The sequence below is a fragment of the Nocardia abscessus NBRC 100374 genome (genome assembly GCF_000308455.1).
In the GTDB taxonomy this organism is placed as follows: domain Bacteria; phylum Actinomycetota; class Actinomycetes; order Mycobacteriales; family Mycobacteriaceae; genus Nocardia; species Nocardia abscessus.
Genome location: NZ_BAFP01000092.1, coordinates 1 through 112,407, shown reverse-complemented (window position 1 = coordinate 112,407; position 112,407 = coordinate 1). Strand labels below are relative to the sequence as shown.

113 protein-coding genes and 1 pseudogene (1 of these 114 only partly in view) are annotated in these 112,407 nt (G+C 69.0%); 65 read left to right on the top strand and 49 right to left on the bottom strand.

Translation table 11 applies throughout. From position 1 onward, the window contains the following. Positions 1-48, bottom strand: partial view of an acyl-CoA synthetase gene (locus ON19_RS18280; protein WP_043693806.1) — the beginning only. Its footprint begins 1,485 nt before the window's first position; the window shows 48 of its 1,533 coding nt (coding positions 1-48); it begins with the start codon at positions 46-48; its stop codon lies beyond the left edge, outside the window. 228 nt (positions 49-276) lie between these two features. Here ON19_RS18280 and ON19_RS42885 point away from each other — a divergent pair, with 228 nt between their 5' ends. Further along, complete coding sequence (locus ON19_RS42885) at positions 277-441, top strand: hypothetical protein (protein WP_169334192.1); 165 nt, start codon at positions 277-279, stop codon at positions 439-441. Positions 442-606: 165 nt separating this feature from the next. Here the strand turns inward: ON19_RS42885 and ON19_RS18275 are convergent, their stop codons facing one another. Beyond that, positions 607-1,875 carry an SGNH/GDSL hydrolase family protein gene (locus ON19_RS18275; protein WP_043693803.1) on the bottom strand — a complete coding sequence of 423 codons (1,269 nt, stop codon included), beginning with the start codon at positions 1,873-1,875 and terminating at the stop codon, positions 607-609. Between the two features lie 397 nt (positions 1,876-2,272). Between ON19_RS18275 and ON19_RS18265 the strand changes: the two genes are divergently transcribed. The 3 genes from ON19_RS18265 (at position 2,273) to ON19_RS18255 (ending at position 3,337) form a co-directional block, all read left to right on the top strand. Continuing rightward, complete coding sequence (locus ON19_RS18265) at positions 2,273-2,509, top strand: hypothetical protein (protein WP_043693798.1); 237 nt, start codon at positions 2,273-2,275, stop codon at positions 2,507-2,509. Beyond that, on the top strand, positions 2,509-2,826 hold the full coding sequence (locus tag ON19_RS18260; protein ID WP_043693795.1) for a hypothetical protein: 318 nt from the start codon (positions 2,509-2,511) through the stop codon (positions 2,824-2,826). The genes ON19_RS18265 and ON19_RS18260 overlap by 1 nt, the downstream gene beginning before the upstream one ends. Positions 2,827-2,932: 106 nt before the next feature. Beyond that, the gene (locus ON19_RS18255) at positions 2,933-3,337 is read left to right on the top strand and encodes a GlcG/HbpS family heme-binding protein (RefSeq protein WP_043693792.1); all 405 of its coding nucleotides are present in this window, start codon (positions 2,933-2,935) and stop codon (positions 3,335-3,337) included. Between the two features lie 86 nt (positions 3,338-3,423). On the opposite strand, the gene ON19_RS18250 is transcribed toward ON19_RS18255, so the two are convergent. The 4 genes from ON19_RS18250 to ON19_RS18235 all read right to left on the bottom strand — a co-directional run bounded on the left by ON19_RS18250 (position 3,424) and on the right by ON19_RS18235 (position 5,526). Beyond that, a complete protein-coding gene (locus tag ON19_RS18250) occupies positions 3,424-3,801 on the bottom strand; it encodes a VOC family protein (protein ID WP_043693789.1) in 378 nt (125 codons plus the stop codon). Positions 3,802-3,892: 91 nt separating this feature from the next. Continuing rightward, entirely contained in the window at positions 3,893-4,591 is a 699-nt protein-coding gene (locus ON19_RS18245; RefSeq protein WP_043693992.1) for a helix-turn-helix transcriptional regulator, read from the bottom strand. Positions 4,592-4,742: 151 nt separating this feature from the next. Further along, positions 4,743-4,970: a hypothetical protein gene (locus ON19_RS18240; protein WP_043693786.1), complete on the bottom strand. Its 228-nt coding sequence runs from the start codon at positions 4,968-4,970 to the stop codon at positions 4,743-4,745. Positions 4,971-5,160: 190 nt separating this feature from the next. Beyond that, positions 5,161-5,526 (bottom strand): MerR family transcriptional regulator, encoded by a 366-nt coding sequence (locus ON19_RS18235; protein WP_227954696.1) that lies wholly within the window; start codon positions 5,524-5,526, stop codon positions 5,161-5,163. 431 nt (positions 5,527-5,957) lie between these two features. On the opposite strand from ON19_RS18235, the gene ON19_RS18230 reads away from it, so the two are divergent. After that, complete coding sequence (locus tag ON19_RS18230; RefSeq protein ID WP_051169024.1) at positions 5,958-6,287, top strand: ANTAR domain-containing protein; 330 nt, start codon at positions 5,958-5,960, stop codon at positions 6,285-6,287. 267 nt (positions 6,288-6,554) lie between these two features. Next, positions 6,555-8,120 (top strand): serine hydrolase domain-containing protein, encoded by a 1,566-nt coding sequence (locus ON19_RS18225; protein ID WP_227954697.1) that lies wholly within the window; start codon positions 6,555-6,557, stop codon positions 8,118-8,120. Positions 8,121-8,185: 65 nt separating this feature from the next. On the opposite strand, the gene ON19_RS18220 is transcribed toward ON19_RS18225, so the two are convergent. Together ON19_RS18220 and ON19_RS41980 are read right to left on the bottom strand one after the other, a co-directional pair. Continuing rightward, entirely contained in the window at positions 8,186-9,439 is a 1,254-nt protein-coding gene (locus tag ON19_RS18220; RefSeq protein WP_051169023.1) for a serine hydrolase domain-containing protein, read from the bottom strand. A 267-nt stretch (positions 9,440-9,706) separates the two neighbouring features. Next, on the bottom strand, positions 9,707-10,351 hold the full coding sequence (locus ON19_RS41980; protein WP_157229751.1) for a beta/gamma crystallin domain-containing protein: 645 nt from the start codon (positions 10,349-10,351) through the stop codon (positions 9,707-9,709). A 192-nt stretch (positions 10,352-10,543) separates the two neighbouring features. Between ON19_RS41980 and ON19_RS39020 the strand changes: the two genes are divergently transcribed. Then, the gene (locus ON19_RS39020) at positions 10,544-11,359 is read left to right on the top strand and encodes a helix-turn-helix transcriptional regulator (protein WP_051169022.1); all 816 of its coding nucleotides are present in this window, start codon (positions 10,544-10,546) and stop codon (positions 11,357-11,359) included. Between the two features lie 209 nt (positions 11,360-11,568). Here the strand turns inward: ON19_RS39020 and ON19_RS18205 are convergent, their stop codons facing one another. Continuing rightward, the gene (locus ON19_RS18205) at positions 11,569-11,919 is read right to left on the bottom strand and encodes a DoxX family protein (protein WP_043693775.1); all 351 of its coding nucleotides are present in this window, start codon (positions 11,917-11,919) and stop codon (positions 11,569-11,571) included. Between the two features lie 91 nt (positions 11,920-12,010). On the opposite strand from ON19_RS18205, the gene ON19_RS18200 reads away from it, so the two are divergent. Then, complete coding sequence (locus ON19_RS18200) at positions 12,011-12,394, top strand: winged helix-turn-helix transcriptional regulator (RefSeq protein ID WP_043693772.1); 384 nt, start codon at positions 12,011-12,013, stop codon at positions 12,392-12,394. A 5-nt stretch (positions 12,395-12,399) separates the two neighbouring features. Here ON19_RS18200 and ON19_RS18195 read toward each other — a convergent pair whose 3' ends face one another. From ON19_RS18195 to ON19_RS18185, 3 genes are read right to left on the bottom strand one after another with little or no spacing between them, the layout of a single operon-like run. After that, the gene (locus ON19_RS18195) at positions 12,400-12,915 is read right to left on the bottom strand and encodes a carboxymuconolactone decarboxylase family protein (RefSeq protein ID WP_043693769.1); all 516 of its coding nucleotides are present in this window, start codon (positions 12,913-12,915) and stop codon (positions 12,400-12,402) included. Positions 12,916-12,967: 52 nt separating this feature from the next. Further along, the gene (locus tag ON19_RS18190) at positions 12,968-13,414 is read right to left on the bottom strand and encodes a DoxX family protein (RefSeq protein WP_043693767.1); all 447 of its coding nucleotides are present in this window, start codon (positions 13,412-13,414) and stop codon (positions 12,968-12,970) included. A 44-nt stretch (positions 13,415-13,458) separates the two neighbouring features. Next, positions 13,459-14,631 (bottom strand): EstA family serine hydrolase, encoded by a 1,173-nt coding sequence (locus ON19_RS18185; protein WP_043693763.1) that lies wholly within the window; start codon positions 14,629-14,631, stop codon positions 13,459-13,461. A 291-nt stretch (positions 14,632-14,922) separates the two neighbouring features. Here ON19_RS18185 and ON19_RS18180 point away from each other — a divergent pair, with 291 nt between their 5' ends. Then, positions 14,923-15,804 carry a sigma-70 family RNA polymerase sigma factor gene (locus ON19_RS18180; RefSeq protein WP_043693981.1) on the top strand — a complete coding sequence of 294 codons (882 nt, stop codon included), beginning with the start codon at positions 14,923-14,925 and terminating at the stop codon, positions 15,802-15,804. Between the two features lie 63 nt (positions 15,805-15,867). Here the strand turns inward: ON19_RS18180 and ON19_RS18175 are convergent, their stop codons facing one another. After that, positions 15,868-16,860: an NADP-dependent oxidoreductase gene (locus ON19_RS18175; protein WP_043693760.1), complete on the bottom strand. Its 993-nt coding sequence runs from the start codon at positions 16,858-16,860 to the stop codon at positions 15,868-15,870. Positions 16,861-17,110: 250 nt separating this feature from the next. Between ON19_RS18175 and def the strand changes: the two genes are divergently transcribed. Genes def through ON19_RS18155 form a run of 4 tightly spaced genes read left to right on the top strand, consistent with a single transcriptional unit; the run spans position 17,111 to position 20,677 of the window. Then, a complete protein-coding gene (def, locus tag ON19_RS18170) occupies positions 17,111-17,677 on the top strand; it encodes a peptide deformylase (RefSeq protein ID WP_043693757.1) in 567 nt (188 codons plus the stop codon). Next, the gene (gene fmt / locus ON19_RS18165) at positions 17,677-18,600 is read left to right on the top strand and encodes a methionyl-tRNA formyltransferase (RefSeq protein ID WP_043693754.1); all 924 of its coding nucleotides are present in this window, start codon (positions 17,677-17,679) and stop codon (positions 18,598-18,600) included. The genes def and fmt overlap by 1 nt, the downstream gene beginning before the upstream one ends. Then, positions 18,597-20,273, top strand: coding sequence for an RsmB/NOP family class I SAM-dependent RNA methyltransferase (locus ON19_RS18160; RefSeq protein WP_169334191.1), 1,677 nt, complete (start codon positions 18,597-18,599; stop codon positions 20,271-20,273). The genes fmt and ON19_RS18160 overlap by 4 nt, the downstream gene beginning before the upstream one ends. 53 nt (positions 20,274-20,326) lie before the next feature. After that, entirely contained in the window at positions 20,327-20,677 is a 351-nt protein-coding gene (locus ON19_RS18155; RefSeq protein ID WP_043693749.1) for an MmcQ/YjbR family DNA-binding protein, read from the top strand. 6 nt (positions 20,678-20,683) lie between these two features. Here ON19_RS18155 and ON19_RS18150 read toward each other — a convergent pair whose 3' ends face one another. Together ON19_RS18150 and ON19_RS18145 are read right to left on the bottom strand one after the other, a co-directional pair. After that, positions 20,684-21,568 carry an RNA polymerase sigma factor SigF gene (locus tag ON19_RS18150; RefSeq protein ID WP_051169021.1) on the bottom strand — a complete coding sequence of 295 codons (885 nt, stop codon included), beginning with the start codon at positions 21,566-21,568 and terminating at the stop codon, positions 20,684-20,686. Beyond that, positions 21,568-21,990, bottom strand: a complete 423-nt coding sequence (locus ON19_RS18145) for an ATP-binding protein (protein ID WP_043693747.1) — start codon at positions 21,988-21,990, stop codon at positions 21,568-21,570. Before ON19_RS18145 ends, ON19_RS18150 begins: the two co-directional genes overlap by 1 nt. A 96-nt stretch (positions 21,991-22,086) precedes the next feature. On the opposite strand from ON19_RS18145, the gene rpe reads away from it, so the two are divergent. Then, positions 22,087-22,743 (top strand): ribulose-phosphate 3-epimerase, encoded by a 657-nt coding sequence (rpe, locus tag ON19_RS18140; protein WP_043693744.1) that lies wholly within the window; start codon positions 22,087-22,089, stop codon positions 22,741-22,743. 6 nt (positions 22,744-22,749) lie between these two features. Here the strand turns inward: rpe and ON19_RS18135 are convergent, their stop codons facing one another. Beyond that, the gene (locus ON19_RS18135; protein WP_043693741.1) at positions 22,750-23,220 is read right to left on the bottom strand and encodes a hypothetical protein; all 471 of its coding nucleotides are present in this window, start codon (positions 23,218-23,220) and stop codon (positions 22,750-22,752) included. A 568-nt stretch (positions 23,221-23,788) separates the two neighbouring features. On the opposite strand from ON19_RS18135, the gene ON19_RS18130 reads away from it, so the two are divergent. From ON19_RS18130 to ON19_RS18110, 5 genes are all read left to right on the top strand, one after another. Continuing rightward, positions 23,789-24,412 carry a riboflavin synthase gene (locus tag ON19_RS18130; protein ID WP_043693738.1) on the top strand — a complete coding sequence of 208 codons (624 nt, stop codon included), beginning with the start codon at positions 23,789-23,791 and terminating at the stop codon, positions 24,410-24,412. Between the two features lie 579 nt (positions 24,413-24,991). Continuing rightward, positions 24,992-26,236, top strand: a complete 1,245-nt coding sequence (locus ON19_RS18125; RefSeq protein WP_043693736.1) for a bifunctional 3,4-dihydroxy-2-butanone-4-phosphate synthase/GTP cyclohydrolase II — start codon at positions 24,992-24,994, stop codon at positions 26,234-26,236. A gap of 30 nt (positions 26,237-26,266) precedes the next feature. Next, positions 26,267-26,746, top strand: a complete 480-nt coding sequence (gene ribH, locus ON19_RS18120; protein ID WP_043693733.1) for a 6,7-dimethyl-8-ribityllumazine synthase — start codon at positions 26,267-26,269, stop codon at positions 26,744-26,746. A gap of 32 nt (positions 26,747-26,778) precedes the next feature. Continuing rightward, positions 26,779-27,249 (top strand): PH domain-containing protein, encoded by a 471-nt coding sequence (locus ON19_RS18115; RefSeq protein ID WP_043693971.1) that lies wholly within the window; start codon positions 26,779-26,781, stop codon positions 27,247-27,249. Between the two features lie 67 nt (positions 27,250-27,316). After that, positions 27,317-27,856: a GNAT family N-acetyltransferase gene (locus tag ON19_RS18110; protein ID WP_043693730.1), complete on the top strand. Its 540-nt coding sequence runs from the start codon at positions 27,317-27,319 to the stop codon at positions 27,854-27,856. 77 nt (positions 27,857-27,933) lie between these two features. Here ON19_RS18110 and ON19_RS18105 read toward each other — a convergent pair whose 3' ends face one another. Next, entirely contained in the window at positions 27,934-29,886 is a 1,953-nt protein-coding gene (locus ON19_RS18105) for a gamma-glutamyltransferase family protein (RefSeq protein WP_043693727.1), read from the bottom strand. A gap of 151 nt (positions 29,887-30,037) precedes the next feature. Between ON19_RS18105 and ON19_RS18100 the strand changes: the two genes are divergently transcribed. The 10 genes from ON19_RS18100 to ON19_RS18055 all read left to right on the top strand — a co-directional run bounded on the left by ON19_RS18100 (position 30,038) and on the right by ON19_RS18055 (position 40,570). Next, complete coding sequence (locus ON19_RS18100; RefSeq protein ID WP_043693724.1) at positions 30,038-30,727, top strand: HAD family hydrolase; 690 nt, start codon at positions 30,038-30,040, stop codon at positions 30,725-30,727. A gap of 150 nt (positions 30,728-30,877) precedes the next feature. Next, positions 30,878-31,303 carry a hypothetical protein gene (locus ON19_RS18095; RefSeq protein WP_043693721.1) on the top strand — a complete coding sequence of 142 codons (426 nt, stop codon included), beginning with the start codon at positions 30,878-30,880 and terminating at the stop codon, positions 31,301-31,303. A 121-nt stretch (positions 31,304-31,424) separates the two neighbouring features. Then, the gene (gene uvrC / locus ON19_RS18090) at positions 31,425-33,434 is read left to right on the top strand and encodes an excinuclease ABC subunit UvrC (protein ID WP_043693718.1); all 2,010 of its coding nucleotides are present in this window, start codon (positions 31,425-31,427) and stop codon (positions 33,432-33,434) included. A gap of 113 nt (positions 33,435-33,547) precedes the next feature. Continuing rightward, a complete protein-coding gene (gene rapZ / locus ON19_RS18085; RefSeq protein ID WP_043693715.1) occupies positions 33,548-34,528 on the top strand; it encodes an RNase adapter RapZ in 981 nt (326 codons plus the stop codon). Next, entirely contained in the window at positions 34,525-35,571 is a 1,047-nt protein-coding gene (locus ON19_RS18080; protein WP_043693713.1) for a gluconeogenesis factor YvcK family protein, read from the top strand. The genes rapZ and ON19_RS18080 overlap by 4 nt, the downstream gene beginning before the upstream one ends. Beyond that, positions 35,562-36,545: a DNA-binding protein WhiA gene (whiA, locus tag ON19_RS18075; protein WP_043693711.1), complete on the top strand. Its 984-nt coding sequence runs from the start codon at positions 35,562-35,564 to the stop codon at positions 36,543-36,545. Before ON19_RS18080 ends, whiA begins: the two co-directional genes overlap by 10 nt. A 199-nt stretch (positions 36,546-36,744) precedes the next feature. After that, the gene (gene gap / locus ON19_RS18070) at positions 36,745-37,764 is read left to right on the top strand and encodes a type I glyceraldehyde-3-phosphate dehydrogenase (protein ID WP_043693708.1); all 1,020 of its coding nucleotides are present in this window, start codon (positions 36,745-36,747) and stop codon (positions 37,762-37,764) included. A 5-nt stretch (positions 37,765-37,769) separates the two neighbouring features. Continuing rightward, positions 37,770-38,984: a phosphoglycerate kinase gene (locus ON19_RS18065; RefSeq protein WP_043693706.1), complete on the top strand. Its 1,215-nt coding sequence runs from the start codon at positions 37,770-37,772 to the stop codon at positions 38,982-38,984. Between the two features lie 2 nt (positions 38,985-38,986). Then, positions 38,987-39,772 (top strand): triose-phosphate isomerase, encoded by a 786-nt coding sequence (gene tpiA, locus ON19_RS18060; RefSeq protein ID WP_043693703.1) that lies wholly within the window; start codon positions 38,987-38,989, stop codon positions 39,770-39,772. A 144-nt stretch (positions 39,773-39,916) separates the two neighbouring features. Beyond that, a complete protein-coding gene (locus tag ON19_RS18055; protein ID WP_051169019.1) occupies positions 39,917-40,570 on the top strand; it encodes a DUF1579 family protein in 654 nt (217 codons plus the stop codon). A 7-nt stretch (positions 40,571-40,577) separates the two neighbouring features. Here ON19_RS18055 and ON19_RS18050 read toward each other — a convergent pair whose 3' ends face one another. Further along, the gene (locus ON19_RS18050) at positions 40,578-41,360 is read right to left on the bottom strand and encodes an META domain-containing protein (protein ID WP_043693700.1); all 783 of its coding nucleotides are present in this window, start codon (positions 41,358-41,360) and stop codon (positions 40,578-40,580) included. Positions 41,361-41,659: 299 nt separating this feature from the next. Between ON19_RS18050 and ON19_RS18045 the strand changes: the two genes are divergently transcribed. The 3 genes from ON19_RS18045 to secG all read left to right on the top strand — a co-directional run bounded on the left by ON19_RS18045 (position 41,660) and on the right by secG (position 44,519). Further along, a complete protein-coding gene (locus tag ON19_RS18045) occupies positions 41,660-42,604 on the top strand; it encodes a DMT family transporter (protein WP_051169018.1) in 945 nt (314 codons plus the stop codon). A gap of 10 nt (positions 42,605-42,614) precedes the next feature. Beyond that, positions 42,615-44,213, top strand: coding sequence for an MFS transporter (locus ON19_RS18040; RefSeq protein WP_043693697.1), 1,599 nt, complete (start codon positions 42,615-42,617; stop codon positions 44,211-44,213). 72 nt (positions 44,214-44,285) lie between these two features. Then, complete coding sequence (gene secG, locus ON19_RS18035) at positions 44,286-44,519, top strand: preprotein translocase subunit SecG (protein WP_043693695.1); 234 nt, start codon at positions 44,286-44,288, stop codon at positions 44,517-44,519. Here the strand turns inward: secG and ON19_RS18030 are convergent. Beyond that, positions 44,506-45,642, bottom strand: a complete 1,137-nt coding sequence (locus tag ON19_RS18030) for a YbfB/YjiJ family MFS transporter (RefSeq protein ID WP_051169017.1) — start codon at positions 45,640-45,642, stop codon at positions 44,506-44,508. The two genes, secG and ON19_RS18030, sit on opposite strands and share 14 nt — an antisense overlap. 69 nt (positions 45,643-45,711) lie before the next feature. Here ON19_RS18030 and ON19_RS18025 point away from each other — a divergent pair, with 69 nt between their 5' ends. Continuing rightward, a complete protein-coding gene (locus tag ON19_RS18025; protein WP_043693692.1) occupies positions 45,712-46,545 on the top strand; it encodes a LysR family transcriptional regulator in 834 nt (277 codons plus the stop codon). Positions 46,546-46,548: 3 nt separating this feature from the next. Here ON19_RS18025 and ON19_RS18020 read toward each other — a convergent pair whose 3' ends face one another. Beyond that, the gene (locus ON19_RS18020) at positions 46,549-47,397 is read right to left on the bottom strand and encodes an SDR family NAD(P)-dependent oxidoreductase (protein WP_043693689.1); all 849 of its coding nucleotides are present in this window, start codon (positions 47,395-47,397) and stop codon (positions 46,549-46,551) included. Between the two features lie 102 nt (positions 47,398-47,499). Here ON19_RS18020 and ON19_RS18015 point away from each other — a divergent pair, with 102 nt between their 5' ends. Then, positions 47,500-48,447: an alpha/beta fold hydrolase gene (locus ON19_RS18015; RefSeq protein ID WP_051169033.1), complete on the top strand. Its 948-nt coding sequence runs from the start codon at positions 47,500-47,502 to the stop codon at positions 48,445-48,447. A gap of 61 nt (positions 48,448-48,508) precedes the next feature. Further along, complete coding sequence (locus tag ON19_RS18010; RefSeq protein ID WP_043693683.1) at positions 48,509-49,111, top strand: DUF7691 family protein; 603 nt, start codon at positions 48,509-48,511, stop codon at positions 49,109-49,111. Positions 49,112-49,180: 69 nt separating this feature from the next. Here the strand turns inward: ON19_RS18010 and ON19_RS18005 are convergent, their stop codons facing one another. The 7 genes from ON19_RS18005 to tkt form a co-directional block, all read right to left on the bottom strand. After that, entirely contained in the window at positions 49,181-49,687 is a 507-nt protein-coding gene (locus ON19_RS18005; RefSeq protein ID WP_227954698.1) for an SRPBCC family protein, read from the bottom strand. 43 nt (positions 49,688-49,730) lie between these two features. After that, positions 49,731-52,031: a thiamine pyrophosphate-dependent enzyme gene (locus ON19_RS18000; RefSeq protein ID WP_051169016.1), complete on the bottom strand. Its 2,301-nt coding sequence runs from the start codon at positions 52,029-52,031 to the stop codon at positions 49,731-49,733. Positions 52,032-52,139: 108 nt separating this feature from the next. Next, positions 52,140-52,895 (bottom strand): 6-phosphogluconolactonase, encoded by a 756-nt coding sequence (gene pgl, locus ON19_RS17995; protein ID WP_043693680.1) that lies wholly within the window; start codon positions 52,893-52,895, stop codon positions 52,140-52,142. Beyond that, a complete protein-coding gene (gene opcA / locus ON19_RS17990; protein ID WP_174377703.1) occupies positions 52,888-53,796 on the bottom strand; it encodes a glucose-6-phosphate dehydrogenase assembly protein OpcA in 909 nt (302 codons plus the stop codon). Before opcA ends, pgl begins: the two co-directional genes overlap by 8 nt. After that, entirely contained in the window at positions 53,793-55,367 is a 1,575-nt protein-coding gene (gene zwf / locus ON19_RS17985; protein ID WP_043693674.1) for a glucose-6-phosphate dehydrogenase, read from the bottom strand. The genes opcA and zwf overlap by 4 nt, the downstream gene beginning before the upstream one ends. A 3-nt stretch (positions 55,368-55,370) precedes the next feature. Then, positions 55,371-56,507 (bottom strand): transaldolase, encoded by a 1,137-nt coding sequence (tal, locus tag ON19_RS17980; protein ID WP_043693673.1) that lies wholly within the window; start codon positions 56,505-56,507, stop codon positions 55,371-55,373. 6 nt (positions 56,508-56,513) lie between these two features. Next, entirely contained in the window at positions 56,514-58,655 is a 2,142-nt protein-coding gene (gene tkt / locus ON19_RS17975) for a transketolase (protein WP_043693670.1), read from the bottom strand. 930 nt (positions 58,656-59,585) lie between these two features. Here tkt and ON19_RS17965 point away from each other — a divergent pair. After that, positions 59,586-60,476 carry a heme o synthase gene (locus tag ON19_RS17965; RefSeq protein WP_227954995.1) on the top strand — a complete coding sequence of 297 codons (891 nt, stop codon included), beginning with the start codon at positions 59,586-59,588 and terminating at the stop codon, positions 60,474-60,476. Here ON19_RS17965 and ON19_RS17960 read toward each other — a convergent pair. Next, positions 60,469-61,884, bottom strand: coding sequence for an FAD-dependent monooxygenase (locus ON19_RS17960; protein ID WP_043693665.1), 1,416 nt, complete (start codon positions 61,882-61,884; stop codon positions 60,469-60,471). The two genes, ON19_RS17965 and ON19_RS17960, sit on opposite strands and share 8 nt — an antisense overlap. Before the next feature lie 83 nt (positions 61,885-61,967). Here ON19_RS17960 and ON19_RS17955 point away from each other — a divergent pair, with 83 nt between their 5' ends. Next, positions 61,968-62,570 (top strand): TetR/AcrR family transcriptional regulator, encoded by a 603-nt coding sequence (locus tag ON19_RS17955; protein WP_218006449.1) that lies wholly within the window; start codon positions 61,968-61,970, stop codon positions 62,568-62,570. Between the two features lie 39 nt (positions 62,571-62,609). Here the strand turns inward: ON19_RS17955 and ON19_RS17950 are convergent, their stop codons facing one another. Then, on the bottom strand, positions 62,610-63,575 hold the full coding sequence (locus ON19_RS17950) for a quinone oxidoreductase family protein (RefSeq protein ID WP_043693661.1): 966 nt from the start codon (positions 63,573-63,575) through the stop codon (positions 62,610-62,612). Between the two features lie 61 nt (positions 63,576-63,636). Here ON19_RS17950 and ON19_RS17945 point away from each other — a divergent pair, with 61 nt between their 5' ends. Together ON19_RS17945 and ON19_RS17940 are read left to right on the top strand one after the other, a co-directional pair. Further along, positions 63,637-63,987, top strand: a complete 351-nt coding sequence (locus ON19_RS17945; RefSeq protein WP_043693658.1) for a hypothetical protein — start codon at positions 63,637-63,639, stop codon at positions 63,985-63,987. Between the two features lie 3 nt (positions 63,988-63,990). Then, positions 63,991-64,794, top strand: coding sequence for a transporter substrate-binding domain-containing protein (locus ON19_RS17940; RefSeq protein ID WP_083899456.1), 804 nt, complete (start codon positions 63,991-63,993; stop codon positions 64,792-64,794). A 7-nt stretch (positions 64,795-64,801) separates the two neighbouring features. Here ON19_RS17940 and ON19_RS17935 read toward each other — a convergent pair whose 3' ends face one another. From ON19_RS17935 to ON19_RS17925, 3 genes are all read right to left on the bottom strand, one after another. Next, a complete protein-coding gene (locus ON19_RS17935) occupies positions 64,802-65,365 on the bottom strand; it encodes a putative immunity protein (protein ID WP_043693944.1) in 564 nt (187 codons plus the stop codon). A 227-nt stretch (positions 65,366-65,592) separates the two neighbouring features. Beyond that, positions 65,593-66,159, bottom strand: a complete 567-nt coding sequence (locus ON19_RS17930) for a flavoprotein (protein ID WP_043693655.1) — start codon at positions 66,157-66,159, stop codon at positions 65,593-65,595. A 417-nt stretch (positions 66,160-66,576) separates the two neighbouring features. Continuing rightward, entirely contained in the window at positions 66,577-67,809 is a 1,233-nt protein-coding gene (locus ON19_RS17925; protein ID WP_043693653.1) for a helix-turn-helix domain-containing protein, read from the bottom strand. A gap of 311 nt (positions 67,810-68,120) precedes the next feature. On the opposite strand from ON19_RS17925, the gene ON19_RS17920 reads away from it, so the two are divergent. From ON19_RS17920 to ON19_RS17900, 5 genes are all read left to right on the top strand, one after another. Continuing rightward, positions 68,121-68,408, top strand: a complete 288-nt coding sequence (locus ON19_RS17920) for a hypothetical protein (protein WP_157229750.1) — start codon at positions 68,121-68,123, stop codon at positions 68,406-68,408. Continuing rightward, positions 68,405-68,863: a hypothetical protein gene (locus tag ON19_RS17915; protein ID WP_043693941.1), complete on the top strand. Its 459-nt coding sequence runs from the start codon at positions 68,405-68,407 to the stop codon at positions 68,861-68,863. Before ON19_RS17920 ends, ON19_RS17915 begins: the two co-directional genes overlap by 4 nt. Next, complete coding sequence (locus ON19_RS17910) at positions 68,860-69,084, top strand: hypothetical protein (RefSeq protein WP_157229749.1); 225 nt, start codon at positions 68,860-68,862, stop codon at positions 69,082-69,084. Before ON19_RS17915 ends, ON19_RS17910 begins: the two co-directional genes overlap by 4 nt. Positions 69,085-69,133: 49 nt before the next feature. Then, positions 69,134-69,292 (top strand): hypothetical protein, encoded by a 159-nt coding sequence (locus ON19_RS17905; protein ID WP_157229748.1) that lies wholly within the window; start codon positions 69,134-69,136, stop codon positions 69,290-69,292. Between the two features lie 217 nt (positions 69,293-69,509). After that, complete coding sequence (locus ON19_RS17900; protein WP_043693642.1) at positions 69,510-71,756, top strand: serine/threonine-protein kinase; 2,247 nt, start codon at positions 69,510-69,512, stop codon at positions 71,754-71,756. Between the two features lie 19 nt (positions 71,757-71,775). Here the strand turns inward: ON19_RS17900 and pip are convergent, their stop codons facing one another. The 5 genes from pip to mptB form a co-directional block, all read right to left on the bottom strand. Continuing rightward, positions 71,776-72,759, bottom strand: coding sequence for a prolyl aminopeptidase (gene pip / locus ON19_RS17895; protein ID WP_043693640.1), 984 nt, complete (start codon positions 72,757-72,759; stop codon positions 71,776-71,778). Positions 72,760-73,130: 371 nt separating this feature from the next. Next, positions 73,131-74,105, bottom strand: a complete 975-nt coding sequence (locus tag ON19_RS17890) for a COX15/CtaA family protein (RefSeq protein WP_043693637.1) — start codon at positions 74,103-74,105, stop codon at positions 73,131-73,133. Positions 74,106-74,250: 145 nt separating this feature from the next. Beyond that, positions 74,251-75,042 (bottom strand): ABC transporter permease, encoded by a 792-nt coding sequence (locus ON19_RS17885; protein ID WP_043693633.1) that lies wholly within the window; start codon positions 75,040-75,042, stop codon positions 74,251-74,253. After that, entirely contained in the window at positions 75,039-75,971 is a 933-nt protein-coding gene (locus ON19_RS17880; protein WP_043693630.1) for an ABC transporter ATP-binding protein, read from the bottom strand. The genes ON19_RS17885 and ON19_RS17880 overlap by 4 nt, the downstream gene beginning before the upstream one ends. Positions 75,972-76,044: 73 nt before the next feature. Beyond that, entirely contained in the window at positions 76,045-77,727 is a 1,683-nt protein-coding gene (gene mptB / locus ON19_RS17875) for a polyprenol phosphomannose-dependent alpha 1,6 mannosyltransferase MptB (RefSeq protein WP_043693627.1), read from the bottom strand. Between the two features lie 94 nt (positions 77,728-77,821). Here mptB and ON19_RS17870 point away from each other — a divergent pair, with 94 nt between their 5' ends. The 10 genes from ON19_RS17870 to ON19_RS17825 all read left to right on the top strand — a co-directional run bounded on the left by ON19_RS17870 (position 77,822) and on the right by ON19_RS17825 (position 87,007). Then, a complete protein-coding gene (locus tag ON19_RS17870) occupies positions 77,822-78,493 on the top strand; it encodes a TetR/AcrR family transcriptional regulator (protein ID WP_083899453.1) in 672 nt (223 codons plus the stop codon). A gap of 40 nt (positions 78,494-78,533) precedes the next feature. Further along, positions 78,534-79,571 carry a zinc-dependent alcohol dehydrogenase gene (locus ON19_RS17865; RefSeq protein WP_043693625.1) on the top strand — a complete coding sequence of 346 codons (1,038 nt, stop codon included), beginning with the start codon at positions 78,534-78,536 and terminating at the stop codon, positions 79,569-79,571. Between the two features lie 347 nt (positions 79,572-79,918). Further along, a complete protein-coding gene (locus ON19_RS17860) occupies positions 79,919-80,728 on the top strand; it encodes a helix-turn-helix transcriptional regulator (RefSeq protein ID WP_043693622.1) in 810 nt (269 codons plus the stop codon). Next, the gene (sufB, locus tag ON19_RS17855; RefSeq protein ID WP_043693618.1) at positions 80,725-82,161 is read left to right on the top strand and encodes a Fe-S cluster assembly protein SufB; all 1,437 of its coding nucleotides are present in this window, start codon (positions 80,725-80,727) and stop codon (positions 82,159-82,161) included. Before ON19_RS17860 ends, sufB begins: the two co-directional genes overlap by 4 nt. Next, positions 82,161-83,372 (top strand): Fe-S cluster assembly protein SufD, encoded by a 1,212-nt coding sequence (gene sufD / locus ON19_RS17850; protein ID WP_043693616.1) that lies wholly within the window; start codon positions 82,161-82,163, stop codon positions 83,370-83,372. The genes sufB and sufD overlap by 1 nt, the downstream gene beginning before the upstream one ends. Positions 83,373-83,409: 37 nt before the next feature. Beyond that, positions 83,410-84,228: a Fe-S cluster assembly ATPase SufC gene (gene sufC / locus ON19_RS17845; RefSeq protein WP_051169014.1), complete on the top strand. Its 819-nt coding sequence runs from the start codon at positions 83,410-83,412 to the stop codon at positions 84,226-84,228. Between the two features lies 1 nt (position 84,229). Next, positions 84,230-85,483 (top strand): cysteine desulfurase, encoded by a 1,254-nt coding sequence (locus ON19_RS17840; protein ID WP_043693613.1) that lies wholly within the window; start codon positions 84,230-84,232, stop codon positions 85,481-85,483. Between the two features lie 3 nt (positions 85,484-85,486). Then, positions 85,487-85,981, top strand: a complete 495-nt coding sequence (gene sufU, locus ON19_RS17835; protein WP_043693609.1) for a Fe-S cluster assembly sulfur transfer protein SufU — start codon at positions 85,487-85,489, stop codon at positions 85,979-85,981. Next, on the top strand, positions 85,978-86,388 hold the full coding sequence (locus ON19_RS17830; RefSeq protein WP_083899452.1) for a metal-sulfur cluster assembly factor: 411 nt from the start codon (positions 85,978-85,980) through the stop codon (positions 86,386-86,388). Before sufU ends, ON19_RS17830 begins: the two co-directional genes overlap by 4 nt. A 187-nt stretch (positions 86,389-86,575) precedes the next feature. Next, positions 86,576-87,007, top strand: coding sequence for a DUF4189 domain-containing protein (locus ON19_RS17825; RefSeq protein ID WP_043693606.1), 432 nt, complete (start codon positions 86,576-86,578; stop codon positions 87,005-87,007). A gap of 134 nt (positions 87,008-87,141) precedes the next feature. On the opposite strand, the gene ON19_RS17820 is transcribed toward ON19_RS17825, so the two are convergent. The 4 genes from ON19_RS17820 to ON19_RS17805 form a co-directional block, all read right to left on the bottom strand. After that, the gene (locus tag ON19_RS17820; RefSeq protein ID WP_043693603.1) at positions 87,142-88,275 is read right to left on the bottom strand and encodes a hypothetical protein; all 1,134 of its coding nucleotides are present in this window, start codon (positions 88,273-88,275) and stop codon (positions 87,142-87,144) included. After that, positions 88,272-88,859, bottom strand: a complete 588-nt coding sequence (locus ON19_RS17815; RefSeq protein WP_043693600.1) for a hypothetical protein — start codon at positions 88,857-88,859, stop codon at positions 88,272-88,274. Before ON19_RS17815 ends, ON19_RS17820 begins: the two co-directional genes overlap by 4 nt. A 9-nt stretch (positions 88,860-88,868) precedes the next feature. Then, complete coding sequence (locus ON19_RS17810; protein ID WP_043693598.1) at positions 88,869-90,491, bottom strand: vWA domain-containing protein; 1,623 nt, start codon at positions 90,489-90,491, stop codon at positions 88,869-88,871. 97 nt (positions 90,492-90,588) lie between these two features. Further along, a complete protein-coding gene (locus ON19_RS17805) occupies positions 90,589-91,329 on the bottom strand; it encodes an SDR family oxidoreductase (RefSeq protein WP_043693595.1) in 741 nt (246 codons plus the stop codon). A gap of 192 nt (positions 91,330-91,521) precedes the next feature. On the opposite strand from ON19_RS17805, the gene ON19_RS17800 reads away from it, so the two are divergent. Continuing rightward, complete coding sequence (locus tag ON19_RS17800) at positions 91,522-92,850, top strand: NAD(P)/FAD-dependent oxidoreductase (protein WP_043693931.1); 1,329 nt, start codon at positions 91,522-91,524, stop codon at positions 92,848-92,850. Between the two features lie 150 nt (positions 92,851-93,000). Continuing rightward, positions 93,001-93,621, top strand: a complete 621-nt coding sequence (locus ON19_RS17795; protein ID WP_218006448.1) for a hypothetical protein — start codon at positions 93,001-93,003, stop codon at positions 93,619-93,621. A 37-nt stretch (positions 93,622-93,658) separates the two neighbouring features. Here ON19_RS17795 and ku read toward each other — a convergent pair whose 3' ends face one another. Both ku and ON19_RS17785 read right to left on the bottom strand, forming a co-directional pair. Continuing rightward, on the bottom strand, positions 93,659-94,642 hold the full coding sequence (ku, locus tag ON19_RS17790) for a non-homologous end joining protein Ku (RefSeq protein WP_043693592.1): 984 nt from the start codon (positions 94,640-94,642) through the stop codon (positions 93,659-93,661). Continuing rightward, positions 94,639-95,751, bottom strand: a complete 1,113-nt coding sequence (locus ON19_RS17785) for a lycopene cyclase family protein (RefSeq protein WP_043693925.1) — start codon at positions 95,749-95,751, stop codon at positions 94,639-94,641. The genes ku and ON19_RS17785 overlap by 4 nt, the downstream gene beginning before the upstream one ends. Positions 95,752-96,216: 465 nt before the next feature. Between ON19_RS17785 and ON19_RS17780 the strand changes: the two genes are divergently transcribed. Further along, positions 96,217-98,427, top strand: a complete 2,211-nt coding sequence (locus ON19_RS17780) for an MMPL family transporter (RefSeq protein WP_051169013.1) — start codon at positions 96,217-96,219, stop codon at positions 98,425-98,427. A 100-nt stretch (positions 98,428-98,527) separates the two neighbouring features. Continuing rightward, a complete protein-coding gene (locus ON19_RS17775) occupies positions 98,528-99,313 on the top strand; it encodes a hypothetical protein (protein ID WP_043693590.1) in 786 nt (261 codons plus the stop codon). Between the two features lie 42 nt (positions 99,314-99,355). Here ON19_RS17775 and ON19_RS17770 read toward each other — a convergent pair whose 3' ends face one another. Then, on the bottom strand, positions 99,356-100,120 hold the full coding sequence (locus ON19_RS17770) for an SDR family oxidoreductase (RefSeq protein WP_043693587.1): 765 nt from the start codon (positions 100,118-100,120) through the stop codon (positions 99,356-99,358). A 166-nt stretch (positions 100,121-100,286) separates the two neighbouring features. Between ON19_RS17770 and ON19_RS17765 the strand changes: the two genes are divergently transcribed. The 3 genes from ON19_RS17765 to ON19_RS17755 all read left to right on the top strand — a co-directional run bounded on the left by ON19_RS17765 (position 100,287) and on the right by ON19_RS17755 (position 102,883). Then, positions 100,287-101,918, top strand: a complete 1,632-nt coding sequence (locus ON19_RS17765) for an ABC-F family ATP-binding cassette domain-containing protein (protein WP_043693920.1) — start codon at positions 100,287-100,289, stop codon at positions 101,916-101,918. A gap of 81 nt (positions 101,919-101,999) precedes the next feature. Continuing rightward, a complete protein-coding gene (locus ON19_RS17760) occupies positions 102,000-102,230 on the top strand; it encodes a helix-turn-helix domain-containing protein (protein WP_043693584.1) in 231 nt (76 codons plus the stop codon). An 80-nt stretch (positions 102,231-102,310) separates the two neighbouring features. Continuing rightward, positions 102,311-102,883 (top strand): dihydrofolate reductase family protein, encoded by a 573-nt coding sequence (locus ON19_RS17755; protein ID WP_086006659.1) that lies wholly within the window; start codon positions 102,311-102,313, stop codon positions 102,881-102,883. Here the strand turns inward: ON19_RS17755 and ON19_RS17750 are convergent. The 3 genes from ON19_RS17750 to ON19_RS17740 form a co-directional block, all read right to left on the bottom strand. Beyond that, a complete protein-coding gene (locus ON19_RS17750) occupies positions 102,877-103,773 on the bottom strand; it encodes an MvdC/MvdD family ATP grasp protein (RefSeq protein ID WP_227954700.1) in 897 nt (298 codons plus the stop codon). The two genes, ON19_RS17755 and ON19_RS17750, sit on opposite strands and share 7 nt — an antisense overlap. A gap of 77 nt (positions 103,774-103,850) precedes the next feature. Continuing rightward, positions 103,851-104,306, bottom strand: a complete 456-nt coding sequence (locus ON19_RS17745) for a hypothetical protein (RefSeq protein ID WP_043693579.1) — start codon at positions 104,304-104,306, stop codon at positions 103,851-103,853. Between the two features lie 401 nt (positions 104,307-104,707). After that, positions 104,708-105,211: a cupin domain-containing protein gene (locus ON19_RS17740; RefSeq protein ID WP_043693914.1), complete on the bottom strand. Its 504-nt coding sequence runs from the start codon at positions 105,209-105,211 to the stop codon at positions 104,708-104,710. Positions 105,212-105,281: 70 nt separating this feature from the next. On the opposite strand from ON19_RS17740, the gene ON19_RS17735 reads away from it, so the two are divergent. Together ON19_RS17735 and ON19_RS17730 are read left to right on the top strand one after the other, a co-directional pair. After that, complete coding sequence (locus tag ON19_RS17735; protein ID WP_174377702.1) at positions 105,282-105,788, top strand: MarR family winged helix-turn-helix transcriptional regulator; 507 nt, start codon at positions 105,282-105,284, stop codon at positions 105,786-105,788. Between the two features lie 161 nt (positions 105,789-105,949). Continuing rightward, positions 105,950-106,744: a hypothetical protein gene (locus ON19_RS17730; protein WP_043693576.1), complete on the top strand. Its 795-nt coding sequence runs from the start codon at positions 105,950-105,952 to the stop codon at positions 106,742-106,744. Positions 106,745-106,759: 15 nt separating this feature from the next. Here ON19_RS17730 and ON19_RS17725 read toward each other — a convergent pair whose 3' ends face one another. Further along, positions 106,760-107,326, bottom strand: coding sequence for a TetR/AcrR family transcriptional regulator (locus ON19_RS17725; protein ID WP_039798681.1), 567 nt, complete (start codon positions 107,324-107,326; stop codon positions 106,760-106,762). Positions 107,327-107,636: 310 nt separating this feature from the next. After that, complete coding sequence (gene acnA / locus ON19_RS17720) at positions 107,637-110,456, bottom strand: aconitate hydratase AcnA (RefSeq protein ID WP_043693572.1); 2,820 nt, start codon at positions 110,454-110,456, stop codon at positions 107,637-107,639. A gap of 287 nt (positions 110,457-110,743) precedes the next feature. On the opposite strand from acnA, the gene ON19_RS17715 reads away from it, so the two are divergent. Together ON19_RS17715 and ON19_RS17710 are read left to right on the top strand one after the other, a co-directional pair. After that, on the top strand, positions 110,744-111,337 hold the full coding sequence (locus tag ON19_RS17715) for an Rv1476 family membrane protein (protein WP_051169012.1): 594 nt from the start codon (positions 110,744-110,746) through the stop codon (positions 111,335-111,337). A gap of 454 nt (positions 111,338-111,791) precedes the next feature. Then, positions 111,792-112,407 (top strand): annotated as a pseudogene (locus ON19_RS17710) (NlpC/P60 family protein); the annotation flags it as partial.

The window sequence follows — 112,407 nt, the reverse complement described above, 5'->3', positions numbered from 1 at the left end:
AACCGCTGCTTTTTCGGGGAATCGGTCGACGTATGCGCCGGGGTACATGCGGCTCCTCGGTGGAACAAAGCGGTCGATGCTCGACCGCCGGGCTTACGCGGGCTCCTGGACCCACGGCCCGCGCCGGCATCCCTGGTCTCCCGTCGAGCGGTTGCTCTGCCACCGAACGATAGCTGAAAGTAAACGACGGTTCTGATCTATTCGGCAAAGCGTGGTGGCCCGGGATTGAAACAGGTCCACGCGGGTAGGCCGATCCGACAACCAAGGAGGGCTGCCATGCCACGCGGACAAGACCCCGACGAAGACGAAAAGGACACAGAGCGACCGAAGGGCGTCGCACCGGGCCCTACCGATCAGGGCGGCGACGGTGGAATGGCGACCCGGGAAGTCGCGCCGGAGCTCGCCTCCGCGGAAGACGAGCCGCAGGAACCGCCGGACTGATTTCCGCGCGCAGGGGTCGGCGGTCCACGTTCGTCATCCGGCGCGGAAGGCGGTTACCTGGATGGTGAAGCGCGGTCATCTGGGCGGCTCCGCTGCCTCGGACGCAATGCGCCGCGCTCACCGCCGCAAGCCTGGGCAATTCCCCCGCGCCCATGGCGATGCGACCTAGTCGTCCGTCTCGTTCAGCACGCGTGCGGCGGCGTCGGCCATCACGGAATACCCGGCGGGATTGGGATGCAGGTGGTCTCCGCTGTCGAACTGCGCCGCGAGGACGTCCGGGTCCGAGGGGTTCGCGAGAGCGCGCTCGAAGTCGATGACGGCGTCGAATTCGCCGGAGCTTCGTATCCAGGAGTTGACCGCGTCCCGGACCCGTTCGCCGCGTTCGCTGTAATACGGGGCTCCGCGGTACGGAAGCAGGGTGCCGCCGATGACGCGCAGACCGTCCGCATGTGCCATCCGGATGAGGTGCCGATATTCGGCGATCAGCCGGTCGGCGGAGACCTCGGGATTCGGTCGCAGCCACAGCTCGGAGAGTTCACTGGCTCCGATGTCGTTGATGCCCGAGAGCAGGATCACGGTGCCGATCCCGTTCTTGTCGAGCACGTCTCGGCGGAAGCGGGTGGCCGCGCGTTGGCCCATGTAATCGGAGTCCGACACGATCCGGTTGCCACCGATTCCGGTGTTGAGCACGGCTCGGGGGGCGTCGTCGACGGCGAGGCGATCGGCCAGTGCATCAGGGTATCGGTTGTCCGCGTCGGTGCCGGCGCCTGCGCCGTCGGTGATGGAGTCGCCGAAGGCAACCACGCCGTCGCGGCTCGGTGCGCCCCGGACTTCGACGTCGGCCAGGTAGTACCACGAGTCGTCGGACTCGGTGAAAGCCGCACCGCGGGTATCGGCGCTGTGATCGCCGTCCGCGCGGTATGTGGTGGCGTTGCCGAGAAAGTGGAAGGTGGCCGGCCCGGTTACCTCGCTCAGATAGAGGGTCACGGTAATCGGCTGCCGCGCGGTGACCGGGAAATCGGTGGCGTCGGAGGTGAGTTCGGCGCCTCGCGGGATCACCGCGCCTGGCGCACCGCCGAAGGAGAGTGGCCGCACGGTGCCCGGCTGCACCGCCGCCTGTTCAGCGCTGCGCGCGATCGTGGCCGCCGCTATCCGCAACGGGCGATCGCCGAAGAGATTGGACAGCGTGATCCGCACGGATTCGCCTGCGAGGGTCGGGCGCACGGTCTGGCGGATGGTCTGGTCGACGAAGCCCTTCGTCGACCAATTGGGCCCCGCCACGTCGGCGGCGGCCATCTGCGCGGCGGACCAACTGTCGAGCCATATCTCGCGCTGCTGCGATCGGTCGCCGGCATACAGCGCTGTACCGGTGACGGCCAGGAGTAACGCCGCCACTACCGACAGCAGGGCGGTTCGCGTCTTCCGCGGGCTCATCGACCGGAGACCTCGTGGTCGTCGAACGTCGCGATCCCGATCTCCGAGCCGGTGCCCTCGGCGATCGACCTCGGTCGGTCGCGGTCCGGTCCGGCGAGGACCGGTCGGAAACCCGGTCGAACCAATTCTGTAGTGCGGCGGCCGCCTATGCGTCCGGCGGCGCCGCAGGGAGCGATCCCCATGTCGAACTCCGTTCATCAGTCGTTTGCTCGAAATCTGAATCTACGGACTATCTGTGAGTGCAAACATGGGTACGAGGCGCAAGTTACTGTCTGAAACACTCACCGACTGCACTGGTCGAACCGTCGAGGACAGTTGAGGTCAATTGGAACCGGCCCGGTGATCATCACTCCCACGGCCGGAGACATCTACCGCTGGCGGCGGTACGCTCGGCGGTATGGCTGGACGGAAGACGTCGGTGTCGTTCGACGACGAGACCCTAAAGATTCTGGCCCGTCGTGCGGAGGAGGAAGGCTTGGACCGCTCCGCCTACCTCGCCCAGCTGGTGCGCCGCGATGACCTGCGCCGCCGCATCGCCGTCGACAGCGCCGCGCTGAACGCCGCCGGGTACACCCCGGACCGTGTGACCACGCTGACCGCGGGCCTCATCGCCCAGCGCCGCGCGACCGGCTGATGGCCGCTCCCCGATTCGGCGAGGTATGGCACGCCCCGTCGGGGTCGGTGCTGCCCGGGGGAATGCTATGCCTGATCGTCAGCTCCGACGATTACAACCGGATCCGGCGGCAGTACATCATCGTCGAAGTGGTCTCCGACCCGCTGTCCGGCGACGCCATCATCTGCGAGCTCGGCCCGGTCGGGGTCGCCCTCACCGGCGCTCCGTTCACCGTCGGCCCGCAGTGGTTCGCCGGGGCCGACGAACCGGTCGCGGTCGTCGACGAGGAGATCGCGCGACGAGCCACCAACCAGATCCGCGCCATACTCGGTCCCTGAGGTCGGGATCTGCTTCAGCGCGCAGAACACAAGCGACCGCCACGAGCCCGTTGAAGAGGAAGCCGTAGCAGAGGAGCGCAGAATGCTCCTGGGAGACAATGCCCCTATGGCGATTTCGCTCGACCAGGCCGGCTCGGTGATTGCTGCGGCTCGTAAGGCGGCGACCGAACTCGGCGCGTCCGTCTGTCTTGCAGTCGTAGAAGCCGGCGGGAGCCTGGTGGCCAGTGCGCGTATGGACGGTGCGCCCCCGTATGCGAACGAGGTCGCGAAACGCAAGGCGGACGCGGCCATTGCGCTGGGTTTCGACACCGTGCATATGACCCCCGCATCGCAAGGACAGTCGCTGTTCGGCGAACCGCCGCGATCGGGCGCGCACGCGCTGGTACCCAATGGTGGTGGTGTGGTCATCCGGGTCTGTGGAACGGTTGTCGGTGCGCTGGGGGTATCCGGCGCGGCCTCCTCGATCACCGATCACAAGGTCGGCGCAGCGGCCGTCGCCCAATTGAGTTGATCGCTTTCCCACCGCCCGGAAACCAGACGAATTTCCCTCCCGGCGCATCGTCGGGCGATGCGCCGGGAGAGGAGTTCATCGTTCGATCACGCCGCGGGCGCGGGGCTGAACACGCCGAAATGATTGCCGGAGGTGTCCAGCAGATCGGCTGATACCAGACCGTCAGCGCTTGTGACGGGCGCGGTCAGTACCTTGGCGCCCAGCGCCTCGGCCGCCGCCACGGTGGCCGCGACATCCTCGACGACCACCAGGAAGGTGGCGTGATTCGCCGCGCTGTCCGGCGTGTGCGCGACACCGCCGCTGGGTGCCTCGCTGCCGGGGTAGTGGACCAGTTCGTATCCGTCGTCGGTCGGGTACGGGCGGAAAGACCAGCCGAACAGCTCGCCGTAGAACTCCTTGATCTGCTCGGGCTTGTCGCTGCCGACCTGGAACCAGGTCACCGTGTTGTACGGGGGAGTGCTCATTGATCGTCTCCGGAATCTCGGGGTCGTGGTCTTGCCGAACCACGATCTCCCGCCGCGGCGACAACCCCCTGTCGGTGTTTTCGAATCGGCTCTACAGCGCGACGACCCGAAGCCCGGCATCCGGGATGTCCCAGGCCGACCCGTCGAACGGGCGGTGCGGCGCGGAGAGTTCGGTCGCTGCCACCGACGTGATCCGGTCCAGCCGGAAACAGCGCGGACTGTCGCGCAGCCGGCACCAAGCGGCCAGGTACCAGCCGTTGGCCCCGTGCACCAACGCGAACGGCTCGACCGAGCGTTCGCTGTGCGCGCCGAACCGGTCGAGGTAGCCGATCCGCAGCACTCTGCCGATTTCGATGGCTCGTTCGATCACCGCGGGGATCTCGCGGTCGGCCTGTGCGTCGACCGACAGCAATCGGATCCGCGCGGCGAGATCTCGGGCGGCGACCGCGTCGCGTTCCGGCAACACCGCCACGATCTTGCGTAGCGCGCTGTGGCCCGCCCGCTCGAACGGGCCACCACGATGGCGGGCCAGCGCGACCGCCAGCGCGACGGTCTCCGCGGGTGTGAGATTCAGCGGCGGCAAGGACATGCTTTTGTCCAGCGCGTACCCGCCGCGCCTGCCGACATCGGCGTAGATCGGAATACCGGCCTGCTGCAGCGCGCAGATATCCCGTTCGATCGTCCGGACGCTGACCTCGTACCGCGCGGCCAACTCGCGCGCGCTGCGCAGTCGTGGCGAGATCGCCCGCAACTCCTCGACTATCGCGTACAGCCGATCAGTCCGGTTCACGCGGTCACCGTAGCGTCGCACACCGACACATCCCGACCGCCGACCGAGCGACGTCAACCCTGTGCGACCATGCGGGGGGGCGACGCCGTTGACGGGCGGATGGGCATCGGTGACGTCGCGCAGCCCGCACCATCGCCCGCGCAAGCGTTCGCTATTCGTGTGGCTCGACGGCCAGAACGTACTCGAGGTCTCTGATCCAGTCGGCTACTTCCGGTGCTGAGGAGATCACGACGCGATCGGCGCCGCACAGCTCGACGACCTCGGCGTCGACGGTCTGTAGCCAGTCGAAGAACGCCCCTCGAACACCCTTCCGAGCCCCGCTGTCGTGATGGAGACGCGGGTCGAGACGGACGAGATACGTGCGGTGTCGCGCCGACATGACGCTCTCCTTCGATCGTCCGGACCGTGGCCGTAGCGCAGCGGTCTGCTCGGAATCGGGTGCAATCGGTGTGCGATGTTCGCCCTGCGAACGTGATACCCGGCGTGCGCGAGCGCATGCTCTGTGCAGGGAATACTTGCGGCTGCGGCTCAGCGATCAGCTCGGAGGTGCTCGGTAACCGGTACCGGGTTCATTCGGGGTGAGTGGTGTCGGTGCGCTGGTCGAGGGTGTGTTGGAGTTCGGTGTTGAGGCGTTGAGCTTCGGCGAGTTGGTCTTCGAGGATGACGATGCGGGCGGCTGCCTCGAGGGTGTTGCCGTCGTCGACGAGTTGGCGGACCCGTGCGGCCAGGCGCAGTTGGTAGCGGGAGTAGCGGCGGTGCCCGCCGTCGGAGCGCTGTGGTGTCAATAGCTCGGCGGCGTCGAGGCCGCGTAGGAAGGCGGGGGTGACGCCGAGGATTTCCGCGGCCCGGCCCATGCTGTAGGCGGGGTAGTCATCGTCATCGAGCCGGTCCTCGGCACTGGGGCCGCTGGTGGGGTTCGTATTCTGTTGGTCCACAACACCTCTCGTGGTCAACGCCATCGGGCCCCGGCGCACTGTGCGCCGGGGCCTCGGGACTTTCGAAGGGGTTTGACTTCAATTCAATCCGCCGACCAGCAGGGTCGGCGTCGAACACCGCGCCCGCACTTCTCGGGCGCGGCGGGGTGTAGGTAACTGTCTCAGCGACCACCTCCCGGATCGACGGATCTTGTCTGCGGTATTTCGTCATCCCCTCCGGCGGCCCGGCCGACTGCACCAGGTTCTCTTCTCCGCCGGAGGGGATGGAATCTTGCTTCCGGGCAGTTCACCTGCCCGGCCAACCAGACTTCTCATCTCCAACGACAGCGACTGTATACCGAGTCTCCCAGAATGTCTACATCCCTCGGTGTAGATTTTTTCCTTCAAGTGAGGGTGTTTACTTCACGGCGGATGACGGGTAGGCGTTGGGTGTGAATACCGAGCCCAGGCCGCCGGAGGATGTCGAACGGTTCGCGTTCGAGGCCACCCGTGCGGTGATCGAGCAGGCCAAAGGCATCGTGATGTTGCTGTACGGAATCGGCGACGAGCGAGCGTTCGCGTTGATGCGGTCGTGTTCGCAGAACACCGACGTGCGCGTGCACGCCCTGGCCCAGCGGATCGTCACCGAACTCCCGGGCTCGGGTGGACAGCACACGGTAGGCCAGCTGCGCGCCGAACTGGACCGGATCATGCTCGGACCGCCGGCGCCGCGCGACCCCAGCTCGGCCCCGCCGCTGGGGCCCACCCGTGATGCTCGATGAAGGCGCGGAGCAATGAGTCATGGCCGATTACGTGATGTTCGTGACGACTGACCAGTAGTGCGCAGGCGGGTCGGTTCACGGCTGCTCGTGGATTCGGTCGGCAATGAGATGGCGAGGGTTGCCTGGTGCGACCAGGTCGAGCGCTGTCAGTGGGTGTCAGGCCGACGTCAGGCCGATGTCAGCCGGGTCGGCGACAGTCTCGGTGTCAACAGCACAACGGTCCGTTCGATCGGATTGCCTCACTACGGATTCGAAAGAGACACCATCGTGTCCACCCTCACCCTGACCGACCGGGACAAGAACACCCTGCGTACTGCCGCATACGGTGCGGTGTCGCTGATGGCCGCCACCGGCACGCCCCACCGGGCTGCCACGAATGCCGCTATCGCCCTGACATCGGCGACCGGTCCGGTCGGGCACGTGCTCGCGGCGAAGTCCGCCGACATCGAACTGAACGGGAAGACCGTCGCCGAACTCGCCGACCAGGTGCTGCCGGCCCTGACCGCAGCGATGACCCTGCTCACCGCACAGGATCCGGTCGAGGCCGACAACTTCCGCACCACTGTGCTGATCGCCATCGACGCGGCCGGCCAGGCAGGAAAGGATGCTCCCAGCCCGGCCACCACCGCGATGGCCCGCAAGATCACTGTCGCTCTCGACGCCCCCGGGGCGGTCACCGCGGACAGCATGGTGGAACCGAAAGGTGTTTCCGCACTGGATTTCCCGCGCCTGCAGCAGGCCCTCGACGATACCGTTGATTCCGGTACCACCGGAATCACGTTGCGCGTGCACGATGAGCGAGGTGAGTGGGTCGGCAGCGCCGGGGTGAGCAAGCTGGGCGAGACCGCGGAGCCGCCGATCGACGGGCACGTCCGCATCGGCAGCAATACCAAGACCTTCACCGCGACCCTGGTGCTGCAACTGGTGGCCGAGGGCAGGATCGCCCTGGACGCCCCGGTGGCCGACTACCTGCCCGAGTTCGAGCTCGATGAGCGGATCACAGTGCGAATGCTGTTGCAGCACACCAGCGGGGTGTTCAACTTCACCGGCGAGTACTACCCCGACGGAACTGTGGTGCCGGGCATCCCCGCCACCACTGCGGGCAAACAGTGGGTGGACAACCGATTCCACAGCTACCGGCCGGAGGAGCTGGTGCAGCTGGCGTTGTCCAAGCCGGCGCGGTTCGAGCCCGGCACGGACTGGAGCTACTCCAACACCAACTCCGTGCTGGCCCGGCTGCTGATCGAGAAGGTCACCGGCCGCTCGGTCGCCGAGGAAATGCAGCGGCTGATCCTGGGACCGCTCGGACTGTCGGGCACCGTGGCACCGACCACCCAAACCGAGATCGCCGAGCCACACGCGCACGCCTACTACCGGTACGAGGACGATGGCGAGCAGAAGACGGTCGATGTCACCCGCCACAACCCCTCCTGGATCTCCAGCGGCGGCGACATGATCTCGACCACCCGCGACCTGCACGTATTCATCTCCGCGCTGATGAGCGGCAAGCTCCTGCCGGCGGAGCTGCTCGACCAGATGTGCACCCCGCACCCGACGCCCATCCCGAACATGGGTTACGGCCTGGGGGTCTTCGTACAGGACACGGGCCTGGGTGGCACCGTGATCACGCACAACGGCGGCGCCGCGGGCCACGCGGCGATGATGTTCAGCACCCCCGACGGCAGCAAGACCATGACCGCCGCGCTGAACTACGTGGACGATGCCGCGCTCTCACTGGCGGTGCCGTTCCAGCAGGCGACGCAACGTCTGGTCAACGAGGTGTTCGGCGACGGCCGAACCGCGTCTTCCGACCCGGCCGCGCCGACGCGATAGACAGCGCCGCACACCGGCACCCGGACATGTCATGGGCCCTACATGAGGTAGAGCACTTTGTGCCGCTATCGAATTCCAGGGGTCGCCGGGTGTGGGCCGACGCAGCCGAGGACGAAGCAGCCCGGTGGCCAATTCGCGAACGGTGCGGACATGGGCTTGCCCAGGCAGGACAGCGGGTTGCAGCCCGGGTAGGCCATCGGGCCGATACCGAGTGCGGCGAGGGTCGCGTCTGGGTTCGAGATCATCGGATCGGACAGTTGGATATCCGATTGCTGTTCATAGGGTGCCGCGGCGGGTATGCGGGGTTCCCGGAAGGCGGCGCCGACCGCACGCAGGACATCGTGTGGGAAGCTCAACGCGCTCCCCGGAACCGTGACGCCGGTCCAACTGACCATCAAGCCAAGGCTCGGCACGACGAAGTTGTCCTGGCGCATCATTCCCGACATCTGCAGCGCATCCGGCGGCAGACCAGGAAAGTAGTTGGCGCAGTCCGGCCCGTTCACGACGAACAGGAAGCCGTAGCACGGGTTCGTCGGGGTGGGCCGGCCGGCCTGCGCGAGATAATCCGCCGAAATGATTCGATGACCGCCCCACTGGCCGCGGTTGGTGAGCAGGAGGCCGAGCTTGGCGAAATCGTCCGGTGGCAGCAGCAGATGCGCGTAGCCGTAGGTGTTTCCGCTGCGGTCACGCCCCCAGAAGTAGTCGGTCGGCGGAATACCCAACGGATCGAACAGCTTTCGCTGCGCGTACGCCTGGAAGTCCTCGCCGACCGCACGTTGGATGACGTACACGAGCAGATCGACAGCGCGCTGACTGTAGCGCCACTCGGTGCCCTGCTGTTGATCGATCGGCATCGCCAACGCCTGCGCGACCACATTCGGATCGATCTGCGCCAGCCCGGTGATGCCCTCGGAGGCCACCGCCACCTGCATGCCGCTGGATTCGATGAGCAGATTCCGCACCGTGATCGCGCGATGTCCGGCATCACCGAGCTCGGGCGGCAGATAGGCGCCGATCGGGTCGTCGAGCCGCAGCCGCTGCTCGTCCACCGCGATCCCGGCCACCATCGAAACCACACTCTTGGTACTGCTCCATAGATTCCACGGCACACCGGCGGCCCGTGCGTTGTTCGGGCCGGTCGCGATCAGGCAATTGTTCCGGAAGATCTGCAGCGTCGTGCGCGTCGAATCCGCCGCGAGCGCCACCGCCTGGCGCAACGCCGCCGAATCGAGCCCGACCTCCTCCGGCGTCGCCGTTTCCGGTACCCGTCCACTGCTGACCGCGCAATGCCTCAGCTCGTCCGGCCCGGCCTGCGCCATTACCGGTGCACCGACCCCCCAGCATCGACGCGGCCACCGTAATGGCAGCCACCACAATGCTTCTCATACCTCGACCCACGCCGGCCTCCGCTCTCGACGAACTCCACCTGGCTCATCGCCCCCGCCTCACCCCCGGTTACCACCTTGGGTGCCCCCACTTGTAGGGGGCGGACCTGCACCGTCACCGCAGCCGCCTGCGCCGGACGACGTGGAGGTCGACCAGGCATGTCGTCGATCACCGCTACCGTCGGGAATCGAGCCGCGTGATCACCAGACGGCCTCCGGGCAGGCCGTCATCGGGCGTTCCTGGTACCCGGACACCGCAGTCACCGTCACGTAGCTGATTCGTTTCGCCCAGTTGCCCGAGGAGGGGCCGGCGGCGATGTCGCCGAGGTTGTCCCACGGGCGGCCCGGTGTTTTCCCGCCGGGCTCGAAGGGCTCACCGCCCCAGAAGCTGACGCAGGCGCCTTGCCCGTCCTCGTGCTCCCACACGGTCAGCCAGGTGTGCGGCGCGACGTGCAGGGAGGACGGTACGTTGTTCCAGTCGTGCCAGCAGAAGATCACGCAATCCCTGGTGACGGTGCGCAGGTCGTAGGCTCCGGGGCCGAGTTCGACGCCGTCGTTGCTGAAGCCGGTGGTCTCCCAGAACCGCACCGTGTTCGGCCACCAGGAGTCTGGGATCTCCCCGGCATGGGCGGGAGTCGTTGTCAGACCGAGCGCTGCGGTCGCGGCGACGACCAGGGTGGCCCATCGTGTTGTGTGCCGTCGGCTGCGCTTTGATCTCTTCCTTTCGGCACGTCCCCGGTCCCCGACCACCTCGGCGTTCACCCGCGCCGGTGCCGTCCTCGTCTCCGTCGAGACGAGCGCAGCCCAGGCCGGGACCAGCCTGGCCATCGTTGTCGTGCGTCGCATGTCGTTCCCCTCTTCCGGTCTCCACGACCTCGTTGCTGCCGAGCTTCGATTCGATGGAATCGGCTTACGGCCAGATGGTTTCGTGCAAGACGACCGTAAAATCCGGCCCGGTAGGCGGACCATACGAACAACTTCGTATAGCGCTCGTCATTTCGGCCCCGGCCGCGGAATGCGCTGCCGCACAATACTGGGATGACGCCGGTACCCGACTCGAGCGCCAAGAAAATTCACGACCTCGCCCTGGCGATCGTCACCGAACGCAATCCGGTGCGGGTATGGCCGCTGCTGATGGAGCGGCTGACCGCCGACCTGCCGTGCGATCTCGCAGTGCTGATCGACCTCGACTGGGACGCAGGCACCGGCCACGCCCTCACCGGCTCCCCGGACTGGTTGCACGAGGCACCGCTGGACGCACTCATCCACGCGCACATGCGATCTCATCCCTTGCTCCGGCACTACGCCCGTACCCGGGACACGACGCCGCTGACCATGGACGAGGTCGCCGACGATCGCTGGTGGAAGGGCGAGGCGTATCGCGCGGGCAAGGACGCCATCGGCATCGACCGGCAGCTGGCGCTGCCCTTGGCCGCAGGGCCGGGGCAGATCCGCGGTGTGATCATGAGCCGCGGCGGCCACGGGTTCAGCGATCGGGACCTCGAATACGCCGCGCTCGCCCGCTCACTGCTGGATGCGGTGGAGGCCCACGAGAAGGCGGCGTTCACGCGTCGCGGGCCCGGTGATCCCACCGACTACCGGCTTACCCCGCGTGAACTGGCGGTACTCGGACTGCTGTGCGAGGGCTTGACGGCCCGCGCCATCGGGACCCGGCTCGGTATCGCACCGGCGACCGCGACCAAACACACGGAGAACCTCTACCGCAAGCTCGGCGTGCACGACCGCATCGCGGCCCTGCGGGCGGCGCAGGAGCTCGGCCTCATCGCCGGGCCCGGCCCCGCCGAGACCGCCACCTCGGTCCGGCCCCAGATCAGCGGGTCAGGCGCTGTGTGATAGCGGTCCGCGGCACCGACATCGCGCCACGGACGACCAGTCCCGCGGCGACCAGTCCCGCGGCGACCAGTGGTGTGAACAGCAGCCAGGGTGAGCCTTGGTGGTAGTCGCTGTGACCGAACCTCCTGAAAGTGCTGGTGGTCCCTGGTGTGCGCGGGCCATGTGCCAGTCGAAGGATTCGGGGACGGTGGCTGCGGCTCATCGGGTGGTCAAAGGGCGCCGACGCGCAATCCGATGAGAACAGCGGACACGATCGCAAGGGCTGCGGCGGGGGGAGCGCCCTTGATGTCGCCGACGCGCACGTGCGCGGCAACCGCGCCGATGAAGTAGAGCGTCATGCATATGGCAGCAGCGACACCCAACGGTGCCCACCGAACTCCGATGATGAGCCCACCCGCTCCGGCGATTTGAGCGACGCCCAAGAACGGCAGCACGGTGAACGACAAGTCGAGAGTCGACATCTGCTCGACCATCCGTCGTGGCCGTGTGAACTTTGCACCGGCCGAGACCACGAGCACGACCGACATGACCACGGCGACGACGACGTAGGTGATGAACATTGCGAGCCTCCACTAGATGACGGGCAGCGCGGTGCACTGCATGCCGTCGACGCTAGGGAGCCGTTAGGTACCAAAAGGTACCCTTCGGGCCATGAGTCTCCACCCTGGAACCGTCTTCCTCGCCGACTGCCCCGCCAGGTCGGCCATCGAGATCATCGCCGGCAAATGGGCTGTGGTGACACTGTTTGCGTTGAGCGAAGGTCCGCAGCGGCACGGCGAGCTCGTCGAACTGATCGGTGGTGTCTCGCGCAAGGTGCTGACCCAGACGTTGCGCCGACTTCAAGAGCACGGCCTCGTAGAGCGGCGGGTGTACACGGAAGCGCCGCCACGCGTCGAGTACAGCTTGACCGAGCTCGGGGACACGCTGCGGGAGCCGATCGAAGCCCTGACGACGTGGGCTCGATCGAACGGCGCCTCGATCGCTGCTTTCCGCGAATCGACTGAAGCGTCGGGTAAATCAATAGAGCATGGGTGATCATCTCAGGCCATCACAGGCGTCCACTGTTCGGCCGGCGGGCGGCCGGGCAGCGGTTTGCCGATGAGGGCCAGCGGAACGAAGAAGTTCACCTGGCCGATGACCATCGCCAGGGTGGCCAGGGCGGTGTCGTCGTAGTGTTCGGCCACCTGGGCGTAGAGCTCCTCGGGTACCCGTTCACCGTGCGATGCCGGTTGCAGGACAACAGCCTCGACCAGGGCGAGTGCGGCCCGTTCGGGCTCGGTGAAGTGCGGAGCGTCGCGCCAGGTCGCGACCGCGGCGATGCGATCTTCGGATTCACCGGCGGTGCGCAGGTTGCCCGCGTGCAGGATGGCCAGGTAGGCGCTGCCGACGATCTGGCCGGCGCGCAGTTGGACCAGGCTGATCGTGGTCGGGGGGATCGCGCCGTTGCCGGTGGCCTTGAACAGCGCCGCGCCGACCTCGCCGAGTGCGGGGACGAGCTGCTGGGGGTTGGGCAGACGGGAACCGCTGCGCTGCTGGGTGGTGTTGTGCGCGTTCATGGTTTTCCTTATCTCTCGGTGTGAATCTGTGTTGGTGTGATCGGTCGGTCGGTCAGGCGTAGCGGGGCCGGCGTCGGGAGCCGCCGAGTGCGCGCAAGGTGGCAGTGGTGGATGTTCCTTGCGGCAGCCAGGCGCGGGCGGCGAAGGTGGCGGCGGCGAAGAACAGCGGCATGGCCCATTTATCGGGACCGTCACCGGCGGCCAGATGCGATGTGGCGGCGCCGCCGTAGACGAAGACCAGTCCGGCGTAGGCCCACTCCTTCGTTCGGGGGTGGCCGGGGGTGAGGATCGCGGCGAGCGCGGCGGTCTTGGCGACGCCGAGGATGGTCGCGAAGTACATGGGGTAGCCGAGGTGGTCGAACGAGTCGCGGACGTAGGAGATCCGGGCGAGGTCCCAGTACGCGCCGACGGCGGTCTCGGCCAGCACGGCGGCCACGGGAACCCAGCGCGCGAGTTTCAGGCCGCGGGAACGGATTATCGACGTTGTGCGAGTGGACATGATCGTGTCGCTCCTGGAGATGAAGAGGTTGGTCGGGGCAGGGGTCAGGCGGCGGCCGCGAAATCGGTGGCGGTCGCGGCGCGGTGGACGACGGCGGCCAGTCGTGCGTTCTCGGGGGCGTTGAACGCGAATGCGGCGCGGCGTCGGGTGTAGCCGTAGGTCAGACCGCTGTGCGGGTCGGCGAATCCGTCCGAGCCCGCGGAGCCGGTGTGCCCGAATGCGTGCGCGCCGAGGAACGGATGCAGCAGGCTCTTGGCTTCGAAACCCAGCGCGTAGGGGGCGCGGTCGCCGCGCACCAGATCCGGACCGCTGGAATGGATCGCGGAAATGGTGGCGATGGTTTCCAGCGACAGCAGCGGGTCGCGGCCGTCGATCCCGGTGGTGGCCGCCGCGTACATTGCTGCCACGCCGTTCGCACTGCCGACGCCGCCGGCCGAGCCTTGGCCGAGGCGACGCAGTGTGGTGTCGTTGGGCAGTGCCATGACATCGGCGGCGGTGAACCCGCGCGCGTTCAGGTTGTAGGCGATGCCCGCGACGCCGTGCGGGTTGGGCGAGTTCGCGGCGAAGGCCGCATCCATCTCCGAGGTTGCCCGCCACGGCAGGATCGGCAGGTACCGGTGATCGAGTTCGGCGGGCAGCCCGAGGTAGACGTCCAGGCCGTAGGGACCCCGGATGCGCTGCTCGAACAGCTGCTGGATGGTGCTGCCGGTGACCGCGCGCACCACCTCACCGACAATGGCGTAGGTGACGAACCCGCCGTAGCCGTGCACCGCACCCGGTTCGAAGAAAGGCCGCTGCCCCACCAGCCGTTCGGCGATGACCTGCTCATCAGCGAGTTCGGCGACGGTGAACCCGCCATCGACCCCGATGATCCCGGAGCGGTGCACGAGAACGTCCCGCACGGTGATGTGCTGTTTGCCCGCAGCGGCGAACCGCGGCCAGTAGTGGGCGACCGGCCGGTCGACGTCGAGGGCGCCGTCTTGGATCAGCAGCGCCACCACCAGACCGGCGGCGCCCTTGCTCGTCGAATGAAGACCGGTCAGCGTGGTGCCCGACACCTGCTGCCCGGCCCACAGATCCACCACTTTCCGGCCCCGCACAAAAGCGGCCAGCTGCGCGCCCGATTCCCCGTCCTCCTCGCCGACGACAGCGGCGAACTCGGCACGCACCTCCTCGAACCCGGCAGCGACAGTGCCGTGCACTTCGATCGCACTCACAGTGATGTTTCCCTTCGATAGCAGCTGCGCCCGGCCCCACACGGTCACGAGCTGACCGGCTGCGGCGGCCGCCGCGGATCGTGTTCCGCTGCACTGACGTACGGCGGCGAGAAAACGTCACCGCGGCACGGAAAATCGCTGGTCCAAGGTCGACGTCGCCTCCGGCGCACGAGTTGGCCCGGCGATCCGGACGCCGGATCCGGGCAGCGTATGGCCGACCAGCGCGGGGATAGGGTCACGTTTCCTGCGGCCGGTACGTCATCGATGCGGGACGAGATCGAGGAGGACTCCGTGCACGATGAGCAGTTTTTGGCCGACCGGTTCGAAGAGCACCGCACCCACCTGCGGGCGGTGGCCTTTCGGATACTCGGCTCGCTCACCGACGCCGACGACGCCGTGCAGGAGGCGTGGCTGCGCCTGGCCCGCACCGACAGCAGCGACGTCGGCAACCTCGGCGGCTGGCTGACCACCGTCGTCGGACGGGTCTGCCTGGACATGCTGCGCACCCGCAAGACTCGCCACGAAGAACCTCTGGAAGCCGAGCACCTGCCCGATCCGGTGGTCGTCAGTGCGTCCACACCCGATCCGGAACACGAAGCGCTACTCGCCGACTCGGTCGGCTCGGCGCTACTGGTCGTGCTGGAATCGCTGAGCCCAGCCGAACGACTCGCCTTCGTCCTGCACGACATGTTCGCCATGCCCTACGAGCAGATCGCACCCATCATCGGCCGCACCCCCCTGACCGCCAAGAAACTGGCCAGCCAAGCGCGGCGCCGAGTCCAAGGCGCGACCCCGGCCCCGGACCCGGACCTGCCCCGTCAACGCCGCGTCGTGGACGCCTTCCTCACCGCCGCACGCGGCGGCGACTTCGACGAACTCCTGCGCATGCTCGACCCCGACGTGGTGTTGCGCGCCGACGCCGGTGCCACGATGCGGGTGATCCGCGGCGCCAACGCCGTCGCCGGACAAGCCGAAACCTTCCAGCGCATGGCCACCCTCTGCACCATCCACCCCGCCGTCGTGAACGGCAGCGCCGGACTGGTCAACACTATCGACGGCAACCCGTTCTCGATCATCGGCTTCACCGTCGCCGAGGACCGCATCACCGCTATCGACATCCTCTCCGACCACGAACGACTCACGCATCTGGACCTCACCGCCATCCTCGGGTGAAGCGAGCCGGAAACCGGACACAGCGCCAGAGTGTTCACAAAAGGGAGCCGCTGGTGGCCTGGCTCATCGCGTGATGACGATCTTGCCGTTGGCGCGACCCTGTTCGACGTACGCCATCGCCTCGAGTGTCTGATCGAAGGGGAACGTGCGGTCGAGTACCGGCCGTAGGACACCGCTGTCATACAGCGAGGCGAGTCCGTTGAGTTGTGCGCCGTTGGCCTTCATGAAGAAGAACGAGTACCGCACTCCGTGTTTCTTCGCCTGCTTGCGGACCTTGCGGCTCAACAGTGCCATGACCGGGGCGAGGAGCGGTTGGCCGATTTGTCCGGCGAAGGAGGGGTCGGGTGGGCCGACTACGCTGATGGCGAGCCCGTCCCGCTTCAGTACGGTCAGGGACTTCTCCAGATTGGTGCCCCCGAGTGAGTCCAGCGCGACGTCGTATCCGGTGAGTACTTCGGAGAAGTCCTGTTCGGTGAAGTCGATGACTTGGTCGGCGCCCAAACTGCGGACCTTGTCGACGTCGTTGGTGCGGGCTGTGGTGGCCACGTAGGCGCCCAGATGCTTGGCGACCTGGATGGCGGTCGAGCCGAGGCCGCCCGCACCGGCGTGGATGAGGACCTTCTGGCCCGGCTGGAGGTGGGCGAGGTCGGCGAGTGTCTGCCAGGCGGCCAGCGCGACGAGCGGTACGGCAGCGGCCTCGTCGAACGACAGGGACCGCGGCTTGAGTGCTACATCGTCCTGGTCGATCGCGATGAACTCGGCGAAGGTGCCGATCCGAAGGTCTCGCGGCCTGGCATACACCTCGTCGCCGACTTCGAAGGCGCGCACGTCCGCGCCGACTTCGGTTACGACACCGGAGACGTCGTGGCCGAGAATGAAGGGCCGTTTGTACTTCAGCAGCCGCTTGAACTCGCCGTTGCGAACCATCTTGTCCAGCGGGTTGATACTGGCCGCGCGGACCTGGACCAGCACGTCACGACGGCCCACGCCGGGCTCGGGCACGTCTGCGGCCCGTAGCCCGTTCTCGCCGTAGGACTCGACAATGAACGCCTTCATGTCACCTGCCTTCTCTACCTCTCGGGTGATGGATGCGCAGCGTGGTGGATCGCCGCCTTCGATACGCCACAGCAGGGGAGGTGTCACCGGCGGGCCGCTGACCAGGGCTTTCCCGGGCGGCCGGGCGGAGGGATCGACACCCCGCCCGGACCGCATAGGAGTTCTACCAGCTTCTGCCTGGTGAATCGGGGATTTGCGGTCCTCTCACTAGAATGGGGCGACCGTATTCGTCCGCTTCCGGGAGCCAGCCGTGACCATCCAGCCTGTTCGCCTGTTCGGCGATCCCATCCTGCGTGCCCGCGCCGCGGAGGTCACCGCGTTCGACCGCGATGTGCGGCAGCTGGTGACCGACCTGACCGAGACCATGCACGACGACGGCGGGGTCGGGATGGCCGCGCCGCAGATCGGGGTCGGGCTGCGCGTGTTCGTCTACGACACCGGCGACGCCGCCGGGCATCTGGTGAACCCGCAGTGGGAGGTCGTCGGCGACGAAGAGCAGGTCGGCCCGGAGGGATGCCTGTCCATTCCCGGCGTGCGCTACGACACGCGCCGGGCGCTGCGGGTGCGCGCCTCCGGTGTGGACGTCGACGGCGCGCCGGTCTCCTTCGAGGCCGAGGGCCTGCTGGCGCGGTGCGTGCAGCACGAGACCGACCACCTCGACGGTGTGCTGTTCATCGATCGTCTCGACCCGGCCCAGCGCAAGGAGGCGATGCGGGTGATTCGCGAATCCGATTGGTTCGCCGCGGGAACGACGGTGCGCCCGGCCCGCTCGATGAGCGGCGCGGGGCGGCCCAACCCGTTCGGGGTCGTCCGCTGATGCGCATCGTCTTCGCGGGGACACCGGAGCCGGCGGTTCCGTCGCTGCGGCGTTTGCTGGAATCGGCGAATCACGACGTGATCGCCGTCGTGACGCGGCCCGACGCGGTGGCGGGGCGCGGCCGGAAGGTGACCAGGTCGCCCGTCGGTCAACTGGCCGACGAGCACGGCATCCCGGTGCTCACCCCACGTCGGCCGTCGGAGCCGGAATTCATCGCGCAGCTCACCGAATTGGCGCCGGACTGCTGCCCCGTGGTCGCCTACGGCGCGCTGCTGCCCCAGCCGGTGCTCGACATCCCGCGCTTCGGCTGGATCAACCTGCACTTCTCGCTGCTGCCCGCGTGGCGGGGCGCGGCGCCGGTGCAGGCGGCGATCGATGCGGGTGACGAGATCACCGGCGCCTCGACCTTCCAGATCGAGGCCGGGCTGGACACGGGTCCGGTCTTCGGCATGGTGACCGAGAAGATCGCCGTCACCGACACCGCGGGCACCCTGCTGCAGCGGTTGGCCGACAGCGGCTCCCGTCTGCTGGAAGCGACGCTGGACGGAGTGGAGGACGGGACGCTGCAGGCGGTCGCCCAGCCCACCGACGGCGTGTCGTACGCGCCCAAGGTCGGTGTCGAGGCCGGGCACGTGCGCTGGGATCAACCGGCGCTGGCCATCAGCAGGCGGATTCGCGCGGTCACCCCGGCTCCCGGAGCGTGGACGGAAGTCGGCGGTACCCGGCTGAAGCTGGGACCGGTCGAGCTGGTGGAAGACGAGTTGCCGGAGCGCGTGATCGAGGTACGCAAGTCCGGAGTCTTCGTCGGCACCGCCACCACCGCCGTCCGGCTCGATCAGGTGCAGCCGCAAGGCAAGCGCATGATGGCCGCGCTCGACTGGGCGCGCGGCGCCCGCCTGCAGCCCGGCGCGGTGGTCGAATGACGCCGCGGGGCAATCGGGCCGGTGGCGACGACGCACGCGACCGGCGGCGCGACGAACGCGCGTCCGCGCCGAAGCGTTCCGGCGAGTCCGGCCGGGCTCAGGCGCAGGGCGGCCCGCGGCGGGACCGCAACGGTGCAGGCCGGCCACCGGCGGCCGATCAGCGTTCCGGCAGCGGGCGAGCCGAGGCGGGCGGCCGCGACCGCGACGAACGGCGCGGCTCCACGGGACAACGCGCGGCGACGGGCCGAGCGGACCGTTCTTCCGCCGGGCGCCCGGCTTCCGGGTCCAAAACCCCCGCGCGTCAGGGGCCCAAGGTCGCCGGGCGACCGCATCGTCCAGCGCCCGCCGATCCGCCGCGGTCGGTCGCCAGGGATGTGCTGCGTGCGGTCCGGGAGCGCGACGCCTACGCCAACCTCGTGCTGCCCGCGCTGCTGCGAGAACGGGGATTGGCGGGGCGAGACGCCGCACTGGCCACCGAACTCGCCTACGGCGCGTGCCGCTCGCTCGGCCTGCTCGACGCGGTGATCGCCGAAGGCGCGGGCCGATCGATCGAAGAGATCGACGGCCCCCTGCTGGACGTGCTCCGGCTCGGCGTCTATCAATTGCTGCGCACCAGGATCGGCGCGCACGCGGCCGTGGACACCTCGGTGGCGCTGGCGCGCGCCGAATCCGGCGCGGGCAAGGCCGGTTTCGTCAACGCCGTGCTCCGGCGGGCGGCGGAGAAGACGACCGAAGAGTGGGTCGAGGCGCTCGCGCCCGCCGACCCGGTCGGCCGGTTGGCGTTCGAGTACGCGCATCCGGCATGGATCGCGCAGGCGTTCGCCGACGCGCTGGGGGCGCGAGCGGCGGAGTTGGGCGAGGTGCTCGCCGCCGACGACGCGCGCCCGCTGGTGCACCTGGTGGCCCGCCCCGGCGACATCACCGCGGAGGAACTCGCGCTGGTCACCGGTGGTGAGGAAGGGCGCTGGTCGCCGTACGCGGTCTACCTGGACGGCGGGGATCCGGGCAAGCTCGAGCCGGTGCGCGCGGGCATGGCAGCCGTACAGGACGAAGGCAGCCAGTTGGTCGCCCTGGCGCTGACCAGGGCCGAGCTGGAGGGCCCGGACACCGGGCGCTGGCTCGATCTGTGCGCCGGACCGGGCGGCAAGGCCGCGCTGCTGGGTGCGATCGCCGCGATCGACGGCTTCCGGGTGGACGCGGTCGAGCCCGCCGCGCACCGCGCCGAACTGGTGCGCAAGGCGGTGCACGACCTGCCGGTCGACGTCCACGTCACCGACGGCCGGGCCAGCGGATTGACTCCGGGTTACGACCGCATCCTGGTGGACGCCCCGTGTACCGGACTCGGTGCGCTGCGGCGCAGGCCCGAGGCGCGCTGGCGGCGCACCCCGGCCGACGTGCGCCAACTGGTCGTATTGCAGCGCGAACTGCTCGCCGCGGCATGGGATCTGCTGCGCCCGGGCGGGGTCGTGTTGTACTCGACCTGCTCGCCACACCTGCCGGAGACCGTGTCGATCGTCGCCGACGCCGTGCGCCGTCTGGGCGCCGAGCAACTCGACACCCGAGAGCTGCTACCCGGCGTCACCGATGTCGGTGACGGGCCGGGGGCGCAGCTGTGGCCGCACCGGCACGGCACCGACGCCATGTTCCTGGCCGCGCTGCGCAAGCCACGCTGAGCGGCATTCCATTCGTCCAAGCCGTGCGGCGAGTTGTGCCGCACACTCGGCGCATGACGATGACCTGGCCGGACGTGGTGGCGATGGCGACCGAACTCCCACAGGTGGAGGAATCCACCTGGTGGCGTAGCCCGGCGTTGAAGGTCGGCGGCAAAGGTTTCGCCCGGCTGCGCAGCGAGGCCGAAGGCGGCCTCGCGCTGGCCTGCGACCTCACCGAGAAGGAGGCACTGCTCGCCTCCGGCGATCCGGCCTTCTACACCACCCCGCATTACGACGGCTACGCCTACATCTTGATCGACCTCGATCGCGTCGATCCGGATCACCTGCGGGAACTGCTGGATGCCGCGTGGTGGATCACCGCTCCGGCGAAGGTGCGCAAGCTGCGGGAGCGCGAGGCCCGCTGAGTCCGCTCATTCCCGGCTGGACTGTTCCCGCAGCCGGGCAAGGGTTTTCGCGAGGATGCGCGAGACGTGCATCTGCGAGATGCCCATCTGCTGCGCGATCTGGGTCTGGGTCATCGATTCGAAGAACCGCATGGTGAGGATGCGCCGCTCCCGCTCGGGCAACCCGGCCAGCAGCGGCCGGATCGCGACGTACTCCTCGACGCGGTCGAACTGGGACTCCTCCTCGCCGAGGGTGTCCAGCAGCGAGGCGTCGGTGTCCCGGCCTAGCGTGGCCGCGTCGATCGAACTCGGCTGGTAGGCGTTGCCGGCGATCACCGCCTGGGTCACCTCGTCCGGATCGACGTCGAGCTCCGCGGCGATCTCCTTCGCCGTCGGCGAGCGACCGAGAGTCTGCGACAGGCTGTCGATCGCCGCGCCGATGCGTAGGTGGGTCTCCTTGACCCGGCGCGGCACCCGCATCGCCCACGTGTTGTCGCGGAAATACCTGCGGACCTCGCCCATGATGGTCGGCACCGCGAACGACAGGAAGTTCGAGCCGCGCTCCACGTCGAAACGATCCACCGCGTGCACCAGACCGACCCGCGCCACCTGGGTCAGGTCGTCGAACGGTTCACCGCGCCCGCTGAACTTGCGGGCGATGTGGTCGGCGAGCGGAATGCAGCGGCTGATCAGTTCCGCGCGCAAGGCGGTGTGCCGCGCCGTCCCGGCTTCGCTGGCCGATAGCTGCCCGAAGAGCAAGCCGACGTCGTCGTACCCGGGGACCGCGCCGGCCGCTTCCAGGGTTTCGCTTTCGTCTTCCAGGGTTTCGCTGTCCTCGACGGCGTCCTCCGCGGTCAAAGTGTCGGAGTCGTCCTCGCGCTGTGCCTCGAACACGGTTTCTTCGTCCGCCACTACGCCTTCCCCCGGACCCGACGGAACTGGACCGTCGTCGGATATCCGGAGACCGTCGCATCGAACGAATCCTGTGTCGCCTCGACCGTGTCGGTGAGGGTGCGCAGCACGTGCCAGCCGAAGCTGCGCTGGTCGGGCAGTCCCGGCTTCTCCGCGATGCCCTCGACCCGGACGAGCAGCTCGGTGTCACCGACGGTGAACCGGCAGTTCAGGCTCGTTTCCGGGGCGGCGACCGCGATCAGCGTCGAGCAGACCTCGTCGACGGCCAGCCGGATGTCGGCCACCTCGTCCAGCGTGAATTCGCTGAGTAGGACGAGGGTTTCGGCGAGCCCGCGCACGATGGGCAGCTGTGTCACCGACGCCGCCACCCGAATCTCCACCGGGGTGCTGTAGAGCCCCTGTTCCGCCGAAATATTGATCACCCTATGCAGGCTACCCACTCCGGCCCTGGACAATCCTGGGTACCGTTAGACTCCGGCGTTGTGTCCAACCCGACTTACCCTCGTCCGGCCGTTCCGATGATCGCCCCGTCCATCCTTTCCGCCGACTTCGCGCATCTCGCGGAGGAAGCGGGCGCCGTAGCGGGCGCGGACTGGCTGCACGTGGACGTGATGGACGCGCACTTCGTGCCGAATCTCACAATCGGGCTTCCCGTGGTCGAAAGCCTGCTGAAGGCGACCGAGATCCCGCTGGACTGCCACCTGATGATCGAGGATCCGGGCCGCTGGGCGCCGCCGTACGCCGAGGCGGGCGCGCACAATGTGACCTTCCACGCCGAGGCGACGGACGATCCGATCGCGGTCGCGCGCGACATCCGCGCCGCGGGCAGCAAGGCGGGGCTCTCGGTGAAGCCGGGCACGCCGATCGAGCCGTACCTGGAGATCCTGCGCGAATTCGACACGCTGCTGGTGATGAGCGTGGAACCGGGTTTCGGCGGGCAGTCGTTCATCCCCGAGGTGCTGGCGAAGGCGCGCATCGTGCGCAACCTGGTCGATGCCGGTGAGCTGCGGTTGCTGGTCGAGATCGACGGCGGCATCAACGCCGACACCATCGAGGCGGCGGCGGAGGCAGGCGTGGACTGCTTCGTCGCCGGCTCCGCGGTCTACAGCACGGCCGATCCCGGGGCCACCGTGGAGAAGTTGCGCAGGCAGGCGGCCTCGGCGTGGGCGCGCTGAAAAGGTCTAGCCGATTCGGGTTTTGCGCGCCGCGACCGCGCGGATCGTCGCGATCACGGCGCTGAGCGGCGGGCGGCGTGCCCCGGTCTCCGGCGATCGGATCCAGACGCGGTATCCGGTGCGCTCGTCGTCCGGTGAGGGCAGCACCACTTGACTGCCCGCGCAGGCCACCGCCGCGTAGAGGCGGAACAATTCGGCCGAGACCGCCGGACTGAACGCGTCGGGTCCGGCGGGGCCGGTGAGGAAGGTCCAGTGCCTGGCTCGCGGGTGGTCGACGACCGGTCCGGCGATTCCGTCCTGGACGAGTCGTCGCAGCACTTGCTCGCCGAGTTCGGCGGGCATGGTGACCGCGCCGTAGTCGACGCCGATGTGCAGCAGAATACGGTGCGAACCGGGATCCATCGATGCGGGCAGCTGGAATTCGCGGCGATACCGCAGGCAGCGAACTTCCGGCGTCGAATCGAGAAAAGTGGTCACACCGCGCCCCCCGCTGTGTCCGACCAGATTTGTCCCACTGTCGTCTCCGGCTTTCTCGAGTAGTGAAGTCGTGCGGCGGGCCGCGCGGGTGTACGCCGTCGGCCCAGGTAGAGCGGCGCATCGAACTACTTGTGCGGAAAAGTTGAACGCGAGAAGTCAGCCGCATAACGATATCGCTTTCGCGCATCGCAGGCGCGCGGAAACTGCGTTATAACCGTGTTTCTTTCGGGTATCGACAATGAATCGGGCACCGGGGGAGGAATTAATTCGCGCGGTACGCCGAAAGGCGTTGAACGAATACACGATCCCGTATCGCCGGGCGAATGCGGCGCGTGTGGAGATATTTTGTTCCACTTTCGATGGGACCGGCCGGTTCCGGCGGGCTCTCCCTGCCCGGCGGTCTGCTTCCCGCCTCGGAGGGCGCGGAGCCGTCCAGTCTCCGCGCGAACCCGGGAACGGCGCTACCTCCTACGACCCGGCGTCGTTAGGCTGAGGGCGCGGGAATAGCGGCCGGGACTCGCGCTGTTCCGGAACTCGAGGACAACGACGCGACAGGGAGTCGAAGCACATGTTCACAGGCATCGTCGAGGAGCTCGGCGAGATCGTCTCCAGCGAGCAGCTGACCGACGCCGCGCGGCTGACGATCAAGGGCAAGCTGGTGACCTCCGATGCCGGACACGGTGATTCGATCGCCGTGAACGGGGTGTGCCTGACCGTCGTGGAGGTGGTCGGTGGAGACTCGTTCACCGTCGACGTCATGGCCGAGACGCTCAACCGCTCCGGCATCGGCAAGCTGGACGTCGGTTCGAAGGTGAACCTGGAGCGTGCCGCGGCGCTGAACAGCAGACTCGGCGGCCACCTGGTCCAGGGACACGTCGACGGCACCGGCACCGTGCTCTCGCGCACTCCGTCGGAGAACTGGGACGTGGTCCGGATCTCGCTGCCGGAGACCATCGCCCGCTACGTGGTGGAGAAGGGGTCGATCACCGTCGACGGCATCTCGCTCACCGTCTCCGGTCTCGGCGTCTCCGACGAACCCGCCGAGACCGGTAGCCGGGACTGGTTCGAGGTCTCCCTCATCCCCACCACGCTCTCGCTGACCAACCTCGGCTTCGCCACCGTCGGCACCACCGTCAACCTGGAAGTCGACGTGATCGCCAAGTACGTCGAACGCCTCCAGCAGCGCGGCTAGCGTTGACCGCCCCGCTCGTGCCCGCCCGCGCCGGATGCGTGTGCGTGGCGCAGGAGCGTACGAAGCGCGCACGGGTTCGCGCGGAAGGCGACCGCACGGCGGCGGACAGGTCCCACCGCTCAGCGCGCCTTCCGCGACACATCGGCCCGCGCGCCATTTCCCCACCTGGGCAAGCCCCAGGATGCGATGGGCGTGATCGAACTCGATTCGTCGGCTGCCTTCGAGTCGCCGTCGCATCGGTCACCACCGGTCGGCACCCCGCGCAGAGTGCCGGGAGGATGGTCGCCGCCATCGGCAGGCCCACCGAGTGCGAGGAAGCGCCGAACATGCGAGTCCGATACTCACCACCTCGCGCGCTCAGACGAACCTCACTCCATCTTTCGAGCGAAGCGAGACCTAGCATGCGCCGTTCGCGGCCCGGCTCGCGTCCGAGCGGCCGCCGCGTCCGCGACGCAGTCGCCAGCGGCGGCCGCTCGGACGCGAGCCACCAAGGGGCCGCGAATACGCAGCGCCGCAGGCGCTGCAAATTGAACACAGTACTGTGGTGAGGCACCTATTTCGAGATGGAGCACAGCAGACGTGACCAGGTTCGACAGCATCGAGCGCGCAGTCGCCGACATTGCCGCCGGTAAAGCGGTCGTCGTAGTCGACGACGAGGACCGCGAGAACGAGGGCGACCTCATCTTCGCGGCGGAGAAGGCCACCCCGGAGCTGGTCGCCTTCATGATCCGCTACACCTCCGGTTACATCTGTGTGCCGCTCACGGGTGACGATTGCGACCGGCTCGGCCTGCCGCCGATGTACGCGATGAACCAGGACAAGCACGGCACCGCCTACACCGTCTCGGTGGACGCGCGCGAGGGCGTGACGACCGGTATCTCCGGCGCCGACCGCGCCACCACCATGCGGCTGCTGGCCGACGCCGACGCCAAGGCCGACGATTTCACCCGGCCCGGCCACGTGGTGCCGTTGCGCGCCAAGGACGGTGGCGTGCTGCGTCGCCCCGGCCACACCGAGGCGGCCGTGGATCTGGCACGGATGGCCGGGTTGCGCCCGGCGGGCGTGATCTGCGAGATCGTCAGCCAGAAGGACGAGGGCCACATGGCCCGCACCGAGGAGCTGCGCGTTTTCGCCGACGAGCACGAGCTCGCGCTGATCTCGATCGCCGACATGATCGCGTGGCGGCGCAGGCACGAGAAGCACGTGGTGCGCGTCGCGGAGGCGCGCATCCCCACCGCGCACGGCGAGTTCATGGCCGTCGGCTATCAGAGCATCTACGACGAGGTGGAGCACGTCGCGCTGGTGCGCGGCGACATCAGCGACGGCGAGGACGTCCTGGTGCGCGTGCACTCGGAGTGCCTGACCGGAGACGTCTTCGGGTCGCTGCGCTGCGACTGCGGTCCGCAGCTGGACGCGGCGCTGGAGATGGTGGCGGCCGAGGGGCGCGGTGTGGTGCTGTACATGCGCGGTCACGAAGGGCGCGGCATCGGCCTGATGCACAAGCTGCAGGCCTACCAGCTGCAGGATTCCGGCCACGACACGGTCGACGCGAATCTGGAGCTCGGCCTGCCCGCGGACGCGCGCGATTACGGCACCGGCGCGCAGATCCTGGTGGATCTGGGTCTTCGGTCGATGCGGTTGCTCACCAACAACCCGGCCAAGCGGGTCGGCTTGGACGGCTACGGCCTGCGGATCACCGAGCGGGTGCCGATGCCGTTGCGCGCGAACGCGGAAAACCTGCATTACCTGCGCACCAAGCGGGACCGGATGGGGCACGACCTGATCGGGCTCGACGAGCTCGATCTCGGCGAGACGGCGCACTGAACTGCGAGCAAACCGGAAAGGCGGACATCGATGAGCGGTACCGGGGTACCGACCTTCGCGCTGGCCGACGCCAAGGACCTCTCCTTGGGCATCGTCGCCTCGCGCTGGCACACCCAGATCTGCGACACCCTGCTGGCGAACGCCGAGCGGGTGGCCAAGGACGCGGGGGTCCAGCAGATCACCGTGGTGCGCTGCGCGGGCGCCATGGAGCTGCCGGTGGTGGCCCAGGAACTGGCCAGGTCGCACGACGCGGTGGTGGCGCTCGGCGTGGTGATCCGCGGTGACACGCCGCACTTCGAGTACGTCTGCGACGCGGTGACCGCGGGGCTCACCCGGGTTTCGCTGGACGAGGGCACGCCGGTCGCGAACGGGGTGCTGACCACCAACAACGAGCGGCAGGCCCTGGATCGGGCCGGGCTACCGGAGTCGCACGAGAACAAGGGCGAGCAGGCGGCCGCCGCGGCGTTGGACGCCGCGCTGACGCTGCGCGCCCTGCGGCAGTCCGCGTAGCGATGCCGGTCGTCCGTATCTTCCGCAGGAACGTGGGATCGCCCGCGCCGGCAGGCGACGAGTCCGAGTGGGAGTTCGAGGTGCGGCCCCGGCGCGCGGTGCGGACGGCCTGGATCGTGGCGGTGCTGGTGGCGGCCGCGTTCACCGCGGGTGGTATCTGGTTGCGCAGCGGATCGACCGGCGTCAACTTCCGGGTGGTCGATCAGATCGCGATGATCGGGATCGGCGTTCTCGGCGCCGCCGCGGTGCTGCTGCTGACCAGGCCGCGGGTCCGGGTCGGTGCGCGGGGTGTGTCGGTGCGAAACATTCTGGGCGACAACGATTTCCCGTGGGGCTACATTCGGGGTGTGTCGTTTCCGGATCGAAAGTCCTGGGCGCGCCTGGAATTGGTCGACGACGACTACGTCCCGATGCTGGCGATCCGCTCCAACGACAAGCAGCACGCGGCGCAGGCGATGGCCCGGCTGCGTGAACTCGGCGCGAAGTATTCCGAGAGCGAGTGAGCGGGCGGGTATCCGCCCCGAACTGTCCGCCTCGCGTGGGTCCGGCTGCTGGTCTAACCTCGCCGGTATGGAGTCGGGCGCGTTCGTTCTCGCGGCGGCTTTCGCCGACGATCCACTGATGACCTACTTCTGGCCGGGCTCGCCGCGGCGGCGAAAAGCGTTGCCGCTGTTCTGGGATTCGCGCATCGCCTCGCGCCGGAGGAACGGGCTGGTCGACCTCGCGCACGACGCTGAGGGCACCCTCGCCTGCGTGGCGCTGTGGGAGCCCGCGAACGTGGTGTCGCCGACGGCGAAGCCGCTGACCTTGCTGCGCGCCTTGGGGCCGGGTGCGGCGCGTGCGCTGGCCGCGGGCCGACAGATGGAGCGCGCGCGCCCGGTGACGCCACACCTGTACCTGGCCGCTATCGGGACGCTGCCCGGCGCGCAGGGGCGCGGGCTGGCGACCACGCTGCTCGAGCGGCGGCTGTCGGCGGCCGACCAGAACTGCTTCCTGATCTGCAACACCATCGCCACCGTGCCCTTCTACGAGCGGTTCGGGTTCGAGCCGCAGGGCGAGCTGCGGCTCGGCCGGGGGCCGGTCGTGTATCCGATGATGCGGACGACCTAACCGCACCCTTCCCGCCGAAAGCGCCGATTCACGCGGGAGAACCCTCGGGCGCGACCGAGCCCGCCGCTACGGGCCGATCAGTGGGTGTCGCCGAGGACCGCGCCTTCGCGGCGGGGGTCGGCGCCGCCGATCCAGCCGTCCGTGCCGGTGCGTTTCAGGGCGCTGAGGCCGCTGACCTGTGGTGCCACGGAGACTTGATGGCCCAGCTGACGCAGCCGGAGCACCAGCGGGTCGTGGTCACCGTTGTCGGTGGCATTGATCGCGGGATGCTCACCACCGATGCCGGTAGACGGACTGTTCCCGGCGCCGAACGCGACCGCGGACACCGCCTGCTGCGGGTCCAGGCCCCAATCGAACATGTTGACCAGCGTTTTCACCACGAACTGGATGATCACCGAACCGCCGGGCGAGCCGGCGACATGGGTGAGCTCGCCGCGCGACCCGTCGGGGGCCTTGTCGAACACCAGCGTCGGGCTCATCGAACTGCGCGGGCGCTTGCCCGGCTGGATCCGGTTGGCCATCGGCACCCCGTCGGCGCCCAGCGGGTCGGCGTTGAAGTCGGTGAGCTGGTTGTTCAGCACGAAGCCGTCGACCAGGTGGAACGAACCGAACGCCGACTCGACGGTGGTGGTCATCGCCGCGGCGTTGCCGTACTCGTCGACCACCGAGATGTGGCTGGTGCCGTGCTCGGGTGGCTGCGGGCCCACGCCCAGCGGCACGGGACCGAAGTCACCCGGCTGCGCGGTGCCCATGCTGCGGTTGGGATCGATCAGCCCGGCGCGCTGCCGCAGATAATCCCGGTTCAGCAGGGTTTGCGCCGAATTGCCCGGCAACGGGACGAAATCCGTGTCGGCCACGTACTTGTTGCGGTCGGCGTAGGCGAGGCGTTCGGCCTCCGAGATGAGGTGCACGGCCTGTGCAGCGGGCTTGCCGCCGTTGCGGTCGATGCTGTCCGGCCGCATGGTGGCCAGGTCGAAGTTCTCCAGGATGCCCAACGTCGCGGCGACGGCGATGCCGCCCGACGAGGGGCTGGGCATGCCGCAGATCTCGTGCTCCCGGTAGCCCGTGCACAAGGCGGTGCGCTTCTTCGCCTGGTAGCCGGCCAAGTCCTCGGTGGTGATCACGCCTGGGGTGCGCCCGCCGGAGGATCGGCCCGCCGCTGCGGCGATGTCCCGCGCGATGGCGCCGGTATAGAAGGCTTGGGCACCCTCCGTGGCGACGGCGCCGAGCGTCTTGGCCATGGCGGGGTTGGTGAGCACGGTCTCGGCGGCCTTCGGGCTGCCGTCCGGGTTGAGGAAATACGCCTTGGCGTCCTCGTCGGCCGCGAGGTCCTTCGCCGACTCCGCGATCTGGCCCGCGAGGCGGGGGCTGATCGGGAAGCCTTGATCGGCGAGTCCGATGGCGGGGTCGAACAGCTCGCGCCACGCGGTCTTGCCGTGGTCGCGGTGTGCCATCTCGAGCATCCGCAGCACGCCGGGCACGCCGATGGAGCGGCCGCTGGCCCGCGTGTTCGGCTTGGGCTCGGTGCGGTCGGTGTCGCTGATCCAGCGCAGGTAGTTCTCGGTCGCGGCCGCCGGGGCAACCTCGCGGCCGTCGTAGGCGTCCACGGTCTTGGTGTTCGCGTCGTAGTAGAGCAGGAACGCGCCGCCACCGATACCGGAGGCCTGGGGTTCGACCAGGCCGAGCACCGTTTGCGCCGCGATCAACGCGTCCGCCGCGGTGCCGCCGTCGCGCAGGACCTCGCAGGCGGCCTTGGTCGACACCGGATTGGCCGTCGACACCGCGAAGGTGTGCGTGCGCACCGGCGTCATGTTCGCGCGATAGCCGGTCGCTATTTCCGGATTGGTGCTGAGATCCTTGCTGCCGCCGCCCGCCGGGTCCGTCGCGCCTGCGGCGACCGGGGTGCCGTTCGGAACCGTCTCGCAGACACCGCCCGCCCCGTTTTCGCCGGACGAACAGGCGGTGGCCATTCCGACGGTGAGTGCGAACGCCGCCGCGGCGGCGACCCAATTTCCTCGCTTGCGCCCCATGCCCGGACTCTAACCCCCGGCACCGACAGCCGCGCCGGTTTCCTTCCCACCGGCGAAATCGCCCTGACCACAGCGTGTGTCGAGCCGATTGCCGGTGCGATCGCCCTGTGCGCGGCGGAGGTGCCGGGCGGTCCGTCGGTAGGCTGGCCGGGTGGCGATCGAGGCGGTGCTGTTCGACTTCTCCGGGACATTGTTCCGGCTGGAGGACGACGAATCGTGGTACGCGGATCTGACCTGGCCGGACGGCCGGGCGTTCGACGTGGGCGAGAAGGCCGAGATCATGCGGCGGATGACGGCGCCGGTCGACCACATCGCCGAGTTCGACGCCGAGACGCAGTACGCGTGGGACCACCGCGACCTGGACCCGGCGCTGCACCGCAGGGTGATGATGCACGTGCTGCGCAATTCGGGCGTGCCCACCGACGAGGATGCCGATCGGCTGTATGCCCGTCTGCTCGACCCACTGGAGTGGACGCCGTACCCCGACAGCGAGGCCGTCCTGAATCATCTGGCGGCACACGGCGTTCCGGTCGCGGTGGTGAGCAACATCCCGTTCGACATCCGTCCGTCGTTCGCGGCGCGCGGCTGGGATCGGCTGGTCGGAGCGTTCACCCTCTCCTACGAGGTCGGCGTGATGAAACCCGATCCGGAGATCTTCCACTCCGCTCTCGGCGAATTGGGCGTGCCCGCCGAAGCGGCTCTGATGATCGGCGACAGCGCCGAGGCCGACGGTGGCGCCGAGGCGGTGGGCAGCCGATTCGCTCTGGTGGAGGCCCTGCCCACCGCCGAGCGTCCGGACGCGCTGTTGGCCGCCCTGCGGCGGCACGGCCTCGTGGAGTAGTTCCCCGGCTGCTCGGTGCGCGCCACGCACGCCGATGTCGTGCCCCCATTTGCCGAAGTCCGAGTGGTGGGGGAGGCCATCGTGTTACGGTGCGATTTCGGCGTATTCGCAGGTTGCGCCGAAAGGTTCGGTACCAACGGGGGTACGGCTGTGAGCTTGGCGTTCTCCGGTGAGGAGCCGTCCATCGGCGTGGAAACGGCCATGCCGGAGTCGGTTCGGGACGTGCGGGAAGCCGTCGCCGGGATGGCGGGTTTCGGACTCGCCTATCCCGTGCTGATGAATCTGACGCGCGGCGGCGACGCGGCCGCCACGGCGTCCACCCAATTCTGCGTGGCCTGGGCGCTGGGTCTTCTCGTGCTCGGGTTCACCGAAGGAGCGCACAGTGTGCGCAGGCTGACGGTCACGCTGGCCGTCCTGCAGGCGGTCCTCGGGTGCTGGGCGATCCGGGACCTCGCGACCGTCCCGCCCGTCGTCGGCGTCGTGGCCGCGGGCTATTCGCTCGCTACGTCGGGCGCCGTCGTGTACCTATTGTGCCGCCCGGAAGCCAAGGCGTGGTTCGGGGTCCGCGCCTCCTGAGCTGTGCTGAGCGTCGCGGTGGCCGGGCCGCCGGGAGCGGTCGACAGCCTGCCGAGCCTCCGCTCGCCCGGGGTGCGGACTGCGGACGGATCGTGTCCGACCGCGCCGATAGGCTGGATGGGTGGCAGATCCAGCGACGTACCGGCCCGCGCCGGGCACGATTCCCGTCGAACCCGGTGTCTACAAGTTCCGGGACGCCCATCGACAGGTGATCTACGTCGGCAAGGCCAAGAGCCTGCGCAGCAGACTGAACTCCTACTTCGCCGACGTCGCGAACCTGCATCCGCGGACGAGGCAGATGGTCACCACGGCCGCGAGCGTCGAATGGACGGTCGTCTCCACCGAGGTGGAGGCGCTGCAGCTGGAATACAACTGGATCAAGGAATTCGATCCGCGCTTCAACGTCCGCTACCGCGACGACAAGTCCTACCCCGTGCTCGCGGTCACCCTGAACGAGGAGTATCCGCGGCTGTTCGTCTACCGCGGCGCGCGCCGCAAGGGTGTCCGATACTTCGGTCCGTTCGCGCATGCCTGGGCCATCCGCGAGACGCTCGATCTGCTGCTGCGGGTGTTTCCCGCGCGCACCTGCTCCAACGGAGTCTTCCAGCGGCACCGCCAGATCGGGCGTCCCTGCCTGCTCGGCTATATCGACAAGTGCTCGGCGCCGTGCGTCGGGCGGGTCAGCGCCGAGGAGCACCGGGCGATCGTCGAGGACTTCTGCGACTTCCTGGCCGGCCGTACCGACCGCCTGGTCCGGGAGCTGGAGCGCCGCATGCACCAGGCCGCCGACGACCTGGATTTCGAGGTCGCCGCCCGGCTGCGCGACGACGTCCAAGCGCTGCGCCGCGCGCTGGAGAAGCAGGCGGTGGTGCTCGGCACCGGCACCGACGCCGACGTTATCGCCTTCGCCACCGACGAGCTGGAGGTGGCGGTGCAGGTGTTCCACGTGCGCGACGGCCGGGTGCGCGGTCAGCGCGGGTGGGTGGTCGACAAATCGGGTGACGCGGTGGACGTCCCCGGGGCGGGCGGTGAGCTCGCCGCGCTGGTCGAGCAGTTCCTCACCCAATTCTACGGCGAGCAGGTCGCGGTGGCCGAGCAGGCGGCGGACGAGCAGCCCGCCGCCGTGGTGCCGCGCGAGGTGCTGGTGCCCGAGCTGCCCGCCGACGTCGACCAGGTCCAGCACTGGCTGTCGGGCTTGCGCGGCTCGGCGGTGAAGGTGCGGGTGCCCCAGCGCGGGGACAAGAAGGCGCTCGCCGAGACCGTGCAGCGCAATGCGATGGAGGCGCTGGCCCAGCACAAGCTCAAGCGGGCGGGTGACCTGACCTCGAGATCGCAAGCACTGCAGGAGATTCAGGACGCGCTGGAACTCGACACCGCGCCGCTGCGCATCGAGTGCGTGGATGTCAGCCATGTGCAGGGCACCGATGTGGTCGCCTCGCTGGTGGTGTTCGAGGACGGTCTGGCCCGCAAGTCCGATTACCGGCACTACACGATCAAGGAAGCGGCCGGCGAGGGCCGCTCCGACGACGTCGGCAGCATCGCCGAGGTGACCCGCCGCCGGTTCCTCAAACTGCGCCGCGAGCGCGACCAGATGGAGCACGACGATCTCGCCGCCTCGGGACCCGACGACGACGCGCTCGACCTGACCTCCCGTCCCGGTATCGATCCCCGCACCGGCCGCCCGCGCAAGTTCTCCTACCCGCCCAATCTCTATGTCGTCGACGGCGGAGCGCCCCAGGTGGCGGCGGCCGCCGAGGTGCTCGACGAGCTGGGCATCACCGATGTCGCGGTGATCGGCCTGGCCAAACGGCTGGAGGAGGTGTGGGTGCCGGGCGAGAGCGACCCGGTGATCCTGCCGCGCACCAGCGAGGCGCTGTATCTGCTGCAACGGGTCCGTGACGAGGCGCACCGCTTCGCCATCACCTTCCATCGCAGCAAACGCTCGCGCCGGATGACCGCCTCGGCGCTGGACTCGGTGCCGGGTCTCGGCACGGCCCGCCGGACCGCGCTGGTCACCCATTTCGGGTCGGTGGCCAAGCTGAAGCAGGCCACGGTCGAGGAGATCACCGAAGTGCCCGGCATCGGAATGGCAACCGCAAAAGCGGTCCTTGCGGCCCTCGAGTCCGAATAGACAGTCGACAGTGCACCGGAAGTTTCGGTTTCGCGTACGTTGTGTGTCTGTGCCCGATACCGAAACCGGTGCGCGATGATCGGAAGGCACCCCAGAGACGGATCCGGTAGGACATGACACGCGTCGAATCGAACAGCAGTGCGGGCAGTCCGCCGACGAGTGCGGGACGAGTGGTCTCGTCCGGCGCGGTCGGCGGAGCGAACCCGCAGGTCGAGGTGGTGATCGTGACCGGGCTCTCGGGCGCGGGCCGCGGCACCGCCGCCCGCGTGCTCGAGGACCTCGGCTGGTACGTGGCCGACAACCTGCCGCCCGAGCTGTTCGAGCGCATGGTCGAACTCGGCGCGTCCGCCAAGCCGCCGATCCGGCGTCTCGCGCTGGTCATGGACGTGCGCAGCCGGTTCTTCACCGGTGATCTCTCGGCGGTCACCGAGCAGCTGCGGACCCGCGGCGTGCGCACCAGGGTCCTGTTCCTGGAGGCCTCCGACGATGTGCTGATCCGCCGCTTCGGCTTCGCGCGGCGCAGGCATCCGTTGCAGAGCGAGAGCAAGGACGGCACGCTGTCGGCAGGCATCGCCGCCGAACGGGTGCGGTTGTCGGCCGTGAAGGCGGCCGCGGACCTGGTGATCGACACCACCGAACTTTCCATTCATCAGTTGCACCGCAAGATGGAGGAGGCGTACGGCGGCGGCGCCCCCAGCGCGCTGCAGCTCACCGTGCAGTCGTTCGGCTTCAAGTACGGGGTTCCGCTGGACGCCGACATGGTGTTGGATGTGCGTTTTCTACCCAATCCGCATTGGATACCGGAGTTGCGGGAACACACCGGTCAGGAAGCGGTGGTCAGCGAGTACGTGTTGTCGCGTCCCGGCGCGGACGACTACCTGCGTACCTGCCACCACCTGGTCGAGCTGACCACGAACGGTTACCGCCAAGAGGGGAAGCGATACATGACGGTCGCAGTGGGCTGCACCGGAGGCAAGCACCGGAGCGTCGCGATCGCCCAGGCACTGGGCGAGTTGATGAGCGAGGTCACCGGCAAAACGGAGGAGTCCGCCGACGTGGTCCGCGTCGTGCATCGAGACCTGGGGCGCGAATGACGGGCTGGGAATCCAATCCCAGCATCGTCGCGCTGGGTGGCGGACACGGTTTGTACGCGACGCTGACCGCCGTTCGGCGGTTGACCAGGAAGATCTGCGCGGTGGTCACCGTCGCCGACGACGGCGGCTCCTCGGGCCGGTTGCGCGCCGAGCTGGGTGTGCTGCCGCCGGGGGATCTGCGGATGGCGCTGGCGGCCTTGGCCGCGGACGCCGACGGCGTGTGGACGCAGACCGTCCAGCATCGATTCGGCGGCACCGGCGCGCTGGCGGGGCACTCGGTGGGCAACCTGATCCTGGCCGGGCTCACCGAGGTGCTCGGCGACCCGGTCGCCGCGCTCGACGAAGTCGCTCGCATGTTGCGCATCACCGGCCGGGTCCTCCCCATGTCGCCCATCGCGCTGGACATCGAGGCGGATGTATCTGGGCTGGAAGCGGATCCACGGGTGAGCCGTTGCATTCGCGGCCAAGTTGCCATCGCGACGACGCCGGGTAAGGTGCGGCGAGTGCGGCTGATTCCGTCCGATCCACCGGCCAGTCCGGAGGCCACCTCGGCGATCGAACACGCGGACGTCGTGGTGCTCGGCCCGGGATCGTGGTTCACCAGTGTGATTCCGCACGTCCTCGTCCCGGAACTACGCGAAGCCCTGGTCTACACCAGAGCGCGGAAAGTTCTCGTGCTCAATCTCGCCGCGGAGCCGGGGGAGACCGCCGGGTTCTCCGCGGAGCGGCATTTGCACGTACTGTCCCAGCACGCACCGGAATTCGTCGTCGACGAGGTGCTGGTCGATTCCGGCTCGGTGCCGGAGGGCCGCGAGCGGGAACATGTGGCCAGGGCTGCCGAGCAGTTGCGGGCACGGGTAACGTTCTCCGATGTCGCCGAAGCGGGAACGGACCGGCATCACCCCGGAAAGCTTGCCGCCGCACTGGATCAATTGATCCGGCAACCTCGGCCGCAAATGGCAGGGCTTCGAGTCGAGGGACGGCACATGGGTCAGGATGTGCGTTCCGGGTTGGGTGGAAAGGAGCGCGTCCCGTGGCGATGACAGCCGATGTGAAAGACGAGCTGAGCAGGCTCACGGTGTCGCAGGTGAGTTCCCGCAAAGCGGAACTGTCCGCACTGCTGCGTTTCGCGGGCGGCCTGCACATCGTCGGCGGCCGGGTGATCGTCGAGGCGGAGGTGGACATGGGTTCCATCGCGCGCCGGCTGCGCCGGGAGATCTTCGAGCTCTACGGTTACGGCTCCGACGTGCACGTACTCGGGGCGGGGGGACTGCGCAAGACCTCCAGGTACGTGGTGCGCGTCTCCAAGGAGGGTGAGGCGCTGGCCCGGCAGACCGGCCTGCTCGACGTGCGCGGCCGTCCGGTGCGCGGCCTGCCCGCACAGGTGGTCGGCGGCAGCATCGCCGACGCCGAAGCCGCTTGGCGCGGCGCGTTTCTGGCGCACGGCTCGCTGACCGAACCCGGCCGCTCCTCGGCGCTCGAGGTCAGCTGCCCCGGGCCCGAGGCGGCGCTGGCGCTGGTCGGCGCGGCCCGGCGGCTGGGGATCACGGCCAAGGCGCGCGAGGTGCGCGGCACCGACCGGGTGGTGGTCCGCGACGGTGAGGCCATCGGCGCGCTGCTGACCAGGATGGGCGCGCACGGCACCCGGATGGTCTGGGAGGAGCGCAGGCTGCGCCGTGAGGTGCGCGCGACCGCGAACCGGCTGGCCAACTTCGACGACGCCAATCTGCGCCGCTCGGCGCGGGCCGCGGTCGCCGCGGCGGCCCGGGTGGAACGCGCGCTGGAGATCCTCAGCGACGACGTCCCCGACCATCTCGCCGCCGCGGGCCGGCTGCGTGTGCAGCACCGGCAGGCGTCGCTCGAGGAACTCGGCCAGCTCGCCGACCCGCCGATGACGAAAGACGCTGTCGCGGGCCGCATCCGCCGGCTGCTGTCGATGGCCGACCGGCGCGCCAAGGAGCTGGGTGTCCCGGACACCGAATCGGCCGTGACGGCCGAGCTGCTCGACGAAGCCTGAGCCGCGTTTTCCCTCGTGATCCCCGTGACGTCGTCCGTCGCGGGGATCACGGCGTTTCGACTGCGGAAACCGTCTTGGTCGGGCGTCTGACCAGGCATGCCGTCCGCGTCAATGCCAGGTGCGTGTCGGCGAGGTCACGGCAGGACGTTAGTGTGAATGGGCATCGGAACGATCCGCTGGAAAGTTGAGGAGCGATAACGTGACTGTCCGGGTAGGCATCAACGGCTTCGGTCGTATCGGACGTAACTTCTTCCGGGCGGTGGAGGCGCAGAAGGCGCTCGGCACCACCGACATCGAGATCGTCGCGGTCAACGACCTCACCGACAACGCGACCCTCGCGACCCTGCTCAAGTACGACTCGATCCTGGGCCGTTTGCCCCAGGATGTCTCGCTCGACGGCGACGACACCATCGTGGTGGGCGACCAGCGGATCAAGGCGCTGGCCATCAAGGAGGGCCCCGCCGCGCTGCCCTGGGGCGACCTCGGCGTCGACGTGGTCGTCGAGTCCACCGGCATCTTCACCGATGCCACCAAGGCCAAGGGCCACCTTGCCGCGGGCGCCAAGAAGGTCATCATCTCCGCCCCGGCCAAGGGCGAGGACATCACCATCGTCATGGGCGTCAACGACGACAAGTACGACGGCAGCCAGAACATCATCTCGAACGCGTCGTGCACCACCAACTGCCTCGGCCCGCTGGCCAAGGTGCTCAACGACGAGTTCGGCATCGAGCACGGCCTGATGACCACCATCCACGCTTACACCCAGGACCAGAACCTGCAGGACGGCCCGCACAGCGACCTGCGCCGCGCCCGCGCCGCCGCGCTGAACATCGTGCCCACCGGCACCGGCGCCGCGAAGGCCATCGGCCTGGTGCTGCCCGAGCTGCAGGGCAAGCTGGACGGCTACGCGCTGCGCGTGCCGGTCCCGACCGGTTCGGTCACCGACCTGACCGCCACGCTGCGCAAGTCGGCCACGCTCGAGGAGATCAACGCCGCCTACAAGGCCGCCGCGGAGGGCCCGCTGAAGGGCATCCTGAAGTACAACACCGATCCGATCGTCTCCAGCGACATCGTCACCGACCCGGCCTCGTCGATCTACGACGCTCCGCTGACCAAGGTGATCGACAACCAGGTCAAGGTCGTCTCCTGGTACGACAACGAGTGGGGCTACTCCAACCGTCTCGCCGATCTCATCGGCCTCGTCGGCAAGTCGCTCTGACGCGTATGACTGTCAAGACACTCGCGGATCTGCTCGGCGAGGGCGTCGAGGGCCGGGGCGTGCTGGTGCGCTCCGACCTGAACGTCCCCCTCGACGACCAGGGACAGATCACCGATCCCGGCCGCATCGTCGCCTCGGCGCCGACCATCAAGGCGCTCGCCGAGGCAGGCGCCAAGGTCGTCGTGACCGCGCATCTGGGCCGCCCGAAGGGCGAGCCGGACCCGAAGCTCTCGCTGGCGCCGGTGGCCGCCCGGCTCGCCGAGGAGCTGGGCCGCAACGTCCAGCTCGCCGGTGACGTCGTGGGCCAGGACGCGCTGGCGCGGTCGGAGGGCCTCACCGACGGCGACGTGCTGCTGCTGGAGAACATCCGGTTCGACGCGCGCGAGACCAGCAAGGACGACGCGCAGCGAGCCAAGCTGGCCGCGGCGCTGGTCGAGCTGGTCGGCGACGATGGAGCATTCGTCTCCGACGGCTTCGGCGTGGTGCACCGCAAGCAGGCTTCGGTGTACGACGTGGCCGAGCTGCTGCCGCACTACGCGGGCACGCTGGTCGCGGCCGAGGCCGAGGTGCTGGCCAAGCTGAGCCAGAACCCGGACCGGCCGTACGCGGTCGTGCTCGGCGGTTCCAAGGTCTCCGACAAGCTGGCGGTCATCGAGGCGCTCGCGCCGAAGGTCGACACGCTGGTGATCGGCGGCGGCATGTGCTTCACCTTCCTCGCCGCACAGGGCTTTTCGGTGGGCGCCTCGCTGCTGCAGGAGGAGATGGTGGATACCTGCAAGCATCTGCTCGACCAGTACGCCGACGTCATCCACCTGCCCCGCGACATCGTGGTGGCCGATAATTTCGCCGCGGACGCGGAGTCGAAAGTGGTTCCCGCGCACGAGATCCCCGACGGCTGGCTGGGTCTGGACGTGGGCCCGGAGTCGGTGGACCGCTTCGCGGTGCTGCTGACCGAGGCGCGGACCGTCTTCTGGAACGGGCCGATGGGCGTGTTCGAGTTCGAGAAGTTCGCCGCGGGCACCCGCGGAGTCGCCGAGGCGATCGTGACCGCCACCGGCAAGGGCGCGTTCACCGTGGTCGGCGGCGGCGATTCGGCCGCGGCCGTGCGTGCGCTCGGCCTGCCGGACGACGGCTTCTCGCACATCTCCACCGGCGGCGGTGCGTCGCTGGAGTACCTGGAGGGCAAAGAACTTCCGGGCATCGCGGTGTTGGAGGACTGAGCATGGCACGCAAACCGCTCATCGCGGGCAACTGGAAGATGAACCTCAATCACCTCGAGGCCATCGCTCTGGTGCAGAAGATCGCGTTCGCGCTGCCGGAGAAGTACTTCGCCAAGGTCGACGTGGCGGTGATCCCGCCGTTCACCGACCTGCGCAGCGTGCAGACGCTGGTCGAAGGCGACAAGCTCCTGCTCACCTACGGCGGCCAGGACGTCTCGGTGCACGAGTCCGGCGCCTACACCGGCGAGATCAGCGCGAGCATGCTCGCCAAGCTGGGCTGCACGTTCGCCGTGGTCGGGCACTCCGAGCGGCGGCAGTACCACAACGAGGACGACGCCACCGTGCTGGCCAAGGCCAAGCAGGCACTGAAGCACGGGATCACCCCGATCGTGTGCATCGGCGAGGGCCTGAACGTACGTGAGGCGCGGACGCACGTCGAGTACAACCTCGAGCAGCTGCGCGGATCGCTGAAAGGCTTGACGGCGGAAGAGATCTCGAAGATCGTCATTGCCTACGAGCCGGTGTGGGCGATCGGCACCGGCAAGGTCGCCACCCCCGCCGACGCGCAGGAGGTCTGCGGCGCGATTCGCGGGGAGCTGGAGAAGCTGGCCTCGCCGGAGGTCGCCGCCGGGGTTCGCGTGCTCTACGGCGGATCGGTCAACGCCAAGAACGTCGGAGAGCTGGTCGCCCAGACCGACATCGACGGCGCGCTGGTCGGCGGCGCTTCGCTCAAGGGTGACGAATTCGCCACCCTCTCGGCGATCGCCGCGGGCGGCCCGTTGCCCTGATCTCGGCACTACGCGCAACAGCCCGGTATCGCGGACAGCGATACCGGGCTGTTGTCTTTTCGCCGAGAGTGATCACGGATGCTCGGCGGCCGGTGCCCGTGCGATGATGACGGAGCTCGAAACAACGGCCTGACAAGGATTTTCGTGACTCTTCGCAAGCTGTCCACCGCACTTCCGGTCGCGCTGGTCGCGTTGGCCGCGCTCGTCGGCTGTTCCGACGACTCGGCGCACGACCACGATCACGCCCACCACGACACGGCGTCGACCACTGCCGCGGCGGCGGTGCGGCCGGAGCAGCAGGACGCGGGCCACCGCAGGATCGGCCAACTGGTCGGGGAGTGGAAGGGCGAGAAGTCGACCTTCGTCGCGGGCGGCACGGCCGACAATCCGACCAAGCGGGAAATCGTCTCGCGCTGGGAATGGATCGCCGAGACCGGTAACAACTTCCTGCGGGAGGAAGCCGAGGACGTCCAGGGCAGCAGCGCGTACTACCGGCTCGGACTGCTCGGATTCTCACCGACCGACAACCGCTACGAGTGGTCCACCGTCGACAGCGTCACGCCGATGACCATGAGCTACAAGGGCGCGAAGGGCAGCGGCGGCGACGCCGACATCGTCATGGCAGGCGAATTCACTGATCCCGGCGTGCTGGGCCCGCAGTTCGTGGGCAAGACGATCCCGATGCGCACGGTGATCCGGCTGGAGTCGGCCGACCGGGTCGTCATGGAGATCTCTTTCGCTCCGCCCGGCGAACCGGAGCGGATCGCCGATCGCGTCGTGCTCACCCGGAAGAAGTAGCGGGCCCTTACCGCGCGTGCAGGACCAGGCCCGCGCCGTTGTCGTTGCGCAGGGTCAGCATGTCGGCGTCCACCGTGACGGTCGTCTTGCCGTCCAAAGCGTTGAGCATGGACTGCTCGACCTCCATCGCCTCCGGCGAGCACATCATCTTCGTGGTGGCGATCCGGAAGACGATCTGCGTGCCCGACACCTCGGCGCTGCCGGTCATCTGATTGCATCCGGTGGCTCCGGAGACGCTGCCGTCCTCGGCGATGGTGAGTGTGGGCTGCGCTTCGTCGAGGGCGCGCGAGCGGATCTGGCTGTTGTCGGTGATGAACGCGGTCACCAGCCAGGACGTGCCCTTGACCGGCTTGTCCGGCTGCGCCACCTTCTTGTCGAGCAGGGTCACCGTGCGGTCGGGGCTGTGCAAGGTGAGCCGCGAATCGTCGAGCCGCCAGCTGGGCTGGGAATTCAGCAGGCCGCTGAGCCACTCGTCGGCGTCGCGCCGATCGTCCTCGCAGGCCATCAGGGTGGTGGACAGGCCGGAGACGTGCAGGACGTGATCGTCCAGCTCGGCCGCGCCGGTGAATTTGTTGCACCCCGCGTCGGCGGCGACGCGGCCCTCGGAGAAGCTGATCGTCAGCGGCCCGCCGCCGGGAATCGGGGTGCCTTCGACGTTGGTCGAGAGAAAGGTGCGGCCCACCGGTGTCGGCTCGTCGGCGCCCCGCTCCGGCTCCCCGCTCGAGCACGCTGCGATCGCGCAGAGGGCGAGCAGGACCAGCGCTCCTGATCGCGCGAAGTGTGCCGTCATGCGGCGATGCTACCGATGCCGGGCGGCGTCACCCCGGTTATCGCCGGTCGAGACGGCCTGGCGGAGATCGCCCGCCGGAGCTTGCCTCCCGCAAAAACAACGCTCATGGGATGACTTGTCTCGCGTCGTATTAGGATCCGTGTCGTGCATCGATGCTTCCCCATCACCCCGCCGCCCGCCTCCTGAGCGAGGTGTAGGTTCCCAGCGCGCCACCGAGCGGTGAGCGCGCTCTCTTCGGCATCATCGTGCACCTCGCTTCCGCGACCCCATCCCTCTTCGTCGCAGGAGCCCGATCCTTCATGTCCTCATCTGTGTCCACGACCGGCCGTTCGGGGCTGGTCTATCTCGTCGCGGCCGGAATCCTCTGGGGCACCGGCGGTCTGCTCGGTACGCTGGTGCACCGGGCCACCGGGCTGTCTCCGGTCTCCGTCGCCACCTGCCGACTGGCCGTCGGTGGGCTCCTGCTGGTGGCGCTGCTGGCGGGCGCCCGGCGACCGTGGCCGCGAAATCCGCTGGCCTGGCGCCGGATCGGCGCGGTCGCGGTGCTCGCGGCGGCCTTCCAGGCGGCCTATTTCGGCGCGGTCGCGATGTCCTCGGTCAGTCTCGCGACGTTGCTCACAATCGGTTTGTCGCCGGTGGTTGTCGCGGTGTTGGAGCACGTCACCGGAAAGCATCCGGTGGACCGGCGGCGCGCGGCCACGATCGGGCTCGCCCTGGGCGGACTGGCGTTGCTGGCCGGTGTTCCGTCCGGCGCCGCTGGCGTCGGCGGGTTGCTGATCGGCGCGGCGCTGGCCGCACTGGCCGCGGCGGCGTTCGCGACGGTCACCGTGATCAACGCCGCGCCGGTGCCCGGGCTCGACGCGATGACCACGACCGGCCTCGGGTTCACCGGCGGCGCCTTGCTGCTGGCTCCCGTCGCGGCGACGAGCGGCCTGACCTTCGACCCGACCATCGGCAGCATCGCACTGGTCCTGGTGCTCGGGCTGGCGCCCACCGCGGTCGCCTACACCTGCTACTTCCGGGGCCTCGCGGATGCCGGCCCCGGGATCGCCGCGGTGCTCGCACTGCTCGAACCCCTCACGGGCGCGGCGCTCGCGGCGGTCGTCCTGGGCGAACGCCTCACCGCGACGGGACTGACCGGCGCCGCGCTGCTCATCGGGGCGCTGTTGCTCGCGGCCGCCCCTTCGCGTGCCACGATTGTGCGGTCGGACACGGCGTCCGAGCCGCGCCCGGCCCGCGACTAAGCTTCGGCGAGTGACTTCTGCCGCGACGACCCCGGGTTCCACCTGGGCGCCGCTGCGTTCACCGGTGTATCGCGCGCTCTGGGTGGCGCAGATGGTGTCGAATCTCGGCACTTGGATGCAGACCGTCGGTGCCCAGTGGATCATGGTCGACCAGCCCAACGCGGCGGCGCTGGTGTCGTTCGTGCAGACCGCCATCACCCTTCCGGTGATGCTGCTGGCCATCCCGTCCGGGGTGATCGCCGACCTGGTGGATCGACGCTGGTTGCTGCTCGGTGCGCAGTCCACGATGGCGGTGCTGGCGACGATTCTCGCCGTCTCGACGGCGACCGGGCACACAACGCCCGCCGTACTGCTCACGCTGTTGTTCCTGCTCGGCTGCGGGCAGGCGCTGACCGCGCCCGCGTGGCAGGCGATCCAGCCGGAACTGGTCGCGCGCGAGCAGATTCCGGCGGCGTCCGCGCTGGGCAGCATGAACATCAACATCGGCCGGGCGGTGGGGCCCGCGCTGGCCGGAGTGCTGGTCTCGCTGTCCGGGCCGACGCTGGTGTTCGCGCTGAACGCGGTCTCGTTCGTCGGGATCGTCGTGGTCCTGACGCTGTGGCGCCGCCCCGCGATCGATCGGCGCCTGCCCACCGAGCGTCCGCTGGCGGCGTTGCAGGCCGGTACCCGGTTCATCCGCGCGGCTCCGGCGATCCGGCGGGTGCTGCTGCGCTCGATCTTGTTCATCGCGCCCGCGAGCGCGGTGTGGGCGCTGTTGCCGGTGATCGCGCGCGACCGGCTCGGGCTGTCGTCGTCGGGATACGGGCTGATGCTCGGCGCGATGGGCATCGGTGCGGTACTCGGCGCCGCGGCGCTGTCGCGCTTGCGGGCCTTGCTGACCCCGACCCAGCGGCTCACCATCGCCGCCGTTCTGTTCGGCGCGGCGACGGCGGGGACCGCCCTGCTGCGCGTTGTGCCGGTGGTGCTGGTGCTGCTGGTGTTCGCTGGGCTGGCGTGGCTGCTGGCGATGTCCACCATGAACGCGACCATGCAGCTGCTGCTGCCCGCCTGGGTGCGCGCCCGCGGGTTGTCGGTGTACCTGCTGGTGTTCATGGGTGGACAGGCGATCGGCTCACTGGTCTGGGGCCTGGTGGCGGACGCGATCGGCTCGGTGCCCGCGCTGCTGTGGGCTGCGGCGCTGCTCGCGTTCTGCGCGGTGAGCACGGTGTGGCTGCCCATCCGCAACGATCCCGAACTGCTCGACCTGACCCCCTCGGCGTTCTGGCCGGAACCCGAGCTGGCGGTCGAACCCGATCCCGACGACGGTCCGGTGCTCGTCCTGCGCAGCTACGACGTTCCGCCGGAGAGTGCCGAGGAGTTCCTGGCCGCCATGGCCTTCGTCGGGCGGTCCCGGCAGCGCACCGGCGCGATGGAATGGCGTCTGTATCGCGACGTCGGAATGATCGACCGCTACGTGGAGGCCTTCGTCGTGCGGTCCTGGGCCGAGCACATGCACCAGCATCAGGTCCGGCTCACCGCGCAGGACCAGCTGCGCGAACAGGCCGTCGCCAAGTTCGGCACCGACGAGGGGGACCAGGTCACCCACTTGGTCGCGGTCGACCGGCGCTAGGACGGACCCGCGGGCGCGGTGGCCCGAGTGCCTGATTCGGTGCGATCGCCCCGACCGCATACACTGTCCGGCATGCGGATGTTCCTGGATATCCTCCTGATCATCACCAGCCTGCTGCTGGTGCTGCTGGTGCTGCTGCACCGCGCCAAGGGTGGAGGTCTGTCCAGCTTGTTCGGCGGCGGCGTGCAGTCCAGCCTGTCCGGGTCCACCGTCGTGGAGAAGAACCTCGACCGCGTCACCATCTTCACCGGCGTCATCTGGCTGATCGCCATCCTCGGCATCGGCCTGGAGATCAAGTTCGCCTGAGTTCGGCGGTCACCGCACCCGCCGTGAGCGCCGCCGCGCCGAGCGCTACCGCGGCGATGACGAACGCGGCGGGGTAGCTCGTCCCGAGCACCGGGGCAACCACCAACGGACCGAGAATCTGCCCGGCGCCGTACCCGGCCGTCAGCGGCGCCGCCGCGGCCCCGTCGGTCAACTCGGCGCCGACCCGCATCGCGAGCATGACGATTCCGACGAACGTCCCCCCGAACAGCGCCGCCGCCACCACTGCGGCCCAGATCGCATCGGACACGGCCGGGAGCATCGCCGAGACGCACTGCGCCCCCAACGCGACGGGCAACAGGAGCGCCGGAGACCAGCGCCGCGCGGCCATGGCCCAGAGCACGGTCGAGACCGTCGCCGCCGCGCCGACGACGATCCACATCGCCGAACCGGTCACCGGCCCGCGGTCCGCGCTCACCGCCGCCACCGAGAAGGTACCGATCACGATGTACCCGAAGCCTTCGAGGAAGTAGGCGACGAACAGGAAACGCCAAGCCCGCAGGACGCGCGCCGCCCCGCGTGGCACACGCTGCCCAGGACGGATGTCCAGGCGCCACACGGGGATCAGAAGGGCGGCGGTGAGCGCCGCGGAGACCAGCCACAAAATCTGCCACGACGCCACCGGTCGCAACGCGAGCACCAGCAGGCCCGTCCACGCTATGCCGAAGCCGATGCCGCCGAAGACTATTCCCCCCGACTGGTCGCCGGCGCCGGGACGGCTCGCGAAACTCGCGCAGGCAATGAAGATCACCGCACTGGCGATGCCCGCGACAAGGCGCAGGAAGGCGAGAAGCAGGATCGGCCCCGGCGCCGCCATGAGCGCTTCACTCGCGATCAACAGTCCAGCCGACGCCAGGAAGATCGAGCGGTTGCCGAGCACCGGACGCCAGGTGAGCAGCAGCGCGCCGAGCAGATAACCGGCGTAGTTCGCGGTCGCGATCAGGGCGCCGTCGTGTGCGGTGATGCGATGGGCGTCGACCATGAGCGGCAGCAACGGGGTGTACACGAAGCGGCCGACGCCCATCGCGGCGGCCAGGCCGGATGCCGCGGCCACCGCGGGTGCGAGGCCGCGGCGCCGGGCGCGGGTACGGACGACGGTGGTCACCGCTCGACCGTACGAGGCCGTCGGCGCACTCGGGAAATGCTTTCTGTGCACGATGTATACGCTCGACGCATGGATATCGAGCTGCGGCACCTGCGGGCGTATCTCGCGTTGTGCGAGGAGGCGAACTACACCCGCGCTGCAGCCCGGCTGCACCTGAGCCAGCCCGCGCTGACCAGGACGATCCAGCAGTTGGAGCGGCTGGTCGACTGCCGGTTGGTAGAGCGGACCGCGCGGCGGTTCGCGCTCACTCCCGAGGGAGCCGAACTGCTGGGCCACACCCGCCGCATCCTGGCCGACGTCGACGCGGTCGCCGCCGAACTGCGCTCGCGCGCCACGCTGGAGGTCGGGTTCTCCTGGCTGCTGCCCGACGCGTGGTTCGCCGCGACCCGCCGCCGGTACGAGGAACAGGGTGGCCGGATCACGCTGCGGCGCGTGGACGACCCGCTGGCCGCGCTCGGCGAGCGGGTCGTGGACATCGCGATCTACCGCAAGGAGACCGGGCTGCCGCGCCATCTGGCGTCCCGGATCATCGCCACCGAACAGCGGGTGCTGGCGGTGGCCGCGCACTCGGCCTTAGCGGGGGCGACCGACCTGTCCTGGTCCGACCTGGCCGATCGGCCGCTGGTGGTCAACACCGTGTCGGGCACCACCGACGCGGCGTCGTGGCACCCCGCCGACCCGGACCGGGTCGTGATCGCCTGCACGAACTTCGACGAATGGATCGAGTTGGTCGCGGCCGATCGCGGCATCGGCGTGGTACCGGGTCTGGCGCGCACCAGGGCTCCGCACCCCGGCGTCGTCTATCTGGACATTCCCGACGCGCCGCCCTCGCATGTGTATGTCGCGTGGCGGGCCAGGCCGGTCCCGCCGCGCTCGATGCAGCGCTTTCTCGCTGCGCTCTGACCGTCAGTCGACCCGCGGAATGCGCCCGTCGAGATCGGTGAACCCGTAGTACTCGGCGAGATCGGCCACCCGCCAGGGCAGCCCGGTGCGTGAGCGCCGCCCCGCGTCGGTGGCGAGTGCGACGACGGCGCGGCCGGTGAAGCGCGGTGTCTGTGCGTCGCCCAGGTCGAAGGTGCCCTCACCGGGCAGCGTGACCAATCGCCGGCCGTCGGCGTCGGCCGAAACCATTTGCAGCAGTTCGGTGTCCACGATGCCCGGCCAGAGCGAGACCGCGGTCACCTCGGTGCCCGCGAGATTGTGCGCCATGTCGGCGGTGAGCCGGTCCACCGCCGCTTTGGCGACGCCGTACACCGCGTTGTGCATGTACCTGCGCGCCCCGGGCGAGGAGATGTTGACGATCAGCCCGCCGGATTCGATCAGCAGCGGCGCGGCGAACACGCTTGCCACGTAATGGGATCGGACACCCACGTCGAACGACTCGTCCCAGGCCGCCGGTGGCACCTCCCAGAACGGCTTGCCCAGCCAGCGGGCCGCGGCGGGGGAGTTGTAGACGTTGTTCACCAGCACGTCCAGCCTGCCGTGCTCGGTGCGGATCAGCTCGAACAGCCGCTCCACCGCATCGTCGTCACGGTGATCGCACACGAACGGGATGCCGACTCCGCCCGCGGCATCGATGTCCGCGGCCGTAGCGTGTACCGTGCCGGGTAGCCGTCCCTGGGCCGCCGAGCGCCCGGTGACGAACACCGTGGCACCCGCCGCGCCCAGTTCCAGCGCGATTCCCTTGCCGATACCGCGGCTGGCGCCGGTGACCACCGCGACCTTGCCTTCGAGCCTCTCGGGTATTCCGCTCACGGAATCGGAACATTACCTTGAAACGATAACGTGTTCTAGTACATCGTCCGGGAGGCATGAGTGGAGCTGACGCATCGGTTCGTGACGACCAACGGGGTCCGCATGCACGTCGCCGAGCAGGGTACGGGGCAGCCGGTGATCTTCTGCCACGGTTTCCCGCACACCTGGTACATCTGGCACCGCCAGCTTCCCGCGCTCGCCGCGGCGGGCTACCGCGCCCTCGCGCCGGACCTGCGCGGCTACGGGCAGACCGACGCCCCGGCCGACCTCGAGGCGTACACCAATCGCGCGGTCTGCGCCGACCTGCTGGCACTGCTCGACGACATCGGCGCCGAACAGGCGGTGTTCGTCGGCCTGGACTTCGGCGCGGCACTGGTGTGGGAACTGGCGTTGCGCGCGCCGGAGCGGGTGCGCGGCGTCATCGTCCTGAACAATCCCTTCGCGCCGCGTCCGCCGCGCGCTCCGTCGCAATTGTGGGCCAAGGCCGCGGCCCGGCACTTCCTGCACCTGCACTACTTTCAGGCCCCAGGGGTCGCGGACGCGGAACTCGCCGCGCGTCCCCGGGAGTTCCTGGCCCGCGTCTACTACGCGCTCAGCGCCGACTATCACTACCTGGACACCTGGCGTTTCCCGGCGGAGGGCACGGGCTACCTCGATGTGCTGCCGGAGGCGCCCGCGTTGCCGTGGCGCTGGCTCGGCGCGGACGAGTTGGACGTGCTGGCAGGGGATTTCGAGCGCACCGGGTTCACCGGCGGATTGAACTGGTACCGCAGCCTGGATCGCAATTGGGAACTCACCGCCGAGTACTCGGACGCGAAAGTCGCCGTGCCCGCTTACTTCCTGTACGGCGACCGTGATCCCGACATGGAAGGCTTCAGCGGGCGTGACCCGCTGGCCACCTTGCGTGCGCACGTCGCCGACCTGCGTGCGGTGACCGAGATCAGCGGTGCGGGCCACCTCGTTCAGCTGGAGCGAACCGAGCAGGTGAACGCGTTGCTCATCGCGCATCTCGCCCATCTGGCCGCCCATCCCGACCGGCTTCCGGCCTGAGACGAAACGTCTTCGGGCCCACCGCCGTTCGTTGTCGGTGGGCACCGCTAATGTTCGGTGAATGAGTTATAGCCTGAGCATCTACGTCGTCGAACTGGACAGGGTCAAGGGTGCCATCGGGTCTCGGGACGACAAGCTCCGGCGGATGATCGGGGGGCGCTTCAAGGCTCAGCTGACCCACGACGACGACTGGTTCGCCGAGGAGATCGCAGGCGGCGCACCCACCCGCTACGAGGCGGTGCGCGCCGTTATCGACGGCGGTCCGTTCGACCCGGCCTACGGTTTCCAATACGGCTACGCCTACCAGACGATCTGCCAGTTCTACGGCCGGTTCGTGGACAACCGCTACTTCTCGGCGTTCCGCGGGCGTTGGCTCGACCACATCGATGACGGGCTCGCCACGCTGGGCATCAAAGCGGTCAGCGTCCGTGCGTTCATGTACCACTCGCTGCCGCCCTCGCTGCCGCAGCCCGACGAATTGCCCGGCTACGGCGAATGGACGCCGGAACAGTGCGCGGAAGCGCTCGTCCAGTGGGAGTCGACCACGCCACCGCAGCGCGAAGAGGTCGACCACGAGGTCCTGGCCGCCATCGAGTCCTGTGTCGAGTGGATCCGGGAGGCCCAGGCGCGTCCGGGCTGGGGGATCGCCGGGTTCTTCTACTGATCGGCCCGCCGGAGCGAGTCGTGCCGGGACAGGGCCGGGGCAGCTACGGCCGCCGCCGTCCGGATCCGCTCAGCGGTATTCCTCGGCCAGCTTCGGGTAGTCCGACCACCGCGGCAGCGGTTGGAAGTCGAGGTAGGCGGTCAGGCGATCGAGCAGGTATTGCCACCGTGGGCCGATCGCGCCCGCGTCGGCGGGGCACACGTGGCGGCGGGTGAGCTCCACGGTGGTGACCACGCCGACCTGGGTCATCCGGATTTCGAGCAGGCAGCCGTCGATGTGCACCACGAGTTCGTGCGGCGCCTGGCAATCGTCGACGCGCACCGCGACCGGGCCGGGGACCGGACCGTCGAACAATTCGATGGTGAGGTTGCCGTTGCCGCCGGAGACGGTGCCGAGCCAGCGCGCGAGCTGGCCGCGCTCGGTGGCCGCCGACCACACGTCCAGTACCGGCTTGTGGAACGAACGCAGGTAGTGCAGGAGCACCAGATCGCCGTCGGCTGTGTGCTCGTGCTCCGGCCGCACCTCGCCGAGCATGGACATCGTGGTCATCGCCGTGTCCTTTCCGCTGCTGGTCACCGTCACCCCCACTGTATTTCCACTATTCACCGGTCGAATCGAATTACGGGGAATGCCGGGCCTCGGCGCGCCGCGGGTCCGCGCCGGTCGCCGCACCGAGGAGCCGGACGGCCGCGGCTTCGATCCGTTCCTCGTCCAGCAGCACCGTCGCGGCGGCCGGGCCGAGCGGCACGAAACTGTCCTCGCTGGTCACCCGCGCGAGCCGCCCGGTGAAACCGGCGTCGAGCAGAGCCGCGCACACCGCTTCCGATACGCCACCACCGCGGCGGGTCTCGTCCGCGACGAGGACCCGTCCGGTCGCGCGAGCGTGCCGCAGCAGATCTACGGCCGGTAGCGGAGCGAGCCAGCGCAGGTCGAGCACCCGAGCGTGGATCCCGTGCCGGGCCAGCCGCCGCGCCGCGCGCAGGCTCATCGGCACGCCGTTGGCGAAGCTGACCAGGGTCAGGTCGGCCCCGTCGCCGTAGACCCGGGCGCGGCCGATCTCGACGTGCTCCGCCGGAGACGGGCGTGCCAGCCAACCGTCGTCGCCCGGACGGTGCAGGTCGCGCGTGTGGTACAGCGCGATGGGCTCGAGGTACAGGCACACTCTGCCGTCCACCCGGGCGGCGGACACGCACGTGCGCAGCATCGCCGCGGCGTCGTCGGCGCGCGACGGGGAGGCGAGCACGACGCCTGGGATGTCGCGCAGCGCGGCCACCGAGTTGTCGTTGTGGAAGTGGCCGCCGAAGCCCTTCTGGTAGCCGTATCCGGCGATCCGCACCACCATGGGGTTGCGGTAGCGGCCGTCGGAGAAGAACGAGAGCGTGGCCGCTTCGCCACGGATCTGATCCGCGGCGTTGTGCAGGTAGGCGAGGTACTGGATCTCCGGGATCGGCACGAATCCGGCGAGCGCCGCGCCGAGGGCGGTGCCCAGGACGCTCTGCTCGTCCAGCAGGGTGTCGAACACGCGCCGCGCGCCGAACGTCTTCTGCAACCCCTTGGTCACCCCGTACACCCCGCCCTTGCGGCCGACGTCCTCGCCGAAGACGAGCACATCCCGGTCGCGCGCGAGCAAGTCGGCGAGGGCGTCGTTGATGGCCTGCGCCAGGGTCATCGGATCACCCTGCGCGACAGCGCCGTTCACGCGGTGCGGCGCCCCGATACCCGTGCTCGCATGGCCGGTGTCGGCCTGTTTCCGCTCGTCGTGCGGGATCGGGTCGGTGCGGAGCGCGTCGGCGCGCACGAGCGCGGGACGGGAGAGGGCGATCGGTGCGATCACGGCCGCCGCCGAATCGAGTTTCGGTTCGGCGCAGACCAGTTCGGCGGTCGTGGCGACGCGATGGGCCAGGTCGGCGTAGCGGTCGAGCAGGTCGGCGGGTGTGGCGACGCCGGACTCGATCAGCAGTCGTGCCGTCGCCGTCACCGGGTCGCGAGCGAGGTCGGCGGCGATCTCGGCGGGGCGGCGGTAGGCGGTCTCGACGTCGGATCCGGCGTGACCGAGCAGCCGCACGGTCCGCAGGCGCAGGAACGCGGGCGCGCGGTGCTCCCTGACCCACCGGGTGGCGGCGTTCGCCGTGGTCAGCGCATCGAGCGGGGCGCAGCCGTCCGCGTCGAAGTACGCCAGGCCCGGCCGGTGGCCGTACGCCTGCTCGATCCAGCCGGGTGGGGTCGGCACGCTGATCCCGATGCCGTTGTCCTCGCACACGAACAGGATCGGCATCGGAATCCCTCGACCCGCAGTGTGGATCGCGGCATTGATCGCCCCGGTCGCGGTGGAGTGGTTGGCCGACGCGTCGCCGAAACTGCACACCACCACCGAGTCGGCGGGCCACCGGGCGGGGACACCCAGCCGCGCCGCGCGATCGATCGCGAACGCCAACCCGACCGCGCGCGGAAGATGCGAGGCGATGGTCGAGGTCTGCGGGATGACGTTCGCGGCAGCACTGCCGAACACCTTGTGCCGCCCACCGGAAATCGGGTCCGTCGCCGCCGCGACCACGCCGAGCAGGACGTCCCGGATGGGGTCGAGCCCGGGCACACGCCGGGACCGGTGCACGAAGAACGCCCCCGACCGGTAGTGCAGCAGGGCAGGGTCGGTGGTGCGCAGGGCGGCCGCCACGGCGGCATTGCCCTCGTGGCCGGACGAGCCGATGCTGTAGTAACCGCGCCGGTCGCTGCCGAGGCGGCGTGCCGCGAGATCGAGGTGTCTGCTCGTCGCCTGTGCGTCGAACAGTTCCAGGCACGCCGTGCCGGTGATCGCGCCGCCGCCCACGATCGGCTGTTCCGCCGGACGCCGCGGCCCCGGCACGAATGCGGCGACGGCCGTGCGGAACCGCTCGTCCAGATCCACTGCCTGCTCGGTCACCGACCGATCATCTCGTAAACTCCGCCGTCCGGCTGCCTTATCCGACGGTATCCTTTCGGCAACCGGGAATTGGGGCGGACAAATTTACGCGTCGACCGTCGCGGCCCCTCAGCGCAGCGCGGACGCGGCTTCCTGATCCAGCAGCCAGGTCGTGGAGTCGATACCCGTCGCACCGGCCGCGGGCACGTCCGCCGGGTCCGCGCCGCCGATGGCCGCGGCGACCGCCTCGGCCTTGCCCGCGCCGCCGACCACCAGCACGACGTGCCGGGTCCGCCTGATCGCGGGCCGGGTGAGGGTCACCCGCACCGGCGGCGGCTTCGGTGAATTCGTGACGGCGACGACGAGCTCGTGCTCCTCGCGCACCGCGTCGGTGTGCGGGAACAGCGAGTTCACGTGGCCCTCGCCGCCCATGCCGAGCAGGTGCAGATCGAACGCGCCGTGTTCGGCGAGATAGGCGTGCACCGTGGCGGAGTACTCGGCGGCCGCCTCCACCGGATCGGGATACTCGCCGTCGGAGGCGGCCACCGGATGCACCCGCGCCGGGTCCACCGGCACGTGATCGAGCAGCGCCTGCCTGGCTTGCAGGTCGTTGCGCTCCGGATCGTTCGCGGGCACGAAACGCTCGTCGCCCCAGAACACCTCGACCCGGGACCAGTCGATGTCGCCGGGGGACTTACGCACCTGCTCCAGCAGGGCGATGCCGGTTCCGCCGCCGGTCAGCACCACCGCCGCCGAGCCGCGCTCGGCCTGGGCCGCGACCACGACCGAGACGAAGCGGACCGCCGCGGCGGCGACCAGCGAGTCGGTGTCCAGATGCACCTCGACGGTGTCGCTGGGGAACGGCGAATCGGTGTGCTCACTCATAGATCACCTTCTCGATTCCGGCCAGCGCCTTCGCGTAGGTCTCGTCGGCGTCCAGCCTGCGTAGGTCCTCGGCGAGGCAGTCACGGGTCTCCCGGCGCGCCAGAGCGATCCGCTGCACCGGCTCGCCGGTGCGGGTCAATGTCGCGGTGCGGCCGGTCTGCGGGCGTTCGATCGCGATGGAGACGGTGGGCCGGTGCAGCTCCACCCGCAGCGGGCCGGTGCGGCGGCGGACGGGGCAGCCCAGCCGGGCGGCCAGCCAACCGGCCAGGATGTCCAGGGCGGGCTCGTCGCGCAGCCCCGACACGGTCGCGGATTCCACCGATTCGAACGGCGGCTCGTCCATCGCCGCTGCCAGCAGCGCGCGCCAGTACGTGATCCGGCTCCAGGCCAGATCGGTGTCACCGCTGGCGTAGGACTGCAGCCGTTTCTTGATCGCTGCCTGGGGATCGGGCGCGAACGTGGCGTCGGTGATGCGGCGGCCCGCCAAGCGCCCCACCGAATCCTTGGACGGGAATTGCGGGGCGCCGCGCGGCCACCACGCGACCACCGGCGTATCCGGTAGGAGGAACGGCGTGACGACGCTGCTCTCATGGTTGACCAGTTCGCCTTGCAGCCGCAGCACGATCACTTCGGCCGCCCCCGCGTCGCCGCCCACCCGGATCTGAGCGTCCAGCCGGGTGGCGGCCTCCCGGTCGCCGCGCGCCAGCACCACCACACGACAGGGATGCTCGCGGCTGGCTTCGTTCGCCGCGTCGATCGCGTCCTCGGCCTCGGAGCTGTCCAGTGTGCACACCACCAGAGTGAGCACGCGGCCGACGGTGATCACGCCGTTGCTCTCGCGCAACTGCACGATGCGCTTGGTGACCTCGCCGGTCTTGGTCTCGGGCATGTCGACGATCACGGACGCCGCCATTCCCGCCCGGTGCGGGCTATCATCTCGTCGGCCGAGGGCGGACCCCAGGTGCCCGCTTCGTACGGTTCCGGCCTGCCTTCGGCGGCCCAGTGCTCGAGCACCGGATCCAGGATGCGCCAGGACAATTCGACCTCCGCGTTCACCGGAAACAGCGACGGCACCCCGAGCAGCACGTCGAGGATCAGGCGTTCGTAAGCCTCGGGAGAGGACTCGGTGAACGCCTCGCCGTAGGTGAAGTCCATGTTGACGTCGCGCACCTCCATGCTGGAGCCCGGCACCTTCGAGCCGAACCGCGTGGTGATGCCCTCGTCCGGCTGTACCCGGATGACCAGTGCGTTCTGCCCCAGCTCCTCGGTCATGGTCTGGTCGAACGGCAGATGCGGCGCCCGCTTGAAGATCACCGCGATCTCGGTCACCCTGCGGCCGAGCCGCTTTCCGGTGCGCAGGAAGAACGGCACGCCCGCCCAGCGGCGGGTGTCGATCTCCAGGCTGATCGCGGCATAGGTCTCGGTCTTCGAATTCGGGTCGAAGCCGTCCTCCTGCAGCAGGCCGGCCACGTGCTCGCTGCCTTGCCAGCCCGCGGTGTACTGCCCGCGCGCGGTGGTCTCGTCCAGCGGTTCGATGAGCCTGGTCGCCGAGAGCACCTTGATCTTCTCGGTCTGCAATTGCTTGGGCTCGAAGCTGATCGGCTCCTCCATGGCGGTGAGCGCCAGCAGTTGCAGCAGGTGGTTCTGGATCACGTCGCGCGCGGCCCCGATGCCGTCGTAGTAGCCCGCGCGGCCGCCCAAGCCGATGTCCTCGGCCATGGTGATCTGCACGTGGTCGACGAAGTTGGCGTTCCAGATCGGCTCGTACAACTGGTTGGCGAAGCGCAGCGCCAGCAGGTTCTGCACCGTCTCCTTGCCCAGATAGTGGTCGATGCGGAACACCCGCTCCTCCGGAAACACCCCGTTGACCAGCGCGTTGAGCTCCTGGGCGCTGTGCAGGTCGTGCCCGAAGGGCTTCTCGATCACCACCCGTCGCCACGGTTTGCGGGCAGCGTCCGGCCCGGTCGTCTGCGCCAAGCCGTGCGAGCAGAGCTGATCGAGCACCACCGGGAACATGTTCGGCGGGATCGACAGGTAGAACGCGTGATTGCCGCCGGTGCCGCGCTCCTTGTCCAGGGTGGCGAGGGTGTCGGCGAGCCGGTCGAATGCCGCGTCGTCGTCGAAGGTGCCCTGGACGAACCGGATGCCCTCGGAGAGCTGATCCCAGACCTCCTGGCGGAACGGAGTGCGCGCGTGCGCCTTGACGGCCTCCAGGACGACCCCGGCGAAGTCCTCGTCCGCGTAATCGCGGCGCGCGAAGCCGACCAAGCCGAAGGCCGGGGGCAACAGCCCCCGGTTCGCCAGGTCGTAGATGGCCGGCATCAGCTTCTTCCGAGACAGATCGCCGGTGACGCCGAAAATGACCATGCTGCACGGTCCGGCGATGCGGGGGAGCCGCTTGTCCCCCTTGTCACGCAGCGGGTTCTGCCATTCGACGGCGTCCGGTCGATCTGCGGGCGCTGCTCCGGCCATCGATCAGCCGTTCCCGGTCGACGCCGACTTCAGCTCGTCGGCGGTGGCGGAAAGCAGCTCCTCCCAGGATTTCTCGAACTTGTCCACGCCCTCGCGCTCGAGCACCACGAACACGTCGTCGAGGTCGACGCCGACGGCGGCGAGCCGGTCGAAGACGTCCTTGGCCGCTGCGGCCTGGCCGCTGACGGCGTCGCCGCGGATCGCACCGTGATCGGCGACCGCCTGCAGCGTCTTCTCCGGCAGCGTGTTCACCGTGTTCGGGGCGACCAGTTCGGTGACGTACATCGTGTCGGAGTAGTCCGGGTTCTTGACACCGGTCGACGCCCACAGCGGACGCTGCCGATTCGCCCCGGACGCGGCCAGGTTCTGGAAGGTCGAGGTGTGCTTGCCACCGTCGAACACGTCCTGGTACTCGGCGTAGGCCAGGTGGGCGTTCGCGATGCCGGCCTTGCCGCGCAGCGCGAGCGCCTCCTCGGTGCCCAGCGCCTCCAGCCGCTTGTCGATCTCGGTGTCCACCCGGGAGACGAAGAACGAAGCGACGGAATGGATCTTGGCCGGATCGTGGCCGGCGACCTTGGCCTTCTTCACGCCTTCCAGGTACGCGCCCATCACCGCGCGGTAGCGCTGGACCGAGAAGATCAGCGTGACGTTCACGCTGATGCCCTCCGCGATCACCGCGGTGATGGCGGACAGACCCTCCTCGGTGGCCGGGATCTTGATGAACAGGTTGGGCCGGTCGACGATCTTCCACAATTCGACCGCCTGCGCCACGGTCCGGTCGGCGTCGAACGCCAGGCGGGGGTCGACCTCGATGGAGACCCGGCCGTCCACGCCGTTGGTGGCCTCGAAGACCGGAGCGAACACGTCACAGGCCGCGCGGACGTCGTCGGTGGTGATGGTGCGGATCGCGGCGTCGGCGTCGGCGCCTTGCGCGGCAAGCTCTTTGAGCTGGCCGTCGTAGGCGTGACCCTGGCTGAGCGCACCCTGGAAGATCGTCGGGTTGGTGGTGACACCGACGACGGATCGGGTTTCGATCAGCTCGAGCAGGTTGCCGGACCGGATCCGGTCCCTGGACAGATCGTCGAGCCATACGGACACTCCCGCCGCCGAGAGAGCGGCGAGATTCTCGTTCTGAGCCATGGGCGCTTATCCCTTCACGTTCTCGAGCGTGCGCTGCGCGGCGGCAACGACGGCTTCCGGAGTGAAGCCGAATTCGCGGAACAGGGTCTTGTAGTCGGCGGAGGCGCCGAAGTGCTCGATCGACACGATCTCGCCCGCGTCACCGGCGAACCGGTGCCACGGCATCGCGATTCCGGCCTCGACGACGACGCGTGCGGCGATCGCGGGCGGAAGCACCTCGTCCCGGTAAGCCTTGTCCTGCGCGTCGAACCACTCCACACACGGCATCGACACCACGCGGGTGGCGATGCCCTGCTCCTCCAGGGTAGTGCGGGCGGCGACCGCGAGGTGGAGCTCCGAACCGGTGGCGATCAGGATCACCTGCGGGGTGCCCGTGGAGGCCTCGGCCAGCACGTAGCCGCCCTTGGACACGCCCTCGTAGCTGGTGCCCTCCAGGATCGGCAGATCCTGGCGGGTCAGCGCCAGGCCGGACGGGCCGTCCTGGTGCGGCGGCTCGGACACCGAGAAATGCGACCGGTGCTCGCTGCTGTCGCGTTCCAGGATGGTGCGCCAGGCGTAGGTGGTCTCGTTGGCGTCGCCCGGACGGACGACGTTCAGGCCCGGGATCGCGCGCAGCGCGGCGAGGTGCTCGATCGGCTGGTGCGTCGGGCCGTCCTCGCCGAGGCCGATGGAGTCGTGGGTCCAGACGTAGATCGCGGGCACGCGCATCAGCGCCGCCAGGCGGACGGCGGGACGCATGTAGTCGCTGAACACCAAGAAGGTTCCGCCGTACGGGCGGGTCGGGCCGTGCAGCGCGATGCCGTTGAGGATCGAGCCCATCGCGTGCTCGCGGACGCCGAAGTGCAGGGTCCGGCCGTACGGGTTGGCCTTCCACATGCCGGTGGAGATCGACTCCGGCCCGAAGCTGGGCTGGTCGGGCATGGTGGTGTTGTTGGACTCGGCCAGGTCGGCCGAGCCGCCCCACAGCTCGGGCAGCACCGGCGCCAGCGCGGCGAGTACCTTGCCGGACGCCTTGCGGGTGGCCATGCCCTTCGGATCCGGTTCGTAGCTGGGCAGATTCGCGGTCCAGTTCTCCGGCAGCCGGCGCTGGATCAAGCGGTCGAACAGCGCTTTGTTCTCCGGGTTGGCCGCAGCCCACGCGTCGAAGGACTTCTGCCACTCCGCGTGCGCCGCGCGCCCGCGTTCGACGACCTTGCGGGTGTGCTCGATGACCGCGGGATCCACGTCGAAGCTCTTGTCCGGGTCGAAGCCGAGGATCTTCTTGGTCGCGGCCACCTCGTCGGCGCCCAGCGCCGCGCCGTGGGCCGAACCGGTGTTCATCTTGCCGGGGGCGGGGTAGCCGATGATGGTGCGCAGCACGATGATCGAGGGCTTGCCGGTCTCGGCCTTGGCGGCCTCCAGCGCGGCCTCGATGGCGACGACGTCCTCGCCGCCCTCGACCACCTGCACGTGCCAGCCGTATGCCTCGTACCGCGCGGCGACGTCCTCGGTGAAGGCGATGGTGGTGTCGTCCTCGATGGAGATCTTGTTGTCGTCGTAGACCAGCACGAGGTTGCCCAGCTGCTGGGTGCCCGCCAGCGAGGACGCCTCGGACGTGACGCCCTCCTCCAGGTCACCGTCGGAGGCGATGACGTAGACGAAGTGGTCGAACGGGCTCGTGCCGGGCGCGGCGTCCGGGTCGAACAGACCGCGCTCGCGCCGCGCCGCCATGGCCATGCCGACCGCCGAGGCGAGACCCTGGCCGAGCGGGCCGGTGGTGATCTCCACGCCGTCGGTGTGCCGGAACTCCGGGTGACCCGGGGTGAGCGAGCCCCACTTGCGCAGGTTCTTCAGGTCGTCGAGTTCCAGACCGTAACCCGCCAGGTACAGCTGGATGTACTGGGTGAGGCTGGAGTGACCGCAGGACAGCACGAACCGGTCCCGCCCGACCCAGCTCGGATCGCTCGGGTCGACGCGCATGGTGCGCTGGTAGAGCGTGTAGGCCAGCGGCGCCAGGCTCATCGCGGTGCCGGGATGACCGTTTCCGGCGTTCTGCACCGCCTCGGCGGCCAGGACCCGGATGGTGTCGACGGCCTTGGTGTCCAGATCCGTCCAGTCGTCCGGGTGGTTCGGCTGAGTGAGGGCGCGGATGTCGTCTGTGATCGACACGACCGAGGTTCTCCTGACATTGGTTTCGTCGACGGCGGTTGGGGTTTCTGACGGCGATGATCGCGCGGCAGCTACGGCGTGCGTACCGGGTATACCCACCTACCCTAGATGTGCCCGCTGACCGGCACACCATTAACCCTGGGTTGGTTCGGCGGGCCCTGCTGCGCTGCGTGTTCGCAGGTGGTGTTTTCGCGCCCGCGCCTGCGGCGGCGGTGTGTTCGCGGCCTTGCACGGCGGACGTGGAGCGGGACGAGACCCGGGCCATCGGTGCACGTGGTTCGGCCCTTTCGAACGCGCGGCGGGGCGCGAACGCGCTCGTCAGCTCGCGCTCGGCGGGACGGAAGGTTTCGATCAAGCGACCGCTTCCCCGCATTCGTCGCGACCGCGGCGAGAGTTGCTGCAACGGCCCGTTCGAAGGCGCGGTGTATTCGCGGGCTCAGGTCCCGGGCCAGGAAATTCTTCCGGCCGCGGGAACGAGATTCGGCCCGTAGCGCGGGAGCTCGGCCGTGCCGCGGCGAGTAGGCGGACCGGACCAGGCCGCTGGAAGTCTCGAACAGAAGACGTACGGGGCGGATCGAACGCCCCTGGCGAAGGCTGTCCCCGCGGCGCGGGACAGGCCGTCCGGCCCGTCGCCGACCGCCGCCCTTGCGCGGGGGCGAGCGGAAGGGGAGGGGCGGCAGGGGTCTACCATCCTCTGTAGTAGTAGTCGCGCCGCACCGGTCGGAAGGGCGCCGGGGCGGACGCGGGTCCGGCGTCGGCACGTCCGTACCACCGGGACGAGCGCACTGCTCGTCCATGCCGGATGCGATGCACAGCGTGCGAGGAGAGACAGTGCGGATTGGGCAACAGCCGGGTGGCGACGGTGCGCACGGCTCCTCCGCGACGGCGCTGGCCGACCGGTTCACGGGGCCCGGCCTACCGTCCCGGTTGATGCGACGGACGCTGGCCTACGTCGCCCTGACCAAGCCCAGGGTGATCGAGCTGCTGCTCGTCGCCACGATCCCGACCATGCTGCTGGCCGACCGCGGCACCGTCGACATCCGGCTGATCCTGGCGACCCTCTTCGGCGGCTGGATGGGCGCGGCGAGCGCGAACACGCTCAACTGCGTCGCCGACGCCGATATCGACAAGGTCATGAAGCGCACCGCCAAGCGGCCGCTGGCCCGGGAGGCGGTGCCCACCCGCAACGCTTTCGTCTTCGGCGTCGTGCTGGGCGTCGGCTCCTTCGCCTGGCTGTGGTGGCAGGCCAACCTGCTCAGCGGCCTGCTCGTGGTCGCGACGATCCTGTTCTACGTCTTCGTCTACACGCTCGGCCTCAAGCGCCGTACCTCGCAGAACGTGGTGTGGGGCGGCGCTGCGGGCTGCATGCCCGTGCTGGTCGGCTGGTCGGCCGTGACGGGAGGCATCGGCTGGCCCGCCGTCGCGCTGTTCGCAGTCATCTTCTTCTGGACGCCGCCGCACACCTGGGCGCTGGCCATGCGCTACAAGGAGGACTATCGCGCGGCGGGCGTGCCGATGCTGCCGGTGGTGGCCACCGAGCGGGCCGTCACCAAGCAGATCGTCGTCTACACCTGGCTGACCGTGCTCGCCACGCTCGCCCTGGTCCCGGCCACCGGCGTGATCTACGCGGCCGTGGCGCTGGTGGCCGGAGCGTGGTTCCTGCTCATGGCCCACCAGCTGTACGCGGGCGTGCGGCGCGGCGAATCGGTGAAGCCGCTGCGGCTGTTCCTGCAGTCGAACAACTACCTGGCCGTGGTGTTCTGCGGCCTCGCGGTGGACTCGGTGCTCGGCTGGGACACCATCGGCAGCTTCTTCAGCTGATCGCGCCGACGTAGCCGTCGGGCCGCACGAGCACCCGGGTGCCCTCGACCGCGGCATAGGCCGCATGAGCGTGTCCGTCGACATCCACCACGTGCCGCCCTGACACCTGCGTTCCGGGTCGTACCACCGCATACGCGTGCGGCCCTGCCTCCGCGGGCGCGCCGAACGACAGCACCGTCGCGTGGGGGCCGCGGAACAGGTCGAACAACCGGACGGGCCGCCCTCCCTCGTCTTTCACCGGCGCGTCCGGGGCCCGGTCGCCCGCGGCCAGCGGCTCGCGCACGGCCGGATCGCGGTAGCTGATGTCCAGCTGCTGGGTCTCCGGTCCGCGCCGCATCGCGTCCTCGTCGCCGTCGACCAGCTTGTCCAGCAGTTCCGAACTCAGGCCGAGCACCCTGGCGGCGACCGTCCTGCGCTCGGTTTCGTAGCTGTCCAGGAGCGTGTCGTCACCGGCGAGGGCGGCGGCCAGCTTCCAGCCGAGGTTGTAGGCGTCCTGGACGCCGGTGTTCATGCCCTGGCCGCCGGTGGGCGGATGCGCGTGCGCGGCATCCCCGGCGAGGAAGACCCGGCCGTCGCGGAACCTCTGCGCCAGGCGGACATTGGGCCGCCACACCGTCACCCAGGTCAGGTCGGTGAGCGTGACGTCGTCGCGCCCGCAGTAGCGATCGGCGTAGGACTGCAGCAGTTCGAGGCTCGGTTGCGCGTCCGCGCTCAGTGGCGCGGCGAACTGGAAGTGACGTCCACCGGGCAGCGGGGACAGGGCGATGCCCTGCATCGGCTGATCGGCGGCGGCGAACCAGTAGCCGAAGTCGTGGTCGAGCGCGTCGGCGCGCACGTCGCCGAGCAGCATCCGGATCGACTCGTCGGTGTCGCCCTCGAACGCGATGCCCAGCGTCTTGCGCACGGTGCTCTTGCCGCCGTCGGCGCCGACCAGGTAGGCGGCGCGCACGGTCTCGCGGGCGCCGTCGCGTTCCAGCGTCGCCGTGACGCCGTTGTCGTCCTGGCCGAAGGTGACCAGGGCTGTTCCCAGCTCCACGGGTACGCCGAATTCGGCGAGCCGTTCGCGCAGGATGGCCTCGGTGCGGGACTGGCCGAGGACCCACACGTTGGGGTAGGGAACGGCGGGGGTGGGCTCGACCTGCTCGCTCATCCTGCGCTCGGCGACGAACTCGCCGTCGAGGTGCACGCGCATCACCGGCCCCGGCATCCCCGCCGCGTGCACCGCGTCCAGAACTCCCAGGTCGTCGACGACTTCCAGGGTGCGCGGCTGGATGCCGTCGCCGCGGGAACCCGCGAAGAATGTGTCCGCCTTGTCGATGATCCGGACGGGAATGTTCCGGCGGGCGAGATCGAGGGCGAGGGTGAGACCGGTGGGTCCGGCGCCTGCGACGAGAACGAGCTGTGACACGGGTACTCCTGATGAATTAAAATTCAGTGAATGCGAATTCAGTTTCGCGCTTGGTACCTTTCGTTGTCAAGGAGGTGAGCTGGGTGTCGTTGAGTCGCAGGGAGAAGTCGGCCGAAACCGAGCAGGCGTTGAAGGCCGCGGCGCTGCGGTTGTTCGCCGAGCGCGGCTACCTGAACACCAAGATCACCGACATCACGGCGGCGGCGGGCCGGGCGGCCGGGTCGTTCTACAACCACTTCGCGAGCAGGGAAGAACTGCTCCAGGCATTGCTGAACGATCTGGCCGCGGCAGGGGACCAGCGGGCGGAGGGGCCCGGCCACAACCCGGACTTCGGCGACCCGGAGGCGGTCCGCTACCACGTCGCCGGATATTGGACTTTCGCGCGGGAGCACGCGCCCGTGCTGCGCGCGGTGAATCAGGCGGCTCTGGTCAACGACGAGTTCGCGCGCATGGTCGCGCAGTTCGGCATGCAGCAGCGCGCGGACATCGCCGATCACGTGGCGGGCTTCGCCGACCAGGGGTTACGGCTGCCGAGCACGGTCGATGCCAGCCTCGCGATGATGTTCCTGCTCACGCAGAGCCTGCTGGCCGCGGTCGAGGAAGGCAACGTCGAACTGACCGACGAACAGGCCGTGGACGGGCTGACCCGCTTCATCTATCGCGGGCTCACCGGCCGCGACTATTGACCGGACGGCGGGCGACCCGTCGGATCGCCCGCCGCCGGCTCACGGGAGCAGGACGATGGAACCGGCGGTCTTGCGGCCTTCCAGGTCGCGGTGGGCCTGTTCGGCATCGGCGAGCGGGTAGGTCGCGCCGATCCGGATGTTCAGCGTGCCCTTGGCGATGGCGTCGAAGACGTCGCCCGCGCGCCAGGTGAGTTCGGCGCGGTCACGGATGTAATGCGCCAAGGTGGGACGGGTGACGAACAGCGACCCGGCCGTGCTGAGCCGTTGCAGGTCGAACGGCGGCACCGGACCGCTCGCGCCCCCGAACAGGGCGAGCGTGCCGCGGACGCGCAGTGCGGCCAGGCTGGACTCGAAGGTCGCCGCGCCGACGCCGTCGTAGGCCGCCGCCACGCCGACGCCGTCGGTGAGCTCGCGCACCTGGTCGGCGAGGCTGTCGCCGTAGCGCAGCACCTCGGCGGCCCCCGCCGCGCGCGACAGCGTCTCCTTCTCGTCGGAGGACACCGTCGTGATCACCCGGACGCCGCGCGCGGTGAGAAGCTGGGTGAGGATCAGCCCGACGCCGCCCGCACCAGCGTGCACGAGCACCGTTTCCCCGGGCTCGGGCCGGTAGATCGACTCGATGAGATAGTGCGCGGTCATACCCTGCAGCAGCGCCGAGGCGGCCACCGGCGGCTCGACGCCGCCGGGCACCGCGATGGCGACGGCGGCCGCGATCGCGACCTTCTGGGCGTAGCTGCCCGGCCCGGCGGCCCAGGCGACCCGGTCGCCGACCGCGAAGTCGCTGACGTTCGCGCCGACTTCGGCGACCACGCCGGTGCCCTCCGCGCCCGGGATGTACGGGACGTCCTGGGGGTAGCGCCCGGTGCGGATGTAGGTGTCGATGAAGTTGACGCCGATCGCCTGGGTGTCGACCAGCAACTGGTCCGGCCCGACCTGCGGATCGGGCGCCTCCACGTACTTCAGGACCTCGGGACCACCATGTTCGGAAACCTGAATGGCGCGCATGAGTTTTAGTTCTACACCCGAGCGGCGAGCCCGCTTTCTACCGGTCGGTAAACTGCCTGCCATGAGTACTGAAACCGCCACGGCGCCGGTGAAGCTGTCGGGCGCCCTCGTGGAGTCCGTCAAGGGATTCGTCGCCGATCACGGCAAATCCGCCACGGCCGTGCTCCAGCCGATCGGTCGCGCGGGCGTCCGCGTCACCCTGGTCGGTTCCGACGGTGTTCTCGGCGACCGGGTCGTCTCCGACCTGGAGACCGCCAAGGCGTTGATCGACACCATCGACGGTCTCACCGAGGCCGATGAGTGGGATCGTGAGCTCACCTCGATCGTCACTCCCCGCAAGGGTCACTGGGCCAAGATGGCGGGCTGGGTCGCCAAGCAGGCCCGCTTCCCCAAGGCGCGCAACGAGAAGTGATCGGTGCGTAGCCGAGTGACGCTGCCCGGCCGCATCGGCGCATTTCTGCTCACCGTGTGGACAGCGCTCGTCGCAGTGGCGATTCCGGCGACCGCGCAGCCGTCGCAGACCCCGAACGTGCTGCGCGCGTGCACGCCCGGCGACTATCCGCCGTACTCGATCAGGGACGACGCGGGCGGCTACCGCGGCGTGGACGTCGATCTCGCGCGGGGATTCGCCACACTGCTCGGCCGCCCGATCGAGTTCGTGCCCGTGACGTGGGCGACGCTGCGGACGGACTTCGCCGAGCGGAACTGTGATCTGGCGGTCGGAGGAATCTCCGATCTGCCGTCACGACGCGCGTTCGCGGACTTCTCGATCACCTACGGCACCGACGGCAAGGCCCCGATCACCCACCGCGCGAACGGCGCCGCGTACGCGACCATCGCGGAGATCAACCGTCCCGGTGTTCGCGTGATCGCCAATCGCGGTGGGACGAACGAGGAATTCGCGCGCAAGAACTTCCCCGACGCGCAGCTCACCTTGTGGCCGGACAATCTGACGATCTTCGGCGAGATCGAACAGGGCCGCGCCGACGTGTTCGTCACCGACTCCGTCGAGGGCCGCTACCGCGTACGTCAGCACCCGGACCTGCAAGTGCTGCATCCCGAAGCGCCGTTCGACTCGTTCGGGAAGGTGCTGCTGGTACGCAAGGACGATCCGGTCCTGGCGACCGCCCTGGACGCCTATCTGGCCACCCAGCTCGCGACCGGCGCGGTAGACCGGCTGTTCGACCAGTGGATCGGGCCCGCGGCTTCCTCAGGGTGACCGCCGGTCAACGATCGGTCGCCAGCCGTCGCAACGATGCGTCCAGTTCCCGCCATAGCTCTCCCACGCGGCCGCGACCACTCGGGGCGTGCGGGTAACGCAGCAGGACGCTCACCACGATGGGCCCGGCCAGATCCGTCGCCTTCTGGATGTAGTCGCCACCGACGTTACGGTCGTCGCCTGCCTCGAGTTCGAGCGCTCGGGCCGCGTGGGCGGCCGACATGAGAATGTGCCCGCCCTGGGTCGCCTTCGCCAGCGGGTGCAGGTACGCGGCCGCTCCCGCGTGACCGGCGGCGCACGCCGCGTCGGATGCGGCTTCGTGTCCCCTCTCGCGAGCCGCCCGCGCGGCCCGGTGCGCGTCCAGCGCGGTCACGCGAAGCGCCTTCGTCCGTTTGCCCCCGGCGGCGAACCCGCGCGCCTCGTCGAGCACGGCCCGGGGACGCGGGTCCTCGGGACAGTCCCGCTCGAAGATCGCCAGCACAGGCTCCGCGCAGGCCAGGGCATAGGCCGTGACGGCGCGCAGTTCGGACATGCTGAGTTCGATCGTCGGATGCTCGTCGGCTGCACTCATGAGGTTCGACGGTATCGTTGAACCGTCGAGTGGAACTTCCTGGCAATATTCGCAGGACAGTGCGGAAAAACCTTCAAACGAGGTGCGGATCGGGCAGTTCGAGGTCAGGCCGAGCCGCACCACGACCGCCGCACCCTCCAGGCCGTCGAAGCCGCGCTTCGTCTGCGGCACCCGCCCGGTCGGCATCACCGACCGGCGCGATGTTCCGTCGGCGGCAGCGGTGCGGGTCAGTTCGGATGGTCGGCGGCGGCAAGGCGCGGATGCTCGAGGAACGCCTTCCAGGCCGCCTGCCAGGGGAAGTGGGGGAGACGCGCTTCCCCGGTACCCCGCTCGTGCGGCTCACCCTCGCCGATCACGATGGTGACCCCCCAGTCGGACAGTTTGCGCAGCCCCTCCTGAATCGCGGGAAAGCTGATCTGCGCGCGATTCGAGTAAGGCACGCCCACAATCGGCAAACCTTTGCCGAACCCTTCGACCAGCAGACCGAGCAGGAGCGTATCGGATATCCCCGCAGCCCATTTCGCGATCGAATTGCCGGTGAGCGGAGCGGCGATGATGCCGTCGGCGGGCGGCAGGACATCCGGCGTGCCGGGTTCCTTGTACTCGCTGCGCACGCGATAACCGGTTTGCGCCGCAACCGCGTCGGCGTCGATGAACCGCGTGCCGGACGGCGAGGCGATCACGCATACGACCCAGCCGTCCGTCTGGGCCAGGGTGATCAACTTGCCGACATCACGCGCGGCGGGCGAGCCGGTCACCAGGGCGTACAGCACGGGATTTCCATTGGCGTCCACAGGATCATGGTGTCACGGCGGCGTTGCGCGCCGAGGTCGACCTGCGTCCGCTCGACTCTGCCGTGTGCCATCCGATCGGCGCATCACCGCCGCGAGGTCACCGACAAAGTCGGCGAGGCGGCCGTCGTCGCTGTTGGTCGCGCCAGGCCAGCGGGCCGAACGCTCGGAACGGATTGTCACCGTGCCGTTCCCGCCGGGTCTTCGCGCTTCCTGAGCGTGTCAGGCCAGGCCCGGGGCTGGATCGCGGTTGGTGCCAACCGCCGGAGAACGGGCCGTAAGAGCTGGTGACGGAGGCGACGACCAGCTCGAGCGGTCGCAGTCATCCGGCTGCTGGGACGCCGGGACGGACCTGCTGTCGGCGTCGCACGAAATCTTCTGTATCGCAATATTCTTGCGTCGGATGCGGTGTGACGAGCGTCAGGTGGGGACGGCGCCGGTGCGTTTGGCGAGGCGGCCCAGGTCCCCGGTGGTGAGGTCGCGGCGAGCGGTGCGCATCATGTGTCCGACGAGTTCGCGGACGTGGGTCATGCCACGAATCTGCTGGGGGGCGATGTGTTCGGCGCGCAGCAGGGCGTGCAAGGAGTTGCGGTAGTCGCGGCGCAGGGCGTGGGCGCGGCCGATTTCGACGAAGTATTGGGCTCGGCGTCCTTCGGCGGGGATTGTTTCTGGGTTGAGGGTGGGGGCGAGTTCGAGGACTTGGCCCGGTTCGCGGCGTTCCATCGCCGCAGACATCCGCCACAGAGTGACGTTCGCGGCATCGAATGTCGGGTTGCGCAGAATCGCGGTTTCCGGGGGTACCTGAGCCAGTCGGGTCACTTGCTGGTGCGCTTCGTCCAAGTGACCGCCCGGATCGCCACCGAGTGCGGCTGTGACGAGGGCTGCTTGCAGATGCAGCATGCCGTACGTCTCGATTTCGCCGCGGCTTCGCACATCCGAACCAAGGCGCTCGGCAGCATTCGCCGCGCCGTCGAGTGCGGCGCTCAGTGAGCCTGGACGCGACAAAAGGATCTGGCTTCGGGTGAAGGCCGCGGTCGCTGGACCTGATGTGCCACCGATGTTCGCGGTTGCGTGCTCGATCTCCTGCGCCGCTGTCCAAGCCAACGCCGGATATCCCCGCGCCTTCAACGACGCGGCTGTCGTATATGCCACCGCCGCAAGCACGTCCCGCGCGGCATCACGATCGGCTCCAGTCGAATCACGGGTGCGTCGATAGCAGTCGGTGAGCAATGGAGGCAACAGCGGTCCGAGCGCCGCGTAGTCGCAGGCACGGCGCAGGTGGGCGGCATGACGTGCTGTCGCCGCGAGTTCCGCGAGGCTGCGGGGCGGCGCATTCGGGGTGGTGTCGCCCCGGGTCCAGAGGGCGGTTTCTATGACGGGGACTGCGGCATGGAATCCGGCCGATGACGGGTCGAACCGGTCGTCCTGATCGCCGGTCAGGTCACCGACCGCGACGCCGAGCGCCTGGGCGAGTGCGTGCAGAGTCCGCCGGGAATCGATGGGGCGCTCGCCGTTCTCGTATTTGGCGATGGCTCCCCGGCTGACGCCGACGCGGTCGGCCAAGACTTGCTGCGAGATGCCGCGGCGCGCGCGAATGGCGCGCACGCGACGGCCGATGTACCGGCCGTCGTCCTTCCCCAGATCTTCGCTCATCGGCTCTCCCTCGCCGGGTGCTGATCGAAAACCCCATGCTAGACGCGTTGCCAGGTGTCCCGCACCGGGACAGCGCGGGTTTCCAGGGCCGCCAAGCTTTCCCGAGCACTCGCCCGTGGCACGGGCACGACCATGCGCGCGGCACGTCGGCGCGCGGCACATCGGTTGTGCTCGCCCGGCGGGTGCTCACAACAAACGCGCAGGGGAAGGCAAAAGTTATGTGGGGAAAGGCATTCGGGTTCGTGTGGTACGCCGTGTCCGTGGCACCGGACGGTGACGGTGACGCGGGCGCTGTCGGCGCGGGCTCCCGCATGCCGACGTTGCCGCCGAGCACGACCCCGGTCATCGTGGTGCAGCCGGTCGCCGACCGGTACGGGCATGAGGTCGGCGCAAGCTGCGCACCCGGTGTGGAGTTCGAGCCGGGTTCGACGCTATGGCTATTGGATCGCGTGCCCAGGCCCCGTTCCGTGCCGGTGATCGTTCACTGCTACTTCGCAGCGATGACGCGGCGGGTGTCGCACGACCACGTGCGCACGGCGGAACAGGTGATCGTTTCCCGCTTCGAGTGCCTCGGCGGCGCGGCGGAGAGCGCGCGGTGAGCGAACCATCCGATCCGGCGGCCGACACCCCGGCCAGCCGGTGCCGTTTCTACCGGCAGTGCGGGCTCGCGGCGGCCGTGCAACCGGACCTCGGGCGCATCGTCGTCCCCGCGGGCCGAGTGGGCGCGATCACCATGCCCGCCCGTCTCGGTCAGGAGGTGAAGGCGCTGATGCAGGTCCGGCGGTCCGCGCTCGGGCCGATCATCTCGCATCCGCGCTCGAAACGCTGGACCTATCTGGTGCGGCCGGACCTGCCCGACGAAGACGGCTTGTTCGCCGAACTGTTCCGCCTGGACGTATCAGTAGCGCGCGGTGGTGCGCAGATCGCGCTGCCCTCGCCCGCCGATCGGTCGCCGTGCTTCCGGGTGTGGATCGAACCGCCTCGCGACACCTTCCGGCCGTCGGGCTCGGTCGTGGTCGCGGCGATTCGTCAGCGCACGGGGCGGCGGTGGTGACCGCGCCGGAGCACCGGTCACCGCGGCCGGAAGAGGACGACGTCCACCTCTCGGTCCAATTCCACGACGTGCGTCTGGATTTCGCGGCCTGCGCGACCGCCGCCGCGTTGTTCGTCCAGGAATGGCGGGCCCGTCACTACGAGGACGCGGTCACGGTGCTGCCGGGCGACCCGACCGGTCTACCTCGCCTGCCCAACGAGCGGTTGTTCCTCGATCCGTAAGCGTCGGCGGGGTGTGGATGTGGCCGCGGCGTCGCGTCCAAGCGTCGAGGTGAACTCGACGGGAAGCGGCGTCGTGGTCGGCGTCCGGACAGTCGATCTGTTCGAGAGTGTCGGCGAAGGGCTCCCGGCGCGGGCGGGCGCGTGGCCCGGTGCGGTCATCGAGGATGGCAGTGCCGACGCGCTGCCCTGGGCGGCGGGCGTGCTGTGAGCGTGCATGCCGAGTTGGTGTCGGCCGGAATCCGCGATGACGTCGAAGGCAGCAACCAATCGGCTGCTCTTGCGCAGATGCAGCACCTGCCCTTCCCGGAGCGATACCCTTGAACAGGGAAAGTCAACGTCGAGGAGCTGATGTGGGACACCTGCTTGGCAAGGACGCATCGTGCGCAGCCGCCGTATGATCGACCACGGCTGATTCCGGGCTACCGATGCGTGAGCCGATCGATCTGGCCGATTCAGCCGAACGAACCCGCGCCGCGCTCGCCGCCGTCGTGGCGCAGTTCTCAGAGGCTTGGGCGTCCGGGTCCCCACCGGACCTGTCCGCCTACCTACCCCGTGAGCAAGCCGAGCGGCGCACGATACTGATCGAATTGATCAAGGTCGATCTCGAGTATCGCTGGATTCGCTACGACTTTCCCAAGCGGCTGATCGACTACCGTGCGGAATTCGCCGAGCTGCGAAACGGGCCGTTTCCGGCCGATCTGGTCTACGAGGAATTCCACGCCATGCGCCGCGGCGGCCACGGAAGCGATGCCGCCGACCTGGCCGCCACCGCCACCGCCACGGCCACTGCGGCCGGCCCTGAACTCGACCGGCTCACCAGCGACTACCGCAGCACCATGATCGCCCGTCCGAGTGCTCAAATCGCGCTCGACGCCATCGACGTCGGTGATCAGGTCGACGATTTCGACCTCCTGATGAGGATCGGGGTCGGTGCGTTCGCCCAGGTGTATCTCGCTCGCCAGCAATCGATGCAGCGACTGGTCGCGGTCAAGATCTCGCACAACCACGGCAACGAGCCGCAGACGCTCGCCCAACTCGACCACGACTACATCGTGCGCATCTTCGACCAGCGACTCATCGCCGACGGCGAACTGAAGCTGCTGTACATGCAGTACCTCCCCGGCGGAACACTGCTCGACGTGCTGCGCTTGTCGCGCGCGACGCCCCGGGACCGGCGTGGTGGGCAACTGCTGCTCGACGCCATCGACAAGGTACTCGCCGACAAAGGCGAGGTGCGGCCGACGGAATCAGCCGTTCGCGCCCGGATCGCCGCACTGACCTGGCCGGAGACGGTGGCCTGGCTCGGCCGCCGGCTCGCGGACGCGCTGCAGCACGCCTCCGAACGCGGGGTGCTGCACCGGGACATCAAACCAGCGAACGTGCTGTTGAGCGCCGAGGGAGTTCCGAAGCTGGCCGACTTCAACGTCAGTTTCAGCGAACGCGTCAAGGGCACCAGCCCCTTGGCGTACTTCGGCGGATCACTGGCGTATATGTCGCCCGAGCAGTTGGAAGCCTGTCATCCTGATCTGCCCAGCACCGCCGCCGCCCTCGATACCCGAAGCGACATCTTCGCGCTGGCGGTCATGCTGTGGGAGTTGCTCACCGGACGCCGCCCTTTCGTGGACGAAACCTCCGCCGGCGAGTCGGAGACATCGCTGGCCCGCATGATCGACCTGCGGCGCAGACCCGTCGAGCCGAAGTTCCTCTCGGAGCTTCCGCCGGATTGCCCTGTGGCGCTGCGCCGCGTGCTGTTGAAGTGTCTGTCACCCTCCTGTGCGGACCGCTACTCGTCCGGTTCGGAACTGGCGCAGCAGTTCGACTTGTGCCTCGAGGAGAGGGCCCGCGATCTCGTCTATCCGCCGCCGGACAGCTGGCGGCTACGACTTTCGCGCTGGCCCACCCCCGTCCTGTGGTTGTCGTCGCTGGTAGGCGTCGGCCTGGCCACGATCTATATGGCTGTGCACGTTCAAGAACTGCTCAGAGAGCGCCTGTCGGATGCCACCAATTGGCAGCTCAACATGGGTGTCTACATTTTCGTTCTCATCGCGGGCCCGCTGTCCATCGTCATCTACGTATTCATGTCCCGTGATCAGCTCACGGTTCTTCGCGGCTTACGCGAGGGCAGACGCTATGACGACGCACTGCTCGCGCGGGTGCGGGCGCGAACACTGTTCTGGGGCGATATGTGTGCGCTGAACACCTTCCAGACCGGGCTAACGGCAACCGTGACCGGGGTGTTCCTGTGCCTCTGGCTCACCGACCTTCCGGCGCGGCTGGTGATCCACGCGGCGATGACGGTTTTCATGGCAGCCGTCATCTCCGTCGCCTACACGTTCTTCCTGTCGACCTTCTACATCGTCCGCTCCGTCTATCCGGTCTATTTGCGCTACAGCCGCCCCACAGCGCACGACTCCGGCCATATTCGCGCGCTGCGTCGAAGAACCACGATCTATCTCGCGGTCACGGCGTCCGTTCCGGTGGTCGGGGTGCTGGCCGGATTCAGCCTGCTCGAACCCGAGCAGGAGCTTCCGCTGGTGCGCGATTCGGTCCTGGGCTTGTGCGCGGTCGGCGGACTCGCGTTCGTCGCCGTCTATTGGCTGTACCGGACGCTCGACGCCGACCTGCGCGCGCTGCAGCGGGTGGTCAGGGGGCCAGTGGCGGGCGTGCGCTGATCGGCCGCGCTTGCGGGGCCTATGTGGCGAACCGGGCGATCGCGCGCCGGATGGCGGTACCCATGGCCGGGCTTCCTGTGTGCCCGGAATCATCGATGACCTGCAGTTCCGCCTCGGGCCACGCTTGGGCCAGCTGCCAGGCGGTGTACAGCGGGGCGCTCAGGTCGAGTCTGCCGTGGATCAGCACGCCGGGTATGCCCGTCAGCCGGTGCACGTCGCGCAGCAATTGCCCGTCCTCCAGCCAGGCCGCGTTGGCGAAGTAATGCGTGCAGATCCGCACGAACGCCAGTCGCCTGGCGTCCGGCTCGGCGCTGTACTGCCCTGGGTTGCCCGAATTCTCGTGCGCGATCACCGCGTCCTCCCAGGCGCACCACTGCCGCGCCGCCGACTCGCGGGTCGGCGCGTCGGGGCTTTCCATCAGCCGGCGATAGGCGTCGACCAGATCGCCGTGACGGTCGGCGAGCGGAACGCCCATGCGGAAGGTCTCCCACTGCTCGGGCAGCAGCCGCGCGACGTCGCGGTAGAGCCAGTCGATCTCCTCCTGCCGGGTCATGGTGACCCCGGCCAGCACGATTTCGCTGACTCGCTCGGGGTAGCGCTGCGCGTAGGCGAGGATCAGCGTCGCGCCCCAGGAGCCGCCGTAGAGCAGCCAGCGGTCGATCCCGAGGTGTTCGCGCAGCCGTTCCATGTCGGCGATCAGATGATGGGTGGTGTTCTCCGCGAGATCGACCGCGGGGTCGGAGGCGTGCGGCAGGCTCTCCCCGCAGCCCCGTTGATCGAACAGGACGATCCGGTAGACCGCCGGGTCGAACATCTTCCGCGAGCCGCGCCGTCCGCCGCCGCCCGGCCCGCCGTGCACCACCAGCGTCGCTTTTCCGTCCGGATTACCGCTGGTCTCCCAGTAGATCCGCTGACCGTTGCCGACGTCCAGCAGTCCGCGGGCATACGGCTCGATATCGGGAAAGGACTGTGGTGCATCGGATTGCGGGTCAGGCCTGGACACGAGCGACCACGCTACCGCCGAGCGCAACCGAGCGCTGCGCGTCGCGAGACCGCCAACGGGCGGCCAGGTCCGCCGAAGCCCTCAGCGCCGCGATGCCCGGCATGCGAGGCGCGTACCGCGCCCCACGTCCGGCCCGTTCCCGCGCCGCAGGTGTTTCGTTCGCTCAGGCGGGCTGCCCGGGTGCACCGAAACTCTCAGCGCCGCGATCGCCGGGATGGGGGCGCTTACCGCGCCACGTCGCCCGGCCCACTTATGCGCCGGACGTGTTTCGTTCGGCGGGCTGCCGAGTGAGCCGAAGCCCTCAGCGCCGCGAGCCGGAATAGGGGCGCTCACCCGCCGGTCCGTGCTCACCCCGGACGCGTCCATCTCGCTCAGGCGGCCTGGGCGGCTGGGTCCGGCTTCGGGGCGGCGACTCGCTCCCGGGTGCGCAGCGATGCCCACAGAGCGGCGGTGGCGGCGGTGCACGCTGCGGCCCCACCCACGTGCACGACGACCAGCGCGGCGGGGACATCGGTGAAGTACTGAACCACGCCGACCAGCCCCTGTGCGCACACCACCCCGAGCAGGACGAACAGCCGGGTGCGCACAGCGGGCGTGATACCGACCGCGAACAGGCCGAACGCCAACCCGACCAGCAGCGCGAGATACCCGACCAGCAACTGCGAGTGCAGATGCACCAGGGTGACGATCTCGACCTCCAACCGCTCCACCTGCCGCTCGATGCTCTTGTCGCCCGCATGCGGGCCCGCGGCGGTGACCAGGGTGCCCGCGATCAGGACCGCGCCGAGCGCCACCCCGGCGAGCGCGGTGAGCCGGCGCAGCGGTGCGGGCGCTCGCACGACCTCGATGCCGTCGTCGGGTTCGCCGATCTTCGCGTACAGCACCACCGCGAGCCACACCATCACCATGGACGCGAGCAGGTGCGTCGCGACGGTCCACCAGAGCAGTCCGGTGCGCACCGTGATGCCGCCGATGATCGCCTGCACGACCGTGCCGCCGGGCATCAGCCACGCGTACACCAGCACCTCGCGGCGGCGGCGGGCACGGGTGACCGCCAACACGATCGCCGCCGCGCACAGCGTCACCACGAAGGTGAGCAGCCGGTTGGAGAACTCGACCGCCTGATGGATCGCCGGAACCTCCGACACCGCGACCGGGGTGAAGCTGCCGGGGAAGCACTGCGGCCAGGTCGGGCAGCCCAGACCGGACGCGGTGACCCGCACGACGGCGCCGGTCACCGAGATGCCCGCCTGGGAGAGGATGACCGCGAGCGCGATCAGGCGCTGGGCCCGCAAGGAGGGCAGCGGCAGCTTGTCGACGAGTCGCAGGAACGCGCGATACAGCACGTCGAAAATCGTAGCCGGGCCGGATCCGGGCCCGGCACCCGGTCTACTACATTTCGTCGTTGAGTCTGCTGGTCGCCTCGCCTGCCGCGCTGGCGTGCCGCTCATGCGCCCACCGAACCGCCGGCGACCTCGCCGCGCCCGGAATTCAGTGGAAGCGGAACAGGCGGGTGGCCGCGATGCCCGAGACCACGCCCCAGACGGCGAGAACGGCGATCCCGAACCAGTCGACGCCGGTGTGCATCGCGCTCTCCAGCGCTTCGGCGAGCGCTCCGGACGGCACCAGCCGGGCGAGCACGCTCACCGCGTGGGGCAGGTCGTCGGCGGCGAAGACGATGCTGGCCACGCCCAGCATGACGAACCACAGGATGTTCGCCAGCGCGAGCACCACCTCGGCCTTGAGGGTGCCGCCCAGCAGCAGGCCCATCGCCGCGAAGGTGGCGGTGCCGAGCGCGATCACCGCCGCACCCAGCAGCAGCCCGGCCGGTTCCGGCCGCCAGCCCAGCGCGAAGCCGATCAACCCGAGCAGGACGGCTTGCAGCACGACCACGATGAGCACGGCCGCGCTCTTGCCCGCGATGACGCCCCAGCGCGGCAACGCCGTCGCGCCGAGCCGCTTGAGCGCGCCGTAGCGCCGGTCGAAGCCGACCGCGATGGCCTGACCGGTGAACGCGGTGGACATGACGGCCACCATCATCACCGCGGGGACGATCTTGTCCACCCGGTGCGTGCCGAGTTCGCCGAACGGCAGCAGGCTCAGCCCCACCAGCAGGGTGATCGGAATGAACATGGTCAGCAGGAGTTGTTCGCCGTTGCGCAGCAACAGGATCAGCTCGAGTCTGGTCTGCGCGAGCAGCATCGCGGCGCGGCTGCTCGGGCGGGGGCCGGGAGCGAAGGTGCCCGGCGCGAATCGGTTGGCGGTCCGGTCGTGCTCGCTCATCCGCGCAGATCCCGTCCGGTCAGTTCCAGGAAGACGTCTTCGAGGCGGCGCTGGTCGATCCGGATGTCGGTGGCCAGCACGTCCATTCGCGCGCACCACGCTGTGACGGTCGCGAGCACTTGCGGATTGATCTCGCCCTCCACCAGGTAGGTGCCCGGGGTGGTCTCCCGGGGCGCGAACCCTTCCGGCAGGGCGTTCGCCAGCAGTTCCAGGTTCAGTCTGGGCGGTGCGCAGAACCGCAGCTGCCCGGCCGCCCCGTGCGCGGTGACCTCGGCGGGGGTGCCGGAGGCGACGATACGGCCGTGGTCGATGATCACCAGCTGGTCGGCGAGTTGCTCGGCCTCGTCCATCATGTGCGTGGTCAGCACCACGGTGACCCCGTCGCGGCGCAGGGCGTCGATCAACTCCCAGACGATCAGCCGCGCCTGGGCGTCCAAGCCGGCGGTGGGTTCGTCCAGGAAAACGATTTCCGGCTTGCCCACCAGCGCGCAGGCCAGGGCGAGCCGCTGCTGCTGGCCGCCGGAGAGGCGGCGGTAGGGGGTGCGGCGGTTGTCCTGCAGGCCGAGGGTGCGCAGCAGCCAATCGGGATCGAGCGGATCCGCGGAGTAGGCGGCCACCAGGTCGAGCATTTCGCCCGCCCGCGCACCGGGATACGCGCCGCCGCCCTGGAGCATGACGCCGATGCGGGGACGCAGCCGTTCGGAATCGGCGATCGGGTCCAGGCCGAGCACGCGCACCGTGCCCGCGTCCGGCGCGCCGAATCCCTCGCACATCTCCACGGTGGTGGTCTTGCCCGCGCCGTTCGGGCCGAGCAGCGCGAGCACCCGTGCCGGTTCGACCTCGAACGTCAGGCCGTCCACGGCGGTGGTCTCGCCGTAACGCTTGACGATGCCGTCGACGCTGACCGCGGGTCCGGAAGCTGTGATCACGACTTCGCCTCGCCGGTGCTCGGCCGCGTCGCACTCGATGGTGCTGTGTAGATGGCTCCCTCGCCACGCTCGGTCACGATGTCACACCGTAAGAGGTGGGCACCTGTGACGGAGCCGACACCCCCGTCTGCCCGCGCCAGGGCAGCGAGTTGCGCGTGATCACGACGAACAGCACCGCGACGATCACGGTGGCGATCGCGGCGCCCACGATCTGGAACACTTCCAGGTCGGCGCCGCGCGGCATCAGGATGACGCTCACGATCGCCGAGAACGCCACCGCCGGAACGCGGAACACCGGCCGGGTCGCCCACGCCGCCATCGGCACGATGGCCCACAGCAGATACCAGGGCTGCACCACCGGGAACAGCAGCACGATCGCGCCCAGCGCCACGCCGAGCGCGCCGACCGGGTGCAGCCGTCCGGTGCCCGTGGCGACCAGCATGCGCACCGTGAAGAAGCCCGCGACCACCGCCGCGATCGGGCGGGTGATGCTCAGCAGCGCGGTGGTGTGATCGCCGAGCCCGAGCAGCACACCGCCGAATCCGGTGATGATGCCAAGCACCGTGGGTAGCGACATCCAGCTGCGCACCACGCTCGCGGTGTTCAGCGTGTAGATCCAGCCGAAGCCGAGCCCGCTCACCGAACTGATGAAGAGCGTGGTGCCGATGGCGATCGCGCCGAGCATGGCGGCCGCGACGGCGACCGTGCGCAGCGAGGCGCCCCAGCGCCGGGCCAGGGCCATGCCGACGAACCCGAGCGCGATGATCGAGGTGAACTTGATCGAGGACGACAAAGTGATGATGATCGCGCCGCTGATCAGCCACGCGTAGGCGCGGCCGTCGAACGGGTGGGTGTCCTCGATGGCGCGCAGGCAGAATTCCAGCCCGGCCAGCATCAGGCCGAGCATCAGCGCGTCGTTGTGCACGCCGCCGACCAGGTGGAACAGCACCAGGGGATTGGCAGCGCCGAGCCACAGGGCACTCACCGCCGCGACGCCGCAGCGCGCCGACAACCGGGGCAGCGCCCACACGATCAGCGCGACGCCGCCCAGCGCGAGGATGCGGTGCACCCACACGCCCGCGATGATGTTGTCTCCGGTGAGTTCGGCGATGCCCCGGCCGATCCAGAGGAACAGCGGACCGTAGGGGGCGGGGGTGTCGCGCCAGATGGTCGGGACGTTATTGGTCAGGACGTTGTCGATGCCGAGCCCGGCCACCGGACCTTCCTGGTACGGATCGATGCCGCGCGCGGCGATCTCGCTCTGTGCCAGATAGGAATAGACGTCGTTGCTGAACAGCGGCGGGGCCACGCTGAGCGGGATGATCCACAGCAGCAGGGTGCGATCCAGCTGCGAGCGGGTCAGCCGGTGCACGGGGGAGCCGCCGATGCCGCCGACCGCGAACCGGCCCAGCAGCAGCCAGGCCAGCACGACGACGACGGTGCCGGTCATGCACATCGCCAGCGAGCCGGTGTGCGCGCGGGCGAAGATGCCGAGCACGCGGACGCCGGAGACCGGATTCTGGTGCACCGGCTGCGCGCCGATGCCGAGCGCGCTGATCGCCATCAGCACCGTGCCGGTCGCGCCCATAAGGCGGATCCGATCGAGCTGCGCCAGCTCCTTGCGGTCGAGACCGGGCACCTCCGACTCGTCGCGGTGCAGCACCGCGATCGTGTGATCGGCCGCGGGCACCTCGAGTCCGAGTGCCCGGCGCCCCAACGCCAGTGTCCTGCGCCGCGCGCCCTCCAGTACCGCCACGCCACGAAGCCTAGTTCGAGCGGCGATCTCGCACCGCGCACGGACCCCGCTCGTTCCGACCGGACCCGCCCCGCTCGCGGGGCACAATCGACGGATGGTTTCGGAGTCCAGGCGGCGGATCGAGGTGGCCGCGTCCGGGCTGCTGGCGCGGCACGGGTATCACGGGTTCGGTCTGAAGGCGTTGAGCGAAGCGGCCGAACTGCCGTACGGCTCGATCTATCACCACTTTCCGGGCGGTAAGGAGGAGATCGCCGTCGCGGCGATCACCGGGACCGGGACGCTGACCGGCCGGATGATCCGGCAGGCGCCGACCGACGTGTTCGCCACCATGGCCACGCTGTTCGAATTCATGGTCGGCAAGCTCGCGGACTCGCGGTGGACCGACGGGTGCCCGATCGGGACGCCCGCGCTGGACGGCGGCAGCGACGTCGAGGCGGTGCGCTCGGCCTGCGTCAGCGCCTTCGACACCATGGAACAGGCGTTCGCCGGGCTGCTCGCCGAACTCGGCCTCGGCGGGCAGGAGGCGGCCGAACTGGCCACCACGGTGGTCGCCGCCTACGAGGGCGCCACCATCCTGGCCCGGATCCGGCAGACGGACGCGCCGCTGCGCACGGTGGCGAAGTCGATGGAGCGGCTGATCCGGTCGACCTTCGCGGCGGCGGGGATCGGGGGCGACGGGTCCGCGACGGACGGCGGATCGGCGCCCGCGCCCGGTTCGGCCGGAAGAATTCCGGAAGTGCCTGCCGAGCAGGGCGATTCGGCATGAAAGGCTTGACTGGAAAGAACGTTCTAGCGAGACTCGGACGATGAAGCGTCTGATGCTGACCGGCCCCGGTGCGATGCGCTGGGAGGAACACCCCGAACCCGTCCTGAGCGGGCCCGGCCAGGCGCTGGTGCGGCCGGTCGCGCTGGCCACCTGTGACATCGACCCGGCCGTCCTGCGCGGCGCGTTTCCGCTGCCCGGGCCGTATCCGTTCGGGCACGAGGGAGTCGCGGAGGTGGTCGCGACCGGCCCGGAGGTCCGCGCCGTCGCTGTCGGCGATCTGGTCGTGGTGCCGTTCCAGATCTCCTGCGGCAGCTGCCGGGCCTGCGCGCGGGGGCGGACCGGGAATTGCACGAGCCATCCGCGGCTGTCCACTTTCGGTCTCGGCCCCATGGGCGGGCTGAACTGGGGCGGGCTGTGGGCCGATCTGGCGCTGGTGCCGCACGCCGACGCCATGCTCGTGCGGTTGCCGTCCGGCGTCGACCCGGTCGCGGTGGCCAGCGCCAGCGACAACATCCCGGACGCCTACCGCGCGGTCGGACCGCGATTGGCCGACGATCCCGGCGCCGAGGTGCTGGTGCTCGGCGGCCCGGCAGCACCGTCGATCGGGCTGTACGCCGCCGGGCTCGCGGTCTCCCTCGGCTCCGCCCGGGTGGTCTACCTCGACGACTCCGTCGAGCGCCTCGACATCGCGAAGGCGTTCGGCGCGGAGGCGATCGAAGGACCGCCGGACGCGCGGGTCGGCCGGTTCCCGATCGTCGTGGAGGCGGCCGGTGGCGCGAAGGCGCTGCGCGCGGCGATCGACGCGACCACCTACGACGGTTGGTGCACCAGCGTCAGCGTCCAGTTGCGGGACGTCGCGCTGCCGATCCTCGACATGTACACCCGCTGCTGCACCCTGCACACCGGCCGCGCGCACGTACGTCCGGTCATTCCGCAGGTTCTCGACCTCGTCGCGACCGGTCGCTTCGACCCGTCGCTGGTCACCACCGCGACCGCCACGTGGGACGAAGCGGTGGACGCGCTGCTGGAGACGCCCATGAAGCTGGTGGCGGTACGTCGAGACGCTGCCTCGGCGTAGGCGCATCCCCTGCGAGGCGCTCGCAAAGCGGGTGCGCCGAGGACCGGCTTGTGACGAATCGCACTCTTCGCAACCGCGCACACTCGGGTTCGCAGGCATGTGAGCACTTCCGAGGTAGACGTGCCGGGCAGCGTGCTCGCTCGGCTCGGCCCGTCTGCGCAGGTCAGCCGCAGCTGGATGCGGAAATGGAGAGGCGGGGGCGGAATCGGCGCGCATCCTCCGGGCCGCATCCGTGGGGGATGTGTTGTGCGAGCGGAACCGGTGGCGCAATTCCCGCAGGTCACTGGTGCGGGGAAGTCAGGGCACCCTTATTAGATTTCAGGAAGTAATTCCGACACACTGGTGTTGTGAAAACCGTGGGTTTGCGGAGAGGCGACGAAGGAGCTGGTCGCAGGACCGGCGCCGGGTCGGTCGCTGCGCCCGCGACGGTCGGCGGTGAAGGGCATACCCGAGCGGCCATCGTCCAGCTGCTGCTGGAGGAAGGGCCGATCACCGCGACCGCCATCGGGAACAAGCTCGGACTGGCCCCGGCGGGCGTGCGCAGGCATCTGGACGCCCTGATCGACTCCGGTCAGGCGCGAGCGGGCCGCTCGGCGCCCTGGCAGCAGAAGGGCCGCGGCCGCCCGGCCAAGCAGTACCAGCTCACCGCGGCGGGACGAGGCAAACTCGGCCACGCCTACGACGATCTGGCCGGCGCCGCCATGCGGCAGCTCGGGGAGATCGGCGGCGAACCGGCCCTCACCGAGTTCGCCCGGAAACGGGCACGCACTATCGTGGCCGGGATCGAACCGGTCGCGGAACACACCCCGCAGCAGACCGAGGCCAAGGCCGAGGAGATCGCCGAGGCGTTCACCGACGCCGGGTTCGCCGCCACCACCCGCAAGGTGGGCGCGGGCGTGCAGATCTGCCAGCACCACTGCCCGGTGGCGCACGTCGCCGAAGAGTTCCCGCAGTTGTGCGCGGCCGAACTCGAGGCGTTCCGTGAGCTGCTCGGTACGCACGTGCAGCGGCTGGCCACGATCGCCAACGGCGACTGCGCGTGCACCACGCACGTGCCGCTGCTGGTGCCGCCCACCGCGCAGACCAGAACGTCAGCACAAACCGCTGCACAGCCCGCAGCGGTACGAACGAACGACTCCGGAAGGAGTGCCGAATGACGACGACCACCGACCAGGTGCAACCGCTCACCCAGGAAGAGACCATCGCCTCGCTGGGCAAATACGGTTACGGCTGGGCCGATTCGGATGTGGCCGGCGCCAGTGCGCAACGAGGTCTGTCCGAGGCGGTTGTCCGCGACATCTCGGCGAAGAAGAACGAGCCGGTATGGATGCTCGAGCAGCGGCTCAAGGCGCTGCGCATCTTCGATCGCAAGCCCATGCCGAACTGGGGCTCCAATCTCGATGGCATCGACTTCGACAACATCAAGTACTTCGTGCGCTCGACCGAGAAGCAGGCCGCGTCCTGGGACGAGCTGCCGGAGGACATCAAGAACACCTACGACAAGCTGGGCATCCCCGAGGCGGAGAAGCAGCGGCTGGTCTCCGGTGTCGCCGCGCAGTACGAGTCCGAGGTCGTCTACCACCAGATCCGTGAGGATCTGGAGCAGCAGGGCGTCATCTTCCTCGACACCGATACGGCGTTGAAGGAGCACCCGGAGATCTTCCGGCAGTACTTCGGCACGGTCATCCCCGCGGGCGACAACAAGTTCTCCGCGCTGAACACCGCCGTGTGGTCGGGTGGATCCTTCATCTACGTGCCGCCGGGCGTGCACGTCGACATCCCGCTGCAGGCCTACTTCCGGATCAACACCGAGAACATGGGCCAGTTCGAGCGGACCCTGATCATCGTCGACGAGGGCGCTTACGTGCACTACGTCGAGGGCTGCACCGCCCCGATCTACAAGTCCGACTCGCTGCACTCCGCGGTGGTGGAGATCATCGTGAAGAAGGGCGGCCGCTGCCGCTACACCACGATCCAGAACTGGTCGAACAACGTCTACAACCTGGTCACCAAGCGGGCCAAGGCCGAGGCGGGCGCGACCATGGAGTGGATCGACGGCAACATCGGTTCCAAGGTCACCATGAAGTACCCGGCGGTCTGGATGACCGGCGAGTACGCCAGGGGCGAGGTGCTCTCGGTGGCCTTCGCCGGCGAGGGCCAGCACCAGGACACCGGTGCCAAGATGCTGCACCTCGCGCCGCACACCTCCTCGACCATCGTGTCGAAGTCGGTGGCGCGCGGCGGCGGCCGGGCCTCCTACCGCGGCCTGGTCCAGGTGAACAAGGGCGCGCACGGCTCGAGGTCGACGGTGAAGTGCGATGCGCTGCTGGTCGACACGATCAGCCGCTCCGACACCTACCCCTACGTCGACATCCGCGAGGACGACGTGACCATGGGTCACGAGGCGACCGTCTCGAAGGTCTCCGAGGACCAGCTGTTCTACCTGATGAGCCGCGGCCTCACCGAGGACGAGGCGATGGCGATGGTGGTGCGCGGCTTCGTGGAGCCGATCGCCAAGGAACTGCCGATGGAATACGCACTGGAACTGAACCGGCTCATCGAGCTGCAGATGGAAGGGGCCGTTGGCTGATGGCGACTGGTGTGATTGGAGCGGTCGAGGGCGAGAACCCCACGGCCAAGCCGATTCAGAACCCGGGCGCAGGTGCCGCGACCAACAAGGGCGAGGTCTTCGCCTCCTACGACGTGAACGCCTTCGAGGTGCCCTCCTCGCACGACGAGGCGTGGCGGTTCACTCCGCTGCGCCGCCTGCGCGGGTTGCACGACGGCACCGCGGTCCGGGACGGCCAGGCCACGGTCGAGGTCGCCCCGGCCGCCGGAGTGAAGGTCGAGACCGTGCCGCGCACCGACGCCCGCCTCGGCGAGGCCGGTGTGCCGTCGGATCGAGTGGCCGCCCAGGCCTATTCCGGCTTCGAGTCGGCCACCATCGTGACGGTCGGCGCGGAGACCGAGGTCGGCGAACCGATCGTCATCACGGTCACCGGCCCCGGCGAGGGCGCGACCGCCTACGGCCACCTCCAGATCAGGCTGGACACCTTCGCGGTCGCGACCGTGGTGATCGACCAGCGCGGCAGCGGAACCTACGCCGAGAACGTGGAATTCGTGCTCGGTGACAGTGCGAAGCTGACCGTCGTCGCGGTCCAGGACTGGGCCGACGACGCTGTGAACACCACCGCGCATCACGGCAAGCTGGGGCGCGATGCCACGCTGCGGCACATCGCGGTCACCCTCGGCGGCGATCTGGTGCGTCTCACGGCCACGGTCCGCTACGACGGCCCCGGCGGCGACGCCGAACTACTCGGCCTCTACTTCGCCGACGCGGGCCAGCATTTCGAGCAGCGCCTGCTCGTCGATCACGCCGTGCCGAACTGCAAGTCGAACGTGCTGTACAAGGGTGCGCTGCAAGGCGATCCGCACTCACCGAAGGGCGACGCCCGCACCGTCTGGGTCGGCGACGTGCTGATCCGCGCCGCCGCCGAGGGCACCGACACCTTCGAGGTGAACCGCAACCTGGTGCTCACCGACGGCGCCCGCGCCGACTCGGTGCCCAACCTGGAGATCGAGACCGGCGAGATCGTCGGCGCCGGACACGCGTCCGCGACCGGCAGGTTCGATGACGAGCAGCTGTTCTACCTGCGCGCTCGCGGCATCCCGGAGGACGCCGCCCGCCGCCTGGTGGTGCGCGGGTTCTTCCACGAGATCATCCAGAAGATCGCGGTGCCCAAGGTTCGGGAGCGGCTGGAGGCGGCCATCGAGGCCGAACTCGCCGCCATCGGCGCCTGATCAACGACCCCATACCTGACAAAGGAATTCGAATTCGATGACCACCCTGGAAATCAAGGACCTGCACGTCGAGGTCGCCAACCCCGACGAGTCCGGCGAGCCCATCAAGATCCTCACGGGCGTGAACCTCACGGTGCGATCCGGTGAGACGCACGCCATCATGGGCCCCAACGGCTCCGGCAAGTCGACGCTGTCCTACGCCATCGCCGGTCACCCGAAGTACACGGTGACCTCCGGCTCGATCACCCTCGACGGCGAGAACGTGCTGGAGATGTCGGTGGACGAGCGCGCGCGGGCCGGCCTGTTCCTGGCCATGCAGTACCCGGTCGAGGTTCCCGGCGTCTCGATGTCGAACTTCCTGCGCACCGCCGCCACCGCCGTGCGCGGCGAGGCCCCCAAGCTGCGGCACTGGGTCAAGGAGGTGAAGGAGTCGATGAGCGAACTGGAGATCGACGCCGCCTTCGCCGACCGCAGCGTGAACGAGGGCTTCTCCGGCGGTGAGAAGAAGCGCCACGAGATCCTCCAGCTCGGCCTGCTCAAGCCGAAGATCGCGATCCTGGACGAGACCGACTCCGGCCTGGACGTCGACGCGCTGCGCATCGTCTCCGAGGGCGTCAACCGCTACAAGGAGCGCGAGAACGGCGGCGTCCTGCTGATCACGCACTACACCCGCATCCTGCGCTACATCCAGCCGGAGTTCGTGCACGTCTTCGTCGGCGGCCGCATCGTCGCCGAGGGCGGCGCGGAACTGGCCGAGGAACTCGACGCCAACGGCTACGTCCGCTTCACTCAGCACTCATCCACCCCGTCTGCTTCGCCGACTGCCGTCCCCCAGTCCGCTACCGCTGGAGCCTGACATGACCGCTACGGTCCGCACCCTCGACGTCGCCCGCATCCGGGCCGACTTCCCGATCCTGAACCGCACGGTCCGGGACGGGAAACCGTTGGTGTACCTGGACTCCGGCGCGACCGCGCAGCGGCCGATCGGCGTGCTCGAAGCCGAGCGCGACTTCTTGATCACCAGCAACGCGGCGGTGCATCGCGGCGCCCACCAGCTGTCGGAGGAGGCGACCGACGCCTACGAGGACGCGCGGGCCGACATCGCGCGGTTCGTCGGCGTCGACGCGAGCGAGATCGTGTTCACCAAGAACGCCACCGAATCGCTGAACCTCGTGACCTACGCGTTCGCCGACGACCGGTTCCCGCATCACGTGGGCCCGGGCGACGAGATCGTCATCACCGAGCTGGAACACCACGCGAATCTGGTGCCCTGGCAGGAGCTGGCCCGCCGCACCGGCGCCACGTTGAAGTGGTACGCCGTGACCGAGGACGGCCGGATCGACCTGGACTCGCTGGAACTGTCGCCCGCCACCAAGGTGGTCGCGTTCAGCCACCAGTCCAACGTCACCGGCGCCGTGGCTCCGGTCGAGGAGCTGGTGCGCCGGGCGAAGGCGGTGGGCGCGCTGGTCGTGCTCGACGCCTGCCAGTCGGTGCCGCACATGCCGGTGGACTTCCGCGCGCTCGGCGTGGATTTCGCCGCGTTCTCCGGCCACAAGATGCTCGGCCCCTCCGGCGTCGGCGTGCTCTTCGGCCGCCGCGCGCTGCTCGAGGAGATGCCGCCGTTCATCACCGGCGGGTCCATGATCGAGACGGTCTTCATGGACCACAGCACCTACGCGCCGCCGCCGCAGCGGTTCGAAGCCGGTGTACCGATGACCTCGCAGGTGATCGGATTGGGCGCGGCCGTGCGGTATCTGGAACAGATCGGCATGGATGCCGTCGCGGCACACGAGCACACGCTGGTCAGCGCGGCGCTGGAAGGGCTCGCCGGAATCGACGGCGTGCGCATCATCGGGCCTACCGAGAACATCGATCGCGGCGGCGCCGTGGCCTTCCTGGTCGACGGCATCCACGCCCACGACGTCGGGCAGATTCTGGACGACGAGGGCGTGGCTATCCGGGTCGGCCACCACTGCGCGTGGCCGCTGCACCGGCGCTTCGGCATCGCCGCCACCGCCCGCGCCTCCTTCGCGGTCTACAACACCGTCGCCGAGGTGGACGCGCTGGTCGCCGCGGTGCGGAAGGCTCAGAGCTTCTTCGGAGTTGCATAAGTCATGCGCATGGAGCAGATGTACCAGGAAGTGATCCTGGATCACTACAAGCACCCGCATGGCCGAGGGCTGCGCGAGCCGTTCGGGGCCGAGGTGCACCACGTGAACCCGACCTGCGGCGACGAGGTCACCTTGCGCGTGCGGCTCGACAACGGTGACGTCGCCGACGTCTCCTATGACGGCCAGGGCTGCTCGATCAGCCAGGCCGCCACCTCGATCCTCACCGACCAGGTCATCGGGCTACCGGTGCAGCAGGCGCTGAAGGTGGTCGACTCCTACAGTGAGATGATCTCCAGCCGCGGCACCATCGAGGGCGACGAGGACGTGATCGGCGACGGCATCGCCCTCGCGGGCGTCTCGAAGTACCCCGCGCGGGTGAAGTGCGCGCTGCTCGGGTGGATGGCGTTCAAGGACGCCGTCCTCAGGATCGGCCCCGAGGAACCCGTGAGCGCCGCGGAAGAACCGAATCGTCCGAAGGGAAACGGGGAAGCGTCATGAGTGACACACCGGCCACCGACACGACCGAGCAGGCCGCGCAGGGCGCCGATCTGTCCGAGTTGCCCGAGCTGTCCGATCTGTCTTCGGAGGACATCAAGCAGCTCGAGGACATCGAAGAGGCGATGCGCGACGTCGTCGACCCGGAACTGGGCATCAACGTCGTCGACCTCGGCCTGGTCTACGGGCTGCGCGTCGAGGAGGACAACATCGCGGTCCTCGACATGACACTGACCTCGGCGGCGTGCCCGCTGACCGACGTCATCGAAGACCAGTCCCGCAACGCGCTGGTGCGCAGCGGACTCGTAGAAGACCTGAAGATCAACTGGGTGTGGATTCCGCCGTGGGGTCCGGACAAGATCACCGAGGACGGCCGCGAGCAGCTGCGTGCGCTCGGGTTCACGGTGTAATCCGCCAGGCTGGTGTCGGCCGCCGGACAGCTCCCGAACGGGTGCCCCGGCGGCCGAGTCGTATCCGGTGTCCCAGTTGCAGTGCCGTCGCGCACCCGCCGAGGGTGGGAAGTCCGCTCTTTCGACAAAGCGCGCGAACCGGACAATGATCTGAGCCCGGAGTCGTTCGCCAGACGGGGAGGATCGCATGTCGGTGCCGCACAAGGCCGCCCTCGGGCTCGTGGCAGTATCCGCCGCCACCTGTGCCGTGGTCGGCGGTCCCGCGGGTGAAGCGCGTGCCGCCGGGACCACCTATGGCGCGCTGGCGCTTTCGTCCAGCACCGGCGCCGTCGCTTCGGCCGTGGACTACGCGAGCGCGGCTGCCGCCGACGCCGCGGCTCGCGCCCAATGCGGTGTCACCGACTGCCGGACGGTCGTGCAGTTCTGGAACGCGTGCGGATCGGTCGTCCGCGGCGCCGACGGCAAGCACGGTTGGGCGTGGGGCCCCACCCGCGCCGAAGCCGAACGCCGGGCCATCGAAGTGCTCGGCCCCAGCGCTCCGCCGTTCCCGAGCCTCGGCAGCGCGATTCCCCGGCCCGCGGCGGTGCGATTGACGGCTTGCACATCGGGCGCCGGATAATTCGGGCGCAACGCTTTCCGAGCCGACGAGGTGTCCTTGCTGGGCTGGGTGTTGTGAGCACACCCCTGGGCTATTCCGGAGCGACGCTCACGGAACCCCAGGCCCTGATCCGGAAAAGGTGCCCGCCCTCCTGCTCAGGAGCACTTGCCGTCGCGGACGCAGGCGAGCAGCAACTGGGTGATATCGGCCCGCGGGGGTGTTGTGGAGCGCGGTTGGGTGGCCAGCGGGATCGGCGCGAAATCGGCGGTGTGCGCCGCGCCGAGCTGGGTGGCGGAGCGGAAACCATAGCGTTTCCAGGCGATCTGCTGGATCTTCGGATCCTGGAGCGCCGCGACCAGCTGATGAGCGGGGGCGGTGAGGGTGAGGATCGGATTGCTGTTGAAGATGGTCGGATCCGGATACAGCAGCCGGGCGTTCGCCAGCAGCGCCTCGGTGGCGGGCCGGTTGTCCCGGTAGTCGCCCAGTTGGCGCAGGATCTGGCTCTCGTACCCGGCGTACAGCGTGGCCGCTCCTTGGATGAGCCATTCCCGGAAACCGCCGTCGGAGCTGTCGGACTGTAGACCCTGCGCGTCGTAGAGGTCGCGCACGGCAGGCAATCCGGATCTGGCCTCGGCGACGGTGGGCGGCTGGAAGACGTCGTTGGAGGCGATGACCGTCAATTCCAGTTGCAGCAGGGTGAATCCGGAGTTCGAGGACTTCGGGTCGGTGCTGGTGATGCGAATGGGACCGGCCAGGTCGTGCGCTCCCAGCGACTCCCACTTCTGCTTGGGCAGCACGTACTCCAGCAGCAGGCGCTTGAAGTCGACGATGTAGTAGGAGTTGTCCCGCAGCGCCACGATGCCGGCGCGGACGAGCGCGTCGGTGGCGGCCGCACCGGCGTAGATCACCTCCGGTGTCTCCAGCACCGACTCGGCGCGGTAGTCCGGGAAGTCGCCGGTACGGTGCGACTCTTCGAAGACGCTGCGGGCACTCGCCGACGACGGCCACAAGCAGTCGATCTTCTGCTCGCGCAGCTGGTCGGTGGGTATCTGCACCAGGTCGTAGGAGCCGCGTTTGTCGAAGCGCACCTCGAGTCCGTAATCGTCCCGCAGGATGGCGCGGACCTCGGCGTCGGCTATGAGCGCGGATTTCTCGGAGCCGCCGAGGCAGGTGAGCTGTCGGGCCGCGACCGGGGCGTCGTTCGCCCCGCGGATCACCACGACGCCCACGGCGATGGCGATGACGGCGACCACGATCGCGAGGACGACGGGGAGGCGGGATCTGTTCATAGCTCCTCGCTCGGGGGAAGCTGCGGGGGATTCATGAGTTCCAGGTGTGCCAGGTCCCGGAAGAAGGACTCGAGGTTCGCGTCGCCGACCTGGTCGGCGCCGTGCGCGGCGAAGGTCTCGAATCCGGCGAGTACGCGGCGGCTACGCGACAGCAGCGCCTCGGCATCGCGGTAGGACGACCGGTGGTCCTGGATCTCCACATATCGCCGCAGCGCCGACTCCACACTCACCAGATAGTCGAGCAGCTTGCGCGCGGTCATGGGAACGCTTGCGGGATCGACGGTTTCGGTGCGATTCAGCAGGCGCGGAACGATGTCGCAAGCCCGCAGCAGCGAGGCCCGGGTCCCGGTGTCGCCGACCCGCGCGGCCAGAGTCGCCACCCGCTGGTTGGTCTCCGATACTCGTCGCACCAGTCGACGGCGCTGGATGCGGACGGAGACCCACTGTCCGGTAAGGGCGGTGAGCACGGCCGCGCCGATCGCCACCAGCGCCGCGCCGACCGGTGAGCCGATCACGGCATAGAGCGCGAGGAAGGTGGGGACGAGCACGACCAGCGCCGCGATCAGGGCGGCATTACCCGGCACCGGCGCCTCCTACCGGTAGCCGGTGGCCTGGCGCAGCGCCGCGACCATATCGTCCGTGGTGAGATACGACCCACCGGTGCGCTCGGCGATCTTCCGGAGGTTGTCTTCCTCTACGGCGGAGCCGAATCCGATGACCACCACCGGGACTGCGGTGCGCGCGATGTCGTCGAGGCCGTTGCCGCCCTCGGTGTCCGCGCCGTCGGTCATGAGGACGACCAGTCGTTTGCGATCCGGGTCGGCCGGGCCGGTGAACTGCTTCGCCGCGCTGCTCAGGCAGCGATAGATGCCGGTATTGCCGCCCGGGCTCCGCGCGCGAATGCTGTCGCGCAGGGATCGGAGATCCGATGCCGCATTGCCGCTGGTCCACTGCGTGGAGGTGGCGGTGCCGTTGAACAGCAGCACCGCGGTGCGGTCCCGAGGACCGGTTTGCAGCAGGTATTTCTTGGACTGCGCCGGATCGAACAGCAGATCGGCGGCTCGCTGCACCCCGGCCCAGCCGCCGTTGTCGGCCATGCTGCCGGAGGAGTCGATGCAGTACACCAGGTCGGTGGGCGTGCGATAGACGGTCTGGTAGTTCTCCAGGGCGGCGTCGATGACCGGGGCGGCCGGATACGTGATCGGCTGCTCGGTGAGCGTCGTGCGAATTCCCCAGGCGGGATCGAAGACTTCCCGAGGTGCGTCGGGCAGGGACAGCCCGATACTGGTGATCGGCCGTCGCCCGAGCCGGACCAGCCGCTGCTGGGTATCGGCCGAGAGCAAGAAGTCCTGCAGCTTGCGGAAGTTGCCGAGTTTCTCCGCATTGTCGCCGTGCGGTAGGAAGCCCAAGGGGGCATCCGAAATCGCCAGTACGCCTTTGGGGTAGATGACGTGCAGTGGTTCCTTGCCCGCGCGTACCAGTTCCTGGTTGCGTTCGATCACCAGATTCTCGTAGGTGAACATGGTCTTGCACTGCTGCGGCGCGGCCAGGCACTCGTCCATGAGCAGTCCGGTGGACGGCGGCGTCCTGGCGAAGGCCCTGGTGAAGCGGGTGATCCCGGTGCGCACCTGCTCGGAATCGAGCTGTGCGCGGGTGAGCGGCACACCGGGGCCGTTGCCCGCGAAGTAGTTGAGGAAGGCCAGCAGAACAGTGGCGCCGGAATTGGACTGGGTCGGATTGGTCATCCACACCGTCGTCTTCTTCGCCTCGGCGGCCGCCAGAATCTCCTCGATACCGACGTCGCGCCCGGTGAATCCCAGAGTCTCCAGCTCGCTGCGAGGACCGGCGAACACCAGAGGCGTACTGAACATGGGCTGCGCCTGCTGCAGGCGGTGCCCGGTATCGCCCAACTGCTGGAAGACGCTGCTGGCGAACCAGAATCCGTCGTAGGGCGCGTCGCCCGCGTCCAGCAGACGAGCCTGATCCACCGACCCGAGTTCGGTCATGGTGCAGGTCAGCTTCTGCTCCCGGCACCACGGCTGCACCACCTGCCGGAAGACCGCGGCGTGCTCGGAGCCCGCCACGATGTTCAGCACATTCGCGTCCGGGCTGTACTCGCGGACCGGGCCCGGCCCGCGATCCTCCCCGCAACCCGTCAGCAGTGCACACAGTGTGATGAGAGCTGCGACAAGCACTCTCGTGCGGCGATACGGCAATTCGCCACCTTCCCCTCGATGACGCGATCGTAAGCGGCGGTGACGGGGGAAGTGGTGAATAGCCGGTGACGTCCTAGCGAATCCTCATCGATCCGGCTCAGTCGGCTTTCCGCAGCCAGTCCAGGTAGTGCGTGGACGCCAGGTGTGCGTCCGGACCCGCGATCAGCACATCGCCGGTGACCGCCGCGAACATGCCAGCGGTGTCGTCGGTGACCACGGTTCGGCTGTCTTGCCGCGCGGCCAGCGTGATCCTGCCGAGTTCGTCCAGCGCGAAGACGTCCGGGCCCGCGACATTGCGGATGCCGCCCAGCGGTGTGCCGGTGGAGACCTCGACCACCGCGTCGACCACGTCCGCGGCGGCCATCGGCTGGAGCCGGGTGGCGGGCAGGCGCACGGTGTCGCCGTCGGCGGTCCAGGACAGGACCGCGTCCATGAACTCGAAGAACTGGGTGGCGCGCACGATGGAGTACGGCGTCGGGCCCTGCCGGAGCAAATCTTCCTGGAGGGCCTTGGCCCGGTAGTAGTCCAGCTGGGGCACCTGGTCCACCCCCACGATCGAAAGGACGACCTGGTGCCGCACACCGGCAGCCTCACCTGCGGCGAGCAAGTTCTGCATGGAGGTGCGGAAGAACTCGAGCGACGCCTCGTCGAAGGTCGGCGAGTTCGCCAGGTCGATCACCACGTCCGCGCCGTCGAGCGCCTGGTCCAGGCCCACGCCCGTGACGAGGTCGACACCGGTGGACGGCGCCGCCGGGACGGCCGAGTGTCCGGCCGCGGTGAGCTTCTGGACCACCTGCGAGCCGATCCGTCCGGTACCGCCGATGACTGTGAGCTTCATGGTCTTCCCCTTTCGCGCGGTGCGTCGTACAGGGCGAATTTCGGTGACCAGTAAACCAAGATCGTTACGGGACCGGAGCGAATTCCGAGCACCCGCCGCTCGGCCGGGTCCCGGCCCGGGACGGCCCATTTCGCGGTTTCGAACCCGCCGGGGCGGGAATCGCGACGGGGAGTCGACGTGAAGGAGGCCTCCGTGCCGGAGGAGAACACTGCGGGCCCGCAGCGGGTCGTCATCATCGGTAGCGGGTTCGCCGGGTTCACCTGCGCCCAGAAGCTCTGCCGCATCGTGGCACGGGCGGATCGGGACGTCGAGGTCGTGCTCGTCACCCCCAACGACTACATGCTCTATACGCCGCTGCTGCCGGACGTCGCGGGCGGGCTGATCGACCCTCGGTTCGTCGCGATTTCGCTGGCCGATTCGCTGCCGCGGGTGCGGCTCGTGGTCGCGACCGTTCGATCGGTCGACCTGCGGAACAAGACCGTCACGGTGGCCGGTGAGCACCAGCCGCCGCGGCAGTTGTCGTGGGATCGGCTGGTGCTCACGCCTGGGTCGGTCACCCGGCTGTTCGACATACCGGGCTTGGCCGAGCACGCGCGAGGGCTCAAGACCGTCGCCGAGGCGCTGTACCTGCGCGAACAGTTGCTGCGCCAGCTCGAACTCGCCGACGACGAAGAGGACCCCGAGGTGCGGCGGGCTCGCCGCACCGTGGTCGTCGTCGGCGCGTCCTACGCGGGTACCGAGCTCGTCGCGCAGTTGCGCGCCCTCGCCGACGCCTACGCCGCCCGCCGCGGGTTCGACCCCGCCGAGGTGCGTTTCCTCCTGCTCGACACGGCGCCCAGGGTGATGCCGGAGGTCGGGGAGCGGCTCAGTGACAAAGTGCTGAAGGTCCTGCGGCAGCGCGGCATCGAGATCCGGCTGGAGACCTCGCTCACGAAACTGACCGACAACCAGGTCGAACTGACCGACGGCACGGTCGTGCCGACCCACACGGTCGCCTGGGTGACCGGGGTGACCGGAGCGCCCGTCCTCGGCACGCTCGGCCTGCCGCTGGAGAAGGGCCGTCTGATCGTGGACGCTCAGTTGGGCGTGCCCGGTCATCCGGACGCCTTCGCGGGCGGTGACGCGGCAGCCGTACCGGATCTCGCCAAGCCGGGCCGGATCACCCCGCCCACGGCGCAGCATGCGTCCCGGCAGGGCAAGACGCTGGCCAGGAACGTCGCCGCCAGCCTCGGTATCGGCACGGCCACCCGGTACAAGCACCGCGACCTGGGTCTGGTGGTCGACCTCGGCCCCGGCTTCGCGGTCGCGAACCCGATGGGCATCCGCCTGTCCGGCCTGCCCGCCAAGGCGGTGACCCGCGCCTACCACACCTTCGCCGTGCCACGAGCGGTCAACCGGTGGGCGATAACGGTCTCCTACCTGACCATCGCGGTCACACCCCGGCCCCTCGCCCTGCTCGGACTCGTCAGCCACGAGGAGGCGAGCTTCGGCGTCAGCGAGGGCATTCCCGCGCCGGACTGAGTTCGCTTCCGGAGGCCGAAGTGCTCCTCTCCGAACGATCTCCGCCGAACTTCCGTGCCACGCGACCGCGCGCGCCGACTGTCTCCGGTACCGCCGTCTTCTCCGGCGAAACGCGTGCGCGAGGCCGAGGGCAACGGAGATGATGCGGGTGTGGACGAGGTGACGTACCGGCAATCGCGGGTGGGCTTGCACGCGGTCGCGGAATTGTTGATCGCTGGGCCGCAGTACCGAGAGTTCGGCACCATCCGGCTGCGCGCCGTGCGCGGGGGTTTCGGGGGTGTGCGGTGGCCGGTGTCGGTGGTCGGGGAGGAGCTGGTGTGGCCGGAGGGCCGGGTCCGGCTGGAGGGCACATATCGAGAGGTCGCCCGGGCCGCGGGTTTCGAGCCGGGGCCGCCGGAAGGGGCGTACCCGGGCACCACGGGAGTCGACCTCGATGCGGCGATCGAGGTGGACCCCTCGGCGGCCGGGCTGATCGAGAGATGGTTCGCGATGGGGGACAAGGCATTGCGCTGTCTGGCACCCGACGTCACGCCCGTGCTGTGGCCGGAGCATTTCGATCTGGCCGGCACGATCGATGAGGTGAACTACGGGGTTTCGCCGGGAGACGACACGCATCTCGGCCCGTACGCGTATGTGGGGCCGTGGACCCCGCGCACCGGCGAGTTCTGGAACGCGCCGTTCGGCGCGCTGCGGCCACGCGACGCGGTGAACACCGTCGCGGCGCTGCTGGAGTTCTTCGAGGCGGGCCGGGAACGCGCCGCACAAGGCTGACCCGCCCTCGAACACCCTGCCGTGCCCTGGCAGGGATTCAGGCGCCCTTACGGGCCGCGGTCTTCTTGGCTGCTTTCTTCGCAGGCGCTTTCTTCGCCGCGCTCTTCGAAGCGCTCTTCGACGCGGTGCTCTTCTCGGTGCTCTTCGACGCCGTGCTCTTGGCGGCGCCGCTCTTGGCCGCGGCCTTCTTCGCCGTCTTCTTCGGCTCGGCCGCGGCGCCGTCCCCGCCAGCCGTCCGGCGTCCGCTGGCCTCCAGGCTGCGTTGCAGCGCGGCGACCAGGTCGACCACCTCGGCGTCCATCCCGCTCGGCACGGGCTCCGGCTGCTCGGGCACCTTGCCGGTGCCGCTGGCGATCGCCTCGTCGAGCAGGCGTTTGAGTTCGATCTGGTACTCGTCGGTGAACTGGTCCGGATCGAAGTCGTCGGACATGGCCTCGACGAGCGTCTCCGCCATCTTGATCTCCTGCGACCGGGGCTCGGCGACACCGTCCAGGGATTCGAATTCGACGGAACGAACCTCGTCCGGCCACAGCAGCGTCTGCAGTACCAGAATGCCCTCGCGCACGCGCAGCGCCGCCAGCCTGGTCTTCTGCCGCAGCGTGAAATACACCAGGGCGGTGCGTTCGATCTCTTCCAGCGTTCGTGCCAGCAGGACATAGGCCTTGGGCGTGCTGGAGTCCGGTTCCAAGTAGTAGCTCTTCTCGAACAGGACCGGATCGATCTGATCGGACGGCACGAACTGCAGAACCGGGATCTCGTGCTTCTCGGCAACGGGCAGTTTCGCGAAGTCCTCGTCACTGAGCACGATCTTGTCCCCGTCGGGGGACTCGTAGGCCTTGTCGATGTCGGTGTACTGGACGGATTGACCGCATACGGTGCAGACACGGTCGTATTTGATCCGGCCTCCATCCTTGGCGTGCACCTGATGGAACCGGATGTCGTGGTCCTCGGTGGCGGTGTATACCTTCACCGGGACGTTCACCAGCCCGAATGCGATCGAGCCCTTCCAGATCGATCTCATAGACCCATCATGGCCGAACCCCACCGACCTCGCGAGCGAACCGGGATCCCGAGTGTCGCGGCCGCGACGCGCCGACGCAGCCGCCCGGGCAGGGCCTCGAAGAGTGAGCTCATCGCCGCGATGGTGCCGCCGAGGTCGGCGCGGCCCGACAGATACGCTCGCTGCGCCGCCGGGGACAGTGTGAAGAACGTGTCGAAGAACAGCGGGATGTCCTCGGGCCGCAAGGCCAGCAGTGCCCGCAGCCCGGCGCTGCGCAAGTGGTGGACCACGCGCGCCCCGGCGGGCCACACGTCCTGCCCCGCCGCCACCGCGTCGGCCGAGGCCAGCGCGGCGCCCACGCTGTACCCGGTCGCCGGGTGCAGGAACCCGCCCGCCGCGCCGAATCGGTGCGGCCCCGGCCGGCCACCCTGCACGGGAAACCGGACGTGCTCGACGGGCTCGGCTCCCGTGAGCTCGATGCCCCTGGCGCGGAGCCGGTGCCGCAAGCGCGTCCGCAGCTGTGCCCCGGCCAGGGCGGGGCGACCGGCCAGGCAGGTCTCCTCGAGCAGCATCCGCTCGGCGTCGAGCGGGACGGCGTAGAGGAACGAGGGCGGCGCGTCGGAGGGGGCGCCGTTGTCGGAACGCCAGTCCATGAACAGCGGGTCGAGGCCCGCGCAGCGGCTTGCCGCCACGATCACCCCGTAGGCGGTCTGCTCGGCCCGTGCCGGGGCGCGGGTGAGTCCGCGCGCGTCGACCACTCGACCGCCGGTGACCGTCGCGCCGGACGCCAGCCGCACGCGCTCGGGACTGATGTCGACCGCGCGATCCGAGACGACCTGCGCATCCGGAAACCGCAGCGCGATCTGCAGTCGCGCGTTGTCGAGCACGACATAGGGACGGTCCACCCGGTGCGCGCGCGTTCCCCAGGCCATCGGCCGGGGTACCGTCGCCGCGACGACCTCCGGCGGCAGCCAATCCGGCAGTTCGTCGGCCCACGCCGCGTAGGTGGCCGTCCACCTGCGCTCCGGCGCCGGGTCCACCACGGTCACCGTGAGTCCGTGCACCGCCGCGCGGTGCGCGAGGGCGCGTCCGGCCGGGCCGAGACCGCAGACGACGAGGTCCGGCTTCACGCCGCGGCCGTCCGGATCCGGGGCGGTGCGATTCGGTGCATGGTCCGAGCCTCTCATTCGGCCGCCCGAGGGCAGCGCACGCGCCGCGTCGACATGTCCGGCAGGGGTGTCCACCCGGCGACATGGGTCCGGCCGACATGAACTCTTCGCGAATACCGGCGCGGCGATCGTTGCCGCGTGTGGGAGCGTGCGCGGGCCCTCGCGGTGCCGAGAACCGGGTGACGCCGCAGCACGGCAGCCGATGGCCGCGACTCGGCGGGGTGGACGGAATGTGTTCGCGCTCACCGGAGTTTCTCGCACGTTGCTAGGATGCCGGGGCGTCGGCGCGCGCATCCGGCCCCGGTGCCGAGTGTCAGGTGTCGGCGTACCGGCGTGCCGAGGATGGCGCGCCGGGCACGGTGCCGACCGGAGTCCGCCGGAGCCGGACGAAAGCGGCGCGACCGGAACGAGTTAGGGGTAGACGCAGTGTTCGAACTGACCAGGCGGCGCAGCCGATGGATCCTGGCCGTGTTCGTGGTCCTCGCACTGGCGATGGGCACGCTGAGCGCGACGCTGTTCGACAAAGTGCAGGGCGGCGGGTACATCGACCCCGGCAGCGAATCGAGCCGGGCGACCGCCGTGCTGCGGGACACCTTCGGCCAGGCCACCCCGAATTTCGTGCTGCTGGTGCAGACTCGCCGGTCGGTGGACGACGACGCGGCGGCCACCGCGGCGACGAACCTGGTCACCGAGCTGAAGTCGGTATCCGGCGTCGCGGGCGTCACCTCGTACTGGACCGACAGATCGCCCGCGCTGCGCAGCACCGACGGCACCAAGGGACTGATCGTGGCCAGCATCCTCGGCGAGGAGGCCGAGGTCGACAAGCGGGTGGGTGATCTCGCCGACAAGTTCGGCGGCACCCACGGTCCGCTCGAAGTGCGGGTGGGCGGTTACGCGATGCTGCTGCACGAGACGGTGCAGCAGAGCGAAAAAGACGTCGTACTGGGCGAATCCATCGCTTTCCCGATCACGCTGATCGCACTGCTGCTGGTGTTCGGCGGGTTGGTCGCGGCCAGCCTGCCGCTGGTGGTCGCGATGATCACGGTGATGATCACGATGGGTGCGCTCTGGCTGATCGCGAGCGTCACCGATCTCGCGGCGACCGCGACCAACGTCGCGACCTTGCTCGGACTCGGCCTGGCTATCGACTACAGCCTGCTGATCATCAGTCGCTACCGCGACGAACTGGTCGCCGGGCAGCAACCAGGGGCCGCGGTGGCCGCCACCATGCGCTCGGCGGGCCGGACCGTCGTGTTCTCCGCCGTCACCGTTGCTGTAGCCCTGTCGGGACTGCTGTTCTTCCCACTGCTGGCCGTGCGGTCGATGGGATACGCCGGTCTGGCCGTCGCCGTGATCGCCGCGACGGTATCGCTGACGGTGCTGCCCGCGATCCTGTACCTGCTCGGCACCAAGATCGACAGCGGACAGTTGTGGTGGTTCCTGCGCGCCGCCCGCCCCGCGCCCGGCGAGGGAGCCTGGCATCGCCTGGCCCGGTTCGTGATGATGCGGCCGGTGCCGATCGGGCTCGCGGTCACCGCCCTGCTGCTCGTACTGGGCACGCCGTTCCTCGGAGTGAAACTCGGCTTCCCCGACGAACGTTCGCTGCCGGAATCGATGAACAACCGGCAGGTCACCGAGACCATCCAGCGTGACTTCGCCGCCACCGAGCAGAACGGGCTGTTCGCGGTGCTGCCCGAAAGCGCCTACAGCGCAGCGGGGTTGGACGCCTACGCCCGGGAGCTGTCGGAGATCGAGAACGTCAGCCGGGTCGACACCGCCACCGGCAGTTACAGCCACGGTGGTCTGCTCGTCGCGCCCACCACGGCCAACGACCGCTTCCGCGCCGAGAACGCCGCCTATCTCGCGGTGGTCCCGGACACCACCGATCCCGGCGTGCTGGACCGGATCGCGCGCGACGTGCGCGCGACGCCCACCGCGTCACCGGTGCTGGTCGGCGGCGTTGCCGCGGCCAACGCGGATGCGATCGGCGCGGTGGTCGCGGCACTGCCGTACGCGCTGGGCTTCGTCGTGCTGATCATGCTCGTGGTCCTGTTCCTGCTCACCGGGAGCGTCGTGCTGCCGCTGCTGGCGGTCGTGCTCAGCTTCCTGAGCCTCACCGCGACCTTCGGCGCGCTGGTCTGGATCTTCCAGGACGGGCACCTGTCCGGCCTGCTCGGCTTCACCGTCACCGGAGACCTGCCGCCGACGGTTCCGGTCATGCTGTTCGGCGTGGCGTTCGGCCTCGCCATGGATTACCAGGTGTTCCTGCTGGCGAGGATCCGGGAGGAGTACCAGCGCACCAGGTCCAACGCGCTGGCCGTCACCTCCGGGCTGGAACGGATCGGCCGGATCGTCACCGCGGCGGCGGTGCTGATCTCGCTGGTCTTCCTCGGTTTCCTCGCCTCCGACATCACCTTCATGAAGGCGTTCGGGATCGGGCTTCCGCTCGCCGTCCTGGTGGACGCCACCCTGGTGCGCGGCTTCCTGCTGCCGGCGGCGATGGAACTGCTCGGCCATTGGAACTGGTACGCGCCCGGCCCGCTGCGCGCACTGCACCGGCGGTTCGGCATCGAAGAGGAGCCCGCCGCCCCGGCGGTCGCAGGCCGCGAGGACTGGCTCCAGCCCGCGCGGCTGTGAGCCGCGTCCCGGCCGGGTCGATCGGGTAGGGTCGGCCGGGCAGTCCGGGGAGGCCCACACGGGGTGGGACGGCTGTCGGGAGATGTGGAGGGCGACCGCGATGACCTATCCATCCGGTTCCGGATTCGGCGGCGGCCGAGAGGATCACGGGAAATCGGACGAGGCGCGGTACCAGTCGGACTGGGGGCGGATGGGTCCGCCGAGCGCGTACCCGATGGCGGCGTGGGAGCCGCCGCCGCTGCCGCCGCCGCCCAAGTCGCGAACGGGCGTCGTCGTCGGACTGGTGGCCGGTGTCGTCGCCGTGCTCGTAGCGGTTGCCGTGGGCGTCGCGGTGTATCCGCGCGAGCACGGGCACGCCCAAGCCGCGGCCACGTCGGCCGAAGCGACCACCCGCGCGAGCGGCGTCACCAGCACGCGACCTGTCCGCCCTGCGTCGGGCAGGCTGAGCTACACCGAATACGCGAAGGACTGGGACTTCCGGTTCGATCGCGTGCAACTGCACGCCGACTGGGTCGACGGGCGTGATCACGCCGATTGCGACCCGATCGAGGTGGCAAGCAAGCTCACCGGTCTCGGCTGCGTCTACGCGGCGGAGCTGGTGTACCGCGCCGAGGGCGGCGCGCTGATGCTCACCCAGTTCGTCCTGGGCATGACCGACCCGGGCCGGGCGGCCGCGGCGAAGGACCGGTTCACCGACGCGGACCTGAAACTGCGTCCCGGCACGTACATCAAGGGCCACGCGACCGGCAAATGGAAGGACGGCAGCGAGAAGGAATTCGTGGTGATCACCTTCGCGACCGCCACCGATGCCGTCGACGCGCCGACGGCCGAGAAATACCTGCGCTACCGGCACGCCGACACTCTCGGCGCGCTGGCGTTCCGCTAGCGCAGGTCGCTCGTCCGGGCGCGGACGGCCGTCGGGCGCGGGTCAGATCCCGCCGGTGGACAGCAGTCCGCCGTCCACCCGCACCGTCTCGCCGGTGATCCACGCCGCCTCGTCGGAGACCAGGAAGCCGATCAGCCGCGCCACATCCTCCGGCGTGCCCAGCCGCTTCATCGGGTACACGCTCGCGGCGCGCTCCTCGTCGGTCGAGTACAGCGCGTCGGCGAACTTCGTCTTGATCACGCCCGGCGCGACCGCGTTCACCCGGATCTTCGGCCCGAGCTGCCAGGCGAGCTCACCGGTGAGGTGGATCAGCGCGGACTTGGACGCACCGTACGCGGCGATCACGCCGGTCGAGCGGATGCCCGCCACGCTGGCCACGTTGACCACGGCGCCGCCGTGGTCGCGCATCCACGCCCGATAGGCCTCCTGGATGTAGCCGAGAGCCGCGACCACGTTCACATCGAAGATCTTGCGGACCGCGTCCAGATCGGCGTCCATCAGGGAGCCGAAGACCGGGTTGATGCCGGTGTTGTTGATCAGCACGTCCAGCGAACCGAACTCCGCCACCGCGCGCTCGACCGCGGCCGCCCGATCCTCGGCGACACCGGAGTTGCCCGCCAGGGCGACCACCTGGCCCTGGTGCCCCAGCCCGCGCAGCTCGGCGGCGGCTTCCTCCAGCGGATCCTTCTTCCGCGCGGTGATCAGCACGTTCGCGCCGCGGCCGAGCAGCTCCGCCGCGACCGCCTTGCCGATGCCCCGGCTGGCCCCCGTGACCAGAGCGCTCTTGCCCAATAGATCGGTACTCATGGCATCGCACGGTAGCGCAGCTGATCGCGCGAGCCGTTACCGCCGTCACATGCGGGGTGCTGGAATGGGGGAGGACCGTTCCTCCCGGTAAAATCGGTGGTTCTTGTGCGCGTCGGGTCGCACAATCGAGCACGCGTCCAGCACCACGATCCGCGAGGAGAAATTTGTGATCACCGCGACCGACCTGGAGGTCCGGGCCGGAGTCCGCACCCTGCTGTCCGCTCCCGGACCGGCGCTGCGGGTACAGGCGGGCGACCGGATCGGGCTGGTCGGGCGCAACGGTGCGGGCAAGACCACCACGTTGCGGATCCTGGCCGGTGAGGGTGAGCCGTACGCCGGGAAGATTCTTCGCTCCAGCGACATCGGTTACCTGCCCCAGGACCCGCGCGAGGGCAATCTCGACGTGCTGGCCCGCGACCGGGTGCTGTCCGCGCGCGGCCTGGACACGCTGATCCGTGAGATGGAAAAGCAGCAGGCGCTGATGGCGGAGGTCGCCGACGACAGCGAGCGCGAGAAGGCGGTCCGCAAGTACGGCCGGCTCGAGGAACGGTTCTCGGCGCTCGGCGGCTACGTCGCCGAGAGCGAGGCGGCGCGCATCTGCCACAGCCTCGGTCTGCCCGACCGCGTGCTTGGCCAGGCGTTGCGCACCCTGTCCGGTGGTCAGCGCCGCCGAATCGAATTGGCGCGCATCCTGTTCGCGGCTTCCGACGGCAGCGGCGGGCGCTCGGACACGGTCCTGCTGCTGGACGAGCCGACCAACCACCTCGACGCCGACTCGATCACCTGGCTGCGCGGTTTCCTGCAGAACCACGACGGTGGCCTGATCGTGATCAGTCACGACGTGGAACTGCTCGCCGACGTGGTGAACAAGGTGTGGTTCCTGGACGCCGTGCGCGGCGAGGCCGACGTCTACAACATGGGCTGGAAGAAGTACCTGGACGCGCGCGCCACCGACGAGCAGCGCAGGCGCCGCGAACGCGCGAACGCCGAGAAGAAGGCGAGCGCGCTGCGCGCCCAGGCGGCCAAGCTCGGCGCCAAGGCCACGAAAGCGACTGCGGCGCAGAACATGGCCAAGCGCGCCGATCGCCTGCTGGCCGAGCTCGACGACGTGCGCGTCGCCGACAAGGTCGCCCGGATCAAGTTCCCGGAGCCCGCGGCCTGCGGCAAGACGCCGCTGATGGCCGAGAACCTGACCAAGGTCTACGGCTCGCTGGAGATCTTCACCGGCGTCGACCTCGCGATCGACCGGGGCAGCCGGGTGGTGGTGCTCGGACTCAACGGCGCGGGTAAGACGACGCTGCTGCGCCTGCTGGCGGGTGTCGAGCAGCCGACGGCGGGCGGGTTGGTGCCCGGGCACGGCCTGAAGGTCGGCTACTTCGCCCAGGAGCACGACACCCTGGACGACAACGCCACCGTGTGGGAGAACATCCGCCATGCCGCGCCGGACGCGGGCGAGCAGGATCTGCGCGGCCTGCTCGGCGCGTTCATGTTCTCCGGTCCGCAGCTCGACCAGCCCGCGGGCACCCTGTCCGGCGGTGAGAAGACCCGTCTGGCGCTGGCCGGACTGGTCTCTTCGGCGGCGAACGTACTGCTGCTCGACGAGCCGACGAACAACCTCGACCCGGTGTCGCGAGAACAGGTGCTGGACGCCCTGCGCACCTACGCAGGCGCCGTGGTGCTGGTAACGCACGATCCGGGCGCAGCGGAGGCGTTGTCTCCGGAACGCGTGATCCTGCTTCCGGACGGGACAGAAGACCATTGGTCGGCCGAATATCTGGAACTTATTCAGCTTGCGTGAGTTTCATCACACGAACCCGTTGATCATGGCCAGCTGAGTGCTTAGCCTGGAAAGACGCTGCTCGGCGACTCGGAGGAAGCCATGAGCGACAGGCCACAGAGCAAGGCCCCATTGGGTAAGGGCACACGCGTCACCGGGAAGTCACGCGACCGCCTACAAACCCAGCTGAAGAAACAGTACGAGGCGGGTGCGAGCATCCGGTCCCTGGCGCGGTCCACCGGCCGCTCCTACGGATTCATCCACAACGTCCTGGTGGAGTCGCATGTGCAGCTCCGCAGCCGGGGTGGAGCCAATCGCCGCAAGGTGCAATAACGCCGTGACGGCGCGATGACTTCGCGCCGCGAGGACCGTCGACACAATAGGGACACATTGTCGACGGAAGGAACCTCGCGGTGCGCAACGTGCTGTTGCAGATCATGGTGACACTGGACGGCTACGCGGCCGGCCCGGACGGAGCGCTCGACTGGATCGAAGTCGACGACCCCGAACTGGACGCCTACCTCGCCGAGCTGCTCGGCGGCGTCGATGCCCAGATCTTCGGGCGCACCTCCTACGAGCTGCTCGCGAAGTATTGGCCCGACGCGCAACGAAATCCGGCGACGCCCGGGGACGCGATGCTCGCGCCGCTGGTCAACGCGCTGCCGAAACTCGTGCTGTCGCACCGGCCGGACCTGGAGCTGCCGTGGCAGCCCGCGCGCCGGATCGGCGCGGACCTGCCCGCCGACATCGCGGAGCTGAAGAACGGCTCCGGCAAGCCGGTGGTGGTGTTCGCCGGTGTCCGCACCGCGCAGGAATTCCTGCGTCTGGACGCGGTGGATGAGCTTCGGCTGCTGGTGTTTCCGGTGCTGCTCGGCGGGGGCCGCCCGCTGTTCGAGGGCATCGCGCCGCGGCGGCTGCGGCTGGTGGACAGCGTGGCGTTCCGTGCCTCGGGCGTGCTGTTGCAGACCTATCGCCGGGCTCAGTAGCCCGCCACCGTGCCGTCACCGTCCACCAGCAGGTTGGCCAGACTGCGAAAGATCGGCAGACCGGTCTTGACCTCGAGGTAGGCGAATTGGCCCTGCGGATTGACCTCGAGAAAGTAGTACTCGCCGTCGCGGCCCAGCCGTATGTCGAGTACACCGAAGGACAACCCGAGCGCGCCCATCAGGGTGGCCAGGGACTTGCTCACCGCGGCGGGCAGGTGGTCGGGCGTGAAATCGACCGAGGTGTCCAGGCGTGAGTCGACCTTGCCCACGCCGGCCTGCGAGTCGATGCGCACGGTCCATTCGACGCCGTCCACCCACACCACCCGCAGGTCGCAGACGGCGTCGACGTAGTCCTGGAAGGTGGTCGGCGCCGAGCGGATCGCGGCCAGCCTGCCGAAATCGTCTTTCGAGATGATCCTGGTCTCGGCGAACTCCGCCCGGCTGGTACCGGTGCGTTTGTAAACGACCGGGCCGGGCCGGGATTCGACGAAGCTGCGCGCCTCGTCCGGGTCGTTGGTGATCAACGTCTCCGGCACCGCGAACCCGGCCCGCAGCGCCGTCTCGAGTTGCACGATCTTGCGTCCCGCGGTGCGGTCCGCCCCGGGGTCGTTGACCCAGTAGGCGGGAATGGACCAGAGCAGGCCCTGGATGAATCCATCGCACTCGGCCTGGCGAAAATCGTTGTCCGAGGCACGGACACCCGCGGGCACCCGCGCCGGATGCGGGCGCCGCCACCACACCGACCGGACGTCGTCGAGGCCGATCAGGTGCGACAGCGAGCGCGCGGTGCCGAGCCGGTCCAATCGGAAGCTGCCGGATTCGCGGGGGAAATCACGCAGGTCGAGTTGGATCGGGCCGATCCCGTGGTGTTCTCGTAACGTCGCCGCCATCGCGGTGGCGTGTAGATCATCGGATTCGGAAACGATCAGAACCGAACTCCGCCGGCGTGCGGCCATCCGCCTGCCGCTCAGTCGAGGCTGTCGCAGTTGATGCCGTCGTCGCTGCCGTCGATCGACCTGGTCTGACAGTAGGTGAACGTCGCCCCGCTCGCGCCGGGGATGTCGACGAGTTGCAGGCGGTCGGCCCAGATTTCGGTCAGCTGCCGCAGCTGGTCGTCGCCGAGCGCCTCCGACGGCGACTCCGGAATGGTCATCGGCCGATCGATCAGATCGATGCGCAGCCTGCGGGTGAAGTCGGCGGTGGCGCCCGCGCGGATGTCCACGAGCACCGGTCGGCCGTCCTGATCGGACTGCGGCACTGCGGAATCGACCACGCGTAGGACATCCGACCGACAGAACGTCCACGTTCCCTCGGCGACGCGCACGCTGATCTCGCGGTCCGATTCCGCGACCAGCAGACCCTGGAGCGGGGGAACGCGGTCACCTTTCGGCGTCGTCCCGGGAAGGCGGATTGCGTCGGTCATAGCCTTTTCTCCGATCTGCTCACGATTTGCCACGACCCCCAAGCGTGTGAGCGATCATATCGCGACAAGGGTCCGCGTCGGCTCGGATCGCGAGATTTCCCGGCCTGCGGCAAACCGAATTCCGATCGACAAGCGCCGAGGGCCGAAAGATTTCCGGTAGTCTGGAAACGCGTACGGCGCAATCATCGAGCTATTCCGACGCGCTGCGCGTCGGTGCCCATAGCCCGATATTGGCGGCTGTGCATCTGTACTTTCGCGCACCGCGGCGGTGGTGCGGACCGGGGCTCGGAGACGACCGCTTCCGCGCGCGGCATCGTATTTCTTCCGCCCGCATGCGCGGTGCTTCGTCATCTCTGTGCTCGAATTCCGTTGCTCCCAACAAATCCGGGAGTCCGGCGAGCTCAGCTGCGGTTCGCGTTGCGCTCCGCCCACCAGGCGGGGGCATCGATGAAGTGGTTGTCGAACTCGTCTTGCGCGGCGGCGAGATCGGCCATCGTGGATTCGCCCGCGGCCATCCGTTCCAGCAGCCGGAAGTACTCGAACCGCTGCACGCCGGGAGTGAGCGCGATCAGGATCCGTGCCGTGCTGTCCGGCGCGGCGCCGAAGGCGTGCGGCATGAACTTCGGCACCACGATCGAACCGCCCGCGCCGACGGTGACGATCCGGTCACCGGCCAGCAGTTGCAATTCGCCGTCGGCGACATAGAACAGCTCGTCCGAACGCGTGTGATAGTGCGGCGCCGCGCCGTCCGCTCCGCGATCCATGGTGACCTCGAGCGTGCTGAGCCCGCCGCCCGCCTCTTCGGCGTCGATCAGCAGGCGCAGGGTGACCGCCGTCGTGCGCAGGATCTCCGCGTCCTGCGGCTGCCGGACCGCGACGTCCTTGCGCGGGGTGGGGAGGGTCATCTCGATCTCCATTAGTTCGGTGACTAATAATTCGCCACCGAACTATATCCCGGCGAATAGAATCCTGTCCATGACCGAGCGAAAAACGGACGCCGTCGACGCGATCGTGGCGCAGTGGGGGCGCGAACGGCCGGACCTCGACCTCGAGGCGATGGGCGTGATCGGCCGCCTGAGCAGGCTGTGGCTGGTGGCGCAGCGCGAGATCGAGGCGGTGTTCGGTAAGCACGGCCTGCAGCGTGGCGAATTCGATGTGCTTGCCGCGCTGCGCCGTTCGGGCGAGCCGTGCGAACTCAACCCGTCGGTGCTGGCCGACACGCTGATGCTCTCCCGGGCGGGCATGACCGGACGACTGGATCGGCTGGAGTCGGCGGGGCTGGTGCGGCGGGTCGCGGACGCGCAGGACCGCAGAGCGGTACGCGTGGCCCTCACCGAGGCAGGGCGGGAACTGGTGGACCGGGTGGTCACCGAGCACGTCGCGAACGAGACCCGGATGCTGTCCGTGCTCACCGTAGCGGAACGGACAGAACTGGACCGAATCGCGCGAATTCTGCTGAGCAGCATGGAACCGGACGCGTAGCGGCGATAGCTCGCGCAGCCGCCGATCCGCCGAATCGCGCTCTACGTGGGAGAACTCGTGCCGCGATGAGGTAGCCCGATACTCGTGTCAGCAGCGGCGCCCAGGTCTACCTTGAGATTGCGTGCCGAAGGGGTCGGTGCGGTTGGGGCAAGGAGGACACGATGATCGACATCATCACTTTCCGCGGCACCGGCGAGCCGCGCAACTCCGACGGAACGCCCGCGGGCATGCTGCACGACGTCACGAAACTACTCGACACCGGCAAGTTCAGCTGCTTCGAACCGGATTGGCCCGCTTCGGTGGGCCCCGTGCCGGAGGCATGGGGGCCTTCGCTGGAGACCTCGGTGCGGCGCGGCATCGCCGCGGGCGTGCAGGCGATCCAGGACTCGCCGAACGTCTGCGGGCTGCTGAGCTATTCGCTCGGCGGCATCTGCGCCAGCCGGATCCTGGAGGGCGTCCAGTCGGGAAAGTACAAGAACGTCGACGGCACACCGTTGGAGATCGCTTTCGTGGTCGGCATCGCCAATCCCTTGCGCCGGGCCGGGCAGTCGGTCGGAAATCTCTGCCCGGCGAACACCTTCGGCCTGCACGGGCAGCGGGGCGCGTGGCCGGCCTCGGTGGCGGTGCGCGAGTACGCCAATCCCGGTGACATCATCACCGCGTCCCCGTCGAATTCCCCGCTGCGCATCATCAACGTGGGTATCTCGCCGTTCTCGTTCGTCGAAGGGGCTCGCATCGGAGACATCGCGCCGCTGATCTTCGCCGAACTGCTCGAGATTCTGCTGCGCGACCCGATCGGCAATCTCGACCGCTACACCGCGGCGGTCCGCGGCGTCGTCGGCTACCTCACCCCCTGGCCCTACGGCCAGCACGTCCTCTACAACCACCAGCACATGCCGGGGACGAACGTCCCGTGGACAACGCACGCCGCGGAGTACATCAATACGACGTTCTGAGAGGCGGGGGAGCGCTCACTGCTTGCGACGAACCGAAGCTTCGACGAGATCCAATACGGCCGAGAGGTTCTCGTTGGTGTGCCCGGAAGCGATCCGGGCGATCAGTCCGTCGAGGACGAGATCGAGGTAGCCGAGCAGGACGTCGGTGGGCACGTCGTCACGCAGCGCGCCCGCGGCCTTGCGCCGTTCCAGGCGGGCCAGGGTGGCCGCGGTGAGCTCGGCCGAACGCTGGGTCCAGCCTGCGCGGAATTCGGGATCGGTGCGCAGCCGCCGCGCGATCTCCAATCGCGTTCCGAGCCAGTTGAACTGCTCCGGGTGGGCGAGCATGTCGCGCATCACCTGCACGATGCCCTGGTTGGCCGCGACGTCGGCCATGCGTTCGGCGTCCTCCTGGGCGAGGGCGAGGAACAGTGCGTCCTTGTCGCGGAAGTGGTGGAAGATGGCGCCCCTGGATAGCCCGATCTCTTCCTCCAGGCGACGCACGGTGGCGCCGTCGTAGCCGTACTCGGCGAAGCAACGGCGTGCCCCGTCCAGAATCTGGCTGCGCCGGGCGGCGAGGTGATCGTCACTGACCTTGGGCACGGAATCCTCCAGTGGGGAAACACGGACCCCCGCATCGACGGTCCACCGATGCGGGGGTTCTCACAGTACGAGCGATACGAGCAGTGATCCGAGCGACCGCGATGACGGCGTGCTGGGACTGACAACCCAGGTGCTCGCGGAGATGCGGCCGCTTGCGCGATCGCGACTCCGCCGGGAGTGAGTCTTACGAGCGACGTTCGCGCCCGTCTCGTGTTCGCGTGCCCGAAGCGCATGCGCCGCAGGCGCGAGTCTCGGGCGCGCGAACACGAGACTTCAGGGGCGCGAACACGCGCCGCCGAAGGCGGCGCAATCAGGCCCTGATCATGTTGCGCAGCACGTACTGCAGGATGCCGCCGTTGCGGTAGTAGTCGGCCTCACCGGGAGTGTCGATCCGCACGACCGCGTCGAAGGTGATCTTGTCACCGTTCTCCTTGGTCGCGGTGACCTTCAGGGTCTTCGGGGTGACACCCTCGTTCAGCTGGGTGATGCCCTCGATGTCGAAGGTCTCGGTGCCGTCCAGCTTCAGCGACGCGGCCGACTCGCCCGCCGGGAACTGCAGCGGGATGACGCCCATGCCGATGAGGTTGGAGCGGTGGATGCGCTCGAACGACTCGGTGATGACGGCCCGCACGCCCAGCAGGCTGGTGCCCTTGGCGGCCCAGTCACGCGAGGATCCCGAGCCGTACTCCTTGCCGCCGAGCACGACCAGCGGGATGCCCGCGGCCTGGTAGTTCTGCGACGCGTCGTAGATGAACGCCTGCGGACCGCCGTCCTGGGTGAAGTCGCGGGTGTAGCCACCCGAGACGTCGTCGAGCAGCTGGTTGCGCAGCCGGATGTTGGCGAAGGTGCCGCGGATCATCACCTCGTGGTTGCCGCGACGCGAGCCGTAGGAGTTGTAGTCCTTGCGCTCGACACCGTTGGCCTCCAGGTACTGGGCGGCCGGGGTGCCCGGCTTGATGTTGCCCGCCGGGGAGATGTGGTCGGTGGTGACCGAGTCGCCGAGCAGTGCGAGTACCCGGGCGCCCTTGATGTCGGTGACCGCCTCCGGCGTCTGCGGCATGCCCTCGAAGTACGGAGGCTTGCGCACGTAGGTGGACTGCGGATCCCACTCGAAGGTCTTGCCCTCCGGCGTGGGCAGGCCACGCCAGCGCTCGTCGCCCCGGAAGACGTCCTTGTAGTCCTCGAGGAACATGTCGCGGCTGATGACCCGGTCGATGGTGTCCTGGATCTCCTGCGGCGCGGGCCAGATGTCCTTCAGGAAGACGTCGTTGCCCTCGGTGTCCGTACCCAGCGGGTCGTTCTCGAAGTCGAAGTCCATGGTTCCCGCGAGCGCGTAGGCGATGACCAGCGGCGGGGAGGCCAGGTAGTTCATCTTCACGTCGGGGGAGATGCGGCCTTCGAAGTTGCGGTTGCCCGACAGCACCGCGGTGACGGTGAGGTCGTTGTCGTTGACCGCCTTCGAGATCTCCTCCGGCAGCGGGCCGGTGTTGCCGATGCAGGTGGCGCACCCGAACGCGACCAGGTTGAAGCCCAGCTTGTCCAGGTACGGCCACAGGCCGGCCTTCTCGTAGTAGCCGTTGACGACCTGCGAGCCCGGCGCCATGGAGGTCTTCACCCACGGCTTGCGGGCCAGGCCCTTCTCCACCGCGTTGCGGGCCAGCAGGGCCGCGCCGATCATGACCGACGGGTTGGAGGTGTTGGTGCAGGAGGTGATCGAGGCGACCACGACGGCGCCGTGGTCGAGCACGAAGTCGCCGTACTCCTCGGTGCGCACCGCCACCGGCTTGGACGGACGGCCCTCGGCGCCGTTGGCGGCCGACACCAGCGACTCGGCGCCGTCGTCGGCGAAGGACAGCACGGCAGGGTCGCTCGCCGGGAAGGACTCCTCGACGGCCTCGTCCAGCTTGCTGTGCGGGGTGTGGGCGGCGGGGCCGCTCTCCGCGTCGCTGGTGTAGTTGTGGATGTCCTTGCGGAACGAGACCTTGGACTCCGACAACAGGATCCGGTCCTGCGGCCGCTTCGGGCCCGCGATGGACGGGACCACGGTGCTCAGGTCCAGCTCGAGGTACTCGGAGTAGGCGGGCTCGGAGTCGGCATCGTGCCAGAGGCCCTGCTCCTTGGCGTACGCCTCGACCAGCGCGACCTGCTCGTCGGAACGGCCGGTCAGGCGCAGGTATTCGACGGTCACGTCGTCGATCGGGAAGATCGCGGCGGTGGAACCGAATTCGGGGCTCATGTTGCCCAGGGTGGCGCGGTTGGCCAGCGGCACCTCGGCCACGCCCTTGCCGTAGAACTCGACGAACTTGCCGACCACGCCGTGCTTGCGCAGCATGTCGGTGACGGTGAGCACCACGTCGGTCGCGGTCACGCCCGGGTTGATCTCGCCGGTCAGCTTGAAGCCGACCACGCGCGGGATCAGCATCGAGACGGGCTGGCCCAGCATGGCCGCCTCGGCCTCGATGCCGCCGACGCCCCAGCCGAGGACGCCGAGACCGTTGACCATGGTGGTGTGCGAGTCGGTGCCGACGCAGGTGTCGGGGTAGGCCTGGCCGTTGCGAACCATGACGACGCGGGCCAGGTGCTCGATGTTGACCTGGTGCACGATGCCGGTGCTCGGCGGGACGACCTTGAAGTCATCGAACGCGGTCTGGCCCCAGCGCAGGAACTGGTAGCGCTCACCGTTGCGCTGGTACTCGATGTCGACATTGCGCTCGAACGCGTCCGCGCGGCCGAAGACGTCGATGATGACGGAGTGGTCGATGACCATCTCGGCGGGGGCGAGCGGGTTCACCTTGTCCGGGTCGCCGCCCAGGGTGGCCACGGCCTCGCGCATGGTGGCCAGGTCGACGATGCACGGCACGCCGGTGAAGTCCTGCATGATCACGCGGGCGGGGGTGAACTGGATCTCGGTGTTCGGCTGCGCCGACGGGTCCCATTTCGCGATGGCGCGAATATGATCGGCGGTGATGTTGGCGCCGTCCTCGGTGCGGAGGAGATTCTCCGCGAGGACCTTCAGTGCGTAGGGGAGTTTTTCGGTGCCGGGCACGGCGGAGAGGCGGAAGATCTCGTAGGAGTTGCTTCCCACCTCGAGGGTGCCCTTGGCGCCGAAAGTATCGATACTTGTCGTCACGTCAGCTCCACTCGTCTGTGCGGGCGGCCGTCGGCGGGGCTGTGCCGGCGACCGAGTCTTCGGAGGTGCTCCGGCGCCGCTGGGGCGCAGGTTCCTCGCGCCTATGACCTTAACAGTACGCTTGTCCTGTGAAATACCAGGGGGCGGTTCGGCGTGCCGCGCCCGCGTGATGCGACACTCCGTCGCGTACTGTGCTTTCGAGCCAGCAAGGGGGACCTCGCTCGACCCTGCAGTGTTGGATGCCCGTCGCTTCGGTTGCCGATGCGGCTCGACAGACCGGATGGAAGATGACCGCCCCGCACAACTCGGTTTTCGCCCCTATGGCCGCCGAACTGCCGCCCAATGTCAGCGCCGACACCGTTCGCTCGCTCACCGCCGACCTGGCCGATGATCACGTCGCGACGCTGACCGGCAAGGACGAGCCCGAGTTGGCCGCCGTCGCCGCGGAGGCGCGAGCGCAGGGAATCCCGCTGAGCATCGTGGTCGTCCCCGGCAATCCAGGACACGACTCGAGCCTACGGGACCTGGCCACCGAGGTGGGCAAGACGCAGCACGGCACCGTCGTCGTCTTCAGCGACGACTGGATCGGCACCTACAGCGATTCGATCAGCCGGGTGCGGCTGGAATGGGCCGAGGACGCCGCGAAGGGCAAGCAGGGCAAGAGCGGGGAGGCCGCGAGCATCTTCGCCGCCCGCCTGGAGGCGCCGGAGCCGGTGTCGTGGACCGCGATCACCAGCACGCTGCTGGCCGGGACGGCGGTGGCCATCGCGGGACTGTACTGGGTCAAGGCCCGGCGAGCGGCGAACGAGGCCGCGCCGGTGCGAGTCGCGAGCGATCGGCGGGCGGCGGAGGGCGAGTCGCCCGACGCACGTACCAGCTGAGTTCGGCGCAGCGCGCCTCGACGTGATCGGCTGAGGCCGACTCGATCCTCGCCGGGTTGCCCTTCGCCTCGATCGACCACGGCTGTCGGGAACTGCCGAGGCGGCTACCTCTGTCGATCTGTGCGAGTCCGCCGTGACCTTCGCTCGATGTGAAGGCTGCCCCTGCCCGATTCTGGGGGGCAATCGGGCTACTGGTTTCCAGGCAGCTAATTTTCCGAACGGTTGGTCTGCTGTAGCTCACTGAATCGTCTGCGGCGAATAGCAAACTTTGAGCAATCAAGATTCGCGGGCGCATAGTTGCGTGAATGTTGTTTCGTCGGTGACGGAAGTGTCTTACGGTTCGAATGGTCCCTGATGGGGAATAAGTGTTTTCAGAGGCCATCTGTCGACCACGGTGCGTCATGGTTCGCCTGATGCCCTCGAGGATTAGCGGAATCCGGTCCTTGGAGGTGTGATGCGCAACAACGGCGCGCTGACCTACCGGCGCCGACTATCGATCGCTGTGGGATTGCTGATCTCGGTCGCTGTAGTGGTCACGACCGGGCCGGTTGCCGCCGTGCCACCTGCTCCGCCAAATCCCAGCGACGGCCAGATCGCCCAGGCGGGCGCACAGGTCGACGCCGGTGTCGCCGAGGTCGGCACCCTGATCAACCAGGTCGCCGCGGTCGACCACCAGCTGCGGCAGCTCGACGACGTGGTCGCGCAGCGCCGTGAAGACGTCAACAAGGCGCTGGTCGACCTGCAGAACGCACGCGACGCCGCGGACGCGGCCGCCGCCGTGGTGGTCGACACCCAGCTCGCCTTGGCCGGCGCCGCGGAACAGGTCGGCCAGGCGCGGCGCAACTTCGACCAGTTCGCCACCCAGGTCTATACCCGGCCCGGCTCCGACTCGATGGTCACCTACCTCGCGGCGGCCACCCCGGCGGTCGCGCTGGATCGGGCGCAGCTGCTGGACCTGGTCTCCAAGAATCGCCAGCAGGTGCTGGACGGCCTGCGGCGCGCGCAGATCGACCAGGGCAACAAGAACTCCAGCGCCCGGCGGGCGAAGTCGGACGCCGACGCGGCCGCCG

What these genes read in the sequence shown, in the direction of transcription:
- ON19_RS42885 (WP_169334192.1), top strand. Translation starts at nt 277, where the DNA reads ATGCCACGCGGACAAGACCCCGACGAAGACGAAAAGGACACAGAGCGA.
- ON19_RS18275 (WP_043693803.1), bottom strand. Translation starts at nt 1,875, where the DNA reads ATGAGCCCGCGGAAGACGCGAACCGCCCTGCTGTCGGTAGTGGCGGCG.
- ON19_RS18265 (WP_043693798.1), top strand. Translation starts at nt 2,273, where the DNA reads ATGGCTGGACGGAAGACGTCGGTGTCGTTCGACGACGAGACCCTAAAG.
- ON19_RS18260 (WP_043693795.1), top strand. Translation starts at nt 2,509, where the DNA reads ATGGCCGCTCCCCGATTCGGCGAGGTATGGCACGCCCCGTCGGGGTCG.
- ON19_RS18255 (WP_043693792.1), top strand. Translation starts at nt 2,933, where the DNA reads ATGGCGATTTCGCTCGACCAGGCCGGCTCGGTGATTGCTGCGGCTCGT.
- ON19_RS18250 (WP_043693789.1), bottom strand. Translation starts at nt 3,801, where the DNA reads ATGAGCACTCCCCCGTACAACACGGTGACCTGGTTCCAGGTCGGCAGC.
- ON19_RS18240 (WP_043693786.1), bottom strand. Translation starts at nt 4,970, where the DNA reads ATGTCGGCGCGACACCGCACGTATCTCGTCCGTCTCGACCCGCGTCTC.
- ON19_RS18220 (WP_051169023.1), bottom strand. Translation starts at nt 9,439, where the DNA reads ATGGCGCAGGCCGGGCCGGACGAGCTGAGGCATTGCGCGGTCAGCAGT.
- ON19_RS41980 (WP_157229751.1), bottom strand. Translation starts at nt 10,351, where the DNA reads ATGCGACGCACGACAACGATGGCCAGGCTGGTCCCGGCCTGGGCTGCG.
- ON19_RS39020 (WP_051169022.1), top strand. Translation starts at nt 10,544, where the DNA reads ATGACGCCGGTACCCGACTCGAGCGCCAAGAAAATTCACGACCTCGCC.
- ON19_RS18205 (WP_043693775.1), bottom strand. Translation starts at nt 11,919, where the DNA reads ATGTTCATCACCTACGTCGTCGTCGCCGTGGTCATGTCGGTCGTGCTC.
- ON19_RS18200 (WP_043693772.1), top strand. Translation starts at nt 12,011, where the DNA reads ATGAGTCTCCACCCTGGAACCGTCTTCCTCGCCGACTGCCCCGCCAGG.
- ON19_RS18195 (WP_043693769.1), bottom strand. Translation starts at nt 12,915, where the DNA reads ATGAACGCGCACAACACCACCCAGCAGCGCAGCGGTTCCCGTCTGCCC.
- ON19_RS18190 (WP_043693767.1), bottom strand. Translation starts at nt 13,414, where the DNA reads ATGTCCACTCGCACAACGTCGATAATCCGTTCCCGCGGCCTGAAACTC.
- ON19_RS18175 (WP_043693760.1), bottom strand. Translation starts at nt 16,860, where the DNA reads ATGAAGGCGTTCATTGTCGAGTCCTACGGCGAGAACGGGCTACGGGCC.
- fmt (WP_043693754.1), top strand. Translation starts at nt 17,677, where the DNA reads ATGCGCATCGTCTTCGCGGGGACACCGGAGCCGGCGGTTCCGTCGCTG.
- ON19_RS18160 (WP_169334191.1), top strand. Translation starts at nt 18,597, where the DNA reads ATGACGCCGCGGGGCAATCGGGCCGGTGGCGACGACGCACGCGACCGG.
- ON19_RS18155 (WP_043693749.1), top strand. Translation starts at nt 20,327, where the DNA reads ATGACGATGACCTGGCCGGACGTGGTGGCGATGGCGACCGAACTCCCA.
- rpe (WP_043693744.1), top strand. Translation starts at nt 22,087, where the DNA reads ATGATCGCCCCGTCCATCCTTTCCGCCGACTTCGCGCATCTCGCGGAG.
- ON19_RS18130 (WP_043693738.1), top strand. Translation starts at nt 23,789, where the DNA reads ATGTTCACAGGCATCGTCGAGGAGCTCGGCGAGATCGTCTCCAGCGAG.
- ribH (WP_043693733.1), top strand. Translation starts at nt 26,267, where the DNA reads ATGAGCGGTACCGGGGTACCGACCTTCGCGCTGGCCGACGCCAAGGAC.
- ON19_RS18110 (WP_043693730.1), top strand. Translation starts at nt 27,317, where the DNA reads ATGGAGTCGGGCGCGTTCGTTCTCGCGGCGGCTTTCGCCGACGATCCA.
- ON19_RS18105 (WP_043693727.1), bottom strand. Translation starts at nt 29,886, where the DNA reads ATGGGGCGCAAGCGAGGAAATTGGGTCGCCGCCGCGGCGGCGTTCGCA.
- rapZ (WP_043693715.1), top strand. Translation starts at nt 33,548, where the DNA reads ATGACACGCGTCGAATCGAACAGCAGTGCGGGCAGTCCGCCGACGAGT.
- ON19_RS18080 (WP_043693713.1), top strand. Translation starts at nt 34,525, where the DNA reads ATGACGGGCTGGGAATCCAATCCCAGCATCGTCGCGCTGGGTGGCGGA.
- ON19_RS18065 (WP_043693706.1), top strand. Translation starts at nt 37,770, where the DNA reads ATGACTGTCAAGACACTCGCGGATCTGCTCGGCGAGGGCGTCGAGGGC.
- tpiA (WP_043693703.1), top strand. Translation starts at nt 38,987, where the DNA reads ATGGCACGCAAACCGCTCATCGCGGGCAACTGGAAGATGAACCTCAAT.
- ON19_RS18050 (WP_043693700.1), bottom strand. Translation starts at nt 41,360, where the DNA reads ATGACGGCACACTTCGCGCGATCAGGAGCGCTGGTCCTGCTCGCCCTC.
- ON19_RS18045 (WP_051169018.1), top strand. Translation starts at nt 41,660, where the DNA reads ATGTCCTCATCTGTGTCCACGACCGGCCGTTCGGGGCTGGTCTATCTC.
- secG (WP_043693695.1), top strand. Translation starts at nt 44,286, where the DNA reads ATGCGGATGTTCCTGGATATCCTCCTGATCATCACCAGCCTGCTGCTG.
- ON19_RS18025 (WP_043693692.1), top strand. Translation starts at nt 45,712, where the DNA reads ATGGATATCGAGCTGCGGCACCTGCGGGCGTATCTCGCGTTGTGCGAG.
- ON19_RS18015 (WP_051169033.1), top strand. Translation starts at nt 47,500, where the DNA reads ATGCACGTCGCCGAGCAGGGTACGGGGCAGCCGGTGATCTTCTGCCAC.
- ON19_RS18010 (WP_043693683.1), top strand. Translation starts at nt 48,509, where the DNA reads ATGAGTTATAGCCTGAGCATCTACGTCGTCGAACTGGACAGGGTCAAG.
- pgl (WP_043693680.1), bottom strand. Translation starts at nt 52,895, where the DNA reads ATGAGTGAGCACACCGATTCGCCGTTCCCCAGCGACACCGTCGAGGTG.
- zwf (WP_043693674.1), bottom strand. Translation starts at nt 55,367, where the DNA reads ATGGCCGGAGCAGCGCCCGCAGATCGACCGGACGCCGTCGAATGGCAG.
- tal (WP_043693673.1), bottom strand. Translation starts at nt 56,507, where the DNA reads ATGGCTCAGAACGAGAATCTCGCCGCTCTCTCGGCGGCGGGAGTGTCC.
- ON19_RS17965 (WP_227954995.1), top strand. Translation starts at nt 59,586, where the DNA reads ATGCGACGGACGCTGGCCTACGTCGCCCTGACCAAGCCCAGGGTGATC.
- ON19_RS17950 (WP_043693661.1), bottom strand. Translation starts at nt 63,575, where the DNA reads ATGCGCGCCATTCAGGTTTCCGAACATGGTGGTCCCGAGGTCCTGAAG.
- ON19_RS17945 (WP_043693658.1), top strand. Translation starts at nt 63,637, where the DNA reads ATGAGTACTGAAACCGCCACGGCGCCGGTGAAGCTGTCGGGCGCCCTC.
- ON19_RS17935 (WP_043693944.1), bottom strand. Translation starts at nt 65,365, where the DNA reads ATGAGTGCAGCCGACGAGCATCCGACGATCGAACTCAGCATGTCCGAA.
- ON19_RS17925 (WP_043693653.1), bottom strand. Translation starts at nt 67,809, where the DNA reads ATGAGCGAAGATCTGGGGAAGGACGACGGCCGGTACATCGGCCGTCGC.
- ON19_RS17920 (WP_157229750.1), top strand. Translation starts at nt 68,121, where the DNA reads ATGCCGACGTTGCCGCCGAGCACGACCCCGGTCATCGTGGTGCAGCCG.
- ON19_RS17900 (WP_043693642.1), top strand. Translation starts at nt 69,510, where the DNA reads ATGCGTGAGCCGATCGATCTGGCCGATTCAGCCGAACGAACCCGCGCC.
- ON19_RS17885 (WP_043693633.1), bottom strand. Translation starts at nt 75,042, where the DNA reads ATGAGCGAGCACGACCGGACCGCCAACCGATTCGCGCCGGGCACCTTC.
- ON19_RS17870 (WP_083899453.1), top strand. Translation starts at nt 77,822, where the DNA reads ATGGTTTCGGAGTCCAGGCGGCGGATCGAGGTGGCCGCGTCCGGGCTG.
- ON19_RS17865 (WP_043693625.1), top strand. Translation starts at nt 78,534, where the DNA reads ATGAAGCGTCTGATGCTGACCGGCCCCGGTGCGATGCGCTGGGAGGAA.
- sufB (WP_043693618.1), top strand. Translation starts at nt 80,725, where the DNA reads ATGACGACGACCACCGACCAGGTGCAACCGCTCACCCAGGAAGAGACC.
- sufD (WP_043693616.1), top strand. Translation starts at nt 82,161, where the DNA reads ATGGCGACTGGTGTGATTGGAGCGGTCGAGGGCGAGAACCCCACGGCC.
- sufC (WP_051169014.1), top strand. Translation starts at nt 83,410, where the DNA reads ATGACCACCCTGGAAATCAAGGACCTGCACGTCGAGGTCGCCAACCCC.
- ON19_RS17840 (WP_043693613.1), top strand. Translation starts at nt 84,230, where the DNA reads ATGACCGCTACGGTCCGCACCCTCGACGTCGCCCGCATCCGGGCCGAC.
- sufU (WP_043693609.1), top strand. Translation starts at nt 85,487, where the DNA reads ATGCGCATGGAGCAGATGTACCAGGAAGTGATCCTGGATCACTACAAG.
- ON19_RS17830 (WP_083899452.1), top strand. Translation starts at nt 85,978, where the DNA reads ATGAGTGACACACCGGCCACCGACACGACCGAGCAGGCCGCGCAGGGC.
- ON19_RS17825 (WP_043693606.1), top strand. Translation starts at nt 86,576, where the DNA reads ATGTCGGTGCCGCACAAGGCCGCCCTCGGGCTCGTGGCAGTATCCGCC.
- ON19_RS17820 (WP_043693603.1), bottom strand. Translation starts at nt 88,275, where the DNA reads ATGAACAGATCCCGCCTCCCCGTCGTCCTCGCGATCGTGGTCGCCGTC.
- ON19_RS17805 (WP_043693595.1), bottom strand. Translation starts at nt 91,329, where the DNA reads ATGAAGCTCACAGTCATCGGCGGTACCGGACGGATCGGCTCGCAGGTG.
- ku (WP_043693592.1), bottom strand. Translation starts at nt 94,642, where the DNA reads ATGAGATCGATCTGGAAGGGCTCGATCGCATTCGGGCTGGTGAACGTC.
- ON19_RS17775 (WP_043693590.1), top strand. Translation starts at nt 98,528, where the DNA reads ATGACCTATCCATCCGGTTCCGGATTCGGCGGCGGCCGAGAGGATCAC.
- ON19_RS17770 (WP_043693587.1), bottom strand. Translation starts at nt 100,120, where the DNA reads ATGAGTACCGATCTATTGGGCAAGAGCGCTCTGGTCACGGGGGCCAGC.
- ON19_RS17760 (WP_043693584.1), top strand. Translation starts at nt 102,000, where the DNA reads ATGAGCGACAGGCCACAGAGCAAGGCCCCATTGGGTAAGGGCACACGC.
- ON19_RS17750 (WP_227954700.1), bottom strand. Translation starts at nt 103,773, where the DNA reads ATGGCGGCGACGTTACGAGAACACCACGGGATCGGCCCGATCCAACTC.
- ON19_RS17745 (WP_043693579.1), bottom strand. Translation starts at nt 104,306, where the DNA reads ATGACCGACGCAATCCGCCTTCCCGGGACGACGCCGAAAGGTGACCGC.
- ON19_RS17740 (WP_043693914.1), bottom strand. Translation starts at nt 105,211, where the DNA reads ATGACCCTCCCCACCCCGCGCAAGGACGTCGCGGTCCGGCAGCCGCAG.
- ON19_RS17735 (WP_174377702.1), top strand. Translation starts at nt 105,282, where the DNA reads ATGACCGAGCGAAAAACGGACGCCGTCGACGCGATCGTGGCGCAGTGG.
- ON19_RS17730 (WP_043693576.1), top strand. Translation starts at nt 105,950, where the DNA reads ATGATCGACATCATCACTTTCCGCGGCACCGGCGAGCCGCGCAACTCC.
- ON19_RS17715 (WP_051169012.1), top strand. Translation starts at nt 110,744, where the DNA reads ATGACCGCCCCGCACAACTCGGTTTTCGCCCCTATGGCCGCCGAACTG.